Source organism: Pseudomonas sp. GW704-F2 (assembly GCF_059423025.1).
Genome location: NZ_JBWKXO010000018.1, coordinates 1 through 112,554, shown reverse-complemented (window position 1 = coordinate 112,554; position 112,554 = coordinate 1). Strand labels below are relative to the sequence as shown.

Genomic DNA, 112,554 nt, shown 5'->3' with positions numbered 1-112,554 from the left:
CGCGCACACCCGGGGCGGTCAAACCTTCGCGGGGACTGGCGTCGATTTGCTGCGCGGACGCAATTGCGCGGCGGCCATGGTCTGGTCGGTCACGCCGGTTTCGGCGCGCATGCCGGCAGCGAGGAACGGCACCATCAGGCGCATCACCTGCTCGATGGAGGTGTTGACGCCAAAGTCAGTCTCGGCAATCGCCCGCAAGGCCTTGATCCCGGACATGCTGAATGCCGCCGCGCCGAGCATGAAGTGTACGCGCCAGAACAATTCGATCGGCGGGATGCGCGGGGCGGCTTCGTTGACCAGCAACATATAGCGGCGGAACACCTTGCCGTACATGTCTTCCAGGTAGCGGCGCAGGTGGCCCTGGCTCTGGCTGAACGCCAGGCCCAACAGGCGCATGAAGATCGACAGGTCGTTGCCGCTGCGTGGCTGCACCACCAGCGCTTGCTCAACGAGGATTTCCAGCAGTTCTTCCAGGCTTGGCTTATGGTCGGCCTTGGCCTGGCGGCGTTCGAGCTCACGGTCGAGACTGGCGCAGAACGGCCCCAGGAAACGCGAGAACACCGCCTGGATCAGGGCTTTTTTCGAGCCGAAATGGTAGTTCACGGCGGCGAGGTTGACCCCGGCCTTGCTGGTGATCAGCCGCAATGAGGTTTCAGCAAATCCTTTTTCCGCGAACAATTGCTCGGCAGCATCGAGAATGCGTTCAACGGTTTCCGACTGGGCCATGGCTACTCCGCCTGACAAACACTTGTTTGAAACATACGTTTCAGCTTGTGTCTTGTCAAGCCTGCGGGTTCGCTTTCCGGCCAGGCAGTCATCTATTTGAACGCTATTTAATCACATCCTTTCAACTCTGTAGGCAGCGCTGTCTTTACGTTGTAGGAGGGCTGACGAATGACCGTCCAGCGGACGCGCAAAAAAGGATGATTGCCAAGCGCAGTCCACTGTATATAATCCCAGTCACTGTATAAAAAGACAGAGCGATCAACATGCTAAAACTGACGCCACGCCAAGCTGAGATTCTGGCTTTTATCAAGCGCTGCCTCGACGACAACGGCTACCCGCCGACGCGCGCGGAAATTGCGCTGGAACTGGGGTTCAAATCCCCCAACGCCGCCGAAGAACACCTCAAGGCCCTCGCTCGCAAAGGCGCGATCGAGATGACCCCGGGCGCTTCGCGGGGCATTCGCATTCCCGGTTTCGAAGCCAAGGCCGACGAATCGACCCTGCCGATCATCGGCCGCGTCGCTGCCGGCGCGCCGATCCTGGCGCAACAGCACGTCGAGGAATCCTGCAACATCAACCCGACCTTCTTCCACCCTCGCGCCGACTACCTGTTGCGGGTCCATGGCATGAGCATGAAGGACGTGGGCATTTTCGACGGTGACCTGCTGGCCGTCCACACCACTCGTGAAGCCCGTAACGGCCAGATCGTCGTCGCCCGCATCGGCGATGAAGTCACCGTCAAACGCTTCAAGCGCGAAGGCAGCAAGGTCTGGCTCCTGGCCGAGAACCCTGAGTTCGCCCCGATCGAAGTCAACCTGAAAGACCAGGACCTGGTGATCGAAGGCCTGAGCGTCGGCGTCATTCGCCGCTAAAGGAGGCATCATGCAGCTCGTGCACACCCCACAACACACACAACTGTCGCTGTTCGAGGCCTTCATGGCCCAACCCCTTGCGCCCATCCTCAAAGAAACGGTCGAGGCGCCCTGGTGCGCCGAGCCTGAGGCGTTCAGTGAACTGTCGTTGCGCGGTGCGGCCGGGAGCTGCCTGAGCCTGCTGGCGCCGATCCTGCGCGAACTGAGCGAGGAACAGGATGCACGCTGGTTGACGCTGATCGCCCCACCCGCCAGCCTGACCCAGGCTTGGCTGCGGGACGCCGGTCTCAACCGCGAGCGCATCCTGTTGCTGCAACCACGCGGCGCACAAAGTGCCCAGCAGTTGACCTGCGAAGCCCTGCGCCTGGGCCGCAGCCATACAGTGGTGAGCTGGTTGAACCCGCTGAATGCCAACGCCAAGCAACAGTTGATCAGCGCTGCGCGTACCGGCAATGCGCAGAGCTTGAATATTCGTTTGGGGTAATTCGAGGTGCCGCAGGCTAGCCCTGTGGCAAGGGAGCTTGCTCCCATTGGACGGTGCAGCAATCGCATGTTCAGGGCCGCTTAGCGCCCCAGCGGGAGCAAGCTCCCACGCCACACTCAGTGCAGAACCCGTGGACCGTCTTCTTTCTCCGGTTCGCCTTCCGCCAGGCGGCCTGCCATCTGTACGCCAACGCTCAACATGGCTTTTGCCACTTCCACGTGCTGGCCTTGCAGGAACGCCTTGGCGTCTTCGGAAAAGTCCAAGATAACCAGAGAACCCTCGTCCTCAGCCCGGCGCAGCTCGATTCGGCCGTCAGGCAATTCAACAATTTCCAGAAAGGACGTTGGCATAAAAGTCTGTTCTCCACGAAAGGCCGGGATTATATCAGTCATCTGCCGGGCCTCGCAGTGGATCTGGCGAGGTTTCTTTACGGCTGGATGAATGGTGCTTAGTGAGAGCAAGCCCACTGCCACAATTTTGATTGGCACCCATCTGCGCAGGTGCCTTGGCTGTCAGCTCGCAATGATCACCGGCTCAACGAGCGTGTCTCAGCACTCGTTCAAACCTTCACGAAACCGCAGCGCCATGTTTTTCAGCTCCTGGCGCCAGCCTTCAAGCTCTTCGCGGCTCAACGGCTTCGGCTCATCCTCTTCCAGCGACAGCGCCACGATCAACGGCTGGGTCACATCGCCCTTGGGCACATGGGGAACACGTGGCGGCTGGAACATATCGGCATGCGCCTTGAGCAGGCGTGCCACCCAACTGTCGGGGCTTTGCGCCATTTCCACCAATTCGGCGAGTTCAGGGATCGCCATGGCGTCCAGCACTTCGCGATTCATGATCATTTCCGCACGCGGCGAACCGGCCTGGGGCAAACGGTAGAACCCGGCGATTTCATGACACAGCCCGAGCAAGGCGCCGTACAGGTGGAACAGGGCCGCCTCACGCCCCGCCTGGACCAGCGCGATGGCGTTCATCTCCTTCCCTTCCTCGGCACGGCCAAGGGCTTCCAGGGACAAACCCGCGAAGTAAATTTTCTGGTTGGTACGGGTATAGAGTTCGTTGGCCATGACGGCAATCTCCACAACGAATAGGCGTAATGCTGGTATGTAGGAGCGGGCTTGCTCGCGAAAAACCTGGGGGCGCCGTGGGGCATCAGGTTTTTCGCGTAATCGTTAGCGACCTTCGCGAGCAAGCTCGCTCCTACAGCAAGCAAAAGCCGTCTATGCAGACGGCTTTTAGCGTTATCAGATTAACCGATCAAGCGCCCTGGCGCTTGTCCTCGACCTTCCACTTGCCGCCGTCGTAGAACGCCTTCCAACCGGTCGGCTTACCATCCACTTCGGACTGCACGTACTGTTCCTTGGTCTTGCGGCTGTAGCGGATCACGGCCGGGCGACCGTCCGGGTCCTTCTTCGGCGCTTCGCACAGGAAGTGGTACTTCGGATCGATCTCATCCTTGTGCGGCACGATCTCGAGCACCAGCGGCGCACGGGTCTCGCGGTTTTTCGGGAACTGGCTGGCAGCCAGGAACAGCCCCGAAGCGCCATCACGCAGGATATAGGTGTCGTTGACCTTCTCGCACTTGAGTTCGGGCATCTTCACCGGGTCCATCTTCGGCGGCGCCGCGTCACCGCTTTTCAGCAGTTTGCGGGTGTTCTTGCACGTCGGGTTGGTGCAACCGAAGAACTTGCCGAAACGGCCGGTCTTGAGTTGCATCTCGCTGCCGCACTTGTCGCATTCCAGGCTCGGGCCTTCGTAGCCTTTGATGCGGTAGCTGCCCTCTTCGATCTCGTAGCCGTCGCAATCCGGGTTGTTACCGCAGATATGCAACTTGTGCTTCTCGTCCAACAGGTAGGCATCCATCGCCGTGCTGCAGATCGGGCAACGGTGCTTGCCACGCAGCACCAGCGATTCGGATTCACCCTCGTCATCGGCGGCGATTTCATCGCCCGGCACCAGGTTGACGGTGGCCTTGCAGCGCTCTTTCGGCGGCAGGCTGTAGCCCGAGCAACCGAGGAACACGCCGGTGGACGCGGTACGAATCTGCATCGGCCGGCCGCAGGTCAGGCACGGGATGTCGGTCATCACCGGCTGGTTGGCACGCATGCCGCTGTCCGGGCTTTCGGCCACTTCGAGTTTTTTCTTGAAGTCGCCGTAGAACTCGTCGAGCACGCTCTTCCAGTCGCGCTCGCCCTGGGCCACGTCATCGAGGTTCTCTTCCATGCCGGCGGTGAAGCCGTAGTCCATCAGGTTGGAGAAACTCTCGGACAGACGCTCGGTGACGATGTCGCCCATCTTTTCCGAATAGAAACGCCGGTTGTGCAGCGCTACGTAGCCACGGTCCTGGATCGTGGAGATGATCGCCGCATAGGTCGAAGGACGACCGATACCGCGTTTCTCCATCTCTTTCACCAGGCTGGCTTCCGAATAACGCGCCGGCGGCTTGGTGAAGTGTTGGGACGGGTCGAGCTTGATCAGCTTCAACGTGTCGCCCTGGGCCATGTCCGGCAGTACGTCGTCGTCGCCTGGCTTGGCGATTTGCGGCATCACGCGGGTGTAGCCGTCGAACTTGAGGATACGGCCCTTGGCACGCAGCTCGAAGTCGCCTGCGCCCACGCTGACGGTGGTGGACAGGTATTGCGCCGGCAGCATCTGGCAGGCCAGGAACTGGCGCCAGATCAGCTCATAGAGGCGCTCAGCGTCACGTTCCATGCCGCTCAGCTTGCTCGGCTCGGTGTTGGCATCGGAAGGACGAATCGCTTCGTGAGCCTCCTGGGCGCCTTCTTTGCTGCTGTAGACGTTCGGCTTCTCCGGCAGGTACTTCTTGCCGAACTCGCTTTCAATATACGTGCGCGCCATCGCCACCGCGTCTTGCGACAGGTTGGTGGAGTCGGTACGCATATAGGTGATGTAGCCGGCTTCGTACAGACGCTGGGCCATCATCATGGTTTTCTTCACGCCGAAGCCCAGGCGGTTACTCGCGGCCTGTTGCAGGGTGGACGTGATGAACGGCGCCGACGGCTTGCTGCTGGTAGGTTTGTCTTCGCGCTTGACGATGCTGTAGCTGGAAGACTTGAGCTTCTCCAGCGCGGCCATGGCCTGGGCTTCGTTCAGCGGCTTGAAGGCCTCGCCTTTTTCACGGGCCACTTCAAAGCGCACGTTGGCGCCCTTGGCGGTGCCGAGGTCGGCGTGGACTTCCCAGTATTCTTCAGGGTTGAACGCACGAATCTCGCGCTCACGCTCCACCACCAGCTTGACCGCGACCGATTGCACACGGCCAGCAGACAGGCCACGGGCAATCTTGGCCCACAGCAGTGGCGAGACCATGTAACCCACGACGCGGTCGAGGAAACGGCGGGCCTGCTGAGCGTTGACGCGGTCGATATCCAGTTCGCCCGGCTTGGAGAAGGCTTCCTGGATGGCTTTCTTGGTGATTTCGTTGAACACCACACGCTTGTAGCGGCTGTCATCACCGCCGATGGCTTCCCGCAGGTGCCAGGCAATGGCTTCCCCTTCGCGGTCCAAGTCCGTTGCGAGATAGATGGTGTCGGCATCTTTGGCGAGCCGGCGCAGCTCTTCGATGACCTTTTCCTTGCCCGGAAGGATTTCGTACTTGGCCTTCCAGCCATGTTCCGGGTCCACACCCATGCGCGAGACCAGCTGCTTGCGCGCTTTCTCTTTAGGCGTGAGCACCGGACCTTCGCCCGCAGCCGCCTTGCCGCGCTTGGCGGCAGGCTCCTTGCTGGCGCTAGCCGAACCGCTGGTGGGCAGGTCTCGGATATGGCCGATACTCGACTTCACCACGTACTCGTTGCCCAAGTACTTGTTGATGGTCTTGGCCTTAGCCGGGGATTCCACAATGACCAGCGATTTGCCCATGGATCGGAAAATTCCTGAATTCGAGAAGTGAAAGGCAGTTGGCGCCTGACGCGGCAACGCTATATATAGTGGCAACCGGGTGAGGTCAAGCGCAGCATTCTGCGCAGCCTGCCGTTATTGCCCTGAAAAAAGACTGGGTTCGGCCTGCACCAAAGCAAAGCGTGGGACCTGTTCGCCGTCAACTTCGACGGACTCGAGGAACATGCTCAACGGGCGCACCCAAAAGCCGTAATCGCCATACAGTGCTTGGTAGAACACCACTTCTTCTTCGGTCTCGGAGTGCCGCGCCACATTAAAAACGCGGTACTGCGGACCTTTATAATGTTGGTAGAGCCCTGGTTCGACTTTCATGCTCTGGCCGCCTTACAAAATTTGTTAAAAAAAAATAATAAAACTACCGAAAAACAAAAACCGGGGCACTGGGCCCCGGCTTCCGTCAACCCAACGCTTAAAGACGTTCGAAGACGGTGGAAATGCCTTGGCCGAGACCAATGCACATGGTTGCAACCCCGAGGTTGCCGCCATTTTGCTTCATCACATTGAGCAAAGTGCCGGAGATTCGCGCGCCGGAGCAACCGAACGGGTGGCCCAGGGCGATCGCGCCGCCGTGCAGGTTAACCTTCTCGTTCATCTTGTCGAGTACTTTCAAATCTTTCAGCACCGGCAGGGCCTGTGCGGCGAAGGCTTCGTTGAGCTCGAAGAAGTCGATATCGGCGACGGTCAGGCCCGCGCGCTTCAAGGCTTTTTGTGTCGCCGGTACCGGACCATAGCCCATGATCGCCGGGTCCACACCCGCTACGGCCATCGAACGAATCACCGCCATCGGCTGGATACCCAGGTCCTTGGCACGCTGCGCCGACATCACGATCATGCACGAGGCACCGTCGGTGATTTGCGACGAAGTGCCGGCTGTCACGGTGCCGCCCTTTGGATTGAACGCCGGTTTCAAGGCGGCCAGGCTTTCCAGGGTGGTATCCGGACGAATGGTTTCGTCGTAGTCGAACAGTTTCAGGAAACCGTTCTCGTCGTAGCCGTTCATCGGGATGATTTCATCCTTGAACTTGCCTTCCACGGTCGCCTTGTGGGCGAGTTGGTGGGAACGCAGGCCGAACGCATCCTGGGCTTCGCGGGTAATGCCGTGCATCTTGCCGAGCATTTCCGCGGTGAGGCCCATCATGCCCGAGGCTTTTGCCGCGTGCAGCGACATGTGCGGGTTGGGATCGACACCGTGCATCATGCTGACGTGGCCCATGTGCTCCACGCCACCGACCACGAATACATCACCGTTGCCGGTCATGATCGCCTGGGCGGCCGTGTGCAGTGCGCTCATCGACGAACCACACAGGCGGCTGACCGTCTGGGCGGCCGCGGTGTGCGGGATCTGGGTCAGCAAGGAGGCCATGCGGGCGATGTTCCAGCCCTGTTCCAGGGTCTGGTTGACACAGCCCCAGATCACGTCTTCGACTTCGTTCGGGTCGACCTTGACGTTACGCTCCAGCAATTTGCTGATCAGGTGCGCCGACATGTCTTCGGCGCGGGTGTTGCGGTGCATGCCGCCCTTGGAGCGGCCCATCGGCGTGCGACCGAAGTCGACAATCACGACGTCTCTTGGATTCAAGCTCATAAATATTCTCGCTCAAGTGTATGGGACGCTTAACCGAAGAAGCTCTGGCCGTTCTTGGCCATCTCACGCAGCTTCGCGGTCGGGTGGTACAGCGGGCCCAAATCAGCGTATTGATCAGCCAGGGCAACGAACTCGGCCACACCGATCGAGTCGATGTAACGCAGCGCACCGCCACGGAATGGAGGGAAACCAATACCGTACACCAGGCCCATGTCGGCTTCGGCGGCGGTTTCGACGATGCCGTCTTCCAGGCAACGCACGGTTTCCAGGCACAGGGCGATCATCATCCAGTTGATGATGTCCTCGTCGGACACCTCACGCTGTTCATAGATGACCGGCGCGAGCACTTCGTGGACCGACGGATCGGCAACCTTCTTCTGCTTGCCCTTCTTGTCGGTCTCGTAGGCGTAGAAGCCCTTGCCGTTCTTCTGGCCCAGGCGCTTGGCCTCGTAGAGCGCGTCGATCGCCGAGCGGCGGTCGTCTTTCATGCGGTCCGGGAAGCCTTCAGCCATCACGTCGCGACCGTGGTGGCCGGTGTCGATGCCGACCACGTCCATCAGGTACGCCGGGCCCATCGGCCAGCCGAATTTTTCCATGACCTTGTCGATACGCACAAAGTCCACACCGGCGCTGACCAGCTTGGCGAAACCGCCGAAGTACGGGAACAGCACGCGGTTGACCAAAAAGCCCGGGCAGTCGTTGACCACGATCGGGTTCTTGCCCATTTTCTTGGCGTAGGCAACGGTGGTGGCGACGGCCAGCTCGCTGGACTTCTCACCACGGATCACTTCCACCAGCGGCATCATGTGTACCGGGTTGAAGAAGTGCATGCCGACGAAGTTTTCCGGACGCTTGAGGGCCTTGGCCAGCAGCGTGATGGAAATGGTCGAGGTGTTGGACGCCAGGATGGTGTCGTCTTTGACCTGGGCTTCCACTTCCGCCAGTACCGCTTGCTTGACCTTCGGGTTTTCGACAACCGCTTCGACCACCAGGTCGACGTGACCGAAATCGCCGTAGGACAGCGTAGGACGAATGCCGTTGAGCACTTCAGCCATTTTCGCCGCGGTCATGCGACCTTTATCAACCCGACCCACCAGCAGCTTGGCCGCTTCCGCCAGGCCTTGCTCGATGCCGTGTTCGTTGATGTCTTTCATCAGGATCGGCGTGCCTTTGGACGCCGACTGATAGGCGATACCGCCGCCCATGATGCCGGCACCGAGTACGGCGGCCTGTTTCACATCCTTGGCGACTTCATCGTAGGCCTTGGCCTTTTTCTTCAGTTCCTGATCGTTCAGGAACAGGCCGATCAGGCTCCGGGCAGCGGAGGTCTTGGCCAGTTTGACGAAACCTGCCGCTTCCACTTCCAGGGCTTTGTCGCGACCGAAGTTCGCGGCTTTCTGGATGGTCTTGATCGCTTCAACCGGCGCCGGGTAGTTCGGGCCGGCCTGGCCAGCCACGAAACCTTTGGCGGTTTCGAACGCCATCATTTGTTCGATGGCGTTGAGCTTGAGTTTTTCCAGCTTCGGCTGACGCTTGGCCTTGTAATCAAATTCGCCGCTGATGGCGCCCTTGATCAGGTTCAGCGCGGCTTCGGCCAGTTTGTCCGGAGCAACCACGGCATCGACGGCACCGACTTTCAGCGCGTCTTCAGCTTTGTTTTCCTTGCCGGCGGCGATCCACTCGATGGCGTTGTCGGCCCCGATGATGCGCGGCAGGCGCACGGTGCCGCCGAAACCTGGGTAGATGCCCAGCTTGACTTCCGGCAGGCCGATTTTCGCAGTGGCCGACATGACGCGAAAATCCGCGGCCAGGCACATTTCCAGGCCGCCGCCCAGCGCGATGCCGTTGATCGCGGCAACGGTCGGCACGTTGAGGTCTTCGAAATCGCTGAAAATCTTGTTGGCTTCGAGGTTGCCAGCCACCAGCTCGGCATCGGGCAGCTTGAAGCTCTCGACGAATTCGGTGATGTCGGCGCCGACGATAAACACGTCCTTGCCGCTGGAGACGATCACGCCCTTGACCGAAGCATCTGCTTTGATGGCGTCTACGGCCTGACGCAGTTCGTTCAGGGTTAGACGGTTGAACTTGTTGACGGACTCACCCTTGAGGTCGAATTTCAGTTCGACGATGCCACTTTCAAGAGCCTTAACCGTGATGGCTTTACCTTCGTAAATCATCAACTGATCTCCACGATATGGAAGCTGAACAGTACACATCGGACGCTGGCCTCTGGTTGGACATTGATGATTTCGTCAATGCTCACCCCAATGCGCCAGGCACACCCGCCAATGCGATAGTCGGGATTCTGTATGAGACGTCTGACAGACAAACGCTCAATTCATACGCCCGTTTGATTTGGGTACGCCACCTTCATCCAATTCCGGGCAATTGTCAATCGCTCGAAAGCGCTAGGAAAAACGCGACTTTCCAGTCATTTCAGAACCCCAACCCTTGGCCCACGCTTCGCCAATATTCAACTATTCACCAAATCAATAATGAATACAGCGTAGGAAAAGACTGTACAGATCCGGATATCCGACTACGCTTGCGGCAGCCATTACAGAATAGTCAAAATGCCTGGGTGAATACCCGGCGTGAAACACACAGTTTTACCGGCCTGCCTGGCCAACCCCGCCCGATGATGATGTCGGGCTTTTTATTGCCCGACGTTCAGGCCAGGGCCTTGAGCAACGTATCAATGGCCTGCAGGTCGCTCACCTCGCCCTTCTCGCCCCAGCACAACGCGATCATTTGCCGGTCTGCCTCGACTTTGTAGACGTTGGCCGGCAGCGTCGCAAAATGCGCCAGCAATTGCTCGTCCACGCAGGCTTCCTGCCACTGGTTGACCCACACGCCAGGCTCCAGCTGCCAATAACTCCATAGTGCAGGGACCTTGCCGCGCCGTGGCCGGTGGTATTGCGCGCACGGGCTCGGCGGCTCCTGCTTGAGCCAGTGCGGCCACGCCTGGGGCGCCAGTTGCATCGCCAGGCCCATGCGGCGCGCCTCCATGCGCAGGGCCATGCGCCCACTCTGATGGCGCGACGGGCGCAGCCATGCCAGGGGGCTCAAAACCACCGCAAGGATTGACACCACTATCCAGACCGTCATATGTGTACTCCCGATTTTTTAGATAAGCGGATTTGACCTGACGCAACCCCATCCGCTTGAAAGCAGCCATACTGAACTTATTGCAGTCCCCTGGAGGAACGCCCCATGTCATACGAACATATTCTGGTCGCCGTAGACCTGACCGAAGAGTGCGATCCAGTGATCAAACGCGCCGTGGATCTGGCTGGCACCACTGCCAAACTGTCCCTGGTGCATATCGTCGAACCGATGGCCATGGCCTTTGGCGGCGACGTGCCGATGGACCTGTCACAACTGCAACAGCAGCAATTCGATCAAGCCAAGGAACGCCTTGAGCGCCTGATCACCAAGTACCCGAACCTGAAAAAAGATCAGAGCCACCTGACCTATGGTCAGCCACGCCAGGAAATCCATCACCTGGCCAAGGAACAGGGCTGCGACCTGATCGTGGTCGGCAGCCATGGCCGTCACGGCCTGGCCTTGCTGCTGGGCTCCACCGCCAATGACGTCCTGCACGGCGCACCGTGCGATGTGCTGGCGGTGAAGCTGGTAAAAGGCGCGTAGGACCGATCGAGATCCAATATGGGAGGGAGCTTGCTCCCTCCCACATGTTGAGCTGCAGCTCATATAAAAAACCCGGTGCTCATTGAAATGAACACCGGGTTTTTTAATGCACTGGAATCAATCAGGCGTCCAGCTCGGCCCAACGTTCAACCAACACTTCCAGCTCCTGGTTCAAGGTTTCCAGGGACGCGATGACCTCGGCGGTTTCCGCCGCCGGACGCAGGTAGAAACCCGCGTCAGCCATTTGCGCTTCGACCGCAGCGATCTGCTGCTCCTTGGCGTCGATTTCACCCGGCAGGGCTTCCAGCTCACGCTGCAGCTTGTAGCTGAGTTTCTTCTTCGCGGCAGGCGCGGCTTCCGGCGCCGGTGCAGCGGCGGCCACGGGGGCGACGACGGCGGAGGTCAAGTCGGCCTTGCCGGACTTGCTCTCGGTCACGCCCAGCAGGCGCGGCGAGCCGCCCTGGCGCAGCCAGTCCTGGTAACCACCGACGTACTCGCGCACCTTGCCTTCACCTTCGAAGACCAGGGTGCTGGTGACCACGTTGTCGAGGAATGCCCGGTCGTGGCTGACCATCAGCACAGTGCCGTTGAAGGTCAGCAGGACCTCTTCCAGCAGCTCGAGGGTTTCCACGTCGAGGTCGTTGGTCGGTTCGTCGAGGACCAGCAGGTTGGCCGGCTTGCTGAACAGCTTGGCCAGCAACAAGCGCGCACGCTCACCACCGGACAAGGCCTTGACCGGCGTGCGCGCGCGCTGCGGACTGAACAGGAAGTCGCCCAGGTAGCTCAGCACATGGCGGCTCTGGCCGTCGATATCGATAAAGTCGCGGCCTTCGGCGACGTTGTCGATCACGGTTTTTTCCAGGTCCAACTGGTGACGCAACTGGTCGAAGTAGGCCACGTCGATGCGCGTGCCCTCTTCCACTTTACCGCTGGTCGGTTGCAGGCCGTTAAGCATCAGCTTGAGCAACGTGGTCTTGCCGGTGCCGTTGGCGCCGAGCAGGCCGATACGGTCGCCGCGCTGCAGGACCATGGAGAAGTCCTTGATCAGGAACGGACCGTCCGGGTGATGGAAGCTGACGTTCTCCAGCACCATCACCTGCTTGCCCGACTTGTCGGCGGTTTCCAGCATGATGTTGGCCTTGCCGGTGCGCTCGCGACGCTCACTGCGTTCAACGCGCAGGGCTTTGAGTGCGCGTACACGGCCTTCGTTACGGGTGCGGCGCGCCTTGATGCCCTGGCGGATCCACACTTCTTCCTGGGCCAGGCGCTTGTCGAACAAGGCGTTGGCGGTTTCTTCAGCGGCCAGGGTGGCTTCTTTGTGGACCAGGAAGCTGGCGTAGTCGCCGTTCCAGTCGATCAGGCCACCACGGTCCAGCTCGAGGATGCGGGTCGCCAGATTCTGCAGGAAGGACCGGTCGTGCGTGATGAACAACACGGCGCCCTGGAAATCCTTGAGGGCTTCTTCGAGCCAGGCGATCGCGCCGATGTCCAGGTGGTTGGTCGGTTCGTCGAGCAGCAGCAGGTCCGGCTCGGACACCAGGGCCTGGGCCAGCAGGACGCGGCGACGCCAGCCGCCGGACAATTCGGCGAGGGTCTTGTCGGCCGGCAGTTGCAGGCGGCTCAGGGTGCTGTCCACCAGTTGCTGCAGGCGCCAGCCGTCACGGGCTTCGAGGTCTTGCTGGACGTGCATCAGCTTGTCCAGGTCTTCCTCGGTGACGCAGTTCTGCGCCAGGTGATGGTATTGCGCAAGCAACTCACCGACGCCGTCCAGGCCTTCGGCGACCACGTCGAACACTGTCCGTCCGTCGGCCACCGGCAGTTCCTGCGGCAATTCGCCAATCTTGAGGCCCGGGGCGCGCCATACAGAGCCGTCATCGGGCTTCTGGTCGCCTTTTACCAGCTTCATCATGCTGGACTTGCCGGTGCCGTTGCGGCCGATGATGCACACCCGCTCACCACGGGCGATCTGCCAGGACACCTTGTCCAACAACGGCATAGCGCCGAAAGCAAGGGACACATCGCTGAATTTGAGCAGGGTCATACGCTTCTCCAAAAACTGGGCGCGCATTCTACCTGAGTTGAGGGTGGGATGCGGCCGGCATTTTCGCTACGGGTGGGTTCTGTAAGACAATTCCTGCGAACTTGAACGAACAGGTCGGCAAAGCTTTCACCGGCCGCTGGCAAAAGGCTAAGCTAGAGGCAATGAGTGTCGGCGGTGCCGGCGCTAGTCGTGATTTCTCTGCACGGACGTCTCATGCGCAGTCGCCTTTTCAACTTTTTATCTTGTCTGCTTCTTACTGCCACTGCCGCTCAATCCGCCCTGGCCGTGGACATAACCACCCAACGTCAATATTACGATGAAGCCAAACGCGCCCTGGCCAAGGGCGATACCGGGCCCTACATGCAATACAGCCAGGCCTTGGCCGACTATCCGCTGACGCCGTACCTGGCCTACGACGAGCTGACCGCACGCCTGAAGACCGCGAGCAACGAGGAAATCGAACAATTCCTCGCCAAAAACGGCGACCTGCCCCAGGCCAACTGGATGAAACTGCGTTGGTTGCGCTGGCTGGCCGAGCGTGGCGACTGGCAGACCTTTGAAAAGTACTACGACCCCAAGCTCAATTTCGTCGAGCTCGATTGCCTGCATGGCCAGTTCCAGCTCACGCACAATCTGAAAGCCGAAGGCTACAAAACCACCGAAAAACTCTGGCTGACCGGTAAATCGCAACCGTCCGCCTGTGATGCCACGTTCGCGCAGTGGGCCGCAGATGGCCAACTCACCGAACAGAAAATCTGGGACCGCGCCAAGCTCGCCGCCGAAGCCCGCAACTACGCGCTGGCCAACAGCCTGGTGAAAAGCCTGCCGACCCTCGGCGCCCAAGGCCGCCTGATGGTGGACGTGGCGCAAAAGCCGGAGATGCTCAACGACCCATCGCGCTTCCTGCCGGCCACCGAGGCCATGTCTGACGCCGTGGGCCTGGGCCTTCGCCGCCTGGCGCGCCAGGACCCGGACAAGGCCATGGCCATGCTCGACGGCTATGCCAACAGCATGCACTTCTCCCGTGACGAAAAAGTGGCGATTGCCCGCGAGATCGGCCTGACCCTGGCCAAGCGCTTTGACCCACGCGCTCTTGAGGTGATGACCAAGTACGACCCGGAACTGCGCGACAACACCGTGTCCGAATGGCGCCTGCGCCTGCTGTTGCGCCTGGCCCGTTGGGAAGACGCCTACCAACTCACGCGCAAACTCCCGCAGGACTTGGCCACCACCAACCGCTGGCGCTACTGGCAGGCCCGCAGCCTGGAACTGGCCGAGCCGAAAAACCCGCAAGCCCTGGTGCTGTACAAGAACCTGTCGCGGGAGCGCGATTTCTACGGTTTCCTCGCCGCCGACCGCTCCAAAGCGCCGTACCAACTGATGAACAAACCGCTGTTGATGAGCCAGGCGCTGATCAACAAAGTGCGCAACACCCCCGGCGTGCGCCGCGCCCTGGAGTTCTATGCGCGGGGCCAGGTGGTCGATGGCCGCCGCGAGTGGTACCACGTCAGCCGTCACTTCAACCGCGACGAAATGGTCGCCCAGGCCAGGCTGGCCTACGACATGAAGTGGTACTTCCCGGCGATCCGTACCATCAGCCAGGCGCAGTACTGGGATGACCTCGACATCCGCTTCCCAATGGCCCACCGCGACACCCTGGTGCGCGAAGCCAAGGTGCGTGGTCTGCATTCGAGCTGGGTGTTCGCCATCACCCGCCAGGAAAGCGCGTTCATGGACGACGCCCGCTCCGGCGTCGGCGCCAGCGGCCTGATGCAGCTGATGCCTGGCACCGCCAAAGACACCGCGCGCAAGTTCAGCATCCCGCTGGCCTCCCCGGCCCAGGTGCTCGATCCGGATAAAAACATCCAGCTCGGCGCCGCTTACCTGAGCCAGGTACACAGCCAGTTCAACGGCAACCGCGTCCTCGCTTCCGCCGCCTACAACGCCGGCCCGGGCCGCGTGCGCCAGTGGCTGCGCGGCGCCGATCACCTGAGTTTCGACGTGTGGGTGGAAAGCATCCCGTTCGACGAAACCCGCCAGTACGTGCAGAACGTGCTGTCTTATTCGGTGATCTACGGGCAGAAGCTCAATTCGCCACAGCCGTTGGTGGACTGGCATGAGCGGTATTTCGACGATCAATAAAGCGTGACGCACACACAAAAATGCCCGCATCCTTCGATGCGGGCATTTTTTTGCGCGGTGATTTCAGTGCGCAGCCTGTTCCTCCACGCCATCACTGAACTGCAACGCCGCCAACCGCGCATACAGCGGGTTGCTCGCGATCAACTGCTGATGCGTGCCGATCGCCACCAGCTTGCCCTGGTCCATCACTGCGATCCGGTCCGCATGCTTCACCGTCGCCAGCCGATGCGCGATGACCAGCGTGGTGCGGCCCTGCATCAGTTGTGGCAGCGCCTGCTGGATCAGGTGTTCGCTCTGGGCGTCGAGGGCGCTGGTGGCTTCGTCCAGCAGCAGGATCGGCGCATCTACCAGCAACGCGCGGGCGATCGCCAGGCGTTGCCGTTGGCCGCCGGAGAGGCCCATGCCGCCGTCGCCGAGGTGGGTCTGGTAGCCATCGGGCATTTGCAGGATGAAGTCGTGGGCATGGGCAATCCGCGCCGCGGCTTCGACCTGCTCGCGGGTGGCGCTCGGGTTGCCATAGCGGATGTTGTCTTCGACACTGCCAAAGAACAGCGCCGGGCTCTGGGACACCAGGGCAAAGTGGCGGCGCAGGTCCTGGGGGTCGAGTTCGGTCAGCGGCTGGCCTTCGAGCAGGATGCGGCCGTGCTGGGGATCATAGAAGCGCAGCAACAGGTCGAAAATCGTCGACTTGCCCGCGCCCGACGGGCCCACCAGCGCGAGGGTTTCGCCGGGGTTGATGGTCAGGTTCAAACCGTCGATGGCGTAAGTGTCCGGCCGCGACGGGTAGGAAAAGCGCAGGTCTTGCAGCTCCATGCGGCCGCTGACGCGTGGCGGTAATTGCATGCTGCCGGCGACGGGCGCCTGGATCTCGTTGTGCGACTGCAGCAACTCGCCGATCCGCTCTGCCGCCCCCGCGGCGCGCTGCAACTCGCCGAGCACTTCGCTCAAGGTGCCGACGGCGCTGCCGACGATCAGGCTGTAGAACACGAACGCGGCCAGCTCGCCGCCGGAAATGCGCCCGCTGATCACATCCATGCCGCCGACCCACAGCATCACCCCGACAGCGCCGAGCACCAGCATGATCACCAGGGTAATCAGCCAGGCGCGCTGGGCGATGCGCTTACGTGCGGTGCTGAAAGCGTCCTCGACGGTCACGGCAAAGCGTTGTTCGTCCTGCGCCTGGTGGTTATAGGCCTGCACGGTCTTGATCTGGCCGAGCGTCTCGGACACGTAGCTGCCGACGTCGGCGATACGGTCCTGGCTCAAGCGCGACAGGCTGCGCACGCGGCGGCCGAAAATCAGGATCGGCGCCAGCACCAGCGGCAGCGCCACCACCACGATGCTGGTGAGCTTGGGGTTGGTGACAAACAGCAGCACGATGCCGCCGATGACCATCAACGCATTGCGCAGGAACAGCGACAGCGAGGAGCCGATCACCGATTGCAACAATGTGGTGTCGGTGGTCAACCGCGACTGGATTTCCGAGCTGCGGTTGTTTTCATAGAAACCCGGGTGCAGGTAGATCAGGTGGTTGAACACCTGCCGACGAATGTCGGCCACCACCCGCTCGCCGATCCACGACACCAGGTAAAACCGCGCAAACGTGCCGACGGCCAGGCCCAGTACCAGGATCATGAACAGGCCGATGGATTGGTTGAGCAAGTGCGGCGACTGGGTCATGAAGCCCTGGTCCACCAACAGGCGAATGCCCTGGCCCATGGACAAGGTGATGCCGGCGGTGACGATCAGCGCCACCAGCGCGCCGAGCGCCTGCCAGCGATAGGGCGCAATGAAGCGGCTGGCCAGGCGAATGGCGCGGCGTTGACGGACTGAGAACATGGGGGGCATCACCTGATGAGGGGGAGATCGGAACCTACAGACAACATTGGGGGAACTTGGGTAAATAACAATGAGTCGGGTTAATTATGCCCGCCCACTCTGCCCCCTAGAGGTTATCGGTCTAACACCCGGCTGGAAATTTGTAACGATTTCTGGTGGACTGGGTATTCGAAGCGATGATCTTGCAAGGAGTTGTAACAGCTCGGTCACGCGGGGGGGTTAAAGTTGGTACACAACCTGATGAGGAGACAGGCCATGACCTTGCAAAACAGCAGCGATGCCAAGATTGAAGTAATCCGCCAACCGCAATACCTGCCTTGCTCCGTCATCGACGCCCAAGGCCGCGAAGTGCAGATTACCGAAGACATGATCCAGCAAGCGTGCCGCGAGCTGGAACAGCGACTGGTCAAGCCTGCCCAGCAAGGCTGAAGCGCCCACGCTCTTTCAGAACCGGCCTTGATGGCCGGTTTTTTTGTGACCTCGTTCCTACAGCAGCTCAGCGCCCAATGCCTCGACGATGCCGGACAACAGCGCCGATTGCCCATGGATACGCACCTTCAAGCCATCGATCTCACGGCGCTCCGGATAGTGCTTGCGCAGCAGATCGAACGCCTTGCGTTGCTCGTCCACCGTTCCCACGAGGCTGCGACGGAAATCCGCATCATCGCGACGCGGGTCGTACACGCTGCGGCATAACGTCGCCAGCGCCCAGGCCGGGTCGGTAGACGCATTCAAGTGGACCTCGGCCAGCCACGGCGGCGGCAGCAAATCACTCAGTTCAATCGCCGGCGCCTGGCCCAGATGCGCGCAGAACGCCTGGTAGATCTGCGCCGTGCCGCGCTGCTTGCCGTCCAGGCTGTAACCGGCGATGTGCGGGGTGGCCAGCACGCAGAGGTCGGCCAGGTCGACATCCACTTCGGGCTCGCCTTCCCACACATCCAGCACCGCTTGCAGGTCTTCACGCGAAAGCAGCACGTCGCGCAGGGCGGCGTTGTCCACCACCGGGCCACGGCTGGCGTTGATCAGCCAGGCACCGGGCTTGAGGCGGTTGAGGCGCTCGCGGTCGAACAAGTGCCAGGTGGAGCCGTTGCCGGACTTGGTCAACGGCGTGTGCAGGCTGATCACGTCGCATTGCTCGATGATCTGCTCCAGGCTGACGTAGTCACCGTCTTCGGCGATCTGCCGCGGCGGGTCGCAGACCAGCACGTTCCAGCCCAGGCCCTTGAGCACCTTGACCAAACGCCCGCCCACTTCACCGGCGCCGACGACACCGTAAGTCCGCTGGTTGAGGTCGGCGCCCTCGATCTCGGCCAGGGTCTGCAAGCTGCCCAGCACGTAGTCCACCACGCCACGGGCATTGCAGCCGGGCGCGCTGGACCATTGAATGCCGGCACGCTGGAAATAGTCGAGGTCCAAATGATCGGTGCCGATGGTGCAGGTGCCGACAAAGCGCACCTTGGAACCTTCGAGCAAGGCCCGGTTGACGTTGGTCACCGAGCGCACCAGCAGCACATCGGCCTGCTCGACGGTGGCGCGGTCAATGGAACGGCCGGGCACCCGGCGTATTTCGCCAAATCCTTGGAAGAAAGCATCGAGCAGCGGAATATTTTCGTCGGCAACAATCAGCATGGCAGGCTCCTTTGGCGGAACAGCAGTGTACAGGGATGCGATCGGTGTTCCACCGCAGATCGAAGGTGGACGCTGCGGCGCCTGGAAGATCGCTTACAAATAGCTAACACAGGTTTTTTCCTGACCGCTGCGTCAACGCGTAGAATCCGCCGTCCTGCGCTCTTCTTTGGACATCTGCACGTGAACACCGCCACCGCCACCCTCACCCGTCCCGCCCGCATCAGCCGGGAAGTGCGCGGCCTGCTGACACTCGCCGTGCCGATCATGATCGGCCAACTGGCAACCACCGCGATGAGCTTCGTCGATGCGGTGATGGCCGGGCGCGTCAGCCCGCAGGACCTGGCGGCGGTGGGCCTGGGCAATTCGATCTGGATTCCGGTGTACCTGCTGATGACCGGCACCTTGCTGGCCACCACGCCGAAAGTCGCCCAGCGCTATGGCGCCGGTCACTACAGCGAGATCGGGCCGCTGGTGCGCCAATCCCTGTGGCTGGCGGTGGTGGTCGGCATCACCGCGTCACTGCTGCTGCTCAGCGCCGAACCGATCCTGCACGCGATGAAGGTTGAACCCGACCTGATCGAACCGTCCATGGGCTACCTGCACGGCATCGCCGCAGGCATGCCGGCCGTTGCCCTGTATTACGTGTTGCGTTGTTTCAGCGACGGCCTGGGCCGCACACGCCCGAGCATGGTCCTGGGCCTGTGCGGGTTGGCGCTGAATATCCCGCTGAACTACATCTTCATCTATGGCCATTTCGGCGTGCCGGCCATGGGCGGCGTGGGCTGCGGCTGGGCCACGGGCATTGTGATGTGGGTGATGATGCTCGGCCTGGCGGGCTGGACGCGCTGGGGGCCGGCGTACCAGAGCAGCGAACTGTTCAAGCGTTTCGATTGGCCGCAATGGGCGGTGATCAAGCGCGTATTGGGCATCGGCCTGCCGATCGGCATCGCGATCTTTGCCGAATCGAGCATCTTCGCGGTGATCGCCCTGCTGATCGGCAGCCTGGGCGCCACGGTGGTCTCCGGCCATCAGATCGCCCTGAACGTCAGTTCCCTGGTGTTCATGATCCCCTACTCCCTGAGCACGGCCGTCACCGTGCGCGTCGGCCAGGCCCTCGGCCGTGGCCTGCCGCGTGAAGCGCGCTTCGCTGCCGGGGTCGGCATGGGCACGGCGCTGGCGTATGCCTGCCTGTCCTGCAGCCTGATGCTGGTGTTCCGCGAGCAGATCGCGGCGATCTACACCCCGGACCCGGTGGTGATCCACCTGGCGTCGACGCTGATCGTGTTTTCCGCGCTGTTCCAGTTTTCCGACTCGATCCAGGTCACCGCCGCCGGTGCCTTGCGCGGTTATCAGGACACCCGCGTGACCATGGTGCTGACCCTGTTCGCCTACTGGGACGTGGGGTTGCCGGTGGGTTACGCCCTGGGGCTGACCGACTGGCTGGGCGCGGCGAGCGGCCCCAGCGGTTTGTGGCAGGGGCTGATCGTGGGCCTGAGCTGCGCGGCGGGGATGTTGCTGGTGCGCCTGGCGCGCAGCGCACGCCGACGCATTCGCCGGGACAAGGCGCGGGGTTAAGCAGCACACACCCGCGCTTGCTCGCGAAGGTCGCCAGCGATAACGCAGCTTGCCTGGTTTGACGTGGCGCTCTCGGGGTCTTCGCGAGCAAGCTCGCTCCTACAGGAATCGGGGCTTAGTCGAGCTTCTTGCGGATCCAGTACAGGTACGTACCGGCCTGTTCCTGCTGAGCCACCAGTTCGTGGTCAAGGAACACGCAGAACTTGGGAATGTCGCGGCGGGTCGACGGGTCGGTCGCGATCACCTTGAGCAAGCCGCCAGGCGGCAGGTCACGGATGTGCTGGTGCAGCATCATCACCGGCTCCGGGCAGTTCAGCCCGGTGGCGTCGAGGGTGCCGTCGACGGCAGTGTCGGTCATATCGCTCATTGATTACTCCTACGGCAGGCGCTCAGTTTAACGGGCCTTGGTTTTCTTCACATCCACCAGCCGACGCAAGTGGCAGGTCACTTCCTCACGGTCGTGGTACAGCTGCTTACAGCCGATTTCCACACGAATACCGCGCGCCTTGAAGCCGTCTTCGATGCGCTCGAGCAAACGCTTGACCTCGGCGTAACGCTGCTTCATCGGCAGTTTCAGGTTGACCACCGCTTCACGGCAATAGCCTTCGCCGATCCAGGTTTCCAGCAAGGCGGCGTTGCGAGCCGGTTTTTCGACGATGTCGCACACCATCCAGTCCACCGGCTGCTTGGGCACGAAGGTGAAGCCGTCGGCCATCAAGTGTTGCACCAGGCCGGTGTCCATCAGGCTTTCGGCCATGGGGCCGTTGTCGATGGCGGTCACCAGCATGCCCCGGTTGACCAGTTGCCAGGTCCAGCCGCCCGGAGCGGCGCCCAGGTCGACGCCGGTCATGTCGCCGTGCAGGCGCTCGTCCCACTGGTCGCGGGGGATGAAGTGGTGCCAGGCCTCTTCCAGCTTCAGGGTCGAGCGGCTGGGCGCATCGCGGGGGAATTTCAGGCGCGGGATGCCCATCGGCCACATCGCCGAGTTATTCGACTCGGCCAGCCCCATGAACACTTCGCGGCCGCTCTTGAAGGTCAGCAGCAGGCGCGGCTTGCTCGGGTCGTCCACCAGCTTGCCGGCGTTCAGCAGGGCTTTGCGCAGGTGGACTTCGAATTTCTTGCAGAAGTTCGACAGCTCCTTGCCGTCGTTGGTGTCGACCATCTCCAGCCACAGGCTGCCGCACACCGGGAATTCGCGCAGGTGCGCGAGGATCACGCTGATGCGGTCGGTTTCCGGCAGGTCGATGAACACCCCGCGCGCCCACTGCCGCGGGAAGATCAGCTCGGCAAAACGCTGGCCGTGCATCAGGCGCCGGGCGCCGTCTTCCTCGGTGCAGACAAATTCGGCGCAGGCGCTGCCGGTCTTGGCCTTGGCGTAGCCGGAAACGTTCAGGCGCGCGGCGTGTTCCGCGATCTCGGAACAGACCTCGCCTTCAAAACCCGGGCGGCAGTGCATAAAAAGGGTGTTCATCGACTCTCCTGGCGACCCAACGGACTTGCGCTATCGCAATGTCTGTCATGAAAACGCGCGCATGATAACTGACTTCGGAACCTTGGATCTGTCCATAGAGTCCAGTAATTAGCCAGCTACTGAAAACAGGGCTAGTTTGATAGTTCTGTTCGTCCCGTCAGGTCCGTAGCCGTGCGGACCATAAGGAGTCATGTAATGTCATCCCTTGATAGCCTGAGAACCCTTAAAACCCTGCAAATCGACGACAAGACTTATCACTATTTCAGCTTGCCCGAAGCCGCCAAGCGCCTGGGCGACCTGGATAAGCTGCCGATGTCCCTCAAGGTGCTGCTGGAAAACCTGCTGCGCTGGGAAGACAACAAAACTGTCACCGGCGCCGACCTCAAGGCCATCGCCGCCTGGCTCAAAGAGCGCCAGTCCGACCGCGAGATCCAGTACCGCCCGGCCCGCGTGCTGATGCAAGATTTTACCGGGGTGCCCGCCGTGGTCGACCTGGCCGCCATGCGCGCCGCCGTGGCCAAGGCCGGTGGCGACCCGCAGCGCATCAACCCGCTGTCGCCGGTGGACCTGGTGATCGACCACTCGGTGATGGTCGACAAGTTCGGCACCACCGCCGCGTTCGGGCAAAACGTCGACATCGAAATGCAGCGCAACGGCGAACGCTACGCCTTCCTGCGCTGGGGCCAGAGCGCCTTCGACAACTTCAGCGTGGTGCCGCCGGGCACCGGCATCTGTCACCAGGTCAACCTCGAATACCTCGGCCGCACCGTGTGGACCAAAGACGAAGACGGCCGCACCTATGCGTTCCCCGACACCCTGGTCGGCACCGATTCCCACACCACCATGATCAACGGCCTCGGCGTGCTCGGCTGGGGCGTGGGCGGGATCGAAGCGGAAGCGGCGATGCTCGGCCAGCCGGTGTCGATGCTGATTCCGGAAGTGATCGGCTTCAAGCTCACCGGCAAATTGAAAGAGGGCATCACCGCCACCGACCTGGTGCTGACCGTCACCCAGATGCTGCGCAAGAAAGGCGTGGTCGGTAAATTCGTCGAGTTCTACGGCGACGGCCTGGCCGACCTGCCCCTGGCTGACCGCGCCACCATCGCCAACATGGCCCCGGAATACGGCGCCACCTGCGGCTTTTTCCCGGTGGATGAGGTGACCCTGGACTACCTGCGCCTGTCCGGTCGCCCGGCGCAGACCGTCAAACTGGTCGAGGCCTACACCAAGGCCCAAGGCCTGTGGCGCAACGCCGGCCAGGAGCCGGTGTTCACCGACAGCCTGGCCCTGGACATGGGCAGCGTCGAAGCCAGCCTCGCCGGGCCGAAACGCCCGCAGGACCGCGTGTCGCTGCCGAATGTCGGCCAGGCGTTCAGTGACTTCCTCGACCTGCAATTCAAACCGACCAACAAGGAAGAAGGCCGCCTGGAAAGCGAAGGCGGCGGCGGTGTGGCCGTGGGCAATGCCGATCTGGTGGGCGAAACCGATTACGAGTACGACGGCCAGACCTATCGTCTGAAAAATGGCGCCGTGGTGATCGCCGCGATCACCTCCTGCACCAACACCTCCAACCCCAGCGTGATGATGGCCGCCGGGCTGGTGGCGAAAAAGGCCGTGGAAAAAGGCCTGACCCGCAAACCCTGGGTAAAAACCTCCCTGGCCCCCGGCTCCAAAGTGGTCACCGACTACTACAAGGCCGCCGGCCTCACCCAATACCTGGACAAGCTCGGTTTTGACCTGGTGGGTTATGGCTGCACCACCTGCATCGGCAACTCCGGCCCGTTGCCCGAGCCGATTGAAAAAGCCATCCAGAAAGCCGACCTGGCCGTGGCGTCGGTGCTGTCCGGCAACCGCAACTTCGAAGGCCGCGTCCACCCGCTGGTGAAAACCAACTGGCTGGCCTCGCCGCCGCTGGTGGTGGCGTATGCGTTGGCCGGTACGGTACGCATCGATATCAGCCGCGAACCGTTGGGCAATGATCAACACGGCAATCCGGTCTACCTCAAGGACATCTGGCCAAGCAGCCAGGAGATTGCCGACGCGGTCGCCCAGGTCAGCACCGGTATGTTCCACAAGGAATACGCCGAGGTGTTCGCCGGCGACGCACAGTGGCAAGCCATCGAAGTGCCGCAGGCCGCAACCTACGTGTGGCAGAAGGATTCCACCTACATCCAGCATCCGCCGTTCTTCGACGACATCGCCGGGCCGCTGCCAGTGATCAAGGACATCCACGGCGCCAACGTCCTGGCCCTGCTGGGCGATTCGGTGACCACCGACCACATCTCCCCCGCCGGCAACATCAAAGCCGACAGCCCCGCCGGCCATTACCTGCGCGAACAAGGCGTGGAACCGCGCGACTTCAACTCCTACGGCTCACGCCGCGGCAACCATGAAGTGATGATGCGCGGCACCTTCGCCAATATCCGTATCCGCAATGAAATGCTCGGCGGCGAGGAAGGCGGCAACACGCTGTATGTGCCCACCGGCGAGAAAATGCCGATCTACGACGCCGCCATGAAGTACCAGGCCGCCGGCACACCGCTGGTGGTGATCGCCGGCCAGGAATACGGCACCGGCTCGAGCCGCGACTGGGCGGCCAAGGGTACTAATCTGCTAGGGGTCAAGGCAGTGATCGCCGAGAGCTTCGAGCGCATTCACCGTTCCAACCTGGTGGGCATGGGCGTGCTGCCGTTGCAGTTCAAGCTGGACCAGAACCGCAAGGCGCTCAAACTCACCGGCAAGGAGAAGATCGACATCCTGGGCCTCAGCGACGCGCAGCTCGTGCCGCGCATGAACCTGACCCTGGTGATTACCCGCGAGGATGGCAGCAGCGAGAAGATCGACGTGCTGTGCCGGATCGACACCCTCAATGAAGTGGAATACTTCAAAGCGGGCGGCATCCTGCACTATGTGCTGCGCCAGTTGATCGCCAGCTAAAGGTCGCTGGAGGCCAAATGTGGGAGGGGGCTTGCCCCCGATAGCGGTGGATCAGTCGATACATCTGATGACTGACACACCGCTATCGGGGGCAAGCCCCCTCCCACAGTTTTGACCGCATTTAAAACTTCAAGTCAGCCGAAGAGCCACTTCCACAGCAGTACCAAGACGACAACCGCCAGCACCGGCCGCGCAATGCGGTAGGCCTTGGGATGCTTGCGCTTCCACTGCTTGACCACGCTGCTGATCTTGTCGCTGAACGACTTGCTCCAGGCATAAGCCTGGTTGATGCCGCCGACGCGTTCGTCGTCCAGGTTCTGCGGCGCGGTGGCGCGGCCCAGTTGCGCGCTGACCCAGCGGTTGATGCGGGTCATCAGCGGATTGCTCAGCGGGCGCTCGATGTCGCAGAACAGGATCACACGGGTCTTTTCCGTCTCGTTCTTCACCCAGTGTACGTAGGTCTCGTCGAACATCACGTCTTCACCGTCGCGCCAGGCGTATTCCTGGCCGTCGACGAAAATGCGGCAGTCGTCAGAGTTCGGCGTGGACAGGCCCAGGTGATAACGCAGGGAACCGGCAAACGGGTCGCGGTGCGGGTTGAGGTGACTGCCGCCCGGCAACAGCGCGAACATCGCGCCCTTGACGTTGGGAATGCTGCTGACCAGAGCCACGGTTTTCGGGCACAGGGCCTCGGCCGACGGCAGCGGTTTGTCGTACCACTTGAGGTAGAAACGCTTCCAGCCCTTCTTGAAGAACGAGCCGAAGCCGGCGTCGTTATTCTTTTCGGCGGCGCGGATGTAACCCTCGTCGAACAGGTGCATGGCCTCTTCGCGGATCACTTCCCAGTTGTCCTTGAGCACGTCCAGTTCCGGGAACTTGCTGCGGTCCAGGTACGGCTTGGACGGCACGGCCGAGAACAGGTACATCAAGGCGTTATACGGGGCAAACAGCGCCGAGTGGTTGACGAACTGGCGCAACATCGGCAAACGGGCCTTGCCGCGCAGGTGTACGTACAGCGTGCTGCCGATAAACACCAGCAACACCGACAGTTTGGCGGCCAAAGAAAAGGTCATGCAGCAACTCCTGGAAATAAGCGCCTGGCCAACAACCTCCCGTCGAGGGGAAACCAGGCGTAGCAGCCGGCCATGATAAACACTCCGGACCTCGGGAAAAACCCGCGCAGTCCAACAATCAGCGTTTAAAACGGCGCGAGGGTAGGCCAATTATGCATAAGGCCCCCGCTCACACGCTGATTTGCATCAAGCCTGGTTTTCTTGATCGGTAAACAAATCACTGAACAGCATGCTCGACAGGTAGCGCTCGCCGGAGTCCGGCAGGATCACCACGATGGTCTTGCCCTGCATCTCCGGCTTCTCGGCCAGGCGCACGGCGACCGCCATCGCCGCGCCGCAGGAGATCCCGCACAGAATCCCCTCTTCCCGCATCAGGCGCAGGGCCATGGCCTTGGATTCGTCGTCGCTCACCAGTTCCACGCGGTCGACCATCGACAGGTCGAGGTTCTTCGGCACGAACCCGGCGCCGATGCCCTGGATCTTGTGCGGGCTCGGCTTGATCTCTTCACCGGCCAGCGCCTGGGTGATCACCGGCGAGACGATCGGCTCGACGGCCACCGACAGAATCGGCTTGCCCGCAGTATTCTTGATATAGCGCGACACCCCGGTAATGGTGCCGCCGGTGCCCACGCCCGCCACCAACACGTCGACGGCGCCGTCGGTGTCGTTCCAGATTTCCGGGCCGGTGGTTTTTTCGTGGATCGCCGGGTTGGCCGGGTTTTCGAACTGCGCCGGCATGTAGTAGGTGGCCGGGTCGCTGGCGAGGATTTCCGCGGCTTTGTCGATTGCGCCCTTCATGCCCTTGGCCGGTTCGGTCAGCACCAGCTCGGCGCCCAGGGCCTTGAGCACTTTGCGGCGCTCGATGCTCATCGACGCAGGCATGGTCAGCACCAGTTTGTAGCCACGGGCCGCGGCGACGAACGCCAGGCCGATACCGGTGTTGCCCGAGGTCGGTTCGACAATGGTCATGCCCGGCTTGAGTTTGCCGGTGCTTTCCGCGTCCCAGATCATGTTCGCGCCAATGCGACACTTCACCGAATAACCCGGGTTACGCCCTTCGATCTTGGCCAGGATGGTCACGCCACGCGGTGCGATGCGGTTGATCTGAACCAGAGGCGTGTTACCGATGGAGTGCGCGTTGTCTGCAAAAATGCGGCTCATGACGGGTCCTTGAGGCGGCTTGAAGAAAGCCCCAAGGGTATGCCTCGTCTTCCAAAGCGTCCAGTCAGCGGAACGTCGGAGACATCGCAATAGTCAATTTCCTACAAGCCCGCAGAACAGCCCCGGGAACGACCACGCCTTCGATCGACTGAGCGCACGCGTGACTGGTCATTCAGAGACTGAATAACCCGTCTGCGTTCACAGTCGCCGGGGCCGCACGGTATAGTCGGGCATTGATGAATTCGAGGAATGACCGATGAAGTTCGAAGGCACCCAGGCCTACGTTGCCACCGATGACCTGAAACTGGCCGTCAACGCGGCCATCACCCTGGAGCGGCCGCTGCTGGTCAAGGGCGAGCCGGGCACCGGCAAGACCATGCTCGCCGAGCAGTTGGCCGAATCCTTCGGCGCCAAGCTGATCACCTGGCACATCAAGTCCACCACCAAGGCCCACCAGGGCCTGTACGAGTACGATGCGGTCAGCCGCCTGCGCGACTCGCAGCTGGGCGTGGACAAGGTGCATGACGTGCGCAACTACCTGAAGAAGGGCAAGCTCTGGGAAGCCTTCGAGGCCGAGGAACGGGTGATCCTGCTGATCGACGAAATCGACAAGGCCGACATCGAGTTCCCCAACGACCTGCTGCAAGAACTCGACAAGATGGAGTTCTACGTCTACGAAATCGACGAGACCATCAAGGCCAAGAAACGCCCGATCATCATCATTACCTCCAACAATGAAAAAGAACTGCCGGATGCGTTCCTGCGCCGCTGCTTCTTCCATTACATCGCCTTCCCCGACCGCGCCACCCTGCAAAAGATCGTCGACGTGCATTACCCCGACATCAAGAAAGACCTGGTCAGCGAAGCGCTGGACGTGTTCTTCGACGTGCGCAAAGTGCCGGGCCTGAAGAAAAAGCCTTCCACCTCCGAACTGGTCGACTGGCTCAAGCTGCTGATGGCCGACAATATCGGCGAAGCGGTACTGCGCGAACGCGACCCGACCAAGGCCATCCCGCCCCTGGCCGGTGCGCTGGTGAAGAACGAGCAGGACGTGCAATTGCTCGAACGCCTGGCGTTCATGAGCCGTCGCGGTAACCGATAAGGGCGCCTGCCATGTTGCTCAACCTGTTCAATGAAATGCGTGCAGCCAAGGTGCCGGTGTCGGTGCGCGAGCTGCTCGACCTGATCAACGCCCTGAAACAGCGGGTGATCTTCGCCGACATGGACGAGTTCTACTACTTGGCCCGGGCGATCCTGGTCAAGGACGAACGCCATTTCGACAAGTTCGACCGCGCCTTCAGCGCCTATTTCAACGGTCTGGAAAAGCTCGACGACCACCTGCAGGCGCTGATCCCCGAAGACTGGCTGCGCAAGGAGTTCGAACGCTCGCTGAGCGACGAAGAACGCGCGCAGATCCAGTCCCTCGGCGGCCTGGACAAGTTGATCGAAGAGTTCAAGAAACGCCTGGAAGAACAGAAAGAGCGTCACGCCGGCGGCAACAAGTGGATCGGCACCGGCGGCACCAGCCCGTTCGGCTCCGGCGGCTACAACCCGGAAGGCATCCGCGTCGGCGATGCGGGCAAGCGCCAGGGCAAGGCGGTGAAAGTCTGGGACCAGCGCGAGTACAAGAACCTCGACGATCAGGTGGAACTGGGCACGCGCAACATCAAGATCGCCCTGCGCCGCCTGCGCAAGTTCGCGCGCCAGGGTGCGGCGGAAGAGCTGGACATCGACGGCACCATCGACCACACCGCCCGCGATGCCGGCTTGCTGAATATCCAGATGCGCCCGGAGCGGCGCAACACCATCAAGCTGCTGTTGCTGTTCGACATCGGCGGCTCGATGGACGCCCATGTGAAGATCTGCGAAGAGCTGTTCTCAGCGTGCAAGACCGAGTTCAAGCACCTGGAATACTTCTACTTCCACAACTTCGTGTACGAGTCGGTGTGGAAGAACAACCAGCGCCGCACGTCGGAGCGCACCTCCACCCAGGACTTGCTGCACAAATATGGCGCCGATTACAAAGTGATCTTTATCGGCGATGCCTCGATGGCGCCGTATGAAATCACCCAGGCCGGCGGCAGCGTCGAGCATTGGAACGAGGAGCCGGGGTATGTGTGGATGCAGCGCTTCATGGCCAAGTACAAGAAGCTGATCTGGATAAACCCGTATCCGAAGGACACCTGGGGCTATACGGCGTCGACCGGGATCGTGCGGGAGTTGGTCGAAGACCAGATGTATCCGCTGACCTTGCGCGGGCTCGAAGAAGGCATGCGGTTCCTTTCCAAGTAACCCGATATCTCCCATAGGCGTGGCGTCACTGGCACTTCAACGCCTCGCGAATGCGCTGCACGGAGGCCACCGAACTGGCGTTATCGCCATGCACACACAAGGTATTGGCCCGCAGGACCAAGGGGCTGCCATCGCTGGCGGTCAAGGGTTCGCCACGGGAAATGGTCAGGGATTGCTGGATGATGGCTTCGGTATCGTGGTGTACCGCGCCGGGCAATTGGCGGGAAACCAGGTGCCCCTTGTTGTCGTAGGCACGGTCGGCGAACGCCTCGAACCACAGGATCACACCGTATTCGTCGCCCAGCGCCTGGGCCGCGCGGTTGTCGCGGGTGGCCAGCAGCATCAGCGGCAGTTCGCCGTAAGCGGCAACGGCCTGGATCACCGCACGCAACTGCGCGGGGTTGGCCATCATGTCGTTGTACATCGCGCCATGGGGTTTGACGTAGCTGACCCGTCCGCCCTGGGCGCGGCAAATGCCGTCGAGCGCGCCGATCTGGTAGTGCAACAGGTCTTGGATTTCTTCGGGCGTGTAGGCCATGGAACGGCGGCCGAAACCCTGCAGGTCCTGATACGCCGGGTGCGCCCCGACCAGCACGCCATGCTTGAGCGCCAGGCCGACGGTCTTGCGCATGATGCTCGGGTCGCCGGCATGGAAGCCACAGGCTACGTTGGCGCAATCAATGAACGGCATGACCTCAGCGTCCAGACCCAGGTTCCAGTTGCCATAGCTTTCGCCGATGTCGCAATTCAATAGCAGACGGCTCACGCTGAGTGCTCCTGTAGGCTTTGTTTTTTTGTAGTGTGGGATCTTTTACACAAGACTCGCAACTTATCCCACCGTCCCAGCGACACTCATCGTGAAACGGCGCGATTTTTGGCGTGTGTCCGGGACGGTGTCCACCCCATAAAGGTCGACCCCATGAAGTTGAAGGAACGCGATTAAAACGGTGGGAGCAAGCCCCCTCCCACCATTACAGGCCTTTCTACAGCCCTTTCAAATCACGCTCTTCGATCGGCCGGCTCTGGCGCAGGCGCTTGCCGCCCAGCACCACCCAGTCGATCAAGCGGAACAGGCACTCCAGGCCGAACGACAACAACATCGCCCCGCCCAGGCCCCAGCCCATGGCTTCGGGGGTCAGCAGGATCTGGTAGCTGTAGCCGTTCCAGGTTTCCAGGCGGATCGCCGGGTCGGCCGCGACCGCTACCTGCAATGCGCGAATGTACCAGGGGCCTTGCATGGCCTGGAATTGCTTGTCCAGCGCCAACTGGCGATCCAACAACGTGCCGAGGCTGTTGGCATCGCTGCGAAACACCGGGTCGTCGCTGGCGCGGTAGTGGGCAACCAGGGCCTGCAAGTCTCCGTTGAAGAACTGTTGCGCGGTGGATTCAAAGCCGCGCAGGCCGGTCTGGGCCTCGATCAGGTGGGCTTCGACGCGCTTGGCGTAGTCATTGATGAACCCCGGCACTTGCACACCGACCAACAAGCCAATGGCAAACAACACCAACCGCAGATAGCTGAGCAACATAGTCGACTTCCTTACTCGGTAATGCCCTGGCTGACGCATTCACCGCGCCGCCACAGGCTCCACTGGCCCGGTTCGTAGCGGGTCCAGTTTTCGTTGTCGGTCAGGGGTTCGGTGGCGATCACCGTTACCACATCGTTGGGCGTGGTTTCGGCCTGGAAATCGACGATCACGTCGACATCTTTCAAGCGTGCCGGGCCGAACGGAGCGCGCCGGGTGATCTGGGCCAATTTGGTCGTGCAGTAGCAGAACAACCAATCGCCATCGCTGAGCAGGCAGTTGAACACGCCTTTGCTGCGGTATTCGGTGCAGGCGGCGATCAGGTCCGGCAGCATCTGTTCGATCTCCACCGGCTCCGGGAACGCCTCGCGGACGCGGTTGAGCAGGTCGCAGAACGCCGCTTCGCTGTCGGTGTCGCCCACCGGCCGGTAAAACGTGGCGCGCGGGGTGAAGTCGGCCAATTGGCCGTTGTGCGCAAAGCACCAGTTACGCCCCCACAGCTCGCGCACGAACGGGTGGGTATTGGACAGGCAAACCTTGCCCACGTTGGCCTGGCGGATATGGCCAATCACCACTTCACTTTTGATGGGATAACGCTGCACCAGCCGCGCGACTTCCGATTCGCTGCTCGCGGCCGGGTCCTGGAACAGGCGCAGGCCACGGCCTTTATAGAACGCGATGCCCCAACCGTCGCGGTGGGGGCCGGTACGCCCACCGCGCTGCATCAGCCCGGTAAAGCTGAACACGATATCGGTGGGGACGTTGGCACTCATGCCCAATAATTCACACATGCCAGGGCTCTCGCTGCAGGGCAGACAACGTTAAAGGCGCGGTTCGACCCGCATACCGCCCACAGGCGCCGGGCGACGGAACGGCTCGTCATCGTCTTCGGGCTCGGCGGCCAAGGCGGCATCAGCGGCGGCCTTGCGCTCACGGCGGGCATTGGCGGCGCGCTCGATGGGCCAGCGGATCAACACAAACACGAGGTACACACCAAAGGCGATCATCGTGTACATGAACAAGTCGGAGACGGCCCGCCAGGCGTTATTGCCGACCTTGAGCACCAGGTCCAGCGCAGTAATCGCCACGGCCGGCGCGAACTGGGTCTTGACCGGGTCGACGATGGTCGGGCTCAACAGCAGCACGGCCATCAGCAATTGCAGTGGCTCGCGCAACCAGCGCCAGATCCAGCGGGTCATGCGCCACCACACCAACAGGCAGCCCAAAGCGGCGAAGGCGTAAAGGCCCCAAGCGGTCAGATAATCGTTCTCGGTCATGGTGTCCATGGCAAGGTAGGCAAACAGGCCGCTATGATAACGGCTTTTGCGTGTCGCGGCTGCAATGCCTGCCACCATCCGCCAGACAGAGAGTGCTCCATGCCGCCATCGACCCCCATCACTGCCGCCCCGATTGCCCGCAAGGCCCCAGGCCAGGACCCTTACGCCTGGCTGCAAGTGCGTGACAGCGCAGAAGTGATGGATTACCTGAAAGCCGAAAACGCCTGGCAGGAAGCCCAACTCGCCGGGCAACAGGCGCTGCGTGAAACCCTGTTCGAAGAGATCAAGGGCCGTATCCTCGAAACCGACCTGTCGCTGCCCTCCCCCTGGGGCCCGTACCTGTATTACACGCGCACCACCGCCGGCGACGAATACGCCCGCCACTACCGCTGCCGGCGCCCGGCCGACGACAGCAACCAGGTGGATGACAGCAGCGAGGAGCTGTTGCTCGACCCCAACGTGCTGGCCAACGGCGGCTTTTTCTCCCTCGGTGCATTCAGCATCAGCCCCGACCATCAGCGCCTGGCCTACAGCCTCGATACCAATGGCGAAGAGATCTACACCCTGTACGTGAAGGAATTGGCCACCAACAAAGTCAGCGAACTGGCGTTCGATAACTGCGACGGCAGCATGACTTGGGCCAATGACAGCCTGACCCTGTTTTTCGGCGAACTGGACGACACCCATCGTCCGCATAAACTCTACCGCTATCGCCTCGACGGCACCGCCGCGCAGGAAGTGTTCCACGAGACCGACGGGCGTTTCTTCCTGCACTGCTACCGCTCCAGCTCCGAGCGCCAGTTGCTGGTGGCCCTGGGCAGCAAGACCACCAGTGAAATCTGGGCGCTGGACGCCGACCAGCCGCACCTGGACTTCACCTGCCTGGCGCCACGGGTCGAAGACCACGAGTACGACGTCGACCACGGCCAGCTCGACGGCGCGTGGACCTGGTTCATCCGCAGCAACCGCGACGGCATCAACTATGCCCTGTTCGTCGCCGCCGACACCGGCCGCGTGCCGACCCAGGCCGACTGGAAAAACCTGATCCCCCACAGTGATGAGGTGATGCTCGACGGCGTGAGCCTGAATGCCAGCGCCATGACCTTGAGCCTGCGCATCGGCGGCCTGCCGGTCATCGAAGTGCATCCCCAGGGTCTACCGACCTATCGTGTGGAATTGCCTGACGCTGCCTACAGCCTCTACGTACAAAACAGCCTGGAATTCCCCAGCGACAAGATCCGCCTGCGCTACGAAGCCCTGAACCGTCCGGCCCAGGTGCGCCAGCTGGAACTGGCCAGCGGCGCGCAACAGGTGCTCAAGGAAACGCCGGTACTCGGCGTCTTCAACGCCGACGATTACGTCAGCCAGCGTTTGTGGGCAACCTCCGCCGATGGCACCCAGGTGCCGATCAGCCTGGTGGTCAAGCGCGACCAGCTCGGCAAGCCGACGCCGCTGTACCTCTACGGCTATGGCGCCTACGGCCAGAGCCTCGATCCGTGGTTCTCCCACGCGCGCCTGAGCCTGCTGGACCGTGGCGTCGCGTTTGCCATTGCGCATGTGCGCGGCGGCGGCGAGCTGGGCGAAGCCTGGTATCGCAATGGCAAACAAGAACACAAGCAGAACACGTTCAGCGACTTTATCGCCTGTGCCGAACACCTGATCGCACAGGGTTTGACCTGCGCCAAACAGCTGGTGATCAGCGGCGGCAGTGCCGGTGGCCTATTGATCGGCGCGGTGCTCAACCAGCGTCCGGAACTGTTCCAGGCGGCGATTGCCGAAGTGCCGTTCGTCGACGTGCTCAACACCATGCTCGACCCCGACCTGCCGCTGACCGTCACCGAGTACGACGAGTGGGGCAACCCGCAGGAGCCCGAGGTCTATGCGCGCATCAAGGCGTATGCGCCGTATGAGAACGTGCGCGCCCAAGCCTACCCGGCCCTGCTGGTGATCGCCGGCTACAACGACAGCCGCGTGCAGTACTGGGAAGCGGCCAAGTGGGTGGCCAAGCTGCGCGACACCAAGACGGACGACAACCTGCTGCTGCTCAAGACCGAACTGGGGGCCGGCCATGGCGGCATGAGCGGGCGTTACCAGGGATTACGTGACGTAGCGCTCGAATATGCATTTGTGTTCAAGGCGCTGGGGCTGGTTTAGCGGTCCTGTCTGAACGCTGGAGCGCTCGACGCGGTTAACCGCCGGGCGTCTTCGGCTTGCTGTCGTTCGGCGGTACGCCGGGGACCGTCTGGTCCTTCGGTGGCGCAGGTAACACAATAGGCACCAGCGGCGGCGAGCCGTTCGTTTTGGGCACCGCCGGCGGGGTGACTTGCGGATACAGCGTCGGGGTGGGGGTGCCCGGCGCGCCTGGGGTTGGCGCCGGCGCAACCGGTACGGTTTGCAACTCCTGAGCCTGCGCCACACCCAATGTGAGCGCGCCCAACACAATGACCGTTAGAATGCTGCACTTCATCGATGGCTCCATGGCCTGACCGGAATGTCGTAAGGCTACTCCCAACCGCGCAAGAATGCCCTTCCCAATGAGATCTCCATGAAACGTTTCGTTCTGCTGGACACCACCCCGATCCCCGACAACGGCGGTGCCTTGTGCCTGTTCGAATACGGCGAGGACTTTGTCATCAAGATCCAGGGCGGCGACGGCGGCCAGTTGATGAACACGCGCATGCACGGCTCCGAAGACGCGCTGGCAGAAATCCCTTGTCGCAAAGTCGCCGGCCGCCCCGGTTCGCGGGTATTAATCGGCGGGCTGGGCATGGGTTTCACCCTCGCGTCGGCCCTCAAGCACCTGGGCAAGACCGCCGAAGTGGTGGTGGCAGAACTGGTGCCCGGTGTCGTGGAATGGAACCGTGGCCCTTTGGGCGAAAAGGCCGGGCGCCCGCTGCTTGACCCGCGCACCGTGGTCCGCATGGAAGACGTGGCCAAGGTGCTGCAAGCCGAGCCCCAGGGCTTTGATGCGATCATGCTCGACGTGGACAACGGCCCCGAAGGCCTTACGCAAAAAGCCAACAGTTGGCTCTACTCCGCCGGTGGCCTGGCCGCCTGCGCCAAGGCCCTGCGCCCCAAGGGCGTACTTGCGGTGTGGTCGGCCAGCGCAGACAAGCTGTTCAGCGACAAGCTGCGCAAGGCCGGTTTCAAGGCCGAGGAAGTGCAAGTGTTCGCCCATGGCAACAAGGGCACGCGGCACACCATCTGGATTGCGGAAAAGCTCAAGGGCTAATTGCGCCGCGATTGGCTAGAATCAACCCTATCCGTGACCCACCCGAAGACAGGAGCCATGATGAGCTCGACCAACCCGCCCTCCCACACCGCCAAGCTCGACCGCATCCTCGCCGATGCCCAGCGCGACCGGGAAATGGGCTACCGCGACAAAGCCCTGAAAATGTACCCCCACGTGTGCGGCCGCTGCGCCCGTGAATTCGCCGGCAAGCGCCTGAGCGAACTGACCGTACACCACCGCAACCACAACCATGACGACAATCCCCAGGATGGGTCCAACTGGGAGTTGCTGTGCCTGTACTGCCACGACAACGAGCACTCGCGCTACACCGACCAGCAGTACTTCGGCGAAGGCTCCACCAGCAGCCCGACGATCGCCAAGGCCACGCACAACCCGTTCGCGGCGTTGGCCGGGTTGATGAAGAAAGACGACTGAAGTTGCACGCGGGCTGCCCCGCCCTCTTCGCGGGCAAGCCCGCTCCTACCCTTGACCGCATTCCAGAGCATGGACACGGACCAATGTGGGAGCGGGCTTACTCGCGAAGGCAGCAGTGCCAGCGGCGCAGCGCTCGATAGCGACCACAGCCCGACCAATCCCCGTATAATCGCCGCTTTTCTCCAAGGCACCCTTCCCCGTGGGCAATAAACGCTACAGCTGCATCGGTCTGTATAACCCCAAATCCCCCGAAAACGTCGGTTCGGTGATGCGCGCCGCCGGTTGCTACGGCGTGGCCTCGGTGTTCTACACCGGCAAACGCTACGAGCGCGCCCGGGATTTCATCACCGACACCAAGAAGGTCCACCACGACATTCCGCTGATCGGCATCGATGACCTGAGAAAAATCCTGCCGCTGGGCTGCATCCCGGTCGCCGTCGAACTGGTGGACAGCGCCCGCCCGCTGCCCGAATACACCCACCCCGACCGCGCGCTGTACATCTTCGGCCCCGAGGACGGCTCCCTCGACAAAGAGATTCGCGACTGGTGTGAAGACGTGGTGTACATCCCGACCACCGGCTGCATGAACCTCGCCGCCACCGTCAACGTGGTGCTCTACGACCGCCTGGCCAAGGGCAATAACACCCGCTCGGGGCCCAAATACTGAGTTGCCGGGAACATCCGGCGCCTGCACACAGTCAGTTGCGTATCACTAGCCCTTGTTGGAGACCGATCATGAGCGACAGCAAAACCCTGCGACCTGTCATTGAATCCACCCCACGCCAGGCCCGCCCCACGCAGAACGTACACGGCTGGGAGCGCATCGGCTCGGTGGCCGGTGGCGTGATCATGGTCGGCAAAGGCCTGCGCCGTGGCGGGATTTTCGGGCTGCTCCAGGTGGCGATTGGCGGCGTGGCGCTGACGCGTGGGTTTACCGGGCACAGTTCGCTCAAGGACAAGCTGGAACAAGGTCGCCAGGAAATGAACAGCCTGCGCACGAAAATCGAGCGGGCCGGTGACGAGTTGAAGAACCTGAAGACCAAGGCGCAAGCGGGGGCCGAAAAGGCCACAAAAACCACCGGCTGAGCCAAGTCTTCTGCCTGTTGCTGATCCAGATGTGGGAGGCGGCTTGCTCCCACCTTTATTCTGGGTCAGCGCAACAGCTTGGAGTCCAGCACCACCGACGACTCGCCGATAATGCTCTGGGCCAGTCGCACAAACTCTGGGGTGCTGACGCTGTTCGCCCGCATCACCACTTGCGCGAGATCATCCAGCGAGCGCTTGTTGTGGGTTTTCACGCGGATCTCGCGATCCAGCTCCTGCATCACCACCACTGCCCGCGCCACGGTTGCGCCGCTGACGTGCTCGCCACGCAGGCTGGTGACGTTCTTGCCTTCGCGGGTCAACCGCGCCTGTATCGCCGCATAGCGCTCATCGGTGATCCCGCCGCCACGGCGCAGCAGTTCGATCGCGTAATACTCCGCCAGGCCTTCGCTGATCCAGTCGCTGCCATCATGGTCACTGAAGCGGCCGATGGCATGCACCACTTCGCGGATCAACGGGCTGCTGCCGTTTTCACTGACCAGCGGCGTGCGGCTGTTGAGGTAGACCGAGTCGCGCGCCGAGAAGGCGCCACGGCGCATCGGGTCGCTGGCGCCGACAATCAATAGCTTGGCGGGGTGACGCGGGAACGCGGCTTCCACCTGCGGCCAGACGAAAGTCAGCAACGTCAGCACGTCCATACGGCGCATGGCCTGGCCCTTGGGCGAGGCCACGGTGACGTCGGTTTCGCCCAGGCGCACACGGCGGCTGCCGAGGTTACCGGCGAGCATCCAGCCGGTGGGCCGGTCGAACAGGCGCGAGACGTTGTTGATCCGGAAGGTGTGCTTGCCGATACGCGGCCAGGCGGTTTCGACGCTTTTCCAGCCCGTCGGCAGCTCGAACACCAGGCGCGAGACCAGCTCGACGCCGTCCTGCTGGTCGAGGTGCGCGGTCGGCACCAGGTCTTCCCCGCGAAACAGCGCCCAACCCGGCGTCATGCGCGTTTCATAGATACCCGGCTTGCGCGCATGGCTGAGGCGTACACGGTAGGTCAGGCTGGCCTTGTCGGCGCTGGGTTGCCAAAGGCCGCGATGGCCACTGACTTTCCATTGGCCATCGGCCTTGAAATCGCTGTAGTCACCGTCGCGACCCAGCTCGAAATCCAGGCTGCGCACCGCCGAACCCTGGGACAGGCTCACGCGCACCTCAGCCTGATCGCTCTGGGGCAGCAGTTTGACGTGATAGTCCAGGTCGACTTTCTGCGCGCACCACGCCGGTGTGCTCAGCGCCAGCAACACCAGGCTGGCCGCCAGCCGGGTCAGCCCCTTCATACTCGCTCCTTGTTCAGCCAGCGCGGAAGATCAGGTAATCCTCCCAGTCTTCTTCGGGCACGCTGCCTTCGCGGAGCATGCGTCCGGACTGGGAAATGCGTTCGTGATGCACGGCGTCACGGTCGCCGCAGACCAGGTGATGCCACAGCGGCAAGTCCTTGCGCTCGCTGACCAGGCGGTAACCGCAGGTGGGCGGCAACCACTTGAACTGGTCGGCCTGGCCCGGGGTGAGCTGGATGCAGTCGGGCACCGACGCGCGGCGGTTGGGGTAATCGGTACACTGGCAGGTTTTCAGGTCGAGCAGTTTGCAGGCGATGCGCGTGTAATAGACGCTGTTGTCGTCTTCATCCTCGAGCTTTTGCAGGCAGCACAGGCCACAGCCGTCGCACAACGACTCCCACTCCTCCTGATCGAGGTGTTCAAGGGTTTTGCGTATCCAGAAAGGTTCGACTTTGGCGGCCATGGTTCTACATCGGTATCGGTGGGTGAAAAGGCCGCCAGTCTAGTGCCCAAGGCCACTGGGGCCAAGCGCTTACGACTGGCGGTGTTGCAAGACTTGTCAGTCTAGTGGGAGCGCAGTAGCTTTGAGCGCCGAATTGACGATCAGGAACTGCCCATGAGCACCAACCCCCGCGCTGCCGATTACCCGATCAACCCCCAGTTCACTGAGCGCTGGTCGCCTCGCGCCTTTACCGGCGAGAGCATCCCGCAGGAAACCCTGCTGAGTTTTTTCGAAGCCGCGCGCTGGGCGCCATCGGCCTACAACTCGCAGCCCTGGCGTTTTCTCTATGCGCGCCGTGACACGCCGGACTGGGAACGTTTCCTCGGCCTGTTGAACGAATTCAACCGCAACTGGGCGCAGCATGCGTCGGCCCTGGTGATCATCGCCTCGAAAACCGACTTCATCGCCCCCGGCGCCAGCGAAGAAACCCCGGCGCTGTGGCACACCTTCGACACCGGTTCGGCCTGGGGCTACCTCGCGCTGCAGGCCAGCCTCAGCGGCTGGCACAGCCATGGCATGGCCGGCTTCGATCAGGCACTGACGCGCAAAGAGCTGAAGATTCCCGAGGGTTATGCGCTGCATGCGGCGGTCGCGATTGGCAAGCTGGGCGACAAGTCGAGCTTGCCCGAGTACCTGCAAGGCCGTGAGACCCCAAGCCCGCGCAAGCCGTTGAGCGAGCTGGTTTCGCAAGGCGATTTCAGTCTCTAGGACTGACGTGGGAGCTGGCTCGCCAGCCCCCACCTATGGTTCGACGCGGTGTCAGTAGCCGCGCTCGAAATCCACTTCACCGCGCAACACTTGCTTGGCCTGGTAGGCGCGCACGTTTTCCAGAAACAGTTGCACCATCATCGATGGCGAGGTCGGCGCCGAGCTGTGCCCGGTCAGCAGCAAGCCCCAGGCGGTCCAGAACGGGTGGCGCTGCGGCAACGGTTCCTGGCGGCACACGTCGATCACCGCGCCAGCCAGGTGCCCTTCTTTCAACGCTTCGACCAGATCCGCATCAACCACCGCGACACCGCGGCCGACGTTGATAAACAACCCGCTCGGCTTGAATTGCTTGAACAGCGCCGCGTCGTACAGGTCGTGGGTGTTCGGCGTGTTGGGCAACAGGTTGATCACGTAGTCCGCTTCGCCCACCAGCCGGCCGAGCTGATCGAGCGCGGCCACTTCGACAAACGGCGCCTGCTCGCGCGCCTGGCTGGCGATGCCGTACAGCTTGACGCCAAACGGCACAAGGAACTGCGCCACGCGCTGGCCGATATCACCGCAGCCGACGATCAGCACCGTGCGCCCCGCCAGGCTCTGGCCCATGCGGTTGTCCCACTTGCGCTCGACCTGGCTGACCAGGCGCGCCAAGACTTCGCGTTCATGGCCGAGCATGTAGGTGAGGATAAATTCCGCCATGACCTGGCCAAAAATCCCCACCGCACGGGTCAAGCGATAGTCGCGGGGCAGGCCGTCGGCCAGCAGCGGCGTGATGCCGGCCCAGGTCGATTGCAGCCACTGCGGCTGGTGCCCCTGGCGCAACAGGGTGGCGAGCAGGTCCGGCTGGCCGAGCCACACCGGGCAATCGGCGGCCAGGCGCGAGAGTTCGGCCGAGTCGCCGCTGGTCAACACCTCGAGGTCCGGGGCCGCTTCGCTCAGCAACCGGGCGTAGAGCGGGTGATCCTGTTCAGCAATCAGAACACGCATGGTTCAAACCTTTCAAAAACAATGCGGACGGCCGCCCGCATCCTTACGGCCACCATCCATTAATACGATTCCATGGAAAAGAATGCGCCCCGGGCAGGGCACGCCGCGATCACATCGGGTCGTTGCGGCGCAGCAGCTCTTCGGGCAAGTGTTCGATGTACTCGTCCTCGGCCGGTGGCATTTGCAGGTGGTAGCCCTGCTTTTCGAGGTTTTCCAGGACCACTGCGATGTCCTCGCGCGACAGCTTGCGCTCGGGCGTCAGCACCATGTCGAAAGCGTGATGGGCCTTGCCGAAGGCTTCCATCAAGGGTTCCGGCACGCGCTCCAGGGCATCACTTTTCAGCACGTAGAGATACATTTCGTTGCGTTTCAAGCTGCGATAGATGGAGCAAATACGTTTCAAGGCTGTTCTCCGGCAGTGGCCAGGCTGTCGAGCAGCGCCTGGCCCATCAACTCGCGGCGCCAGCCACGCAGCGAGTCTGGCAATTGGTAAGGCCCGTCGGGGTAGCCACTTTTGACCAGGGCTTCGAGGGTTTTCTTGCGCAGCATCAGTTCCGGCGCCATCTCCAGACGTTCGGCTTGCGCCTGGCCCAAGGCGCGCAGGTGCTTGATCAGCGTCGCGGCGTCCACCGGCAGCGGTTCAGCCACGGCGGGCGGCCATTGGTCCATGGACACGCTGCCGGCGCGCTTGATCAGGTCCAGCAGAAACTGGCCATCCTGACGCACGGTGCGCGGGTGCATGTCTTCGATTTTGCCCAGGGCGGCGAGGTTATCCGGCTGGGATTTGGCCAGGGGCCACAGCGAGTGTTCACGAATGATGCGATTGCGCGGCAGGTCACGGGCACGCGCTTGCTGCTCGCGCCAGGCGCACAGTTCACGCAGCACGGCGAGTTGGGCACGGGACAGTTTCCACGCCAGCTTGGCCTCGCGGTACACCTCGTAAGGGTCGACTTCGCGGCGCAGGTTGGCCACCAGTTCGGCACCGTCTTCCAGGACCCAGGCGTACTTGTCGTCCGACAGCCGCGGGCGCAGGCGAATGAAGACCTCGGCCAAGTGGACCGCATCTTCGGCGGCGTAGCTCACCTGGGTCTCGGACAACGGGCGCTGCAGCCAGTCCGAGCGGGTTTCGCCCTTGGGCAAGTCGATATCGAGCACGGCTTGCACCAGGCGCGAATAGCCCATGGAGAAGCCGAGGTTCAGGTAAGCCGCGGCCAGTTGGGTGTCGAACAACGGCACTGGCAGGCTGCCAGTCAGGCGCAGCAACACTTCCAGGTCTTCACTGCAGGCGTGGACCACTTTGATCACGGCCGGGTTTTCCAGCAACGCCGCCAGCGGTTGCCAGTTGTCGATGGTCAGGGGGTCGATCAGGTAAGCGCGAACGCCATCACCGATCTGGATCAGCCCGGCAATGGGATAAAAGGTGTCGACCCGCATGAACTCGGTGTCGAGGGCGACGAATGGCAACTGCTGCCATTCGGCGCAATGCTGGCCGAGGCTATCGTTGTCGCAGATCCAGTGAATATCGATGGCCACACGGCTCTCCCTTGAAGAATGGCGCGCAGTATATATCGCGGAAGGGACTTGCGAGCATCCGCAGTGCACACGCAATCATGAAAACTCCGACAGCATGTGAAGAATAGTCGGACAGATTGGAGTTATCCCATCTTACGTAGAACGTAGACACGCCATACGCTGGAGCCAGGAATGAACTCCTGGTGATTCAGGACCTGGAACCCCGCCTGGCAGAACTCCTCCTCCACTGGCGTCCGGGAGGCGACCGACACGATCACGGTGTCGCGACTGACCCGATGAAACTCCTGCAGCAGCGCTTGGCGCCCTTCGCGGCTGGGCACGTGGCGAAACAATTCCAGACAGAAAATGCAATCTACCGCGTTCGCCGACAAACCGATGGAAAACGCCGAGCCCTGAAAGGTCTTGACCCGCTTGAGCAGCGCCGCCGGGTGATGGGTGCGGGCGTGGTCGAGCATGTCCTGGGAGTTATCCGAGGCGAGGATGACCCGGTTGACGTGTTCGGCCAACACCGGCCAGAACCGCCCCGAACCGCAGGCCAGGTCGAGGATCAGACCGGGCTCGCCGGCCACCTTGAGGGCATTGCGCACCAGCCGCCCGTCACGCCACGCCGCCAGACGCCGGCGCAGCCCAGGCGGGCGCGTATCGCCGCAGACCCTGGCGTGCTCACGGTCACAGCGTTCGGCGTATTCGATCTCGATGGACGAAAGTGGTGGTGACAACATCACGGGCTCATGTGAGTGGAACGGTAGTGAACGACCTTGATTCGCAGCTTAACCAGTGCAACGTGAAAAAAAGGTCGAAAAAACCACCACCGTCAATCCGTTTACGCCGAGTGCAGATACCAGCGCCAATCCTGTTCGCCCACCTCGCCCATGAACTGCCGATATTCAGCCCGTTTCACCGCCAGGTACACGCCGAGGAACTCACTGCCGAACGCCTCCCGTGCCCAGCTGGAGTCTTCCAGGGCGCGCAGGGTGGTGAGCCAATCGGTGGGCAGCAACGCGTTGGCCTGGGCGTAGCCGTTGCCTTCCACCGGAGCGCCGGGGTCAAGTCGTTCGCGGATGCCGCGGTGGATACCGGCGAGGATCGCCGCCGCCGCCAGATAGGGGTTGGCGTCGGCGCCGCAGAGGCGGTGTTCGATGTGCCGCGACGGCGCCGGACCACCCGGCACACGCAGGCTGACGGTGCGGTTGTCGACGCCCCAGGTGGCGGCCAGCGGCGCATAGCTGTTGGTCTGGAAGCGGCGATAGGAGTTGGCGTTGGGGCAGAACATCAGCAGCGAATCGAGCAAGGTGCTGAGCATGCCGCCCACGGCCTGGCGCAGCAGCGGCGTACCGTCGGCGGCCTCGCTGGCGAACAGGTTATGGCCCTCGGCGTCCGCCAGGCTGACGTGCATGTGCATGCCGGTGCCGGCCAGGTCGTCGAACGGTTTGGCCATGAAGCACGCCGTCATCCCGTGTTTGTGCGCCACGCCTTTGACCAGGCGTTTGTAGCGCACCGCTTCGTCCATCGCTTGCAGGGCATCGGTGCGGTGTTCGAGGGTGATTTCGACCTGGCCCGGCGCGTATTCGGAAATCGCCGTGCGCGCCGGGATGCCTTGCAGTTTGCAGGCGCTGTAAAGGTCGGCGAGAAACGGCTCGATCTGCTCCAGCTCGCGCAGGCCATAGACCTGGGTCGCACGCGGGCGGCCGCCGTCCATGTCGCGCGCCGGTTGCGGGCGGCCGTTGTGGTCGGGTTTCTGGTCGAGCAGGTAGAACTCCAGTTCCGCCGCCATCACCGGGTAATAACCATCGGCCTTGAGCCCGTCGATCACCCTGGCCAGCACGTGCCGGGGGTCGGCCACGGTGGCGGGCAAGCCTTCGGTGGGGTGCATGCTGACTTGCACCGCCGCCGTCGGAATCAGCCGCCATGGCATGCGCTGCAAACTGCCGCTGATCGGGTAGGCGCGACAGTCGATATCGCCCACCTCCCACACCAGCCCGGAGTTTTCCACGTCATCGCCATGGATGGTCAGGCCAAGGATGGTGCTGGGCAGCGGGCGGCCGCTTTCATACACCGCCAGCAGTTCGTCGCGATGCAGCAACTTGCCGCGCGGCACTCCATTGTTGTCGAGGATGAACAGCTCGAACATCTCGATGTCCGGGTTCTGCTCAAGGAAAGAGCGGGCTTCGTGCAGGCTGGCAAAAACACTCATGGCAATTCTCATACGTTTGCGTCAGGCAGGCGCACAGGCGCCGCCGGGCGGATGCGCGCAGGTGCGCGTCATCCATCGGATAGATCAACGTAGGCGAGAGGTATCTGGTGGGCGCGCATGTCGACAGTGGAACAGGGCCCAGAAAGCCAGCGCGGAGGGCAACGCCTCGACATCCGCCGGACCGCTCGGCGCGAGCACGCCAGGCAGTGTCTCGGGGTAAGTGTCGGGGTAACCGTCCATGGGCGAATCACAGTGAGGGAGATGCCTGGCAGCGTCACACGCCGGGTCAGGGGCGTCAATTCAGGGTTGACGGAGTTTGGTTGCACGTTGGCTAAACATTCGCCGTCCTTGCCACCCCGCCATCTTGCTGGAAATAATGGCCGCCCGATCATGCCCAAGGACTCGACCGCATGAAAGCTCCTTTAGCCCTGTGTGTATTGGTGAGTCTGGCGACACCCGCCCTCGCGGACACGCCCCCCTCGCGCCTGGACAACGTGCTCGACAGCGGCACGCTCACCGTCTGCACCACCGGCGACTACAAGCCCTACACCTTCCTGCGTGCCGATGGCCGCTACGAAGGCATCGATATCGCCATGGCCGAGTCCCTGGCCAAGAGCCTCAACGCCAAAATCGCCTGGGTGCCCACCACCTGGAAAAGCCTGATGCCGGACTTCCTCGCGCACCGCTGCGACATCGCCGTGGGCGGTATTTCGGTGTCGCTGGAACGCCAGAAAAAGGCGTTCTTCAGCCAGTCCCTCGGCGTCGACGGCAAGATCCCGCTGGTGCGCTGCGCCGATGTGCAGCGTTACCAGAGCGTCGAGCAGATCAACCAGCCACAGGTGCGGGTGATCGAACCGGCGGGCGGCACCAACGAAGTGTTCGCCCGGGCGCACCTGGGCCAGGCGCAACTGCGCCTGCACGACAACGTGACCATCTTCGACGAACTGCTGGCGGGCAAGGCCGATGTGATGATCACCGACGCCAGCGAGGCGCGCTTCCAGCAGAAACTCAAGCCGGGGCTGTGCGCGGTCAACCCGCAGCGGCAGATGCAATACAGCGAGAAAGCCTTCCTGCTGCCACGCGACGATGTGGCCTGGAAAAGTTACGTCGACCAGTGGTTGCACCTGAGCGTGGCCACCGGGGTGTACGACGGCATCGTCAATCAATGGCTGGCGGCGCCCTGAGCCGCAGCCGTCTAAGCTGTGCTCACATCCATAAGAACGAGGCACGGATAATGAAGCGACTGCTCCGATTCAGCTGGCTGTTGCTGTTGGGTTTCAGCCAAGTACACGCCGCCGCCTTGCCGGAGGAGGAAGCCCAGGCGGCCAAGGCTCTGCTGGGAAAAGCCTTGGCCTACTACCAGAGCAATGGCGACAAGGCCTTCGCCGCCTTCAGCCGCCAGGGCGAGTTCGTCGACCATGACCGCTATGTGTTCGTGGTCGACACCCAGGGCGTGTTGCTGGCCAGCGGCGGGCCCTCCTCCGCCTTGATCGGCCGCGATGTGTCCGAAGTGCTCGGGGCGGATTTGCGCCAGTCGTTCAAGGACGCGCTCAAGGCGCCGGAAGGCCAGGGCATCCAGCAGGCCGACTACCGCTGGCAGAACTGGAACGACGGCAAGATCGAACACAAGCATGTGTTTTATCAGCGTGTCGGCGAACGCATCCTCGCGGTGGGCTATTACCTGCCACGGGCCACGCCGGAACAGGCGCGAGCGCTGCGGGACCAGGCCGTCAAGGCGCTGGTCAAGGATGAAGCCGGCACGCTGAAGGCGATCAACTCATTGCAGGGCGGTTTCCTGCAGGACGATCTCTACGTGTTCGTGGTCGACCTCGATACCCGGCGCTATGCCGCCCATGGCACCAACCTGCGGCTGATCAACACCGACTTCAGCAAGATCAAGGACCCCGACGGCAAGCCGGTGGGCGCACCGATCCTCAAGTTGATGGCGGAGCAGGATCAGGGTGAGTACACGTACCGTTGGAAAAACCCGGTGACCGGCAAGGTCGAGAACAAGCATGCGTATTTGCGCAAAACCGGGCATTTCATGGTGGCGGTCGGTTCTTACAGCCCTTGAATTGCACAGGCGGTCAAACCGGTGGGAGCGGGCCAGCCCGCTCGCACATTTGGATGTCCAGCCGGCCCGTCAGCGGGCCTTGTCTTCACGGCCGCGCAGCATGCGATCAGGCATCGCAATCGCTGCCGCCAACCCCAGCAACGACACCGCCGCACTGACCATCAGCAAATGCCGGAACGTCAACGCCAGTTCCCCGCGCAGGGCATCCTGCGCCGGGCCCGGGGCGGCGTTCAGGCCGTCGAGCAAAACGCTGCCGGAACCGCCCTCGACCACCAGCGCGCCGCTGGCCAGGTGGGCAAAGCTGGAGTCCTGCAACAGCGCCAGCAACAACGCCGACATGCACGCCACCCCGACCGCCCCGCCCAGGGAACGGAACAGGTTGGTGGTGCTGGTGGCGACGCCGATATCGTGCTGTTCCACCGAGTTCTGCGTGCCCACCAGCGAGGTCGGGAACTGCATGCCGGCAGCGATGCCGCACAGCAGCATGAACATCGCCGTCAGCCCCATCGCCTGCGGCGCACTGTAGGCCATGCCGAGAATCGCCAAGGGGCTCAACACGGCGCCGCTGAGGATCAGCGGTTTATAGCGCCCGGTCACCGAGGTCATGCGCCCGGCAAAGTAGGCGCCCATCGGCAAGCCCATCGCCAGTGGCAGCAGGTGCAGCGCGGCACTGTCGGCGCCGGAGCCGGTCACGGTCTGAAAGCGCAAAGGCATCAGCACCGTCAGGGAAATCGCCTGGAAACTGGTGAAAAACATCGTACACCAGCACAGCACAGCACTGCGGTTGGCGAACAGGTGCATCGGCAACAACGGTTCCCGCGCACGCCGCTCATGCCAGACAAATATGCTCAGCGCCACCAGCGCGCAGGCCAGCAACGCTAGCACCGAGTCATTGCGCCAATCATGGCCCTGGCCGATTTCGGTGATGCCCAGCAGCAAGGCGCTCAAGCCGATGATCAGCAGCACGGTGCCGAGGTAATCGATGATCGGCTTGCGTTGCGGCAACGGCAGCCCGACCAGGCTGCGATGGGCCACGTACCAGGCGCCGGCGCCCAACGGCAGGTTGATCAAAAACACCCAGCGCCAGGACAGGTACTCGGTCATATAACCGCCCAGCACCGGCCCGGCCACGCTGGCCACCGCGTACATGCCGCTGAAATAGCCCTGGTAACGCCCGCGCTCGCGCGGCGGGATGATGTCGCCGATGATCGCCTGGCTCACCGAAATCATCCCGCCGGCGCCGATGCCCTGGAGCACCCGCGCCAGCACCAGTTGCTCCATGCTTTGCGCCATGCCACAGAACAGCGACGCCAGGGTGAACAGACCCATGCCGATCAGCATCATCGGCCGCCGCCCATACAGGTCGCCGAGCTTGCCGTAGATCGGCACCGCCACTGTCATCGCCACCATGTAGCCGGAGATCACCCAGGCCAGCAGGTTGACGTCGTGGAACCGCGCGGAAATGGCCGGCATGGACACGGCGACAATGGTCTGGTCCAAGGCACCGAGGAAGATCGCCATCATCAACGAGACGAGGATGCTGCGCACGGCAGGTACGGCTGGAGTAGGCTGATTGAGCTGAGTCACGGTAAACCTTCGAGCAAGGCCCGCAGGAAAAGGCGACCTGCGGGCATGCTCGATACGATAGCAGGCTATTCGATAGCTTCGTAAGGAAGCCCGACGTAATTTTCCGCGATGGTGGTGCGACCGGCGTGCGAGTGGATGAAGTACGCCAGTTCGCTCTCGGCAATGCGCTGGCTGAACCCGTCCGCTTCGGGAAACTGATGCAGCATCGACGTCATCCACCAGGAAAACCGCTCAGCCTTCCACACGCGTCGCAGGCAGATTTCCGAATATTTCTCCAGCAACTCCACGCGCCCCTCGCGGTAGACCTTGAGCAAGATGCGAAACAGCGTGCTCACGTCGCTCGCCGCCAGGTTCAAGCCCTTGGCCCCGGTGGGTGGGACGATGTGCGCCGCGTCCCCCAGCAGAAACAAACGCCCGTACTGCATCGGCTCGACCACGAAGCTGCGCAGCGGCGCGATGCTTTTTTCGATCGACGGCCCGGTCACCAACTGCTCGGCCAACTGGCTTGGCAGGCGCGTTTTCAGTTCAGCCCAGAAACGCTGGTCCGACCACTCATCGGCCGACTCCTCAACGGGTACTTGCAGGTAGTAACGGCTGCGCGTCGGCGAACGCATGCTGCACAAGGCAAACCCACGCGCATGCTTGGCGTACACCAGTTCAGGATGGACCGGCGGCGTGTCGGCCAGGATGCCCAGCCAGCCGAAGGGATACACCCGCTCGAAGACCTTCAGCGACTCGGCCGGGATCGATTGCCGGGCGACACCGTGAAAACCGTCGCAACCGGCCACGTAATCACACTCCAGGCGAAAGGCTTCGCCTTCATGTTCGAACGTCAGCCAGGGTTGATCAGTTTTGAGCCCGTGGGGTTGCACCTCACGCGCGTTATACAAGGTGACGCCACCGGTGGCGGCGCGTGCGGCCATCAGGTCGCGGGTCACTTCGGTCTGGCCGTAGACCATCACCGATTGACCGCCGGTGAGCGCCTTGAGGTCGATGTGAGTCAGTTGGCCATTAAGCGCCAGTTCGAAGCCATCATGGACCAGGCCTTCCTCGTCCATGCGCTGGCTGACGCCGGCCTCGCGCAACAGGTCGACCATGCCTTGCTCCAACACCCCGGCACGGATGCGCCCCAGCACGTAATCGGCGCTCTGGCGCTCTAGAATCAGGGTTTGGATACCGGCCTGCTGCAACAGTTGGCCGAGCAACAGTCCCGAAGGACCGGCGCCGATGATGGCGACTTGAGTTTTCAGCGTTTTCATTATTTTTATGGTCCGAAAAATTCACCCGAACGGATAAGGTGAAAGAGTTGTCATTGGTCTTATTGCTGACATTTTTCACTTGAGTGGGCGCTATAAGAAGGTGAAAACTGCGCCAAAGCCTGCGCTTTTTGCCAATCGGGGCGATTACCGAACCACTTGCCTGAGTATCGGATTGAAACTATGACCAAAACTGCCAGTTCCGCGATTCCGGTGTTCAAGCTGTACGGGGAAAACCAGCAATGGCCGACGCCGGATTTGTTGCACTGCGAAACGATTTCCCGACGCAGCCGGGACTACCAGTGGGAAATCCAGCCCCACCGGCACGCGGATCTGTGCCAGTTGCTGTACGTCCACCAAGGCCAGGCGCAACTGGAAATCGAAGGCCAGCGCACCACCCTCAACGAAGCGACCTTGCAGGTGCTGCCGCCGCTGTGTGTGCACGGATTCCGGTTTGCGGAAGATGTCGAAGGCTACGTGCTGACCCTGGCGGCACCGCTGGTCAGCCACCTGCAAGCGCAATTGGGCGCAACGGTGGACGGCCTGCAGGTGCTGGGCAGTTACCCGGCAGGCAAGGACAGCGACTATCTCAACAACCTGTTCGCCCGCCTGCAGGACGAATACGCCGATGAGCAGCCGGCCCGGGACATGCTGATGCACGCCCTGGTCAGCGTGCTGCTCGTATGGATCAGCCGCCAGGCCATCCAGCGCCGTCACCCGCGGGCACCGCGTGGGCGCGAGTATTTCCGGCGCTTTACCCAATTGGTCGAACAGCATTATCGCGAACACCCGAAGATTGAAGACCTGGCCCACAAGCTGGGTATCTCGGTCTCACACCTGAACGGCACATGTCGGGAGTTGGGTGGGCAACCCGCGCTACAGATCATGCACGACCGCCAATTGCTGGAAGCCAAGCGCCTGCTGACCTACACCAGCATGACCATCAATGAAATGTCGGAGGTATTGGGCTTTTCCGACCCGACCAACTTCTCGCGGCTATTCCGCCGCCGGGTCGGGTTTTCGCCCAAGGCATTTCGCGAACGACTCAAGGCCGAAACACCCGAGGATTAAACGCGAGATCGTCCTTGGTCGGCCATTAGCGCAACGCGCTGAAACTGCCGGTGCGCGGAATGCATTGATCCTGATGGCAACTGATCGCAAAGCTCGGCTGCATGCGGGCCTGCTCGACGCGATAGGCGGCGGTGCCGTACAGCGCGCTGACCAAGGCGCAAAGGATGAAAATTTTCAGGTACTTTCTGGTTTTGACGGTCATGGCACAGACCTCTGAAGGACCTACTCGGTGCTGTTTAAAGCATAGGTCAGCCAGGGCGAGTTGCCATTATTGGACGCCATTCAACATCTGTATGTCGGGTCACAGGCCCCGGTCCCACTCCGGCGTTTCCGGAAACCTCAGCACCAGGAAATCCAGGAGGCTACGCAGCGCCGACGGCATGTGTTTGCGCGACGCGTACACCGCGTAGATATTCATCTGCCGCGGTTCGGCCGCGGGCAACAGGCGCACCAGTTCGCCACGGCGGATGTGCTCGCCGGCCTGATAACTGGGCAACATCGCCACCCCCGCCCCGGCGAGCGTCACGCGTAACAGCGTGCTGGCTTCGTTGGCGGTGATATTGCCGTGGACCGGCACCGAAACGTGTTCGCCGCCTTCCTCGAAATGCCACAGGCTTTTGCCGAAGTACGAGTGGGTCAGGCAGTTGTGTCGCGCCAGGTCCTCGACCTTTTGCGGCGCCGGATGCTCAAGCAGGTAGGCCGGGGTCGCGCACACCACCGAGCGACAGACCGTCAGGCGCCGCGCGATCAGGTTGGGGTCCAGGTCGTTGCTGGTGCGGATGGCCAGGTCGATGCGCTCATCCACCAGGTTGACCGTGCGATCGAGCATCTGCAGGTCGACCGTCACCAAGGGGTAGCGCCTGACGTATTCGGCGATGGCCTCGGCCAACTGCGCCTGGCCGAACGAGGTGCTGACACTCAGGCGCAGCAGGCCACGGGGCGCGTCATCCGGTTCGCTGACGGCGGCCTGCATGTCGCCGCACAGTTCCAGCAATTGCCGGCAACGTGGCAGGGTTTCCCCGCCGGCAGCCGTCAAGCTGAGTTTGCGCGTGGTGCGATGCAGCAAGCGCGCGCCGACCCAGTCTTCCAGCTCGGCCAGGTAGCGCGAGACCACCGGGCGCGACAGGTCCAGATGGTCGGCGGCGGCGGACTGGCTGCCCAGATCCACCACCGTCACAAACACGCGCATTGCTTGAAGACGATCCATGATCTGCCCGATTTTAGAAACAAACTATGTCCCAGCATCGCATTTTTTGTGGTGTTTGGTGCAACTAAGCTCTGTGCATCCCTTACCGATTGCCGGAGTTGCCCGATGTTGTCCACCCTCAAGCGCCTGACCCTGGCGACCGCCGCCCTGGCCTTCGCCGTCCAGGCGGCCGCTGCCGAGCTGACCCTCGACGTGTACAACCCCGGCGAGGCCGCGATCTTCCCGGTCAGTTCGGTGCTGGTCAGCGGCGCGAAAGACGCGATCCTGGTCGACGCGCAGTTCGGCAAAAGCCAGGCCGAACACCTGGTGCAGAAGATCCGCGCCAGCGGCAAACACCTGACGACCATCTACATCAGCCACGGCGACCCGGACTACTACTTCGGCCTCGACACCCTGACCGCCGCATTCCCCGACGCCAAGGTGCTGGCCCCGCAAGCGGTGGTCGACCACATCAACGCCACCGTCGCCGGCAAACTGGCGTTCTGGGGCCCGAAAATGGGCGCCGACAAGCCAGGCAAAACCATCGTGCCGCAGGTGCTCGACGGCCACCGCCTGACGCTTGAAGGGCAACCGCTGGAAGTGATCGGCCTCGACGGCCCGCAGCCGGACCGCAGCTTTGTGTGGGTGCCGTCGATCAAGGCCGTGGTCGGCGGTGTGGTCGTCGCCGACAACATCCACCTGTGGATGGCCGATACTCAGAGCGCGCAGTCCCATAAAGACTGGCTGGCCACCCTGCAACGCATCGCCGAACTGCAGCCGCGCACGGTGGTTCCGGGGCATTTCCTCGGCAGCCCGTCGCTGCAATCCGTGGCCTTTACCGCCGACTACATCCAGGCCTTTGACGAAGAAACCGCCAAGGCCAAGGACTCCGCCGCCCTGATCGCGGGGATGAAAAAGCGTTACCCGACCCTCGCCGACGAAAGTTCGCTGGAACTGAGCGCCAAAGTCGCCAAGGGCGAAATGAAGTGGTGAAGCGTTTCAAACCTTAACCGTACTGGAGAATGTCATGAGCAAGATCGCAATCATTGGGGCCACCGGCCGCGCCGGTAGCCAACTGCTGGAAGAAGCGCTGCGACGCGGGCACAGCGTCACCGCCATCGCGCGCAACACTGACAAGCTCGCCGTGCGTCCTGGCGTCAGCGTCAAACAGGTCGATGCGCTGGATGCCGAGGCCTTGCAACAGGCCATCAGCGGCAGCGATGTGGTGATCAGCGCGGCGCATTTCGCCACCCTGCCCGCCAGCGCGGTGATCGGCCCGGTGAAAAAAGCCGGGGTCAAACGCCTGCTGGTGGTGGGCGGCGCGGGTTCGTTGCTGCTGCCGGGCGGCACTCGGGTGATCGACAGCGAGGGTTTCCCAGAGGCGTACAAGGCTGAAGCCAGTGCCGGCGCGACGTTCCTCGAGGCGTTGCGTCAGGAGCAGGAACTGGATTGGACCTTCCTGTCGCCATCGGCCGAATTCGTTGAAACCGAGCGCACCGGCACCTTCCGCCTGGGCCAGGATGATTTGCTGGTGAGCCGCGAAGGCCGCAGCTGGATCAGCTTCGCCGACTTCGCCATCGCGATGATTGATGAAGTGGAAACACCGAAGCATTCGCGCCAGCGTTTCACCGTCGGTTACTGAGCCAACACGATCCACCTGTGGGAGCTGGCTTGCCGGTTCCCACAGGTGGATCTTCAGCGTTACGCCTGTTGCGCCTGGTTAACCAACCACTCCATCAACGCGTCAAGCCCGGCGGACGGCTTTGTCCCCGGCGGATACACCAGGTAATAACCCATCCCCGTCGGCACCCGCAATTCAAACGGCATCACCAAGCGCCCCGCGCTCACATCCTCGCCAATCAGCGCGCTGTCGCCAATCGCCACGCCTGAACCCTGGGACGCCACTGTCATGGCCAGATCCAGCGTCTCGAAATGATGGCCCTGGCTCACATTGCTCAAGCGCGTCTTCGCCGCTTTCAGCCATAACGCCCAGTCCCGCTCGTCCCGCGTGGGGTGCAGCAGCACCTGTTGCTGCAGGTCTGCTGGCGTATTCAGCGCGCCCAGCAAGGCCGGCGCGCACACCGGGGTGAGTTGTTCGTCGAACAGATGCCGAGCCTCGGCCGACTGTTCGGCGCTGGGTGCATAGATCACCGCGGCATCGAATTGCTCGCGACGAAAGTCCACGGTGTAGGCCACGGTCGTGGTCAGCTCCACCGGCACATCCGGGCGCTCCCGCTGCCATTGCATCAAGCGCGGCAGCAGCCAGCGCATCACGCAGGTGGAAGCCTTGAGCTGCAGGGTGTCGCGGCGGCGGCCGATCTGCTCCAGCGCGTCACCGATCAGGCCGAAGACCTGCTGCACCCGCAGCGACCACTCGCGGCCTTCTTCGGTCAGGCTCAGGCCCCGCGCCTGGCGCTGGAACAAGGCATAGCCCAAGTGGCTTTCCAGCCCGGCGATCTGCCGGCTCACCGCGCCTTGGGTGATGTGCAACTGCGCGGCAGCGTGGGTGAAGTTGCAGCACTGGGCGGTGACCCAGAAGGTGTGCAGCGCGGGCAGCGGCGGGAGGCGTTTCATAGGGCAAGCAGCCATGACGTGAGGACATGGCTAGTATGACTTTTTATCGATTGTTGCCGCTACGGGCCAGCCGGTCCAATACCGCCTCACCTCAACCTGAGAGCGACATGTATGGCGACCTGCGGCGAAGTATTGGTCAAGCTCCTGGAAAGCTACGGCGTGGACCAGGTGTTTGGTATTCCTGGCGTCCACACCGTGGAGTTGTATCGCGGCCTGGCGCGCTCGAACATCCGCCATGTCACCCCGCGCCACGAACAGGGCGCGGGTTTTATGGCCGATGGCTATGCGCGCACCAGCGGCAAGCCCGGCGTGTGTTTGATCATCACCGGCCCCGGCATGACCAACATCACCACGGCCATGGGCCAGGCCTATGCCGACTCGATCCCGATGCTGGTGATCTCCAGCGTGCAGGCGCGCAGCCAGCTGGGCGGCGGGCGCGGCAAGTTGCATGAACTGCCGAACCAAAGCGCGCTGGTCGCCGGCGTGGCGGCGTTCTCCCACACCGTGATGTCGGCAGCAGAATTGCCCGGCGTGCTGGCGCGGGCGTTTGCACTGTTCCAGGCAGGGCGCCCGCGCCCGGTACACATCGAAATCCCGCTGGATGTGCTGGTGGAAAACGCCGATGCGTTGCTCGGCACCTCCCCCATCAGCGTGGCGCGTGCCGGAGCGGCGCCAGTGGCGGTCGCGCAGATGAGCCAACGGCTCGCCGCCGCCCAACGCCCGCTGATCCTGGCCGGCGGCGGCGCCATCGAGGCCGCCGCGGCGTTGACCCGCCTGGCCGAAACCCTCGGTGCCCCCGTGGCGCTGACCATCAACGCCAAAGGCCTGCTGCCCGCGGCCCACCCGCTGCTGATCGGCTCGACCCAGTCCCTGCTCGCCACCCGCGCCCTGGTCGCCGAAGCCGATGTGGTGCTGGCGATCGGCACGGAGCTGGCGGAGACCGACTACGACGTGACCTTCGCTGGCGGTTTCGAGATTCCCGGCGCACTGCTGCGCATCGATATCGACCCCGACCAGACCGTGCGCAATTACCCGCCCGAGCTGGCCTTGGTGGCCGACGCGCAGATCGCCGCCGACGCCTTGCTCGCCGAACTCCAGCGCCAGCCGCTGGCGCCTCGCCACAGTGCCTGGGGCGCCCAGCGCGTCGCCCGCCTGTGGGCCGAATTGACGCCGACCTGGGACGCCGCCACCCGCGCGCAAACCCGCATGCTCCACACGGTGCTGAAGGAACTGCCCGGCGCGGTGCTGGTGGGCGACTCCACGCAGCCGGTGTACAGCGGCAACCTGACCCTGAACCTTGACCACCCGCGCCGCTGGTTTAACGCGTCCACCGGCTACGGCACCCTGGGCTACGCCCTGCCCGCGGCCATTGGTGCCTGGTTGGGGCGTGGCGATGGCCAGCCGGTGGTGTGCCTGATCGGCGACGGCGGGCTGCAATTCACCCTGCCGGAACTGGCCAGCGCCGTGGAGGCGCGCACGCCGATCATCGTGCTGCTGTGGAATAACCAGGGCTACGAGGAGATCAAGAAGTACATGGTCAACCGGGCCATCGAACCGGTCGGCGTCGACATTTACACGCCGGACTTCATCGGCGTGGCCACGGCCCTCGGTTGCGCCGCCGAACGCATCCAGGGCCTGGACGCACTGCGCGTGGCCTTGCGTGCCGCCGCGGATCGCCAGGGGCCGACGCTGATTGAAATCGACCAGGAACGTTGGATGCAGGAGGTAGCGGTATGAGTGCGGTCGTAAACGGTGTGTATATCGATGGTGCGTGGCGTGCGGGCCATGACGTGTTGGACGTGATCAACCCGGCCACCGAGGAAATACTCGCCCAGGTCAGCGTCGGCGATGCCCGCGCCGTGACCCAGGCGGTCGACGCCGCCAGTGCGGCGTGTGTCGGCTGGTCGCAGAGCACCGGCCGCGAGCGCGGCGCCCTGCTGCGCAAAGTGGCTCAAGGCGTGAGCGAGCAGCGCGAGCCGTTGATGCGTGTACAGTCGCGCAACAGCGGCAAACCGTTGTTCGAAGCGGGAATCGATGTGGACGATGTCATCGCCACCTTCGAGTACTACGCCGGTCTCGCCGAGGCGCTCGACGCCGAGCAAGACCACGCGGTGGCGCTGCCCACTGATGCCTTCAGCGCCCGCCTGCGCCGCGAGCCCTGCGGCGTGGTGGGGCTGATCGTGCCGTGGAATTTCCCCATGGTCACCACCGCCTGGAAACTCGCCCCGGCGCTGGCCGCCGGCTGTTGCGTGGTGCTCAAACCGTCGGAAGTGACGCCGCTGGCGGAGTTGCAACTGGCGCAGATCATCGCCGCGGCCGGCTTCCCGGCGGGGGTGTTCAACCTGGTCTGCGGCACCGGCTTGGCCGTGGGCGCCCCGCTGGCGGCGGACCCTCGCGTGGCGAAGATTTCCTTCACCGGCAGCAATGCGGTGGGCGTGCAGGTGATGCAACGCGCCGCCGAAACCGTCAAGGGCGTGAGCCTGGAACTGGGGGGTAAATCCTCGCTGCTGGTGCTGGAAGATGCCGACCTCGACCTGGCACTTGAGCTGGCCTGTGGAGGTGGCTTTTTCAACGCCGGGCAGATGTGTTCAGCGACCAGTCGTGTGCTGGTGGCAGACAGTCTCGCGGATGAATTCCTACAGCGTTTAACTGCGCGGGCTGAAGGGATTCGCGTCGCCGACCCATTTGCCGACGACGTGGAAATGGGCGCGTTGATCAACCGCGCCCAGTACCAACGGGTGTTGGCGCATATCCAGCGCGGCGTGCAGGACGGTGCCCGCTTGCTGTGCGGCGGCGAGCGCCCGGCGCACTTGGCGAAGGGCTATTTCATTCGCCCCACGCTGTTCACCGACGTGCCGCTGGACAGCGCGTTATGGCGGCAAGAAATCTTCGGCCCGGTGCTGTGTGTACGACGCTTTACCACTGAGGCCGAGGCCATCGCCCTGGCCAACGACAGCGATTTCGGCCTGGTGGCCAGCGTGGTCAGCCGCAACGACGAAACCGCCGCACGCGTGGCCAATGCCTTGCAGGCCGGCATGGTGTGGATCAACGCGCCGCAGGTGATCTTCCCGCAAACGGCGTGGGGCGGTTACAAGCAGAGCAGCATCGGCCGCGAACTGGGTCCGTGGGGGCTGGCGACGTTTCAGGAGATCAAGCATGTAATCCGGTCTAACTGACGACGCAGCCACCCTATGGAATGTGGACCAATGTGCGGTATTTCAGTTAACTGCATTTTTTAGATAGCCCCTGCGACTTTCTCATTTGCCCCACTCCCCCGCCCGTGGCCTGATTCGCCCTTGTTCACTCAAGGCAGGCCCATGGAAAACGTTCACGCAAAACCCACCACCGCCGTGTGGCTGATGATCAGCGTCGTGCTGGTCGCGCTTAACCTGCGCCCGTCGATGGCGGCCGTAGGGCCGTTGTTAGCGTCGATTCGCGACGAGGTGCCGTTGAGTTTCAGCAGCGCGGCGCTGCTGACCATGTTGCCGGTCATGGCCATGGGCCTGGCGATGTTTTTCGGCATGGGCCTGGCCAAGCGCTTCGGCGAACATCGCAGCATTGCGGTGTCGCTGCTGGTGATCGGCGTGGCGACGCTGTCGCGGTTGTTCCTCGATTCGGCTCTGGAGTTGATCGTCAGCGCCATCGCTGCGGGGGTCGGCATCGCGATGATCCAGGCGGTGATGCCGGCGCTGATCAAGTCGCGCTTCAGCGCTGACGTTTCATTGTTCATGGGCTTGTACGTCACGGCGATCATGGGCGGCGCGGCGCTGGCGGCGTCGTTCTCCCCGTTCGTGCTGGTGCAGACCGGTAGCTGGCGCATCGGCCTGGCGATCTGGGCGGGGCTGGCCGTGCTCGCCCTGGTGTGCTGGTCCGCCCAGCGTGCGGCGCTGCCGGTTCTGCCCCAGGCAGGTTCTGACAAGCAGGAAGGATTTTTCGGCAACGGTCGCGCCTGGTTGCTGGCGATCTTTTTTGGCCTCGGTACAGCCTCCTACACCTGCGTACTGGCGTGGCTGGCGCCGTACTACGTAGAACAAGGCTGGAGCGAACAGCATGCCGGTTTGCTCCTGGGTTTCCTCACCGCGATGGAAGTCATCTCGGGCCTGGTCACCCCCGCCCTCGCCAACCGCCGCCGGGATAAACGCGGAGTGTTGGCCGTGTTGCTGGTGCTGATCATCCTCGGGTTCTGCGGCCTGATCCTCGCGCCCCAACACCTGAGCCTGCTGTGGCCCTGCCTGCTCGGCCTGGGCATCGGCGGCCTGTTCCCGATGAGTTTGATCCTGTCCCTCGACCACCTCGACCACCCGCGCCGCGCCGGTAGCCTGACGGCGTTCGTGCAAGGCATCGGTTACCTGATTGCCGGCCTGTCGCCGCTGATCGCCGGGATGATCCGCGATCAGTTGGGCAGTTTCGAATGGGCATGGTGGTCGCTGGCGGCGGTGATCGGGGTGATGCTGCTGATCGTCACGCGCTTCAATCCGAAGCATTACGCAGACCACATCCGCTGACGTCGTGTTGCAAACACTTTTTGTCCCACGCACAACACTGAAACACCCTACAGAGCTTTCTATTGGCACTCCCGTTCCGTTAAGCTTTTGCCCTTGTCGCGCGCTGCCACAGTGCCAAGGCTTACCGGATGGAATGGATGCTAAACAGTAACTTGCTCAGAAAGCTCGATATGCAGGATTTGATGGTGTTTATCGCCGTCTACGACCAGAGCAGCGTTACCGAGGTGTCAGAAACGCTGTTCGTCAGCCAGTCGACCGTGAGCTACAGCTTGAAGAAGCTGCGCACCAGCTTCGAGGATGAGCTGTTCATCAACACGCGGGCGGGTATGCGTCCAACGTACAAGGCCAGCACCATGTACGGCCATGTGCAGAAAATCCTCGAAAGCATCAACCTGTGCCACGCCGGTGGCCAAGCCTTTGACCCCACCCAGAAAGCCGTGACCTTCAACGTGTGCGCCCCGGAGTATTTCGAGCAACTGATCCTGCCGCGCCTGTTGAAACACTTCGACCGCGCGAACCTGCCGGTGATCGTCAATGTGCGCAAGCTGGAAACCGAGATCCCTGCCGACGACCTGCGCGAAGGCCGCCTCGACCTGGTGATTTGCTTTGGCCCGCACTTTCACCGCGCGCATAAAGACTTCAAGACCCAGATGTTGCTGGAAGATGATCTGGTGTGTGTCTTCGACAAGCGTGCGGCGCCCCGCGAGGCGGCGTTCAGCCTGCAGTCGTTCGTCGAGCGGCGCCACGTGTTTCCCACGCCGTGGACCTCCGACACCAACATGGTCGACGGCTGGCTGGCGCGTCAGGCCCACAAGCGCCAGGTGGTCGCACGCGCCAACAGCTATGGCGCGGCGTTGAAGATGATCACCGGCACCGACTTCATCGTGACCCTGCCCCGCCGCGTCCACAAACTGCTGGCCCCGGCGTCGGTGTTCGGCCACTGCGAGGCGCCCCACGGGTTGCCGGGGTTAACCCTGGATATGCAGTGGAACGAAACCAGTGAACAGGACAGCGCCAATACCTGGTTCAGGGAGCAGGTGGTCAAAGTCTGCGCTGAACAGGGATTACTCTGACCTTACGCATCGACGGTTGTGGTGGATGGAAGCGCTCAGCCGATCGCGACCTTACTGTAGGAATCGCGATCGATATCCAGCAATTCGACACTCAGTTGCACCTGCACACCTTCCGGCCATGGCCCAAGTTCCTGCACCACGGCCAGCAGGCTTTCTGACAGCTGCTTCTTGACCTGCGCCGAGCGTCCACTGAGCAACGCCAGGCGCACGGCGACAAAACCCCGCGGGTTCATGCCGGTGCCCACGCGAAAACTCTCGACCTTGAGTGAACGACTCTTGATATCCAGCTCGGCGCCAAACTGACCGGAGGCCACCAATGCATGGTTCAGACGCAACAGGGCCTTGTCGGTGTCCAGTTGCGTCAGGTTGGCGGTGTATTCCAGGTGCAGGTGTGGCATGGGAGTCTCCGAAGTATCGATAGGAAGATTCCTAGATATACCACGGATAAAAGCATCAGACCTTTTTCGCCAGCCCGCGGTCGCTCATGAACGCCTCCAGCCGCGAACGCACCCAGCGCTCGGCCGGATCGGTGTCCACATGGCTGAGCCAGACCATGGACAGATCCAGGGTCGGCGTCTCGAATGGGTAGGGCTCACAAAACAGATTGCCCGACAGCGTCATGGCTTCGGCGGTGTAGTCCGGCAGGCTGGCGATCAGGTCGGTGCCGGCCAGCAGCGCCGGCAGCGCGCTGTATTGCGGCACCGACAGCACCACATGGCGCTTGCGCCCGATTTCCGCCAGCCACTCATCGGCAAACCCGGATACGTTGGCGGTGTGGGACACCAGCACATGGGGCCGCGCACAATATTCATCGAGGGTCAGCGGCCGGTCGGACGCGTCGGCGCGCAGCAAGCGCGGGTGGATATGGCGCAGCAACTTGCGCTTGGCATTCGCCGGCAGGCCACGGGTCTGGGTGATGCCGACGGTGATATCACCGGATGCCAGCAGATCGGGAATCCGCCAGTAATCCACATGCTGCACCACGAACACCACCTTCGGCGCTTCCTGGCGCAAGGCGCGCAGCAACGGCGGCAACAGGCCGAACTCGACGTCATCGGACAGGCCGATCCGGAAGGTCATGGTGCTGACGGACGGGTCGAAATCGTGGGTCAGGCTCAGCGCCGATGAAAGAGAGTCCAGGGCCGGCGACAGGTGCCGGATGATTTCCTCGGCCCGTGCGGTAGGTTCCATGCGGTGGCCGACCCGAATAAACAGCGGATCATTGAACAAGGTGCGTAACCGGTTGAGCGCCGAACTGATGGTCGGCTGGCCGAGAAACAACTTCTCCGCCACCCGCGTCACATTGCGTTCGAGCATCAGTGCCTCGAAGACCACCATCAGGTTGATGTCGGCCTTGCGTAATTCATTGCGATTCATCGGCACCTGCCCTTTCCCCACGACAAGCCGCAGTTTAGAAAGCCCGAGGGGCTGCGTCTATGCGCGCACTGTTCATTGGGCGGCTTTACGACTATATATTCAGCTCTTCACGGTCGCAGGAACACTATCGTGCTGGTTATTCTCGCCGCGGCCTTCCTCCTGGCCGGGTTCTGCATCTGGGTCATCCAGTTTATCGCGCACCCCACCGCCCGCACGTTGTTGCGGGTATTCGTCGGCCTGTGCCTGGCGGCGGTGGTGGCGTACCTGGTATTGGCGTCGGGTTATCCTATTTCGTTGCTGGTCTCATAACGACCCGAGGGGCCGGCGCCTGTTCCTGGCCCTGGCGCAAACGCAGCGCGGCCAACGCCGCGACCACCAGCACCACGGCAATCACCTTCAGGCCATTCATCGCGTTGCCGGTACTCATCTCGATCATGCCCATCACCGACGGCCCGACAAACCCGCCCAACAGCCCGCAGGCATTGACGAAACCCAGCCCGCCCGCCAAGGCGACGCCCTTGAGACGCGAGGCCGGGTAGAGGAACACAATCGACTGCACCACAAAAAACATCACTGCCGACAGACAAAAGCCCAGCAGGCTGAACACCGGCCCCGACACCGACGCGATGCCCAACCCCAGCGCCATGGTCAGCAACCCGCTGATCAACAGGCGCCGCGCGCGGGTGGGTGTGGTCGCAAAACGCGGCAGCCACACTGCGCCCAAGGCGGCGGCGATCCAGGGCAGCGAGGTCAGCAACCCCACGCTCATGGTGCTCAATTCACCGTATTTGCTGATGATGCTCGGCAGGAAAAAGATCACCGTGTAGACCGTGATCTGATGGCAAAAATACACAAAGATCGCCAGCAGGATCTGCGGGGTCAGCCAGTTTTTCAACGCGTGGCCGCCCTCCCCGGCGCCTTCCTCGGTTTCCTGGGCAATGCGCTGTTCGATACCCTGCGCTTCCGCCGCCGTCAGCCACGGCGCCTGGCTCGGGCGGTCCGGCAACTTGCGCCACACCACCCAGGCGAACGCCACCGCCGGCAAGCCTTCGAGCAGGAACATCCACTGCCAGCCATGCCAGCCGAGCAGCCCGTCCAGGCGCATCAACGCTGCGCCCACCGGGCCACCGATGATGTTGGCAAAGCACACGCCGAGCAGGAAATAGCCGGTGGCCCGTGCGCGTTGTTCGCGGTTGAACCAGTAGGTCAGATAGAGCATGACCCCGGGAAACAGGCCCGCTTCGGCGATGCCCAGCAGCAGGCGCAATACGTAGAACGAGGTCTCGCCCTGCACAAACGCCATGGCCGCCGAGATCAGGCCCCAGGTCACCATGATCCGCGCGATCCAGAAGCGCGCGCCGACTTTGTGCATGATCAGGTTGCTGGGGATTTCCGACAGTGCATACGTGAGGAAGAACAAGCCCGCGCCCAGCCCGTAGGCCGCGGCGGAGATGCCCAGGTCGACGTCCAGGTGGTGCTTGGCCAGGGCGATGTTGGTGCGGTCCAGAAAGCTCAGGATGTAGGCGATGATCAACAAGGGCATCAACTTGGCGAACATCAATTTGTTCAGCACCTGCGGTTCGCGGGCCTGGGTGGCGGTAGTCATCGGGCAGTTCCTCCTGGCGCCCCGCCAGCGCGGCTGGGGGGCGCATCAATGTTGTTCTAGGGTTCGAGTTGCACAACCAACGCCTGCGGGCGATGGGAAAACAGTTGCAGCAGCGCGCCGCCCAGGGCGCAGCCGGCCATCACGAAAAAGCACACGGTGTAGCCATGCAGCGTGGTCCAGCCGCCGCCCATCGCGATCAGGCTGCCCATCAACACCGGCGCCAGGCCGCCGCCGATGAACATCGCGGTGGTGATGATGCCGTTGGCCGTGGAGGTGGCCGACGGCTCGGCCGAGTCGCAGGCCACCGCGTAGTAGATCGGCCAGACCGCATTGGCGACCAGGCCGAACAGCAACTGCACGACGATGATCAGGGTCAGGGTGCTGGCGAAGTAGAACGCGCCGACACTGGCGGCCATCCACAGCCCGCAGATGATCAGGGTGGTACGGCGGCCGATGATGTCCGACAACGACGGCCACACCAGTTGCCCGAGAATCCCGGTCAGGGTGAACACCACGCTCATCCCCGCCGACTGCGCCAGCGACAGCCCGACGATGTTGTAGAGGTAGGCCGGCAACACGATATTCACGCCCATGTACACCACCTGCGTGAGCAGGGTGTTCCCCGCCGTCAACGCGATATTGCGGTTGCGCAGGGTGGCGACAAAGGTGCGCCAGGCGTCGCCCTTGATCTGGCTGGCCGGGGCATTGTCCGGTGGCGTCATGCCTTTGGCGGCGATGTCGACGTACAGCGCGGTGATACGTTCGGCCGTGGAATACCGCGCCCAGAAGATCATCAGCGGCAAGGCCACCACGAAGGCGAAGAAGAACACGTAGCGCCAGTTGTCCTCGCCGAAGGTGCTGATCACAAAGCTGGCGACGATGCCGCTGAGCATCGCGCCGATCGGGTAACCGGTGTGGTGCGCGCCAAGGGCAAAACCGCGGCGTTCCACCGGCCACCATTCGGCGGTGTTGCTCACGCCCACCGGTTCGCCCCAGCCCGCGCCGAGGTTGACCCCGACACGCAGGGCGATAAACGTCGCGAGGTTGCCGCTCAACGCCTTGAACCCGGACAGAAACGAGATCGCCGTGTAGCCCAGCACCAACGGCACCTGGAACCGCGCGCGCTTCCAGCCGCCGCCGTAGCGGTCGCTCCACATCGAACCCGGGATATCCAGCAGGGCCAGGGCGAGCATGATCACCGTGGCCACGGTGCCCCACTGATCGGCGGACAAATCGAAATGCTTGGAGATGGTCGGCCCCAGGCGCAACACGATCTCACGGTCGTAGGCGTTGAGAATCCAGATCATCCAGCAAACCAGCAGCGACACCCAGGAATGCCGGTGAATGCTGCGCAGCGACGCTTTTTTTAAAGTTGCCATGGGCCTCTCCAGGCGCGCGAGGGCGCGCACTGACACAAGGTTGCGAAGGAATGTTGCTGATCGAACACACGCGCTAGCTGGCGAACCGTCGCTCGGCTATTCCTTGCACGCCCAACCCGGTAATGGCGAACAGCGCGCCGCGCTGCTGGCCGTCGTGCGGAAAACGCGGCAGCGGCGGCTTGGCCATGGAGGTCACAAACAGGGTGTCGAGGTTCGGCCCGCCGAAGGTCAGGCTGGTGACCTTCTTCACCGGCATTTGGATGATCCGGTCGACGTGACCATCGGGGGTGTAGCGCACCAGCTTCCCGGCATAGACCAGGGCCTGCCACAGGCAACCTTCGGCGTCCACGGTGCAACCGTCCGCGGCGCCGCCACCCGAGGTGTCGACCTTGGCGAAGGTGCGCCGGTTGCTGACATTGCCGCTGGCGAGGTCGTAGTCATAGGCCCAGATATCGCCCGACCAGGTGTCGCAAAAGTACAAGGTGTCACCGGACGGGCTCCAGCACGGGCCATTGGAAACGATGATGCCTTCGTCCAGGGTGTGCAGGCGCAGGTCCGGGTCCAGGCGGTAGAGTCTGGCGCTGGCGCGGTCTTCCTGGGTGTCCATGGAACCGAAGACAAAGCGGCCCTGGCGGTCGACCTTGCCGTCGTTGAGACGGTTGTTCGGCAGGTGCGGTTCAGGGTCTTCGATCAGCGCCAGTTCGCCACTGGCCAGGTCCAGAGTGTGTACGCCATTCTGCAGGGCGACGATGGCCGCCGCGCCGTTGTGGCGCAGGGCCATGGAGCCGATTTTCTGGCCCACGTCCCAGGCACGCAGTTCGCGGCCGTCGTCGGTGCAACGCAGGATGCGGCCGTCGGCGCTGTCGATCCAATACAGCCGTTGTTGTTCGACGTCCCACACTGGGCCTTCGCCCAGGGTGGTCTTGACGTCCACAAGCACTTCGATACGCATGGTGTGATCCCCTTATTGTTGTTGTGCGGGATTCGGGCCGCGCCAGCACGCGGCCGTGTCGTCGGTTAGAAATTGACCTGGTCACGCCCCTTGAGCCCGAGGATGTCCCGCGCTTCATCCGGCGTGGCGACGCGATGGCCGAGGGCTTCGATCACGCTGCGAATGCGCCGTACCTGATCGGCGTTCGAAGCGGCCAATTTGCCCGGCCCGTCCCACAACGAATCTTCCAGGCCGACCCGCGCATGGCTGCCCATCGACAAGCCCATGGTCGCCAGCGGAATTTGCCCACGCCCGGCACCGAGGATCGACCACACATAATCGTCGCCAAACAGGCGATCGGCGGTACGACGCATGTGCGCCAGGTCTTCCGGGTGCCCGCCGATGCCGCCGCGCAGGCCGAACACCGATTGGATGAACAGCGGCGGCTTGAGCAGGCCACGTTCCAGGAAGTGCGCGGCGGTGTAGAGGTGGCCGATGTCGTAGCACTCGATCTCAAAACGGGTGCGGTTCTCGGCGCAGGAATTGAGGATGTGGGCAATGTCGCGGAAGGTGTTGCGAAAGATCCGGTCGTCACTCTCTTCCAGGTATGGACGCTCCCAGTCGTGCTTGAACTCGGTAAAGCGGTTGAGCATTTCGTACAGGCCGAAGTTCATCGATCCCATGTTCAGCGAGGCCAATTCCGGCTTGAACTGCATCACCGGCTGTAGGCGTTCTTCCACGCCCATGGTCGGCGCGCCACCGGTGGTGATGTTGATCACCACGTCGCTGGCGGCCTTGATCTGCGGCAGGAATTCGGCGAACAGCGCGGGGTCCTGGCTGGGGCGGCCATCGTTGGGGTCACGGGCATGCAGGTGAACAATCGCCGCGCCGGCTTCGGCGGCGCCGATGGCGGCGGCGGCAATTTCCTCGGCAGTGATGGGCAAATGCGGCGACATCGACGGCGTATGGATGGCACCGGTCACGGCACAGGTAATGATCACAGGACGTTTTTTGGACATGACGATTCTCCGACTTTTATTCTTATGAAAAAAATCCTGGGTACAGCTCGGGGTTCTTCCTTGGCGACTGGCGCCGCGTCCTACAGGTACTCGACGTTACCGTCGACACTGATCGCCTGGCCGGTCACGTTGCGGGCGGCGGGCGAACAGAGGAACAGCGCCATGGCCGCGACGTCTTCGGCGGTGACCATGCGCTTGAGGGAAATTTTGTTGAGGTATTCCTGGCGCATCTCGGGTTCGGGTACGCCGACCTGCTCGGCACGGGCGCGAATCACCGCGTCCATGCGCGGGCCTTCGACGATGCCGGGCAGCAAGGCATTGACGCGGATGTCACTCTCGCCCAACTCCGAGGCCAGGGATTTCATCAGGCCGACAATCGCCCACTTCGTCGCCGCATACGGCGTGCGCCACGCGTAGCCCAGACGCCCGGCCACCGAGGCGATATGCAACAGATGGCCGTGGGACGATTGCTTGAGCATCGGCACCGCATGGTGGGCAAAACGGTATTGCGCGGTCAGGTTGATGTTGATGGTGGCTTGCCATTCGGCGTCGCTGATCGCGTCGATACCGCCAGTGGGGCCGGCGATGCCAGCATTGTTGACCAACACGTCGAGGCCGCCGAAATGCTCGCGCTGCACCTCGAACACCGCCGCGATCTGCGCGGCATCACTGACATCGGCGCGGGTGGCGACGCTGCCTGGGTATTTGTCGCGAAACGCCGCCAGAGCCGGTTCGCTGACATCACACACATGCACCTGGGCACCGGCTTCCAGGTACGCCGCGGCCAACACTTCACCGATGCCGGCAGCCCCACCGGAAATCAATACACGTAACCCAGGATAGGGCTGTAGCCGCTGTAGGACACTCATGCACGTTTACCTCCTGAAGCAGACGACCGCGAACGGTCGTTCTTGACGAGCAGGCGCGCCAGGGAATCGGCGGCCTGCATGATGTCATCGGTCACCGCCGCCCGTGCGCCGGCACCGTCGCGGGCGGCCAGGGCTTCGACGATGCGCGTATGCGCCTCCATCGAGCGTTGCAGGTGAGCTTTATCGGGGGCGACCAGGGCAAAGCACGGCCCCATGTGCAGCCAGAAATTCTCCACGGCGGCCATGGTCAGCTCGGCCTGGGCCACTGTGTAAATCCGGCGGTGGAAGGCGAAGTTGGTCCACAGGTAGCGCGACACATCGACTTCGTCGGCGGCGTGCTGCATTTGCTGGCACAGGTCGGTGATTTCGTCGAGGTCGGCTTTTTTCAGGAGCAATACCGCCTTCTCGGCCAGCAAGCCTTCCAGAGCAACCCGCGCATCGCGGATTTCGCGCAGGCGCTCGACTGTCATCATGCGGACCCGCAGACGCGAGGTTTCGGTGACTTCAAAGGCGTTTTCGGCGCTGAGGCGTTGCAGGGCTTCGCGCACCGGCATCGGGCTGGAGCCGAGCGCTTCGGCCAGGCCACGGATGGTGAGTTTCTGGCCAGGCTGGAAACGGCCACTCATCAACGCTTCGCGGATCTGGCGGTAGACCTGGTCTTGCAAGGTATCGCGGGACACCTGGCGCAGGGTGGGCAGGAGGAGCGGACCATCTGTCATGAGGCAAACCTGTGTTGTGGTTCTTATGCCTCCAATATGTGATCACAAATCAAATATGTCAAATAGTTTGCCTCTTCCCGAGAAACGCCCGTTGCACATGTGGGAGCGGGCATGCCCGCCCCCACCGATCACGCATCAGGGTTTCAGCGGAATTTCCCGATCCCGCTCCGAAAGCTCCGTGCCGTCGTCGGGATGCTTCCAGGTCTGCGGCTTTTCTTCCTCCAATTGCCGCCTGCGTCGCTCCTGCTCCCGTTCGTCCCGCTGTTTCTGTTCGTCAGTCATAGGCACCCCCGACCGTAAGAATTGGTTACGCCTGCAAGCATAGAACAAGGACGCCGCCGTGGGTCTGCACCGACCACTGATAATCAAAACGCATCAATAGATCAAAAATATTCACTTATCATTTCTAAATGTGTCAGCCACTATCCTTGGCCTTAAGCGAAACAAGCACTTTAAAAAGAACGCTGGAGACACAAAAGCATGACTAGCCCTACCCGCCCTGACTCTGCCCGTTCGAAAATTGGTGCGGTTTTCCGCGTTACTTCGGGTAACTTCCTCGAACAGTTCGACTTCTTCCTGTTCGGCTTCTACGCCACCTACATCGCTGCCGCGTTCTTCCCCGCCGCTAATGAGTTTGCGTCATTAATGATGACCTTTGCCGTGTTCGGCGCGGGCTTCCTGATGCGTCCGTTGGGTGCGGTCATCCTGGGTGCCTACATCGACGATGTGGGGCGGCGCAAAGGGTTGATCGTGACCCTGGCGATCATGGCCAGCGGTACGCTGCTGATCGTGCTGGTGCCGGGTTATCACACCATTGGCCTGTGGGCTCCGGCGCTGGTGTTGCTCGGTCGTCTGCTGCAAGGCTTCTCGGCCGGTGCGGAACTGGGTGGGGTGTCGGTGTACCTCGCTGAAATGGCTACCCCCGGCCGCAAAGGTTTCTACACCAGCTGGCAGTCGGGCAGCCAACAGATCTCCATCGTGGTCGCCGCTGCGCTGGGCTATGGCCTGAACGTGTGGATGCAGCCGTCGGTCGTGGCCGACTGGGGCTGGCGCATTCCGTTCGCCGTCGGTTGCGTGATCATTCCGTTCATCTTTGTGCTGCGGCGCAACCTTGAGGAAACCGAAGAGTTCGCCAACCGCAAACATCGCCCGAGCATGCGTGAAGTGCTGGCGACCCTGGCGAAAAACTGGTCCGTGGTCATCGGCGGCATGTTGATGGTGGCCATGACCACCACCGCGTTCTACCTGATCACCGTGTACGCGCCGACCTTCGGCAAGACCGTGCTGCAACTGACCACGTCCGATGCGTTGCTGGTGACCCTGTTGGTGGCGATCTCGAACTTTGTCTGGCTGCCCATCGGCGGCAGCCTGAGCGACCGCTTCGGGCGCAAACCGGTGCTGGTCGCAATGACCGCGCTGACGGTGCTCACGGCTTATCCGGCGTTGTCCTACGTGGTAAACGCTGCGAGCTTTGCGCATATGCTGGAAACCCTGCTGTGGTTCTCCTTCCTGTACGGCATGTACAACGGCGCGATGATCCCGGCGCTGACCGAAATCATGCCGGTGGAAGTGCGCGTGGCGGGCTTCTCCCTGGCCTATAGCCTGGCGACTGCGATCTTCGGCGGTTTCACTCCGGCGATCTCCACCTGGTTCATTCACATCACCGACGACAAAGCTTCGCCGGCCTACTGGTTGATGTTCGCCGCCCTGTGCGCCCTGTGCTCGACCCTCGCGCTGTATCACCGCGCCAATACCCGCGGGCAAGTCATGCTCGAGGCGGCGCAATGAAAGCGCTGTCGCAAACCCTGACGGCCCTGGCCCTCGGCGCCCTGGCACTGACGGCCCAGGCCGAACAACTCAAGGTGATGACCTCCGGTGGCTTCACCGCTGCCTACAAGCTGCTGGGCCCGCAATACACCCAGCGCAGCGGCGACACCCTCGACACCGTCCTCGGCCCGTCCATGGGCAAGGCGCCGGAAGCGATTCCCAACCGCCTGGCCCGTGGCGAACACGCCGATGTGGTGATCATGGTCGGCTACGCCCTGGATGAGCTGATCAAACAGGGCAAGGTCGACAAAGCGTCCCGCGTGGAACTGGCGGATTCGCGGATCGGCCTGGTGGTGAAAGCCGGCGCGGCCAAACCGGCCATCGGCACCGATGCCGAACTCAAAGCGGTGTTGCTCAAGGCCAAGTCCGTGGCGTATTCGGACAGCGCCAGCGGCGTGTATGTCGAGAAGGAACTGTTCAAGAAACTCGGCATGCCGGCCAAGGGCACCATGATCGAACGCATCCCCGTGGCCGAACAGGTCGCCAAGGGTGACTACGAGGTGGGCTTGCAGCAGGTGGCGGAACTGTTACCGGTGCCGGGGGTGACTTACGTCGGCAAGATCCCTGAAGACGTGCAATCGGTGACGCGCTTCGCCGCGGGTATTCCGGTCAACGCCGAACACCCGGCGCAGGCCAGGGCGCTGCTGCACTACCTGGCCTCGCCCGAGGCGCAACCAGTGGTGCAATCCACCGGCCTGGACTCGGTATCACGCTGACCGAAACGGCAGCTCCCGCACCAACCGCTCCAACTCCAGCGCCGCTGGCGGCAACGTCCGCCCGCGGCGCTTGATCAAGCCCACATTGCGCATCACCTGCGGTTCCACCAGCGGCACACTCAGCAGGATCGGGTGTTCAGTGCCCGGCATGGCAATCGACGGCACCATCGCCACACCCAGCCCCGCCTCGACCAAGCCGATCATGGTGGTCACGTGGTGCGTCTCGCAGATACTCGGCTTTTTCACCCGCACGCCGCGCAGGGCCTGGTCCAGCAGAAAACGGTTGCCCGAGGTTTTGTCCACCGTGATGTAGTCATGCTCGTAGGCCTCGGCCCAGCTCACGCTGGCGCGCTCGGCCAGCGGGTGATCGCGGCGGCAGGCCAGCACATAACGCTCCTGAAACAGCAACTCGAACTCCACCTCATCGGCCAGGCTGCCGCTGAAACTCACGCCGAAATCCGCCTCGCCGCTTTCCACCGCATTGCACACCTCGCCGGCACTGGCATCCAGCACCCGCAGGCGAATCTTGGGGTAGAGCTTGTGGAATGCCGAGATCACGTGAGGCATGAAGTAATACGCGGTGGACGGCACACACGCGATGGTCACATCGCCCATCCGCGTGGAGGCGACGTTGCTGATGCCCATCAGCGCGATGTCGAGGTCGTCGAGGATACGCTCGACCTGCGGCAGGAAGGCGCGCCCGACCATGGTCAGGCTGACGCGGCGCGTGGTGCGCTCGAACAGCTTCACGTCGAGGGCGGTTTCGAGCTTTTCGATGCGCCGGCTTAGCGCCGGCTGCGAGATCCGGATGGCATCGGCGGCGCCGCGAAAACTACCTTTGTCTACTACGGCGCGAAAGGCTTGGAGGTCGTTGAGGTCGAAGTTGATGATCACGGTAGGAAGCCAGTGGGAATCGGGATGGAGGGCATTATCGTATGGCAGGTGACGGGGCGCCATGTGCGTAAGGACCGGCGCCCGGATACGCCAGGTTGTCAGCATGAAACTGCGCAGTATGGCGCGTTTCGACGGCCTGCGAACCTGTCAGGAATGACAGTACCGCTGGTCTAGCGCAGTGTTGACGACGGGCTGGCGCGGGGCTTTTATTAAGCATGTCGCACTGCGTCGGTGCGCAGTAGGACATCAGGGTTTAGAGGATACGAACAATGAGCGACAGACAGAACGGCACGGTGAAGTGGTTCAACGATGAAAAAGGCTATGGGTTCATCACTCCGGATAGCGGGGCTGACCTGTTCGTACACTTCAGGGCGATTGAGGGCACTGGATTCAAATCATTGAAAGAAGGGCAGAAAGTCAGCTTCGAAACGGTAAAAGGGGAAAAAGGCATGCAGGCGGACAAAGTCCAATTGATCAGCTGATAAGCCTGCGACTCACCGCGTCACCCCGCCCACCCTGGGCCATGTATTGCACTGAAAATGGAGAACGGCCATGTCCAGAAAGACTCCACAGACTGCAATCTTCATCAGCAGCGAAACTGCCGCCCACGATGCACAGGACGTTTTCTTTCGCAGCAGCACCGCCCAGGGTGGTCGGGTGCTGCGCGAAGGGCAAACCGTCACCTACGAATTGGAACGGGGGCCGGGGGGCGAGTGGCAAGCGGTCAATATCAGGATCGTGGAAGAACCGACGCTGAATTAGCGCCATCCTGCGCGCCGCCACTCGCGGCGCACTTCACTACAGCTGAAAGCGTGCCACCGCCTCGTTCAGTGCGACCGCCAGTTGCGCCAGTTCCCGGCTCGCGCCGTTGATCTGCCCGGCGCCGGAAGACGATTGCGCCGACAAGTCGCGAATGTTGACGATGTTGCGATCGACTTCCTTGGCGACCTGGGCCTGCTCCTCGGCGGCGCTGGCGATGACCAGGTTGCGCTGGTGAATCTGATCGATGGAATCGGTGATCTGGCTCAAGGCACCGCCGGCGCCCTCCGCCAACGCCAGGGTGTCGGTGGCGCGTGCGGTGCTCGACTGCATCGAGGTCAGTGCGTGGTCGGAACCCGCGCGCATGGCGCTGACCATCTGGTCGATTTCCAGGGTCGATTGCTGGGTGCGGTGCGCCAGGGCGCGTACTTCGTCGGCCACGACCGCAAAACCGCGTCCGGACTCCCCGGCCCGCGCCGCTTCGATGGCGGCATTGAGGGCCAGCAGGTTGGTCTGCTCGGCGATGGAGCGAATCACGTCGAGTACCTTGCCGATATCCCGCGATTGCTCGGCGAGGTGTTGCACCAGGGTCGAGGTCTCGCCGATGTTGCTGCTCAGGGCTTGAATCGCGCTGACCGTTTCGCCCACGCGATGCTGGCCTTCGCGCGCCGTTTCATTGGACACCCGCGTGGACTCGGAGGTGGACACCGCGTTGCGCGCCACCTCGTCAGCTGCGGAAGTCATCTCATTGACGGCAGTGGCGGCCAGCTCGATTTCCGCGGTCTGCTTTTGCAGGCTGCGGCTGCTTTGATCGGTGATGCCATTCAGGTCGGTAGCCGACGACGCCAACTGCCCGGCCGACTGGCGAATCAGCTGCAAGGTGCCGCGCAGGCTGGCTTGCATACTCTGCAGCGCCACGAGCAGGCGGGTCACTTCGTCGTCGCCGGTCACTGCCACCGTTTCGGTCAGGTCGCCACGGGCGACGTTTTCCGCGGCCCGCACCGCATGGCTCAGCGGACCGACGATGCTGCGTGTCAGCAGCCAGGCCAGCGCCACGGTACTCAAGGCGGCCAGCAGCACAAAGCCGAAGACCATCGTGCGCGAACGGCCATACTGCGCCTCGGCCGCCTGCCCCTGTTGGTTGATCTGCGCGTTGTAGTAGTCGGCCAATGCGTTGAGCTGGGCACCGGAGCCATCGACCACGGTTTTCATATCCACCAACAGCAACTTGTTGAGCTCAGCCCCCTGTTGCTGGTCGGCCAGCGCAAACGAGCGGGTCAGCCCTTGCTGGTACTGGCGCAGCGAGACCTGGAACTGCTCATACAACGCGCGCACTTCGGCGCTGTCGATCACGGCCTCGAGGTCGGCCAGCTTTTTGCTCAGGTCCTGGCTGCGCGTGTCCATCTGGCTGCGGTACTGCGGGATGCTTGCCGGGTTCGGGTCCAGCGCCATGCGCAAAGAGATGGTCCGAATGCGCAACATAATCTCGCGGATATCCGAGACCAGACGCATTTTAGGCACCAGCCCACGCTCGACCTGGACCGCACTTTCACGAATGCTGGCCATGTTCGAGAGCGCAAAAAAACCGAGTACGGCCACCAGCAAAGCAATCAGGGCAAAACCCAGGCCCGCGCGACGGGCGATGGACAGGCTACGTAAGGACATTTTTCGAGGCTCTCTTATTAGTGATCAGATGTCATACAAGAGCATTTCGGCCGCCAGGATCAGGACTTTAGAGACGTCATCCATTTCCCCGCGTGCGCCTGCGATCAGTCATGCAGGGTCACAGGGAGATTTGCGTATGCGGAAAAATCCCTGCACGGGAAAGAACCTGATCTCTCCATCTGAAACGAAAAAGCCTGCAGAACGCTCGGTTCGGCAGGCTTTTCGCTGCGGGTATCGGTCAACCGCCCTCAAGCGCACCCGCACGGGGTTGACGCTCGAACCGCGACTTCACACGCCTTGTCGATCCATCGACTACTGACAAGTCCCACCTTTGTGGTGCGACCCCGTGCCCCCGACCGGATGTGTCCCCTTCGGACACGCCGCGGCAAAAAACGGGCTACACGCCAACACCACCAAAACCCCGACCAATAACAGCTTCTTCATACCATCCTCCGTGATCGTCACGACATATGATGGCATAAAGATATCACACCTCCACAAAACCGATACTCGGTTACTTCGCCCAAGCCTGCGGGCCACTGAAGAACGCCTGCGCATTGCTGTCCAACGTCTCCAGGTGATACCCGCCCTCCTGCACGATCACACAGGGCAACCCCAGGCCGCGGATGCGCTCACCCAAGCGCGCAAACCCGTCCCGCGTCACCGCGACTTTGCTTTGCGGGTCCAGTTCGTAGATATCGAAGCCCAGGGAGAGCACCAGCACATCCGCAGAAAAGTCCTTCAGCGCCTTGAGGGCCAGTTCGAGCTGTTCAAAGAACACCGCCTCGCTGGCACCGTGGGGCATCGGCAGGTTGAGGTTGAAACCTTCGCCGGCCGCGTTGCCGCGCTCGTCGGCAAAACCGGCGACAGCCGGGTAGAAGTTGGTCGGGTCGCCGTGGATCGACACGTAGAGCACGTCGTCGCGGTCGTAGAAAATCTCCTGAATGCCTTGGCCGTGATGCATATCGGTATCCAGCACCGCGACGCGCTGGAAGCCTTCGCGCAACACCTGCGCCGCCACCGCGGCATTGTTGATGTAGCAGAAGCCGCCCGCCGCATCGAAGCGTGCGTGATGACCGGGGGGGCGACACAGCGCGTAGGCGGCGGGCGCGCCATCGAGGACGGCCTTGGCGGCAGCGACGGCGCTTTGGGCCGACCAATAGGCCGAGCGCCAGGTCCGTTCGCCGACCGGGCAACTGCCATCCGCCAGGTAGCGTGCGGCTTGGGCGAGGATGCCGCGCAGGGCGTTGGGTTCACGCACGAAGATGTTGGACATGACTTCGTCGCCCCACTCTTCAGGGATTTCCTTCCAGCGCGGGTAAGCCTCCTGAAGGAAGGTCAGGTAGGGCGCAGCGTGTACCGCCAGCAGCGGCTCAAGGCCGTGGTCCTCGGGTGACACAATCTCAAACCCCAGGGTTTGCGCGGCCCGCAGCAGGTTGCGGGCGCGCTCGGGGACTTCCTGCGGCGTTCGCATCTGACCACGGGAGTAGTAGCTGCGCGGATGATGCAGGAGTTGTTCGGGGTGGAAGAACGTTTGCATGGGAATCTCCTGAGTGAACACGCTGCCGGTGGGGGCTGGCTTGCCTGCGGCCCGGCAGGTCGTCTTCAGTCGTCCTGAATGAGGCGGTCAGTTGGCTTGGCCGGCACGTTTCAACACGGCGTTGAGTAAAACATCGGCGCCCTGGCGCACGTCCTCGGGCAGTACGTCTTCGGCTTCGTTGTGGCTGAGGCCGCCGACGCAGGGGATGAAGATCATCGCCGTCGGGCAATAGCGTGCGAGGTGGATGGCATCGTGGCCGGCGCCGCTGACGATGGGCTGCTGGCTGTAACCCAGGGCGTCCACCGCGGCTTGCACGCAGGCCACGCATTCGGCGTCGAACGGCGTCGCAGGGCTGACCCAGTGAGGGCTGATGGTGACGCTCAGGCCGCGCTTCTGCGCGATGGCCTGCAAGCGCGCCCTGACCTGCTGCTCCATCGCTTCAATGTCGGCGTCGCGGTGATGGCGCAGGTCGACGGTGAAGGTCAGCAAACCGGGAATGGTGTTGCGCGAAGACTTGGCAATGCTCAACTCGCCGACGGTGGTGAGGCCCTGGGGGGCGAAATCCATGGCGAGGCATTCCAGGGCCTGGATCATTTTCGCGGCGCCATACAGCGCGTCCTTGCGCAGCGGCATCGGTGTGGTGCCAGCATGCGCGGCCAGCCCTTCGACCCGCACATCGAGCCAGCGAATCGCCTGGCCACCACTGACCACGCCGATGCTCTTGGCGTGGTCCTCAAGGATCGGGCCTTGCTCGATATGGGCTTCGAAATACGCATCCACCGCCCCGCCCAGGGCACGCTTGCCGTGGCAGCCGAGCGTGCGCAAGGCGTCGGCCACGCTGATGCCGTCGGCATCGGTGGTGGCCAGGGCTTGGTCCAGCGCCAAGGTACCGGTGAACACGGCGGAGCCGAGCATGGCTGGGGTGAAACGGGCGCCCTCCTCGTTCGTCCATACCGCGATTTCCAGCGGCTTGCGGGTCTGGATGCCATGGTCGTCGAGGCTGCGCATTACCTCCAGGCCGGCCAGCACGCCGTAGACACCGTCGAAGCGGCCGCCTTCCGGCTGGGTGTCGAGGTGACTGCCGATCATCACCGGCGCGGCGTCCTTATCCGTACCGGCACGCCGGGCGAACAGGTTGCCGATGGCGTCCATGCTCAAGGTCAGCCCGGCGGCCTTGCACCAGTGGCTGAACAGCTCGCGACCGGCGTGGTCTTCGGCGCTCAACGCCAGGCGGCAACTGCCGCCGCGCGCGGTCGCGCCGACTTCGGCCATGGCCATCAGGCTGGCCCATAAACGCTCACCCTTAATCTTCAACATTGCACCCGCTCCATTAAACACCAGGGGCCATTTCCAGACGGTGGGCAGTGGCGTGGCGGCGCGACAAGGCCAATACGCTCACCAGCGAGACCGCCGCGATCAGGCTGTAAAACACTGCCATCGGCCACCATTGGCCTTGGTATTCGTGGGCCAGCCAGGTGCCGATCAACGGCGTCAGGCCACCGGCCAGCGCACCGCACACCTGATAGGCCAGGGAAATCGCGGTGTAACGCACGCGGGTTTCAAACAGGCCGCTGACAAAGCCCGCGATCACCGCATAAAACGAGGCCATGCACACCACCGCCAGGGCGATGCCGAGGATGATCAACGGCGCCTCACCGCTGCTGACCAGCACGAACATCGGGTAAGGCGACGCCATCGCCAGCACCGTCATCGCGCAGAGGAAACGCGTGGCGCCAACCTTCTCCGCGACCCAGGCCGCCAGGGGCTGTACGCAGAACTGGATGATGGCGACGACGAACAGGCACTCCAAAATCAACGAGCGCGGTAGGCCCAGTTGCTGAGTGCTGTAGGCAATCATAAAGGTGTTGGTGAAATACACGCCGGCGATACCCAGGGTGTTGGCACCGATGCACAGCAGCAGCGGGCGCCAGGCGGTTTTCAGCACCTCGATCACCGGGGCCTGGTCCGGCTTGAGCGCCCGTGCCTTTTCGGCCAAGGCTTTGTCTTCGAGGAACTCAGGCGACTCGTTCACCCCCAGGCGAATCGCCAGGCCAACGACCAACAGCAAGGCGCTGGCCAGGAACGGCAGACGCCAGCCCCAACTGAGCAGGTCTTCTTCGGGCAAACGGGTCACCGCGCTGAACGCCAGCAGCGACAGAATCAAGCCCGCCGGGCTGCCCAACTGAGCAAAGGAGGCAAAGAAATTGCGGCGGCCCTTTGGCGCGTGCTCTCCGGCCATCAACACCGCCCCGCCCCACTCGCCACCGACGGCGATGCCCTGCACGATGCGCAACAGCACCAGCAGGACCGGCGCCGCGACGCCGATCTGCGCGTAGCTCGGCAACAACCCGATGCACACCGTGACCACGCCCATCATGACCAGAGTGATCACCAGCGACTTCTTGCGGCCGATGCGATCGCCGATATGCCCGAACACAATGCCGCCCAGCGGCCGCGCGAAAAAGCCCACGGCAAAGGTGCCGAACGCGGCCATGGTGCTGAACAATTTATCTTCGGAAGGGAAAAACAGCTGACCGAACACCAACGCGGCGGCGGTGGCGTAGATATAAAAATCGTACCACTCGATCATGGTGCCGATGAAAGCGGCGGCCGCAGCACGGCGAGGCTGGGGCGAAGCGGAAGGCTTCATGGGGCGGGCTCCTTTGGTTATTTTTTTGGCAGGAGAAAGGTCGAACGCATGCGCTCTGATGGCGCTTGTTGAGGGTGATTTATCGTCGCGGGGCTATGATTAGTCAATTTTCTATTTATTATTCCAATTATAAATCCTGCTTATTATTGAGCCGCGCCATGCCCGAAACCCGTCGCGATATTCACCCGCTGCTCAACGACCGCCTGGACTGGAACCTGCTGCGCACCTTCCGCGTCATTGGCCAGGAACTGAGCATCAGCCGCGCCGCCGCACGCCTGCACCTGACTCAGCCGGCCATCAGCCAGGCCCTCAAACGCCTGGAAGAACAACTCGACTGCCAACTCATCGCCCGCCGTGGCCCGCGCTTCGTACTGACCGAGGCCGGCGAACAGATCTTCGCCATCGCTGGCGAGATGTACGGCCAGGTCTCGCAGATGAGCAACGCCCTGCAAAAACCCGGCGATGAAGTGATCGGCAAAGTGCGCCTGCTGATGATCAGCCGCATCAACTCCAACACCTTCGATGAGTTCCTGGCCGAGTTTCACCGCGAACACCCGCGGGTCGACCTGGAGGTCGAGGTAATGCGCAGCTCCGACATCGTCGCCGCCCTGCTGGAAAAAACCGCCACCCTGGGCCTGAGCCTCAACCGCCGGCCACAGCCGCGCCTGGAACAACATCTGTTCCTGCACCAGCGCTATGGTTTTTTCTGCGGCAAACACCACCCACTGTTCGGCCGCAGCGGCTTGGCCGAAGGGGACTTGCAGTCGGAAAACTTCGTCAGTTTTACCAGCGACCAGATCGGCGGGATGCTCTCGCCGTTGACCATATTCCGCGATCAGCAGGGGTTCAGCGGGCGGATCGTGGCGTCGTCATCCAGCCTGGAAGAAGTGCGCCGCCTGGTCATCGCCGGGTTTGGCCTGGGCTGCCTGCCGATTCATGTGGTGGCGGAGGATGTGCAGAACGGACTGCTCTGGCGATTACCGCCGGATGAGGGGATTGCGGATGTGGATATCCATGTGTTGTGGCATCGGGAGCAGAAGATGAGTCGCGCAGAAACAGTATTTATCGACAGTCTGCTGGCTCGTCTGGCGCGGTAGCCGAATGTATTCAGCGATTTATCAGACGGTTCTCTCAGGCGAACTCAATAGGGCCTTGGCTTGTTCATCCTGGACTTCGGCGAACTTTGTAGACTCTTTCCTCGTCAACTAAACTTCAGCTCGTTGAAAACATTGTTTTTGCTTCGCCAATTAATGACACCTGTCACACCGGCCAGGCCGAACTTTAAAAAAGTTCATCAATACCAACGAACACATCCCTGATGCGTTCATCTAGCAGCAGGAACAGCAATAACATCATACGTTCCTATACTTAATGAAGCGTAAAAAACCACATTCAAAAACAATAAACCGCCCCTGGCTCTACTCAGTATTTTGCGCCACCTATCAGGTGAATTGAACCGAGCACTGCTATTGTTCTCGATTCTTCAAGATCCTTTTTGCGGCGCCAATAATTTCTTTCAGCGACATTTCATCTGCTTGATAGGCAATGTCGCATAGGCAGTGGCGAAGGCTCGCGGCGGTTGGTTCAGCGTGATCCCGGCTCGTGAAAAAAGCATCCAGTCCCACGCCCAGGACGTCAGCGATTCGCTCCAACATCTCGATGCTAGGGGCGTATTCGCCCCTCTCGTAACGACTCACTGTCATCGACTCACACCCCAGTGCTTCGGCAAGGGCGGCCTGTGTCCATTTATTGTCTAGTCGTAAGTGCTTGATTCGCTTGCCTATACGTATAGTGGCACTTTGCTTCATCTGAAATATCACTTAAAATCAAATGCTTACACCTATTCACCTCCCCAGGAAGATCATAAAAAGGCTAGATTGCTATTATTTTCTAGCCAATTTCAGTATAGTCATTTTTTGACTATCTGAACGATGTTGAATTGCTAAGGAATTTTCCCATGGACGCCGAAAATTATGCCTGCCGGAAAATGCGATTGATTTTTGGTGCCTGCAGGTACCCGCGTTTGAGAAGCACCCAGCAGTTATTTGTCGTTACAGGTCAAAAAACACCGCTCCTATTGCCTATGGTTGGGTAACTGGGGGTAAACGTTCATGCTCACACCTTCCCACCTTCAACAACTGACACGACAAGGCATGATCGAACAGGCGTTACGCCAGGTCGATATCGAGCACGAATTCAGCCTGGTTTTTCAGCCGGTGATTGATTTGCGCAGCTGGCGCACCGTAGCGTTCGAGGCATTGGCACGCTGGAACAGCCCAGAGCTAGGTGACGTGCCTCCCGGCCAGTTCATTCCGATTGCCGAGCGGATCGGCCTGATAAATCACCTGACCACTCACCTGCTCGGCAAGGCATTGCTGATTGCCTCTGACTGGCCCCGCCACATTTGCCTTTCTTTTAACTTGTCCGCGCACGACTGCGCTTCAGACGAAATCGCCGGACAAATAATCGAAATCATCAAGGCCAGCCATTTCGACGCCAGGCGACTGGACCTGGAAATAACCGAAACAGCGATCATGCAGGATGTTGTTAAAGTGCAACATACTATTGACAGGTTCTGTCGGCTAGGTTGCGGAGTGGCCCTTGACGATTTCGGCACTGGATACTCCAGCCTTAGCCAACTACTTTCGCTGGCGCTCACTAAAATAAAAATAGATCGAACCTTTATTACTGGCATTGATGAAAACCCAACCCGCTACAAAATTGTAAAGTCTCTAGTTGCTTTGAGCAGTGACATGCAACTGGAATGTATAGCCGAGGGCGTGGAAACTCGCGAGGAATTGGAAGCCTTGATTAGCCTGGGTTGTTTTTTTGTCCAAGGTTATTACTTTTCGCAGCCCATGCATCATTCGCACATAGATAATTGGCTCAAAGACAATTGAATGGTTCGTGGCATGCCAAAAATTCAATGTCGAGCGCTGACTGAAGTGCAGACCTTCGCAAGGTTTCTCTAATATCCAACCCGGTGCGAAGTGGCTAAACCTGGAAGCGTCCTTGCATTTTCTGGTCAACTGCAGCCCTGAGATCCAGGCAACGGATTCCTCAGGCACGGTGGCCATGGTTTTCTCGGATAAACCGCCAGCCTTGCGCGCTTCGCTCATGGTCTCCTCGGCCTGTTTGCTGAAGGCGCCGGAGGCACACTCCAGCCCGGAGAAAACCTGTTTGAACTGGTCACGGGTGGTGTCGGACATGGGTTATCCTCCCTGTAGGGTATAGAGCGCTATCGTCGCAGACACAAATAACTTAAGGACGAGTTAAAAATGCCTATTGCTTAATGGCTAAACAGCCAATAAAACCTTCCATCAGAACTAAATCAAGGATGACTCTGTGTCACAGCAAAACTTCAACGACAACATCGTAAACTGGACATTTGAAAACTACGCAACACTGGCAAGCTTAGTTAGCGGTATCGCTATCTGCTTGTTAGCCTTGTACATTTATTCACGTTCAGGCTCACTGATATTCCTACGCGACTTAATGTGGCGCTTTTTCGGCGGCTCCACAAAATTTGAAACCGAAGACTACGAACAAGTACGAAAAAACCTCAGGGAAGTTGAATACTACCGATTCGAGTTCAACATACCCGCACAGAACTTGACTGACACCAAACTCGCCGAGGAATGGATCAAGAAAAATGGCTTCTGCCATAGAGATGTTGCACGAGCAAGAAAATATATAGACTGGAAAAACTTTAACAGCCTAAAATTTAAAGAGGCCCTGTTTTCGAAAAAAGCTCAATGTGCATTTTTTGCGCTACTCTTCTTTTTCTTCGTAATTATCAGCATTTCAGTACCACTTACGAACGCAAAATACCTGATGGTTTCATTGAAAGACGCTCCGGAAGCTCCGTCATTTTACCTATCCGAGGGCGATGCTAAATTCAGCTTTTTCAAATCCAACCCAACGCTAACAGAGAAAGAGTGCCAGTCACCGGAATCACTTAAAAAATTTATCAATCACGAGTTCTCAGAAAAAAACATCAACATCATCTGCTCGCTCTTTGGCGAGGACAAATACCGTGAGCATGTAAACAATGGGCTCAAGGGGCAACGAGGGCTTCTTCTGGCAATCGTCGCAATTTCGATTTTCTCCGTGTTCTGTATATTGGTGCGAATATCCAGATCAGGTGTTGCAAAAAAACTCCACGAAAAAATTCATCCGCCCAAAAAACAAATTTTCAAAAAATAACCCATCCAGCTGAATAGCTTTGCGACTCTTACATTACACCGTTAGAGTCGCCTCGCTTGATTGATCACACCCCGAAACCTATCTAATGCCTTTTCTAGACTACGAGCAGGCTCATAGTACGTTTGGCGAAGACCTTCGCTGCGGCCTCTTCCGCTGACAGCGAAGCTCCGAAGATGCTGTCCAGCCGCATGGCGGAATCGACCGACACGGCGTTGCCACTGCTGGAGGTGCTGAACCACTCTTGCCAGAAGGCCCTTTCAGCCAAGCCAATGGGCACGCCGAGCCACTGCTGCAAGGCGGCGCGCAGCCGTCCGGGTTTCCAGTGTTTCATGGTCAGACACCCGCCATGATCGGGTCGTTGGAGAAGCCGTCGCGGTCACAGAAGAGATGTACGTCGCCGTGGTGGGGATCAAAGGATCCACGATCACTGCGGCGCCGGTGCGACCGCGACGAGAGCATTCAGCACAAAGTGGATGATCCCGGAGCCAGCCGAGTCGAGTATTTTGCCAGTGGTAGCTATAGAGCCTGGGTTTACTCTCGCTCATCGCCGGGGAAATTTGATGCGTGCGAAACGTTATCAATTAGAACTTTTAAAAGCCTTCACTAGACTCAATCAGCAACCCCTGATAACTTAACTTAAAATCAGACCCAACTTATAAAGCACACACAACATGACTATTGAAAACAACATGAGAGGGATAGTTATAGCACCCTCACTAGATCTCGACACACATAAAAATATTAGCTACTTAGGAACCATTCACCCTGACACCTTTAAAAAATACTTACTTTACTTTGACAAAATTGACATCCCAAAAACTACCAGAATAGGTTTTAAATCAACACCTGACGATAAATTTCTCGAGAGCGCTGGGATCTTAGAGCACACACTGCACGACGAGGGCTCTACATTTCAGCCAAAGCACACAAAACTAAACCTAATCGAAAATGCCCTGAAGATACGCCATAGTGTCCAACCTGGGCAGTGGAGCCTGGCGAATCACAAGCTCTCTCCGAGCGAGAATCAGCTTACGAAGAACCCAGGGATCGAAATAAAAATTTATGAATGCCTACCGATTCCAAGCCCAGAATCATCTTTCGATGACATATTAAACTACAAAGACAAGAGAAAAGATGAACTATTAGAATTTCGAAATCATCTGGACAACATCTACCAACTGATTCTTTCTCAGCCAGACACCGAGAGAGCTTTAGTGACAGCAATAGCAAACCTCAAAAAATCCATAATCAACGTCAATGCCTCAGCTACGAAAGGCCTACTACGAAGAGTTGCTTCCAGCTTCAACATCAGCCTTAACATCGAAAGCACTTTTTCGTTGGCCAATGCTTTACTAGCAGGAGACAAAAGTCAGGCCACCAAAGAAGCATTGGGTTTCATTAGTTTTGAACCTGCAAAACTATTTACAGCGACTGAAATCCCGAAGGATCTAAAGGCGCTCTCTTATTTGGTCAACCTCAACAAAATATGACATCACTCGTCCAACCTTTATAACTCGATAGCGATGGGAATCCGTCCTATGCGGGGATACAGCAACCAACCTGAGATCTTTTTACTCTCTAACAGAAAATCTACAAAGTAGGCGTTTCAAGTGTTTTTCCGCAATGACACAGTGATAAAACTTTGACGCACTATCGGCGCAAACTATCCTGACAGATGGTCAAGTACCGCGTCTCTCAGAGCGTCTCGATAACTCAGCAATCATTCGATCATGCAGTCGCTGGACCCAGTTGCGATAAGTCCTATCCGCCGATGGCTCCAGTCCCAGCAGCCGCATCTGCTCAGCAACGGACAGCTCCCGCGCAGGCTCGCCAATTTGGCTAACCGCTGGCCCTGCTCACCTTGATGTTGCAACCAGGCCAATGTGGTTTCCACCTCGCGTGCCATGTGATCGGGACCGGCTCCCACGAGTAGATCCCTTGAGCCCGGCGTACCACGGGCAACCCCCCAGTTTTGGCAAGACATTCTAAAGAGAATCGGTGCGAGTTTGGCAGCATCAACACGGACTCGAACAAAGTAAGCATCTTTCAGCTCGAAGTGATATTCGCTTTCGGGGGAGTTCATGGTTTTTTCACCCCGATCCAAAAGCTGCAGGTACGTGCGCGCTTCGGCGTACCGAATATCGCCTGCTGTGCCTTCTACGGAGGCCACCACATTGCTTGAGTAGGCAGCGGCGGGAGAGCCGCGCGACAAGGCGCGGTAGCGGGTATCGCATCACCAAATCCTTATGAGTGATGGAAGGCTGCTGAGCGAGCCCTGAGAATTGCCCTAAACCAAACCCCAACAACGAAAAAGCCCCTGAAATGTTCAACCATTTCAGGGGCTTAGTCGTATTCAATAATGGCGGAGAGATAGGGACTTCCAGAATCTCACCACCACCCCCAATTAACGTAGGCTTTTCAGGCATTACAGACCTTTTTGCTACAAAATTTTACTACAAAAAGCGTATGATCCGGGCACCAACCCTTAGTAGCGTAATGACATGGCATCTGACAATCTGATTCTTCGGTCGGGCACCTTTCATGTTCGTCTTGTGATCCCGAAAGACGTTAGGCACATCCTGAACCGTACCGAGTTCACCGAGTCGTTGAAGACCGGGAGCAAAGCCGAAGCCCAGATGAAGAAATATGCCTTCCTGCAGGTCTGGAAGCAGTTAATCATCAATGCAAGGAAGCTGGTAGCAGGCCCAACGCCTGAAGAATTGCCAGAAGCTTCATTTGGCATATCCACGATGATAAATACTAAATCAGTCAAAAGCAAAAGGCCCAATAAAGGGCTTTTTTCGTTTCTTGTGTCAATTTTCCGTTTTATCCAAACGCGAGCCACATTGAAACCTTGGCGGTTTTTTCCGCCTTTGACGTTTCTTCTTTTAAGCGGAGCGACCACCAGAATAGGCGAGCCGCTGCACGCCTTGTTTTAGTATCGATTGCAAATAGTCTGTGTCCCTATTTGATTGCAATAAGTTGTTTTATTCTGTTCTTGTTGATTTTGCAGATTTTGCCACGCTTGTGCTTCCTGTGCGGCCTGCTGATTTTGGGCCTCGATCTGATTTTTTCTTTGCATGATATTCATAGCCAATGTGTTGCAGTCACCTTGCGACGGGTTGACCGAATCCGCTATCTGCTTAGCTCGACTCATAAAATAATTTTGGTCAAATTGCCACGTATTGAGATTTGCCATCGAATATTGCTGACCACGGGCACCTGTATCTGGTGGCATGTTTCCGCTGGCAACGCACTTATGAATACCTATCAATTGAGTAGCAAATGCAGTGTATTGGCTATCAGAAAGCGGTGGCTTTTGCGTTACGCAGCCACTCAGCAGTGATCCAGCAACTACTGCAAAAATTACCTTTTTCATTCGTTATCCTTAGAAATCGCTGAGCAGTGGCCCACTAGTAGCACCATCTGTTGATTCTATCCAATCCTACGGTTGCAGTGCCATATCACCGCGTATAGGGCGATTTCTCGCACTGGTACGAGTCCCAGCACTCAAAACCACCTCGATCAGAAAAACATGCCGTTTTACGGGCGTTCAGCGACCGGGAAAACCCGCTTGGGAATTTATTTACCACACGTTGTGCATTTTGGTTTCGGTGGTTTGCTTGGAATAGGGTTACAGGCAAAATACTGTAAAGCACCGACCCACTCAGGTTTTATTTCATAACCTTCGAAAATAGGTACTGAAATCTCTGAGGGGTGCCATGTAGGTCGTGAAATGCTCTCAAAAATACTCTTGGCGTCTTTGTATTGAGTCCATTTATGGAAAATATTTTTACCATATTGAGCTTCTAGCAAAATATGAATAGCGGCAATCGCGTCAAGTAAATTCTTGAAGTTGGCATTTTTCAGACTTCCGCCTCGATTATGCTTCACCGAGTTATACGCGTCATACCATTCAAGCGTCTGCGTCGGTGATTGCTTGCTCCAGTTTGCAAATGGCTGGAAAACTTTTAAATTCGGATATTGACCTAATACCACTTTGTATTCATTTAGCTTGAGTATAGGTAAGCAATGAATGTAGTCGGTCGTTTTATAGATTTTCTGTTGGGGGTAGCCGTTCTCAATCAATACCCTGAGTAAAAGGTATTCGACCTCAGTACACGCCAAAATCAAAAGCTCACGTATCTTATGGCCGTAAGACTCAAAATTTGTTTCCGATGGTTCAACGACGTAAAGGAGTGAATCTAGCGAATCCTGAATCGCTTGGTAGGCTCTAATTTCTTGGTAGTAGCTATCCCCTACGTAATTAAATTGGAAATTTCCTCTACTGATTCGTGAGAAGAAAAATCCGGGATTGGCGACTTCAACCAAGTCGATTACGTCAATATTGATGCTTTCGCAAAATCTAAGCAGGTAATAACCAATTGATTTTTCTGTCGGCTTCAAAATGTCACCGCCAGCAAATCTTTGATCGTAATCACTTTCAGCTTGTTGAGTCCATTCCTTCCAATTCCGGCAATCGTATGTGTAGAACTGACTATCTACATACAAGTGAACTATGTCATCTTCTTTTTGGAAAATTCCCAACAGGCCGTCTCGATTACGGAAAGCATAGCTTTGTGGCATCGTCGAATCCTTGAGCATTTTATCGTTAACCGTGTGACCGGCTTGCAGGGAAAGCGAAGCGATTAGCTGTCATAGGCCGCATCTGCGGCCAAAAGCTCATAAACATTTAGGGAATATCTATCGCACATTGCTACCGATAATCTTCGTAAGGGGTTTCTTCTACTGAAAATTCAATACCACCCGATAGACCTTGAACGCTTATATCCATGTCTTGAATAGTAAATTCACCATCGTCAACCTCATACGAAAGATCAATTTCAACGGTAAATTCTAACTTCCCATCTTCTATCTGCGTCGTATCTTCAAATGTATAAATAACATCATCTTCCCTGTCGTACCGCCCATTTGCGTAGTCAGGGCCCGTCACCGAAACACGATAATTGACCTCAACATCACAAACGATTTGGCAGCTTTCGTCATCAATATGGATTATAGATGGGTCAAAATCTGCAACCCCGAGAATCGAGAACTCATCTACCTCAGCATCTTCCCACGTTGACGAATTGTAGGCGTCAGCATCCTCGATTAACGATTTGATAGTCTGCTTGATTTCCTCTTCATGCTCTTCGATATAATCTTTGATGAATTTAGACCGGTCTTCATCATGGGCATTATAAAGGTCTAGCAATTTGCTTAGGCTGTCGATTTGAATGAATCTAGGATTATTTTCGCAAAAAGTAATTAGGTCTTTATCTTCCGAAACAACATAGATCTCTTCTCGACCTTTCAATGCCCCGCGAACAGCCAAAAGGGTAAAAGCGTCAGGGAATTCATTTTTTTTCTTTCCGCCCTGAAACGGAGGCATTTGATCAAAATACATTTCGACAATTTCGTTTCCATCTACCTTGCTCAAATCAACAACGGTAGTATTGGAGTCATCGAGGAAATCATCAAAAACTTGAATCGCGTGTTTTTCGATTTCTTTTTGATCGAAAGGCACGAATAGGTTTTTGATAACATCATCGTTAGAGTTCGTCAGTATTTTAGCTTTTCGACGAAACGCGTTGACGCCATTGATAGCATCACCAATGTGCTCACCTATTTTACGTTTCACTTCGCGAACTACTATCGTGCTGGTGATGTGATTCAGCTCGCCATCACCACAAACCTCTTTGAAAGATTCCAGTGTCTTGGATGAAAAATCCAAGCCAGCTTTGACGAAAAATTCGGTATCTACAAAAACGTTCCTTGTTTGAAGCGGCATCGCAACCTCCGTAGGTGATGGCTATTTGATTGCCAATACTCTCTTTGCCACGAACGCAAAGCAAGCTTCCTTCGGTTGATCTTTTTTTCCACCGGCGTCCGTAGCCGCAGCACGTCAAACGGTCTGTACCGAACCATACGAGCCTTGATCGCTCAAAAGCTATGTAGACGAGGCGAGCCCGGCAGTTTTTCACTACAGGCGATCACAGAGGGTTCTGGCCAATGGGTCGTGGACAGTGTGGCTTTATCGCTCCATCAAAAAATACAGACGAAAAAAAACAGCGATTTGTTCGCTGCAGCTTGGCAAAAAATTGCTACAAACTACTGCTACAAATCACTGCTTTTAGACCTTCGTAACTCATTGATTTACAAAGGTTTTTCTTTAATGGCGGAGAGATAGGGATTCGAACCCTAGGTACCGGTGAAGGTACAACGGATTTCGAATCCGTCCCATTCGGCCACTCTGGCATCTCTCCAACGGCGCGCATCATAACAGCCTGTCTCTGGAAAGCAAAGCGCCGAAGCGATTTTTTTCCGTGCTATCAGATGCTTGCGTCGATTACAGCGGTACGCCGAGGCGCTTGGCGACTTCTTCGTAGGCTTCGATCACGTCACCGAGGCCTTGGCGGAAGCGGTCCTTGTCCATCTTCTTCTTGGTGTCTTTGTCCCACAGGCGGCAGCCGTCCGGGCTGAATTCGTCGCCCAGGACGATGGAGCCGTCGTGGAACACGCCGAATTCAAGCTTGAAGTCGACCAGCAAGAGGCCGGCGTCGTCGAACAGCTTGCTCAGCACGTCGTTGACCTTGAGGGACAGTTCCTTCATGCGCGCCAGTTGCTCGGCGGTGCCCCAGCCGAACGCCACGACGTGGGATTCGTTGATGAACGGGTCGCCCTTGGCGTCGTCCTTCAGGAACAGCTCGAAGGTGTAAGGGTTGAGCTTGAGGCCCTCCTCCACGCCCAGGCGCTTGACCAGGCTGCCAGCGGCGTAGTTACGCACGACGCATTCGACCGGGATCATGTCCAGCTTCTTGACCAGGCACTCGTTGTCGCTCAGCAGTTTGTCGAATTGGGTTGGAATGCCGGCCGCTTCGAGTTTCTGCATGATGAAGGCGTTGAACTTGTTGTTCACCATGCCTTTGCGATCAAGCTGTTCGATGCGCTTGCCGTCGAACGCCGAAGTGTCGTTGCGAAACAGCAGGATCAGGCGGTTGGCGTCGTCGGTCTTGTATACCGACTTGGCTTTGCCGCGGTAGAGTTCTTCACGTTTTTCCATGATGGGCTCCGCTTTGAGTGAGGTGGGCTAGGCGATGTGTCGCCAGTCGAGCCCTGAATCTTGATCGGCCAGTTGCAGCCAGTCCGGGTCGCACCCAAGGGTATCGACAAAACATTGCCGGGCCAGCTGCGGCAGGTTGTTCTTGCTGCTCAGGTGGGCCAGGACCAGGTGTTGCAGGTCTTGCCAGCCCAACTCATACACCAGGTACGCCGCCTGGTGGTTGTTCAAATGCCCGAGTTCGCCGCCCACCCGTTGCTTGAGAAAGTACGGGTAATGACCGCGAGCCAACAGGTCTCGGCAGTGGTTGGACTCGATCATCAATGCATCGAGATCCCGGTAACCGTCCAGCACCTTGGCGCAGTAGGAGCCCAGGTCGGTGAGTACGCCGAAACGTCGCTCGCCGCCACTGAATACATACTGCGTCGGCTCCTGGGCGTCATGCGCCACGGCAATCACATCGATGCTCAAGGCACCGATCTGCAACTGCTCGCCACCGGCCAGGAAGCCTGCGGGTTCAATGGGTTTGCGCATCCCGCGCAAGGTGCCGCGACTCAGGTACACCGGAAGATTGTAGCGCCGAGACAGCAAACCCACGCCATGCACATGGTCGGCATGTTCGTGGGTCACCAGAATCGCGCTCAGCTGCGAGGGGTGAACCCCCAGGCGCAGCAGGCGCCGCTCGGTTTCTCTTAACGAGAAACCACAATCCACCAGCACATACGTGTCGTCTTGAGCGACCAGCGTGCCGTTCCCTTGGCTACCGCTGCCGAGAACGGCAAAACGCATCGGATCAGCCCAGGTTGTCCTGAATCACGCCCAACACCTTGCGCGCTGTTTCAGCTGGCGCAACGGTGTTGATGTTCTTCTCGACAGTGACTTGCACGCTTTCGCCAACCTTGCTCAAACGAATCTGATAACGCTCGGCGCGGGTTTCGATCTCTTCCTTGGTCGGCGCGCTGCCGAACAATTTGCTGAAGAAACCTGGCTCGGCGTCTTTCTTCTCGGCTTTTTCCGCCACGTTGATGTAGTACAGGCCCAGGCTGCGGTTGATGTCTTCAACACGCCAAGGGCCTTGTTCCAACGCGCGACCGACACTGGCCCAGGCACGATCCAGGTCTTCACCCAGGTTCAGCACCACGTTGCCGCTGCCGTCTTCGGTGAGGCTGACGCGGCTCGGGGTGTCGTAATCGCGTGCGGCGAGCAGGGAGATCGAACCGCCCTTCTCGGAAATGCGGCTCATGCTGGCCAGCATCTCGTCGACCAGTGCGGCGTCGACGCCGGTGTTGACCGAGCGGTTGGTGAACTCGACGTTGGACGTGCTGCCGGCAGGACGCTCGGCGCTGACCACATAGACTTCACTGGTATTGCGCTGCACGCCAGGCTCGATGCGTACACGTACACGGGCTTCGCTGTCAGCGGCGATACCGCCGGACTGCAAACGCTTGGCCATGCTGGCGGACAGCTCGCTGCCCTGCTGCCACGCCGTGGTGAACTCACCGGTCTGCGGGCGCTGCTCGTCGATGCGGAAACCGTTGTCCTGGAAGAACTGCACCGCCACCGGCCAGACTTCGGCAGGTGGGCGCTGTGCCACGATCCAACGCGAGTCGCCGCTCTTCTGCAGGCTGTAGTCGCTGGTATTCGCCACGGCCAAGATCGGTTGTGGACGCGGCACCACGTACTCACCCTTGGCGGTGTCGTCGGCGACATTGCGCGGAATCGGCAGCAACGGGTCAAGGCGCTTGGCGACGTTGACGTCCGGCGGCAGTTGCATCGGTTTGGTTGCTTGTGCTTCCAGGTAATCGCTGCCGCGGTCACGGAAGTAGCCTTCCGGGCCCCAGATCCAACCGCAGCCGCTGGTGCTGGAGATAATCAAGGCAAGTGCGGAAAGTCCGGCCAATCGCTTCATGCGTAGTGCTTCCTCAATTAAACCAGGACGCCGGACTGGCGCAGGGCCTGTCGCAGCGGTTCGTGACAGGCTTCGCTGAGGCGGGTGAGCGGCAGACGGATACCGTCCGGCATCATGCCCATCTCGAACAGCGCCCATTTCACGGGAATAGGGTTGGATTCGATAAACAGTGTCTTGTTGAGCGGCATCAGTTTTTCGTGAATCGCACGTGCGGTCACGGCATCGCCGGCGAGGGCGGCGGCGCACATGTCGCTCATGGCACGCGGGGCCACGTTGGCGGTCACCGAGATGTTGCCCTTGCCGCCCAGCAGGATCAGCTCGACAGCGGTGGCATCGTCGCCGGAATACACCAGGAAGTCGCTGCTCACGCCTGCCAGGATGTCCTTGGCGCGCTGCAGGTCGCCGGTGGCTTCCTTGATGCCGATGATGTTCGGCACGGTGGACAGGCGGATCACGGTCTCGGCCTTCATGTCGCACGCGGTGCGACCTGGCACGTTATAGAGGATCTGCGGGATATCGACCGCTTCGGCAATGGTGCGGAAGTGCTGATACAGGCCTTCCTGGGTCGGCTTGTTGTAGTACGGGGTCACCAACAGGCAGGCGTCGGCGCCGGCTTTCTTGGCGTTCCTGGTCAGCTCGATCGCTTCACGCGTCGAGTTGGCGCCCGTACCGGCGATCACGGCGATACGGCCCGCGACACGCTTGACCACGAACTCGATGACCTGGATGTGTTCTTCCACGTCGAGAGTGGCCGACTCACCTGTGGTGCCGACCGCCACAATGGCGTTGGTGCCCTCTTGCAGGTGGAAGTCCACCAGTTTGCCCAGGCTATCCCAGTCGAGACGACCTTGTGCATCCATGGGTGTGACCAGTGCCACCATACTGCCCGCAATCATGCAACCGCTCCTGCCGGAAAAAGAGAGCCGTAATGGTACTGGCGCCAAGATGCTTGTACAAGCGAAGTACCGCCTGAGGATGCGTTCTGGCGCAACTAAACGACGGGCATTGCCATCATTGCGCGAAAGTGCGGGTCGAGACGGGGTAAAAACCCGCCGATCACGCAATGAAAACGCCACCTCCTATCCCTTGGCGACGCTTTTCGCTACCCTTCATGCTTTGATCGATACAGCCCTCACCGTATCGACCGCTCATCGTTTTAGGAAGGCTGCATGTCCACCCCCACAGTTCGCGAACAATTCCTTGTTATCAGTGCCCTCGGCGCCAACCCCATGGAGCTGACCAACGTCCTGTGCCGCGCCAGCCATGAAAACCGCTGCGCCGTCGTCACCTCCCGTCTCACCCGCCATGGCGAGTGCAGTGCGCTGGTGCTGCAGATTTCCGGCACCTGGGACGCCCTGGCACGCCTGGAGACCGGCCTGCCGGGCCTGGCCAAGAAGCACGACTTCACCGTCAATGTGGTACGCAGCGCCGCGCTGGAAAACCGCCCGCAGGCCCTGCCTTATGTGGCGTATGTCAGTTCGGCCTACCGCTCGGACATCGTCAACGAGTTGTGCCAGTTCTTCATCGACCATAACGTCGAGCTGGAAAACCTCACCTGCGACACCTACCAGGCACCGCAAACCGGCGGCACCATGCTCAACGCCACGTTTACCGTGACCTTGCCGGCCGGCGTGCAGATCAGTTGGCTGCGCGATCAGTTCCTGGACTTCGCCGATGCCCTGAACCTCGACGCCTTGATCGAGCCGTGGCGCCCACAGAACCCAATGTAAGGAAGCCCCCATGGCGGTAGTCATCGACAAACCCGTAGCCGATTTCGAAGCCCAGGCCACCAGCGGCCAGACCTTCAGCCTCGCAGCCCTCAAGGGCAAGCAAGTGGTGATCTACTTCTACCCGAAGGACAGCACCCCGGGTTGCACCACCGAAGGCCAGGGTTTCCGTGACCAGTACGCAGCGTTCAAGGCAGCCAACACCGAAGTGTTTGGCGTGTCGCGCGACAGCGTGAAGTCTCATGAGAACTTCAAGGGCAAGCAGGAATTCCCGTTCGAGCTGATCAGCGACAAGGACGAAGCGGTTTGCCAGCTGTTTGACGTGATCAAGCTGAAGAAGCTGTATGGCAAGGAATACCTGGGCGTGGATCGCAGCACCTTCCTGATCGACAAGGATGGCGTGCTGCGCCAGGAATGGCGTGGCGTGAAAGTGCCAGGGCATGTGGACGCCGTGCTGGCGGCCGCCCAGGCTTTGCACAACGCGTGAGCATCATCGGGAGAGGGCGCACGCGCCCTCCCCTCGCTTCAGAGTAAGGGTGCCACCACCGGTTCCTGCCGCGGCCATGCATCCAGCACCGCCTTGAACAGCGTCGCCAGGGGGATCGCAAAGAACACGCCCCAGAACCCCCACAACCCGCCGAACAACAATACCGCGCAGATGATCGCCACCGGATGCAGGTTGACCGCCTCCGAGAACAGCAGCGGCACCAGTACGTTGCCGTCCAGGGTCTGGATGATGCCGTACACCGCCATCAGGTAGATGAACTGGTCGCTCCAGCCCCACTGGAACAAGGCAATCAACGTGACCGGCACCGTCACCACCACCGCGCCGACATACGGCACCACCACTGAAATGCCCACCAGCAATGCCAGCAGCGCCGCGTAGTTCAGGTCCAGGGCAATAAAGGCGATGTAGGTCACGCCGCCACAGATGATGATCTCGATCACCTTGCCGCGGATGTAATTGGCGATCTGCCGGTTCATCTCCTCGGCCACCCGGGTGATCAGCGCACGCTCACGCGGCAGATAGCCACTTACCCAGCGGCCGATCATCGCGCGGTCCTTGAGGAAGAAAAACACCAGGATCGGCACCAGCACCAGGTAGATCATGATGTTGACCAGCAACGGCAGGCTGGACAGGGAAAAGGTCACCGCCCATTGCCCGAACTTTCCGATCTCGCCGCGTGCCACTTCGATGGCTTGCAATACCTGCTCATCCGACACCAGATGCGGGTAGCGCTCCGGCAACAGCAGCAACAGCGACTGCCATTTGGCGAGCATGCCGGGCAACTCATTGAACAGGGTGATCAGCTGGTGCCACAGCAGTGGCACGACCACCACGATAAATACCAGCAACAGCCCCATGAACAAAGCAAATACCAGTCCCACTGCCGCCGCACCCGGTAAGCGCAGACGCTCCAGGGTGGTGACCAACCCCTGCATCAGGTAGGCCAGCACCATCCCCGCCAGCACCGGGGCGAGCATGCCGCCCAGGGTGAGGACGGCGGTAAAGGCCAGGAACAGCAGGACCGCCAGCACCACGGCTTCCTCGTCGGAGAAGTAGCGCTGAATCCAGTCTCGTAACACTTTGAACATCAATCAACCTCGGGTGGTGGGAAGCGGACGCTTCAGGCCTTGCGCAACCAATAACGGTAGACACCGGCGGCGTCTTCTTCATGCACCAGGGTATGACCGGCCAGCCTGGCAAAGGTGCGGAAATCACGCTGGGAACCGGCATCCGTGGCGATGACTTTGAGCACCGCGCCGCTGGCCAATCGATTGAGTTCGAGTTTGGCCTTGAGCAAAGGCAACGGGCAATTGAGGCCGCTGGCATCGAGTTCGGCATCAAAGGCTACAGCGTCGGTCATGGTTTTACTCCGGGCAAGCGTTCAGGCTGCTTAGAATATCTGGTCCGACGCTCAGTGTCCGGCTACAGTAAGCTCTTTGTCGAAAGGCTCTGTGCATGACTTTTTTGCGCCCCACCCTGCTGACGCTGGCCTGCCTGCTGGCCTCCCCGGCCTTTGCCGACGACCTGCCGTCACTTGGCGACGCCAGCTCAGCCATTGTCTCGCCACAACAGGAATACCAACTGGGTCGCGCCTGGCTTGCCTATTTGCGTGGCCAGGTCGCGCAGCTCAACGATCCGCAGCTCAAGGATTACGTCGAAACCAGCGTGTACAAACTGGTGGAGACCAGCCAGGTCAATGACCGCCGCCTGGAATTCATCCTGATCGACAGCCCGCAGCTCAACGCCTTTGCCGCGCCTGGCGGTATCGTCGGGGTCAACGGCGGGCTGTTCCTCAACGCCCAGACCGAAGGTGAATACGCCTCGGTGCTGGCCCACGAATTGGCTCACTTGTCCCAGCGCCACTTCGCCCGCGGCGTCGAAGCGCAACAGCGCATGCAGATCCCGATGATGGCCGCGATGCTCGGCGGCATCATTGCCGCCGCAGCCGGTGCGGGCGACGCCGGCATTGCTGCAATTGCCGGCACCCAGGCCGCGGCGATCCAGGAACAACGGCGGTTCTCGCGCCAGAATGAACAAGAGGCCGACCGCATCGGCATCCTCAACCTGGAGAAAGCCGGTTACGACCCACGCTCCATGCCGACCATGTTCGAGCGCCTGATGCGTCAATACCGCTTCGACGCCAAGCCGCCGGAATTCCTGCTGACTCACCCGGTGACCGAATCGCGCATCGCCGACACCCGCAACCGCGCCGAACAGGCCAAGCTCGGCGGCACCGAAGACAGCCTGCGTTATCAATTGATTCGCGCACGGGTGCAGCTGAAATACGAAGACACGCCAGGCCTCGCCGCCAAGCGCTTCCAGGCCCAACTGGACGAAAACCCGAAAAGCGACGTGGCGCGCTATGGTCTGGCCATCGCCCAAATCAAGGGGACCAAGCTCAAGGAAGCCCGGGAAAACCTGGCCCCGCTGTTGGCCAAGTCGCCCAACGACATTACCTACAACCTGGCGCAGATCGAGCTGGACATCACCAGCAACCGCTTGCCGGATGCCCAGCAACGCACTGACCGGATGCTCACCCAGTACCCCGGAAACTATCCGCTGAACCAGGTGCGAGTGGACCTTTTACTCAAACAGAACCGCACCGCCGATGCGGAAAAGGCCCTGGACGGTTTGCTCAAGTCGCGCCCGGACGATCCGGACGTGTGGTACCAGGTCGCCGAAACGCGCGGCTTGTCCGGCAATATCATCGGCCTGCACCAGGCGCGCGCCGAGTACTTCGCCCTGGTCGGCGACTTCCAGCAAGCCATTCAACAACTGGACTTCGCCAAGCGCCGTGCCGGCAGCAACTTCCCACTGTCGTCACGTATCGACGCACGCCAGCGTGAGCTGATCGAACAGGAACGCTTGGTGAAAGGAATGATGGGCTAAACCCATCGCCCACAAAAAAGCCCCGCCCTCGTTAAACGAAGGCGGGGCTTTTTGATGCGCCGGTGTTACTCAGCCAGCTTGAAGGTAATGAAGCTGGCACGGCCCTGACGCAGGACGCGCATCGAGACCGAACGGTTCTTCGGCAGCGCCTTGGCGATGTCGGTGAACTGCTTGGTGCTGTCGATGGCCTGATTGTTCAGGTGAGTGATCACATCGCCTGGCTGCAGGCCGATCAACGCGGCAGGACCGTCCTGCACTTCCTTGATCACCACGCCGCTTTTCAGGTCGAAGGCCTTCTTCTGCTCGTCCGTCAGCTCGGCCACGGCAATACCCAGGCGGTTGCTGCTGCGCTCGGCGCCCGGCTTGGTGCTACCGAGGGCATCGAGGGTCGCGCCTTCTTCCGGAATGGCGCCGACGGTCAGTTCAACGTTCTGGCGTTTGCCTTCACGGATCACTTCCAGCTTGGCTTTGCTGCCCGCCTTGAGCGCGCCCACCAAATGCGGCAGGTCTGCCGACATGACGATCGGCTGGCCGTTCATGCTCAGAATCACGTCGCCGACTTGCAGGCCGCCCTTGGCTGCCGGGCCGTCGTCCTGGATCTGAGCGACCAGCGCACCGGCCGGCTTGTCGAGGCCGAAGGACTCGGCCAGGTCCTTGTTCACTTCCTGGATCACCACGCCCAACCAGCCACGGCTGACTTTGCCGCCGCTTTTGAGTTGGTTGGAAACGTCCATGGCCACGTCGATCGGGATGGCGAACGACACGCCCATGAAGCCACCGGAGCGCGTGTAGATCTGCGAGTTGATGCCGACCACCTCGCCGTTCAGGTTGAACAGCGGGCCACCGGAGTTACCCGGGTTGATCGGTACGTCGGTCTGGATGAACGGCACGTAGTTTTCGTTGGGCAGGCTGCGGCCGATGGCGCTGACGATGCCTTGGGTCACGGTGTGGTCAAAGCCAAACGGCGAACCGATCGCCACGACCCATTGCCCGGCTTTCAGGTCCTGGGACTTGCCCAGTTTCAGCACAGGCAGGTCCTTGCCGTCGATCTTCAGCAACGCCACGTCGGAACGTGGGTCGGTGCCGACCAGCTTGGCTTTCAACTCGCTGCGGTCAGCCAGACGGACGAGGATCTCGTCAGCGTCGGCAATTACATGGTTGTTGGTCAGGATGTAGCCATCGGGCGAGATGATGAAGCCCGAGCCCAGGGACTGCGCTTCACGCTGGCCACCGCCACCGCCACGGGGCGCGCGTTGTTGCGGCATGCCACGCTCGAAGAACTCGCGCAGCATCGGCGGCAGGCCTTCCAGGTCCGGCATCTGCTGGTCGGAGACTTTGCGCTCGGGCAGTTTTTGCGTGGTACTGATGTTCACCACGGCAGGCGAGGCCTGCTCGACCAATTGGGTGAAATCAGGCAGCTCGACCGCTTGCGCGGGCACGGCCTGACCCAACACCAACAATGTGGCGACTATGGATAAATAGGACTTCAAGCGTGGTATCGACATACAGCTCCCGTTACGACGAGCAGGGTTGGGCGACAGGGTTCTGGAAACGCCGGAAACTGTGACCGACATCTCCGTTCCGCGAACAAAACATGGTCAGCGCCGACAAGCCCTGACCTATAAAAAATATGAGAGATTTTTGCAAGTGAAAATGCTGATCCAGACATTTCATTACGCTCGGCAACCAACCTCGCATGGACGTAGGGTGAAAGGCCAGGATGAACATAAGATTAACGATTCACGGCTTGGCGGCTGGTTTTTTTTCACCGCGCACCGACAGCGCGATGCGCTCGGCGGTGCCCATGGGGATTTCGCCCACTACCGTGACCATCATTTCGCCATCCACCGTATTCAGCCGACGCGACACCGCCACCGTCGGGCCCAACTGGGTACGGGTTTCAGTAACGCCGGATTCGCCGATCGGCTCAAGAAATACCGAAAACCGTGCCAGCCCATCTTCATACATCCGACTGTCGACCGTCGCTTTGGTCTGGGAGTCTTTGCGCGCACTGCTGCTGGTCAACTGGAAACCCGGCGGCAACCATTCCAGGTGCCAGTCCTGGGCAGGTTGCACCTCTGGCGCTTTAGCCGTGGCCACTGCAATGGGCGTGCAATCGCCAGTGGGTTGCAAGTCGCGATCATCCGGCGTGACCGAGGTGTTCAATTGCGTGAACTGGAAACGCTCCAGCAACTGCCCCTGATCGTTCACCAGCAGGGATTTAAGGGGCAACGCGGTTTCGCGGTCCAGGTGCAACTCAAAACCATAGCGGTATTGGTCACGCGGGGTGATCGACACAATCACCGCATTTCGACCGGCCACGCGAGACTTGCCGATGACGGCCAGTTCGTAGAATTGCGCGATTTTTTGCGGATCAAGCGCACGTGAAGGGGCATCACGCGAATTGCTGAGGCCGGCGACAAGAGTGCCGCTGACGCATTGCGTCCGACCGTCTACCCGCACGACTTCCTGAGCCGAGCCGTCGAGCTGCAAAAGCCGCTCGCGAACCTGACCGTCCTGGACACGATGCCAGATGTCGTGGGTAGAAAAATTGCCGTTACGCTCGTAGACGAACGTACCTTGGAAGCTTTGCTGTTGCTCAGCACGCCCAAGTCGAGTCAACCAGTCTTGGGCATCATCGGCGTGGGCGGGGAGTGCAAACCAACCACTGAGCAAAAGCGTAAGGAGCGGTATGGCGCGCATAGTGCTCCTCAACGGTTCAACGGTTTTCCAGGCTTGCCGCGCGAGCATAAGGCAGAGCGCTTTCAGTACCTTTCAAGGCCGATTCCTGTGCGTGTTGGCGCAGGTAGCCTGGAAGACGCTGATCCTGCCAGCCGGATTGCCCTTGAAGCACACCGTTCGCCATCGGGCCGGTAGTGTCGGAGCTTTCCTTGTAGCCTGCCAGTACGGCGGGGCCCTTGACTTGCGGGCCAGCCATGATCGGTTGCTGAGTCTGTTGGGCCAGTTCGGTACCGGCGATTTCGTCCTGGTTGTACAGGCGAACACCAGCCAGAACGGCAACAGTTACCGAAGCGGCCACTGCCAGGCGACCCAGGCTACGCCATGGCCCCCGCGCAGCTTTTGCCGGAACGGCTTCATCAGCCAGTGCAGCAGAAACGGCCGCAGCAATATCCAGACGAGGGATTAGAAGATCCTTGTGCATCACCGCCCGAGCGACTTGGTAACGAGACCAGGTATCACGGGTTTCGGCATCACCGAATGCATTGAGCACCCGACGAAGTTCCAGTTCATCCGCTTCGTTATCCATCACTGCGGACAGCGATTCCTGCAGGGCATCACGACTCATGGCGGTTCCTCTCTTGGCTGTCGCCGCTGTCTTTAGTTTTCCTGCAACAACGGTTGCAAGGCTTTATCGATGGCTTCCCGGGCCCGGAAAATCCGTGACCTTACAGTCCCCACCGGACACTGCATGACGCTCGCAATGTCTTCATAACTCAGACCATCGAATTCACGTAAAGTTAACGCCGTCCGTAAATCTTCTGGCAGTTGCTGAATAGTGCGATGAACGGTGCCTTCGATCTCGTCGCGCAGCAATGCACGCTCCGGCGACTCGAGATCTTTGAGGCCGTGATCACCATCGTAAAATTCTGCATCTTCCGAACTGACATCACTATCTGGTGGGCGGCGTCCGCGAGACACCAGATAGTTCTTCGCCGTGTTGATGGCGATGCGGTAGAGCCACGTGTAAAACGCGCTGTCACCGCGGAAATTGCCCAGCGCACGGTATGCCTTGATAAAGGCTTCCTGTGCAACGTCCTGCGCTTCATGGGTGTCGTGCACAAACCGCACGATCAACCCGAGAATTTTGTGCTGGTATTTCAGCACTAGCAGATCAAAAGCTCGCTTGTCGCCGCGTTGAACGCGCTCGACCAGCTGCTGATCCTCTTCCTGGGTTAGCATGAACACTCCTCGTTGTACTTGAAGGAGGCTTGCATAACTGAACGATCAGGCTTGCAAACATAGACTCGGACTTTCCGCAAAAGTTCTCCCCTCCAAGCAAGTTTCCGGCATGCACTGATTTGGCACACACGAAAAACGCAGCGCGGGCAATGCCGGCTGCGCGAATAATCTTGTCGCCGGTTTCCTGACGCGTCCAATGCTCCCGACGGGCCAATAAACTCAACGTTTTCCCAGCTTTCGGGCAACCTGCTATTGAGTCGGGGCTTATGCAAAAAGTTCCCACTTCAATAACCGGTCCATTTACCTTGGCCGTGCACCGTAATTTCACATTGCCACGAATGCGCGGCTATTGTGCCGCTCCCCCCCTCTATATACTAGTAGCCTGTGTGACCCTTTGATTCGCCGATCCAGGCGTCCTGTTTGCGCCAGCCCCTGTGGATCGCTTTTTGCGGAATCCTTCAAATGAGCCAACAGTTTCAACACGATGTCCTGGTGATCGGCAGCGGCGCAGCCGGCCTGAGCCTTGCGCTGACCCTCCCCAGCCACCTGCGCATTGCGGTGCTGAGCAAAGGCGACCTGGCCAATGGCTCGACATTCTGGGCCCAGGGCGGTGTTGCCGCCGTGCTGGACGACACCGACACGGTGCAGTCCCACGTCGAAGACACCCTCAACGCCGGCGGCGGCCTGTGCCACGAAGATGCAGTGCGCTTTACCGTCGAACATAGCCGCGAAGCCATTCAATGGCTGATCGACCAGGGCGTGCCGTTTACCCGTGACGATCACGCCGGCAGCGATGACGGCGGCTTCGAGTTCCACCTGACCCGCGAAGGCGGGCACAGCCATCGCCGCATCATCCACGCCGCCGACGCCACCGGGGCCGCGATCTTCAGGACCCTGCTCGAACAAGCCCACCAACGCCCGAACATCGAACTGCTTGAGCAACGGGTCGCCGTCGACCTGATCACCGAGAAACGCCTGGGCCTGTCGGGCGAGCGCTGCCTCGGCGCCTATGTGCTCAACCGCAACAGCGGCGAAGTCGACACCTACGGCGCGCGCTTCACCATTCTCGCCTCGGGCGGCGCGGCCAAGGTCTACCTCTATACCAGCAACCCCGACGGTGCCTGTGGCGACGGCATCGCCATGGCCTGGCGCTCGGGCTGCCGGGTGGCCAACCTGGAATTCAACCAGTTCCACCCCACCTGCCTGTATCACCCGCTGGCCAAGAGCTTCCTGATCACCGAAGCCCTGCGCGGCGAAGGCGCGCACCTGAAACTGCCGAATGGCGAGCGCTTCATGCAACGCTTCGACCCACGCGCCGAACTGGCCCCGCGCGATATCGTCGCCCGCGCCATCGACCATGAAATGAAGCGCCTGGGCATCGACTGCGTCTACCTGGACATCAGCCACAAGCCCGAAGCGTTTATCAAGACTCACTTCCCGACGGTCTACGAGCGCTGCCTGGCCTTCAATATCGACATCACCAAAGGCCCGATCCCGGTGGTGCCGGCCGCGCACTACACCTGCGGCGGCGTGATGGTCGACCAACACGGGCGCACCGACGTGCCCGGCCTGTACGCGATCGGCGAAACCAGCTTCACCGGCCTGCACGGCGCCAACCGCATGGCCAGCAACTCGCTGCTCGAATGTTTTGTCTATGCGCGTTCGGCGGCGGCAGACATCCTTGAACAACTGCCGCAGATCCCCGTCCCGGCCGCCCTGCCCCGCTGGGACGCGAGCCAGGTGACCGATTCGGACGAAGACGTGATCATCGCCCACAACTGGGACGAACTGCGACGCTTCATGTGGGACTACGTAGGGATCGTGCGGACCAACAAACGCCTGCAACGCGCACAACACCGCGTGCGACTGTTGCTGGATGAGATCGACGAGTTCTACAGCAACTACAAAGTCAGCCGCGACCTGATCGAATTGCGCAACCTGGCCCAAGTGGCGGAGCTGATGATCCGCTCGGCCATGGAGCGCAAGGAAAGCCGGGGCCTGCATTACACCCTCGACTACCCGCAGATGCTGCCCGAGGCCCGCGATACTATTCTGGTGCCAACCACCTACGCCGACTGAACTTCAGGCGAACCCGCAGGCGCCGGTGTACATCGGCGGCCTGCGAATCCTTGGGCACACAGATCGACCGCACCGCCCATTCGCCCTGCACCCGATAGCGCAGCACCACGATCAACGGCAACGCCAGGCTGTCGGGACGCAGTTGCACGCGGTGCCAGCCGCGCGCTTCGCTCCACAACTGCCACCCGCTTTCGTCACGGCGCAGGCCGCGAATCGACGAACGGTGAGTCAGCCGGATATGGCGCGGGATAACCCAGGCGGCGTGAGCCAGGCACAGCAACAGGCCAAGGCTTGAATAAGGCAAATCGACAAGCAGCAGCGCACCCAGTGCGGACGACTGGGCCAGGAGATAGGCCGCCAGCAACAGCCGCGAGGCCTGCCAGCGGCATTCAAAGGCGGGATTACTTGGGCTGGACACGATCCAGGATCATCCGAACCATGCGCTGCAGCTCCGGGTCTTCCGATTCGGAGCGTTCCATGAACCAGCCGAACATGTCCTGGTCTTCGCATTCCAGCAGGCGCACGTAACAGTTGCGATCCGCCTCGTTAAGGGTCGAGTAAACCTCTCTGACGAATGGCACCAGCAACACGTCCAGCTCAAGCATGCCGCGACGGCTGTGCCAGTAGAGGCGATTGAGTTCTACATCTTCGACCATGGAACGCTCCTCAAATAGATTGCAAGTATACAGGCCCCAAGGCAGCGGAACAGTCGGCTTTGGTCGCCCCCTACAGAAACTATCCATTTGTCGGGCGCCCCTCTATGATGCACCTAGACTTTTTGACCTGCGATGACCCATGGCCGACTCTGCTTTCTTCTGCCCACTGACCCACGAAGGCGTTCTCGCCGTCCGCGGCGCCGACGCTGCCAAGTTCCTGCAGGGCCAACTCACCTGCAACCTCAACTACCTGAGCGACACCCAGGCCAGCCTCGGCGCGCGCTGCACGCAAAAAGGGCGCATGCAGTCGAGCTTTCGCATCCTGCTGCAAGGTGATGGCGTGCTCTTGGCCATGGCCACCGAGCTGCTGGAACCGCAACTGGCCGACCTGAAGAAATACGCGGTGTTCTCCAAATCCAAACTCACTGACGAAAGCGCCGCCTGGGCACGTTTCGGCCTGGCGAACGCGGATCATGCCCTGGCGAGCCTGGGCCTGGAGCTGCCGGCCGCGACCGACAGCGTCGCCCGCAGCGAACAATTGATCGCCATCCGCGTATCCCCTGGTCGCACCGAACTCTGGGCGCCCGCCGAGCAAGCCGAAGCCGTGCGCAGCCAATTGGCCGCGCAGTTGCAAACGGCTGACTTGAACGAATGGCTGCTGGGCCAGGTCCGCGCTGGTATCGGCCAGGTCATGCCGCAGACCCGCGAGCTGTTTATCCCGCAGATGCTCAACCTGCAGGCCGTGGGCGGCGTCAGTTTCAAGAAAGGCTGCTACACCGGCCAGGAAATCGTCGCGCGCATGCAATACCTGGGCAAACTCAAGCGTCGCCTGTACCGCCTGAGCCTGAATGCCGCTGAATTGCCCGAGCCCGGCACGCCGCTGTTTTCTCCCAGCCACAACAGCTCGATCGGCGAGGTGGTGATCGCGGCAAAAGCTGACCAAATGGTGGAACTTCTGGCGGTTCTGCAAGCCGAAGCAGCCGAGAGTGGTGATGTGCATTTAGGCACCCTCGAAGGTCCCGCTTTGCAGCTACTTGACCTGCCCTACCAATTGGATCGTGATCGAGAGATCCAGCACTGATCGTCGCACCCCTTTGCAACACCTTAGAGAGCATGAATGAACGAGCTGGCGGAAAAAGTCCAACAGGCTTTGATTGCGGCCATCGACAACGATGACCTGGTTCTGCCGACATTACCGGAAGTGGCCCTGAGCATTCGTCAGGCCGCCGAAGACCCGGAAATCGGCATCAGTCACTTGAGCAAAGTGATCGGTCGCGACACCGCGCTGTCGGCGCGCTTGATCAAAGTGGTCAACAGCCCGTTGTTGCGGGCCACGCAGGAAGTCACCGACCTGCACACCGCCATCACCCGGCTGGGCACCAACTACAGCAGCAACCTGGCGATCGGCCTGGTGATGGAGCAGATCTTCCACGCCCGTTCCGAAGTGATCGAACAGAAAATGCGCGACGTCTGGCGCCGCAGCCTGGAAGTGGCGGGCGTCAGCTACGCGCTGTGCCGCAGCCACAGCCAGCTCAAGCCGGACCAGGCAGCGCTCGGAGGCCTGGTGCACCAGATCGGTGTGCTGCCGATCCTGACCTATGCCGAAGACCATTACGAGTTGCTCTCTGACCCGGTCAGCCTCAACCACATGATCGAGAAAAGCCACCCAATGCTCGGCGACAAACTCCTGCGTGGCTGGGACTTCCCGGAGATGCTGGTCAAGCTGCCGGGCCAATACCTGGACCTGGAACGCGACTCCGCCAGCCTCGACTATATCGACCTGGTGCAAGTCGCCGTGCTGTATTGCCATCGCGGCACCGCGCATCCGCTGGCGGATGTACCGATCACCAACCTGCCGGCAGTCAAAAAACTGCGCCTGGACCTGTACAGCGACAGCGTGCGTGCGGAACTGGATGAAGCGCGGTCGATGTTCTACTGATCAACCGGCGACAAAACTGACGCGCACTTTCAAGCCCGTCGGTTCACCATCATGCAGGCTGATCTGGGCCAGATGCGCGCGACAGATTTCGCCGACAATCGCCAGGCCCAGACCGGAGCCCAGGCCCTGCTGACTGCGGCGATAGAAGCGTTCGAACACGCGGTCGCGCTCGTCCAGCGGAATGCCCGGGCCATCATCTTCCACTTCCAGCACCGCCGGTGCCGTCACGCGCAGGATCACATTGCCGCCAGGCGGCGTATGCGCCAGGGCGTTATCCACCAGGTTACTCAACAGCTCGTTGAGCAGCGTCGGTTCGCCGCGCAGCCACACCGGCTCGTCGGCCTCCAGCGCCAGCGCGACCCCACGCGCATGGGCCAACGGCGCCATGGCCATGCCCAGTTCGCGGGCGAGCTGGCTGAGGTCGAGCAATTGCGCCCCGCCTTCGGCAATCGCCCGTGCGCCGTTTTCGATGCGCGCCAAGGACAACAATTGATTGGCCAGATGGGTCAGGCGGTCGGTGCCTTGCGCGGCGGTTTCCAGGGTGCTGCGCCAGGTGGCCGGGTCTTCGGCGCGCAGGCCGAGTTCCAGGCGCGCCTTGAGCGCGGCCAGCGGCGTGCGCAGTTCGTGGGCCGCATCGGCGATAAACTGCGCCTGGCGCTCGAACTGGCCCCGCAGGCGTTCGGTGAAATGGTTGATGGAACGCACCAGCGGGCCGAACTCGAGCTGCACCTCGACCAGCGGCAACGGCCGCAGATCGTCGGGCTGGCGCTCTTCCACGGCCGTGCGCAAGCGCTCCAGCGGGCGCAACGCCGCGCTCACGGCAAACCACACCAGCAATAACGCGCCGATGGCGAGCATGCCCAGGCGCAGCAAGGTGTCGGCCATCAGGCTGCGGGCCATGCTGACGCGAGCTTCATCGGTCTCGGCCACGCGGATTTCCGCCATGCCGTTCATGTTCGGTTCGGAGACCGCCTTGAGCAGGCTCACCACGCGCACGGCCTGGCCCTGGTACGTGGCGTTGTAAAACCGTGCCAACGCCGGGTAATCATCGGTGCGCGGCGTGCCAGGCGGCGGGCCGGGCAGGTTTTCGTAACCGGAAATCAGCTTCTGGTCGATGTCATTGACCTGGTAATAAATCCGCCCCGCGCTGTCGTAGGCAAAGGTGTCCAGGGCCACATACGGCACATTCGCGCTCAAGCTGCCGTCGACCTCGGTCAGGCCGGCGGCAATCGTGCGTGCCGAGGCCAGCAAGGTGCGGTCATAGGCGGTGTCGGCGGCTTCGCGGCCGTTCCAGTAGGCGCTCATGCCGCTGGCGACCATCAACAGCACCAGCAACAGCGCGAGGTTCCACAGCAGCCGCCAGCGCAGACTGCTGGGCTTATGCATCGCGCGCTTCCAGCAGGTAGCCGAGGCCACGGAAGGTGACGATGGCGATGGGCTGGCCGTCGAGTTTCTTGCGCAGGCGGTGTATGTAGATTTCGATCGCATCCGGGCTGGCCTCTTCATCAAGGCCGAACACCTGGGCGGCCAGTTGCTCCTTGCTCATCACCCGTCCCGGGCGCGCGATCAGCGCTTCAAGCACGGCTTGCTCGCGGGACGTGAGGGTCAGCAACTCGCCGCCGACCGTGAAGCGGCGGGTGTCGAGGTCGTAGACCAGCACGCCGCAGGCCTGCTGGCGCTCGCCGCCGAGCACGCTGCGCCGCAACAGCGCCTTGACCCGCGCCTCCAGTTCCGTCAGCTCGAACGGCTTGGCCAGGTAATCGTCGGCGCCCAGGTTCAGGCCATGCACACGGTCTTTCACATCACTGCGCGCCGTCAGCATCAGCACCGGCAGATTTTTCCCACGCGCCCGCAAGCGCGCCAACACCTCGAAACCGTCCATGCGCGGCAAGCCCACATCGAGGATCGCCGCGGCGTATTCCTCACTGCCCAAGGCCAGGTCCGCGGCCACTCCGTCGTGCAGCACATCGACGGTCAGACCCGTGCTCTTGAGCGCCTGGGCGACACTTTCGGCCAGTTGCAAATGGTCTTCAACCAGGAGGACACGCATGGATTTCTACCTCATTCGGGGGTGGTCGGCGCCACGCTCTGCGAGGCAGTTTACAGGCGCCGCCTGGGCTGTGAAGCCCGAAAACATTGAAAGGCAACTGAAAGGTTAGTGAAAGCTTCACCCTTTAGCATCCAGCCACGGTAGGCCATGCCCGCCGAGCTGCCTGATCCGTAGCACCCGAAAAACGCCTCGAAGCGTTTTCGTCAAATAAGAACAATAACGGAGTACTCAACGATGCTGTCGACACAGCCCCAGGCTTGCACGCCTGTGCGTTTTTCCCGCCTGACCCAGACCGCCCTTGCCAGCGCCGCCACCCTTGCCGGCTTTTCGCCGCTTGCCCAAGCCGCCTTCTTCGAAGACAGCAGCGCGACCCTGGAAACCCGCAACATGTACTTCAACCGCGACTTTCGCGACGGCACCAGCGCCCAGCAATCCAAGCGCGACGAATGGGCCCAGGGCTTCATGCTCAACCTGCAATCGGGCTACACCGACGGCACCGTCGGCTTTGGCGTGGATGCGCTGGGCATGCTCGGCGTCAAGCTCGACTCCAGCCCCGACCGCACCGGCAGCGGCCTGCTGCCCACCCACGACGATGGCCGCGCCGCCAACGAGTATTCCAAGCTGGGCCTGACCGGCAAAGTGAAGATCTCCGCCACCGAGCTGAAAGTCGGCGCGCTGATCCCCGAGCTGCCGATCCTCAAGCCCAACGACGGCCGCATCCTGCCGCAAACCTTCAACGGCGGCCTGATCACCTCGAAAGAGTTCAAGAACCTGGTGTTCACCGGTGGCCGTCTCGACAAGGCCAAGGACCGCGACGACACCAACTACGAGGACATCGCCCTCAACAACAAGAACAGCCGTTTCCTCAGCGGCGCCACCGGCAAGCACTTCAATTTCGGCGGCGTGGACTACAAGTTCGCCGACAAGATCACCGGCAGCTATCACTTCGCCCAACTCGACGACGTGTACCGCCAGCACTTCCTCGGCCTGGTGGCTGCGCGCCCGATGGGCCCCGGCACCTTCGCCACCGATCTGCGCCTGGCGATCAGCGACGACACCGGCGCCGCCCGCGGCGGCAAGATCGACAACACCTCCCTCAACGGCCTGTTCAGCTATGCCCTCAATGGCCATAAGCTCAGCGCCGGCTACCAGCACATGTCCGGCGACAGCGCGTTTCCGTATGTGGATGGCAGCGACCCGTACCTGGTCAACTTCGTGCAGATCAACGACTTTGCCGGCGCCGAGGAGCGCTCCTGGCAGGCACGCTACGACTATGACTTCGCCAAGCTGGGGATTCCCGGCCTGAGTTTCATGAGCCGTTACCTGTCGGGTGACCATATCAAGCTCAAGAACGGCGAGACCGGCAAGGAGTGGGAACGCAACAGCGAGATCAAGTACGTGGTGCAAAGCGGCACATTCAAGGATGTCGCCGTGCGCCTGCGCAATGCGACGTATCGTTCCAACTATTCAGCGCGTGATGCGGATGAAGTACGCCTGCTGGTCAGTTACAGCGTCGCGCTCTGGTAAGCAGTGCCTGGTAATAGCCACTCATAACAACAACGACGGAGATAACCATGACCCTTTCATTGCGTAAATTCGCCCTCGCCGCCGGCTGCATGCTGTTCGCCGGCCAACTGCTGGCCGCCGACGAACCCAAGCGCCCGGAATGCATCGCCCCGGCCTCCCCTGGCGGTGGTTTTGACCTGACCTGCAAACTGGCGCAAAGCGCGCTGGTCAACGAGAAGCTGCTGAGCAAGCCGATGCGCGTGACCTACATGCCTGGTGGCGTGGGCGCAGTGGCCTACAACGCCGTGGTCGCACAGCGCCCTGCAGACGGCGGCACCCTGGTGGCCTGGTCCAGCGGCTCGCTGTTGAACCTGGCCCAGGGCAAGTTCGGGCGCTTCGATGAAAGCGCCGTGCGTTGGCTGGCAGCGGTCGGCACCAGCTACGGCGCCATCGCGGTGAAAAGCGATTCGCCTTACAAAAATCTCGACGACCTGGTGCAGGCGCTGAAGAAAGATCCGAGCAAAGTGGTCATCGGTTCCGGCGGCACCGTGGGTAGCCAGGACTGGATGCAAACCGCGCTGATCGCCAAGGCCGCCGGGATCAACCCGCGCGACCTGCGCTATGTGGCGCTGGAAGGTGGCGGTGAAATTGTCACCGCGCTGATGGGCAACCACATCCAGGTGGGCAGTACCGACATCTCCGATTCCATGCCCCATATCCAGAGTGGAGACATGCGCTTGCTCGCGGTGTTCTCCGAAGCGCGCCTGGACGAACCGGAAATGAAGGATATTCCGACCGCCAGAGAGCAAGGCTACGACATCGTCTGGCCAGTGGTGCGCGGTTTCTACCTTGGGCCAAAAGTCAGCGATGCCGACTACGCCTGGTGGAAAGACGCCTTCGACAAACTGCTGGCCTCCGAAGACTTCGCCAAGCTGCGTGACCAGCGCGAGCTGTTCCCGTTCGCCATGACCGGCCCGGAGCTGGACACCTACGTGAAGAAGCAGGTAGCGGACTACAAAGTGCTGGCCAAAGAGTTCGGCCTGATCCAGTAATCGCCCCTCTGTCGCGCGGCCACGTCCTGCTGAACCAGGGGCGTGGCCCAGGAGTTCAACATGCTCTTACAACGCATATTCGCCGCCGCGCTGCTGCTGGCCTGCGCGGGCCTGGCCTTGATGGCCTGGCCCTACCAGGCGTCGTTTTCCTACGAACCCGTGGGGCCTCGGGCCTACCCGCTGCTGATGCTCGGGCTGATGAGCCTGGCGCTGATCTACATGCTGTTTCGCCCGCAGCCGACCCAGCATACCGAGGAAGAACCCGCGCTGGACCGCGCCACCCTGATCAAGATCGGCATCTGCGTGGCGCTATTGATCGTGTTTGCCGCCACCTTCGAATCCCTCGGTTTCATTCTCAGCAGCATGTTGATCGGCATTCCGATGGCACGGCTGTATGGCGGCCGCTGGTTGCCCGGTGCGGTGATCATCACCTTGATGAGCGTCGGCCTTTATCTGCTGTTCGATAAAGCCATGGATGTTCCGCTGCCCCTCGGCCTGCTCGACGTTCTGGAGAACTGATATGGATACTTTCGGCTATTTGGGCCAGGGCTTCGGCGTGGCACTGTCCCCCTACAACCTGGTGACCGCGCTGTGCGGCACCTTGATCGGCACCGTGGTCGGCCTGCTGCCGGGCCTGGGCCCGATCAACGGCGTGGCGCTGTTGATCCCCATCGCGTTCGCCCTGGGCCTGCCGCCGGAGTCGGCGTTGATCCTGCTGGCGGCCGTGTACCTGGGCTGCGAATACGGTGGGCGTATCAGCTCGATCCTGCTGAACATCCCGGGTGAAGCCTCCACCGTGATGACCACCCTCGACGGTTACCCGATGGCCCGCAAAGGCCTGGCCGGTGTGGCGTTGTCATTGTCGGCGTGGAGTTCGTTCATCGGCGCGTTTATCGCCACCTGCGGCATGGTGCTGTTTGCCCCGCTGCTGGCCAAATGGGCGATTGCCTTCGGCCCGGCGGAATATTTCGTACTGATGGTGTTCGCGATTGTCTGCCTCGGCGGCATGGCCGGCGATAAACCGCTGAAGACCTTCGTCGCGGCGCTGATCGGCCTGTTCCTGTCAGCGGTGGGCATCGACGCCAACAGCGGCGTGTACCGCTTTACCGGCGATAACATCCACCTGACCGACGGCATCCAGTTCGTGGTGTTGGTGCTGGGCCTGTTCTCCATCAGCGAGATCCTGTTGCTGCTGGAAAAAACCCACCGTGGCCAGGAAGCGGTGAAAGCCACCGGGCGGATGATGTTTAACCTGAAGGAAGCCTCGTCGGTATTTGCGGTGAACATCCGGTGCGGCCTGCTCGGTTTCATCATGGGCGTATTGCCCGGCGCTGGCGCGACGTTGGCGTCAGCCGTGGCCTACATGACCGAGAAACGCCTGGCCGGGGCCAGCGGTAAATTCGGGCAGGGTGACATGCGTGGTCTGGCGGCACCGGAAACCGCCATCGGCGCCTCCGCCTGCGGTGCGCTGGTGCCGATGCTGACCCTGGGCGTGCCGGGTTCGGGCACCACCGCGGTGATGATCGGCGCCCTGTCGCTGTACAACATCACGCCGGGCCCGCTGTTGTTCCAACAGCAACCGGATATCGTCTGGGGCCTGATCGCCTCGTTGTTCATCGCCAACATCATGCTGGTGATCCTCAACATCCCGATGATCCGCATCTTCACGCGCATCCTCGCCGTGCCGAACTGGGCGCTGGTGCCGGTGATCGCGATCATCACCGCGATCGGCGTGTACGCGGTTCACGCCACCACGTTCGATCTGTTCCTGATGATCGGTATCGGCATCTTCGGCTACATCCTGCGCAAGCTGGACTTCCCGCTGTCACCGGTGTTGCTGGGCTTTATCCTCGGCGGCCTGATGGAGCAGAACCTGCGCCGCGCGCTGTCGATCTCCAACGGTGCGCTGGAGATCCTGTGGTCCAGCCCGATCACCTTCGGTGTCTGGGTATTGACCGCCGTGATGCTGCTGTTACCGCTGGCGCGCATCTACCGCAAACGTGCGTTGCAGCGTCGTGCCGTGGCCGATGTCTGAGGCCAGCTTTAAACACTGGTGGGGAACACCGCTGGTCGGCCTGGTCGGCGGTTACCTGGCCAGCCTGGTCGGCTGGCCGTTGCCGTATATGGTCGGTTCGCTACTGGCGATCATCCTCGTGCGTTGCCTCACGCCGTGGCAGTTGGCGGAGATTCCCGGCGGGCGCAAAGGCGGCCAATGGGTGGTGGGCATCGGCATCGGCCTGCACTTCACTCCGCTGGTGATCGAACAGGTGATGAGCCACTTCGGCTTGATCTTCTTCGGCGCGCTGGTCACCAGCCTGTCGAGCGTGGTCGGCGTGTGGTTGATGCGCCGCAGCGGCGAAGACCGCGCCACCGCGTTTTTCTCCAGCATGCCCGGCGGTTCCGGCGAGATGGTCAACCTCGGCGCACGCAATGGCGCGGTGCTCAGCCGGGTCGCGGCGGGGCAAAGCCTGCGGGTGTTGGTGGTGGTGCTGTGCGTACCGGCGATCTTCAAGTACGTGCTGGACGGTGGCGCGCCGCAGTTTCATCCCGCCCCCGTGAGCTGGGCCTGGCTGGCGCTGCTGTTTCCCGCCGGTGCGCTGGTGGCCTGGGGCTGGCAGCGCTTGCGTCAGCCGAACCCGTGGCTGTTCGGGCCCCTGTTGGTCAGTGCCACCGCCAGTGTGGCGTGGGACCTGCACATCGGCCTGCCCGACGGCGGCAGCCAGATCGGCCAGTGGCTGATCGGCAGCGGGTTGGGCTGCCACTTCAATCGTCAGTTCTTCCGCAGTGCGCCGTCGTTCATGGCGCGCACCTTGATCGGCACCGCCTTGACCATGCTGCTGGCGACGCTGGCCGCCGTGGGCTTGAGTGCGATGACCCAACTGGACCTGCGCTCATTGACCCTGGGCATGATGCCCGGTGGCATTGCCGAGATGAGTTTGACCGCGGAAACCCTGCAACTGTCGGTGCCGTTGGTGACGGCAATGCAGGTGATGCGCTTGTTGTTCGTGTTGTTTCTGGCGGAGCCGCTGTTCAGGCATTGGAACCGCCAAGCCTAGCGGCTACCGAGGGCGGCCCGCCCTGGGCCGCTACCGCCTGTCGGCACTGTCATTTCTAACAGCTAGCCTGCTCGCTGCCCTTCTGCGTTCAATCCTTGTGTGCCCCGGACCTTTTCGGCTCCTTTGCCTTGCACGAGGTGACAAGCATGACTCCAGAGCTCAACGCGCCCCCTTTCGTCGCGCAGTTGTCGCCTTATATTCCCGGCCTGACGACCCCGGTCGTAGGATTCTCCGGCGGTGTGCATCAACTGCTGTTGGAGAACCATGGCAGCACGGGCCTGATTTGCATCTTGCGCACCTACGCAGGCCAGCTTGAAGGCGATTTCATCGAGTTGTTCTGTAGCGACCTGCTGGTCCCGGTCGACTTCCATACCGTAACCGAGCAAGAAGCGCGCGAAGCGAAGCCGATTACCCTGCACATCTCCATGGCCCGCTTGGCCGACGGCGCGGCCGGCCCCGTATTTTTCCGGGTGACTCACCTCGATCACCGCTTAGAAGAAACCCAACGCCTGACCCTCAAGATCGACACCGTGGCACCAACCGGCAGCGACCCCATTACC

109 protein-coding genes, 1 tRNA gene and 3 pseudogenes are annotated in these 112,554 nt (G+C 61.0%); 46 read left to right on the top strand and 67 right to left on the bottom strand.

The features are described from left to right. Window positions 1–18: 18 nt before the first annotated feature. Window positions 19–726 carry a TetR/AcrR family transcriptional regulator gene (locus AC07W0_RS17030; protein ID WP_017848778.1) on the bottom strand — a complete coding sequence of 236 codons (708 nt, stop codon included), beginning with the start codon at window positions 724–726 and terminating at the stop codon, window positions 19–21. Between the two features lie 263 nt (window positions 727–989). Between AC07W0_RS17030 and lexA the strand changes: the two genes are divergently transcribed. Together lexA and sulA are read left to right on the top strand one after the other, a co-directional pair. Next, window positions 990–1,598 carry a transcriptional repressor LexA gene (gene lexA / locus AC07W0_RS17025; RefSeq protein ID WP_003172575.1) on the top strand — a complete coding sequence of 203 codons (609 nt, stop codon included), beginning with the start codon at window positions 990–992 and terminating at the stop codon, window positions 1,596–1,598. A 10-nt stretch (window positions 1,599–1,608) separates the two neighbouring features. Further along, window positions 1,609–2,082: an SOS-induced cell division inhibitor SulA gene (gene sulA, locus AC07W0_RS17020; RefSeq protein WP_102617705.1), complete on the top strand. Its 474-nt coding sequence runs from the start codon at window positions 1,609–1,611 to the stop codon at window positions 2,080–2,082. A 116-nt stretch (window positions 2,083–2,198) separates the two neighbouring features. Here the strand turns inward: sulA and AC07W0_RS17015 are convergent, their stop codons facing one another. The 7 genes from AC07W0_RS17015 to AC07W0_RS16985 form a co-directional block, all read right to left on the bottom strand. Next, window positions 2,199–2,432 carry a hypothetical protein gene (locus tag AC07W0_RS17015; protein ID WP_017254451.1) on the bottom strand — a complete coding sequence of 78 codons (234 nt, stop codon included), beginning with the start codon at window positions 2,430–2,432 and terminating at the stop codon, window positions 2,199–2,201. A gap of 198 nt (window positions 2,433–2,630) precedes the next feature. Then, on the bottom strand, window positions 2,631–3,152 hold the full coding sequence (locus AC07W0_RS17010; protein ID WP_017848776.1) for a DUF6586 family protein: 522 nt from the start codon (window positions 3,150–3,152) through the stop codon (window positions 2,631–2,633). A gap of 190 nt (window positions 3,153–3,342) precedes the next feature. Next, window positions 3,343–5,964, bottom strand: a complete 2,622-nt coding sequence (topA, locus tag AC07W0_RS17005; protein ID WP_046384322.1) for a type I DNA topoisomerase — start codon at window positions 5,962–5,964, stop codon at window positions 3,343–3,345. 114 nt (window positions 5,965–6,078) lie between these two features. Further along, the gene (locus AC07W0_RS17000; protein ID WP_010563748.1) at window positions 6,079–6,315 is read right to left on the bottom strand and encodes a DUF1653 domain-containing protein; all 237 of its coding nucleotides are present in this window, start codon (window positions 6,313–6,315) and stop codon (window positions 6,079–6,081) included. 97 nt (window positions 6,316–6,412) lie between these two features. Beyond that, a complete protein-coding gene (gene fadA, locus AC07W0_RS16995) occupies window positions 6,413–7,588 on the bottom strand; it encodes an acetyl-CoA C-acyltransferase FadA (RefSeq protein ID WP_026140242.1) in 1,176 nt (391 codons plus the stop codon). 29 nt (window positions 7,589–7,617) lie between these two features. Next, window positions 7,618–9,765 carry a fatty acid oxidation complex subunit alpha FadB gene (gene fadB, locus AC07W0_RS16990; protein ID WP_017848773.1) on the bottom strand — a complete coding sequence of 716 codons (2,148 nt, stop codon included), beginning with the start codon at window positions 9,763–9,765 and terminating at the stop codon, window positions 7,618–7,620. 493 nt (window positions 9,766–10,258) lie between these two features. After that, the gene (locus AC07W0_RS16985) at window positions 10,259–10,696 is read right to left on the bottom strand and encodes a hypothetical protein (RefSeq protein WP_017848772.1); all 438 of its coding nucleotides are present in this window, start codon (window positions 10,694–10,696) and stop codon (window positions 10,259–10,261) included. 105 nt (window positions 10,697–10,801) lie between these two features. On the opposite strand from AC07W0_RS16985, the gene AC07W0_RS16980 reads away from it, so the two are divergent. Further along, complete coding sequence (locus tag AC07W0_RS16980) at window positions 10,802–11,239, top strand: universal stress protein (protein WP_102617703.1); 438 nt, start codon at window positions 10,802–10,804, stop codon at window positions 11,237–11,239. 121 nt (window positions 11,240–11,360) lie between these two features. Here AC07W0_RS16980 and AC07W0_RS16975 read toward each other — a convergent pair whose 3' ends face one another. After that, entirely contained in the window at window positions 11,361–13,280 is a 1,920-nt protein-coding gene (locus AC07W0_RS16975; RefSeq protein WP_017848770.1) for an ATP-binding cassette domain-containing protein, read from the bottom strand. 213 nt (window positions 13,281–13,493) lie between these two features. On the opposite strand from AC07W0_RS16975, the gene AC07W0_RS16970 reads away from it, so the two are divergent. After that, window positions 13,494–15,422, top strand: coding sequence for a transglycosylase SLT domain-containing protein (locus tag AC07W0_RS16970; protein ID WP_102617702.1), 1,929 nt, complete (start codon window positions 13,494–13,496; stop codon window positions 15,420–15,422). A 63-nt stretch (window positions 15,423–15,485) separates the two neighbouring features. On the opposite strand, the gene AC07W0_RS16965 is transcribed toward AC07W0_RS16970, so the two are convergent. Then, window positions 15,486–17,270, bottom strand: coding sequence for an ABC transporter ATP-binding protein/permease (locus AC07W0_RS16965; protein WP_173677811.1), 1,785 nt, complete (start codon window positions 17,268–17,270; stop codon window positions 15,486–15,488). Between the two features lie 246 nt (window positions 17,271–17,516). Here AC07W0_RS16965 and AC07W0_RS16960 point away from each other — a divergent pair, with 246 nt between their 5' ends. Continuing rightward, window positions 17,517–17,690 (top strand): PA1571 family protein, encoded by a 174-nt coding sequence (locus AC07W0_RS16960; RefSeq protein WP_017848767.1) that lies wholly within the window; start codon window positions 17,517–17,519, stop codon window positions 17,688–17,690. A 57-nt stretch (window positions 17,691–17,747) separates the two neighbouring features. Here AC07W0_RS16960 and pdxB read toward each other — a convergent pair whose 3' ends face one another. After that, a complete protein-coding gene (gene pdxB / locus AC07W0_RS16955) occupies window positions 17,748–18,890 on the bottom strand; it encodes a 4-phosphoerythronate dehydrogenase PdxB (RefSeq protein WP_017848766.1) in 1,143 nt (380 codons plus the stop codon). A gap of 180 nt (window positions 18,891–19,070) precedes the next feature. On the opposite strand from pdxB, the gene AC07W0_RS16950 reads away from it, so the two are divergent. Continuing rightward, window positions 19,071–20,465 (top strand): MATE family efflux transporter, encoded by a 1,395-nt coding sequence (locus AC07W0_RS16950; RefSeq protein WP_102617700.1) that lies wholly within the window; start codon window positions 19,071–19,073, stop codon window positions 20,463–20,465. A 115-nt stretch (window positions 20,466–20,580) separates the two neighbouring features. On the opposite strand, the gene tusA is transcribed toward AC07W0_RS16950, so the two are convergent. Together tusA and rlmM are read right to left on the bottom strand one after the other, a co-directional pair. Continuing rightward, complete coding sequence (tusA, locus tag AC07W0_RS16945) at window positions 20,581–20,832, bottom strand: sulfurtransferase TusA (RefSeq protein WP_017848764.1); 252 nt, start codon at window positions 20,830–20,832, stop codon at window positions 20,581–20,583. Window positions 20,833–20,859: 27 nt separating this feature from the next. Then, on the bottom strand, window positions 20,860–21,936 hold the full coding sequence (gene rlmM, locus AC07W0_RS16940; RefSeq protein WP_017848763.1) for a 23S rRNA (cytidine(2498)-2'-O)-methyltransferase RlmM: 1,077 nt from the start codon (window positions 21,934–21,936) through the stop codon (window positions 20,860–20,862). Window positions 21,937–22,131: 195 nt separating this feature from the next. Here rlmM and acnA point away from each other — a divergent pair, with 195 nt between their 5' ends. After that, window positions 22,132–24,873: an aconitate hydratase AcnA gene (gene acnA, locus AC07W0_RS16935; protein ID WP_017848762.1), complete on the top strand. Its 2,742-nt coding sequence runs from the start codon at window positions 22,132–22,134 to the stop codon at window positions 24,871–24,873. Between the two features lie 134 nt (window positions 24,874–25,007). Here the strand turns inward: acnA and AC07W0_RS16930 are convergent, their stop codons facing one another. Both AC07W0_RS16930 and cysK read right to left on the bottom strand, forming a co-directional pair. Further along, window positions 25,008–25,946: an aspartyl/asparaginyl beta-hydroxylase domain-containing protein gene (locus tag AC07W0_RS16930; protein ID WP_017848761.1), complete on the bottom strand. Its 939-nt coding sequence runs from the start codon at window positions 25,944–25,946 to the stop codon at window positions 25,008–25,010. A 186-nt stretch (window positions 25,947–26,132) separates the two neighbouring features. Continuing rightward, window positions 26,133–27,107 (bottom strand): cysteine synthase A, encoded by a 975-nt coding sequence (gene cysK / locus AC07W0_RS16925; protein ID WP_017848760.1) that lies wholly within the window; start codon window positions 27,105–27,107, stop codon window positions 26,133–26,135. Window positions 27,108–27,363: 256 nt separating this feature from the next. On the opposite strand from cysK, the gene AC07W0_RS16920 reads away from it, so the two are divergent. Further along, the gene (locus tag AC07W0_RS16920; RefSeq protein WP_017848759.1) at window positions 27,364–28,209 is read left to right on the top strand and encodes an AAA family ATPase; all 846 of its coding nucleotides are present in this window, start codon (window positions 27,364–27,366) and stop codon (window positions 28,207–28,209) included. An 11-nt stretch (window positions 28,210–28,220) separates the two neighbouring features. Beyond that, window positions 28,221–29,399: a vWA domain-containing protein gene (locus AC07W0_RS16915; RefSeq protein WP_046384330.1), complete on the top strand. Its 1,179-nt coding sequence runs from the start codon at window positions 28,221–28,223 to the stop codon at window positions 29,397–29,399. Between the two features lie 25 nt (window positions 29,400–29,424). Here the strand turns inward: AC07W0_RS16915 and AC07W0_RS16910 are convergent, their stop codons facing one another. The 4 genes from AC07W0_RS16910 to AC07W0_RS16895 form a co-directional block, all read right to left on the bottom strand. Further along, entirely contained in the window at window positions 29,425–30,165 is a 741-nt protein-coding gene (locus tag AC07W0_RS16910) for a 5-oxoprolinase subunit PxpA (protein WP_017848757.1), read from the bottom strand. Window positions 30,166–30,382: 217 nt separating this feature from the next. After that, window positions 30,383–30,925: a DUF2937 family protein gene (locus tag AC07W0_RS16905; protein WP_017848756.1), complete on the bottom strand. Its 543-nt coding sequence runs from the start codon at window positions 30,923–30,925 to the stop codon at window positions 30,383–30,385. Window positions 30,926–30,936: 11 nt separating this feature from the next. Next, window positions 30,937–31,713 carry a class II glutamine amidotransferase gene (locus AC07W0_RS16900; RefSeq protein ID WP_102617699.1) on the bottom strand — a complete coding sequence of 259 codons (777 nt, stop codon included), beginning with the start codon at window positions 31,711–31,713 and terminating at the stop codon, window positions 30,937–30,939. Window positions 31,714–31,743: 30 nt separating this feature from the next. Beyond that, entirely contained in the window at window positions 31,744–32,277 is a 534-nt protein-coding gene (locus tag AC07W0_RS16895) for a hypothetical protein (protein WP_017848754.1), read from the bottom strand. 21 nt (window positions 32,278–32,298) lie between these two features. On the opposite strand from AC07W0_RS16895, the gene AC07W0_RS16890 reads away from it, so the two are divergent. Continuing rightward, window positions 32,299–34,353: a S9 family peptidase gene (locus AC07W0_RS16890; RefSeq protein ID WP_102617698.1), complete on the top strand. Its 2,055-nt coding sequence runs from the start codon at window positions 32,299–32,301 to the stop codon at window positions 34,351–34,353. 34 nt (window positions 34,354–34,387) lie between these two features. On the opposite strand, the gene AC07W0_RS16885 is transcribed toward AC07W0_RS16890, so the two are convergent. Further along, window positions 34,388–34,666, bottom strand: a complete 279-nt coding sequence (locus AC07W0_RS16885) for a hypothetical protein (protein ID WP_017848752.1) — start codon at window positions 34,664–34,666, stop codon at window positions 34,388–34,390. Between the two features lie 78 nt (window positions 34,667–34,744). Between AC07W0_RS16885 and AC07W0_RS16880 the strand changes: the two genes are divergently transcribed. The 4 genes from AC07W0_RS16880 to AC07W0_RS16865 all read left to right on the top strand — a co-directional run bounded on the left by AC07W0_RS16880 (window position 34,745) and on the right by AC07W0_RS16865 (window position 36,952). Beyond that, window positions 34,745–35,431, top strand: a complete 687-nt coding sequence (locus AC07W0_RS16880) for a spermidine synthase (RefSeq protein ID WP_017848751.1) — start codon at window positions 34,745–34,747, stop codon at window positions 35,429–35,431. Window positions 35,432–35,491: 60 nt separating this feature from the next. Further along, complete coding sequence (locus AC07W0_RS16875; protein ID WP_003210675.1) at window positions 35,492–35,866, top strand: YajD family HNH nuclease; 375 nt, start codon at window positions 35,492–35,494, stop codon at window positions 35,864–35,866. Between the two features lie 199 nt (window positions 35,867–36,065). Continuing rightward, window positions 36,066–36,533 carry an RNA methyltransferase gene (locus AC07W0_RS16870; protein ID WP_102617697.1) on the top strand — a complete coding sequence of 156 codons (468 nt, stop codon included), beginning with the start codon at window positions 36,066–36,068 and terminating at the stop codon, window positions 36,531–36,533. A gap of 68 nt (window positions 36,534–36,601) precedes the next feature. Further along, entirely contained in the window at window positions 36,602–36,952 is a 351-nt protein-coding gene (locus AC07W0_RS16865; protein ID WP_046490402.1) for a YgaP family membrane protein, read from the top strand. A 65-nt stretch (window positions 36,953–37,017) separates the two neighbouring features. On the opposite strand, the gene AC07W0_RS16860 is transcribed toward AC07W0_RS16865, so the two are convergent. After that, on the bottom strand, window positions 37,018–38,238 hold the full coding sequence (locus tag AC07W0_RS16860) for a M61 metallopeptidase family protein (RefSeq protein ID WP_102617696.1): 1,221 nt from the start codon (window positions 38,236–38,238) through the stop codon (window positions 37,018–37,020). Between the two features lie 13 nt (window positions 38,239–38,251). Beyond that, window positions 38,252–38,701, bottom strand: a complete 450-nt coding sequence (locus AC07W0_RS16855) for a YcgN family cysteine cluster protein (protein ID WP_017848747.1) — start codon at window positions 38,699–38,701, stop codon at window positions 38,252–38,254. A gap of 153 nt (window positions 38,702–38,854) precedes the next feature. Here AC07W0_RS16855 and AC07W0_RS16850 point away from each other — a divergent pair, with 153 nt between their 5' ends. Then, a complete protein-coding gene (locus tag AC07W0_RS16850) occupies window positions 38,855–39,448 on the top strand; it encodes a nitroreductase family protein (RefSeq protein WP_017848746.1) in 594 nt (197 codons plus the stop codon). A 51-nt stretch (window positions 39,449–39,499) separates the two neighbouring features. On the opposite strand, the gene AC07W0_RS16845 is transcribed toward AC07W0_RS16850, so the two are convergent. From AC07W0_RS16845 to AC07W0_RS16825, 5 genes are all read right to left on the bottom strand, one after another. Beyond that, a complete protein-coding gene (locus AC07W0_RS16845) occupies window positions 39,500–40,432 on the bottom strand; it encodes a D-2-hydroxyacid dehydrogenase (protein WP_017848745.1) in 933 nt (310 codons plus the stop codon). A 109-nt stretch (window positions 40,433–40,541) separates the two neighbouring features. Beyond that, window positions 40,542–40,835, bottom strand: a complete 294-nt coding sequence (locus AC07W0_RS16840) for a YcgL domain-containing protein (protein ID WP_017848744.1) — start codon at window positions 40,833–40,835, stop codon at window positions 40,542–40,544. After that, a complete protein-coding gene (gene rnd, locus AC07W0_RS16835) occupies window positions 40,832–41,965 on the bottom strand; it encodes a ribonuclease D (RefSeq protein ID WP_046490395.1) in 1,134 nt (377 codons plus the stop codon). The genes AC07W0_RS16840 and rnd overlap by 4 nt, the downstream gene beginning before the upstream one ends. Window positions 41,966–42,087: 122 nt before the next feature. Then, on the bottom strand, window positions 42,088–42,687 hold the full coding sequence (locus AC07W0_RS16830) for a class I SAM-dependent methyltransferase (protein ID WP_102617695.1): 600 nt from the start codon (window positions 42,685–42,687) through the stop codon (window positions 42,088–42,090). 101 nt (window positions 42,688–42,788) lie between these two features. Further along, window positions 42,789–44,159 (bottom strand): glutamine synthetase family protein, encoded by a 1,371-nt coding sequence (locus AC07W0_RS16825; protein WP_046384337.1) that lies wholly within the window; start codon window positions 44,157–44,159, stop codon window positions 42,789–42,791. Between the two features lie 410 nt (window positions 44,160–44,569). Between AC07W0_RS16825 and AC07W0_RS16820 the strand changes: the two genes are divergently transcribed. Beyond that, window positions 44,570–45,343 (top strand): transporter substrate-binding domain-containing protein, encoded by a 774-nt coding sequence (locus AC07W0_RS16820; protein ID WP_017848740.1) that lies wholly within the window; start codon window positions 44,570–44,572, stop codon window positions 45,341–45,343. 50 nt (window positions 45,344–45,393) lie between these two features. Then, complete coding sequence (locus tag AC07W0_RS16815; RefSeq protein ID WP_017848739.1) at window positions 45,394–46,233, top strand: cache domain-containing protein; 840 nt, start codon at window positions 45,394–45,396, stop codon at window positions 46,231–46,233. Window positions 46,234–46,302: 69 nt separating this feature from the next. On the opposite strand, the gene AC07W0_RS16810 is transcribed toward AC07W0_RS16815, so the two are convergent. Next, window positions 46,303–47,820 carry an MDR family MFS transporter gene (locus AC07W0_RS16810; protein ID WP_102617694.1) on the bottom strand — a complete coding sequence of 506 codons (1,518 nt, stop codon included), beginning with the start codon at window positions 47,818–47,820 and terminating at the stop codon, window positions 46,303–46,305. A gap of 65 nt (window positions 47,821–47,885) precedes the next feature. After that, window positions 47,886–49,070, bottom strand: a complete 1,185-nt coding sequence (pobA, locus tag AC07W0_RS16805) for a 4-hydroxybenzoate 3-monooxygenase (RefSeq protein ID WP_371918422.1) — start codon at window positions 49,068–49,070, stop codon at window positions 47,886–47,888. Window positions 49,071–49,259: 189 nt separating this feature from the next. Between pobA and AC07W0_RS16800 the strand changes: the two genes are divergently transcribed. Then, window positions 49,260–50,147 (top strand): helix-turn-helix domain-containing protein, encoded by an 888-nt coding sequence (locus tag AC07W0_RS16800; protein ID WP_046490390.1) that lies wholly within the window; start codon window positions 49,260–49,262, stop codon window positions 50,145–50,147. A 25-nt stretch (window positions 50,148–50,172) separates the two neighbouring features. Here AC07W0_RS16800 and AC07W0_RS16795 read toward each other — a convergent pair whose 3' ends face one another. Continuing rightward, entirely contained in the window at window positions 50,173–50,349 is a 177-nt protein-coding gene (locus tag AC07W0_RS16795) for a hypothetical protein (protein WP_017848735.1), read from the bottom strand. A gap of 99 nt (window positions 50,350–50,448) precedes the next feature. Continuing rightward, window positions 50,449–51,354 (bottom strand): LysR family transcriptional regulator, encoded by a 906-nt coding sequence (locus tag AC07W0_RS16790; RefSeq protein WP_032804836.1) that lies wholly within the window; start codon window positions 51,352–51,354, stop codon window positions 50,449–50,451. 105 nt (window positions 51,355–51,459) lie between these two features. On the opposite strand from AC07W0_RS16790, the gene AC07W0_RS16785 reads away from it, so the two are divergent. Next, window positions 51,460–52,326: an MBL fold metallo-hydrolase gene (locus tag AC07W0_RS16785; protein WP_102617692.1), complete on the top strand. Its 867-nt coding sequence runs from the start codon at window positions 51,460–51,462 to the stop codon at window positions 52,324–52,326. 34 nt (window positions 52,327–52,360) lie between these two features. Then, on the top strand, window positions 52,361–52,975 hold the full coding sequence (locus tag AC07W0_RS16780) for an NAD(P)-dependent oxidoreductase (RefSeq protein ID WP_017848732.1): 615 nt from the start codon (window positions 52,361–52,363) through the stop codon (window positions 52,973–52,975). A gap of 59 nt (window positions 52,976–53,034) precedes the next feature. Here AC07W0_RS16780 and AC07W0_RS16775 read toward each other — a convergent pair whose 3' ends face one another. Next, window positions 53,035–53,907, bottom strand: a complete 873-nt coding sequence (locus tag AC07W0_RS16775) for a LysR substrate-binding domain-containing protein (protein ID WP_102617691.1) — start codon at window positions 53,905–53,907, stop codon at window positions 53,035–53,037. 111 nt (window positions 53,908–54,018) lie between these two features. On the opposite strand from AC07W0_RS16775, the gene AC07W0_RS16770 reads away from it, so the two are divergent. The 4 genes from AC07W0_RS16770 to AC07W0_RS16755 all read left to right on the top strand — a co-directional run bounded on the left by AC07W0_RS16770 (window position 54,019) and on the right by AC07W0_RS16755 (window position 59,485). Then, complete coding sequence (locus AC07W0_RS16770; RefSeq protein ID WP_102617690.1) at window positions 54,019–55,644, top strand: 5-guanidino-2-oxopentanoate decarboxylase; 1,626 nt, start codon at window positions 54,019–54,021, stop codon at window positions 55,642–55,644. Then, window positions 55,641–57,083: an aldehyde dehydrogenase family protein gene (locus tag AC07W0_RS16765; RefSeq protein WP_102617689.1), complete on the top strand. Its 1,443-nt coding sequence runs from the start codon at window positions 55,641–55,643 to the stop codon at window positions 57,081–57,083. The genes AC07W0_RS16770 and AC07W0_RS16765 overlap by 4 nt, the downstream gene beginning before the upstream one ends. Before the next feature lie 141 nt (window positions 57,084–57,224). Then, window positions 57,225–58,412 carry a cyanate transporter gene (locus AC07W0_RS16760; protein WP_102617688.1) on the top strand — a complete coding sequence of 396 codons (1,188 nt, stop codon included), beginning with the start codon at window positions 57,225–57,227 and terminating at the stop codon, window positions 58,410–58,412. Window positions 58,413–58,549: 137 nt separating this feature from the next. Then, complete coding sequence (locus AC07W0_RS16755) at window positions 58,550–59,485, top strand: LysR family transcriptional regulator (protein WP_102617709.1); 936 nt, start codon at window positions 58,550–58,552, stop codon at window positions 59,483–59,485. A 35-nt stretch (window positions 59,486–59,520) separates the two neighbouring features. On the opposite strand, the gene AC07W0_RS16750 is transcribed toward AC07W0_RS16755, so the two are convergent. Beyond that, window positions 59,521–59,883, bottom strand: coding sequence for a 5-carboxymethyl-2-hydroxymuconate Delta-isomerase (locus tag AC07W0_RS16750; protein ID WP_017848726.1), 363 nt, complete (start codon window positions 59,881–59,883; stop codon window positions 59,521–59,523). 55 nt (window positions 59,884–59,938) lie between these two features. Next, on the bottom strand, window positions 59,939–60,862 hold the full coding sequence (locus tag AC07W0_RS16745) for a LysR substrate-binding domain-containing protein (protein ID WP_017848725.1): 924 nt from the start codon (window positions 60,860–60,862) through the stop codon (window positions 59,939–59,941). Between the two features lie 129 nt (window positions 60,863–60,991). Between AC07W0_RS16745 and AC07W0_RS16740 the strand changes: the two genes are divergently transcribed. Further along, window positions 60,992–61,171: a hypothetical protein gene (locus tag AC07W0_RS16740; protein WP_017848724.1), complete on the top strand. Its 180-nt coding sequence runs from the start codon at window positions 60,992–60,994 to the stop codon at window positions 61,169–61,171. On the opposite strand, the gene AC07W0_RS16735 is transcribed toward AC07W0_RS16740, so the two are convergent. From AC07W0_RS16735 to AC07W0_RS16705, 7 genes are all read right to left on the bottom strand, one after another. Beyond that, window positions 61,149–62,468, bottom strand: a complete 1,320-nt coding sequence (locus AC07W0_RS16735) for an MFS transporter (RefSeq protein ID WP_017848723.1) — start codon at window positions 62,466–62,468, stop codon at window positions 61,149–61,151. The two genes, AC07W0_RS16740 and AC07W0_RS16735, sit on opposite strands and share 23 nt — an antisense overlap. A gap of 56 nt (window positions 62,469–62,524) precedes the next feature. Next, the gene (locus AC07W0_RS16730) at window positions 62,525–63,847 is read right to left on the bottom strand and encodes an MFS transporter (RefSeq protein WP_017848722.1); all 1,323 of its coding nucleotides are present in this window, start codon (window positions 63,845–63,847) and stop codon (window positions 62,525–62,527) included. Between the two features lie 73 nt (window positions 63,848–63,920). Next, window positions 63,921–64,799 (bottom strand): SMP-30/gluconolactonase/LRE family protein, encoded by an 879-nt coding sequence (locus tag AC07W0_RS16725; protein WP_102617687.1) that lies wholly within the window; start codon window positions 64,797–64,799, stop codon window positions 63,921–63,923. A gap of 65 nt (window positions 64,800–64,864) precedes the next feature. Continuing rightward, window positions 64,865–65,797 (bottom strand): 3,5-dioxohexanoate:acetyl-CoA acetone transferase, encoded by a 933-nt coding sequence (kce, locus tag AC07W0_RS16720; RefSeq protein WP_017848720.1) that lies wholly within the window; start codon window positions 65,795–65,797, stop codon window positions 64,865–64,867. An 80-nt stretch (window positions 65,798–65,877) separates the two neighbouring features. After that, a complete protein-coding gene (locus AC07W0_RS16715) occupies window positions 65,878–66,666 on the bottom strand; it encodes an SDR family oxidoreductase (RefSeq protein ID WP_026140238.1) in 789 nt (262 codons plus the stop codon). Then, window positions 66,663–67,385 carry a GntR family transcriptional regulator gene (locus tag AC07W0_RS16710; protein WP_017848718.1) on the bottom strand — a complete coding sequence of 241 codons (723 nt, stop codon included), beginning with the start codon at window positions 67,383–67,385 and terminating at the stop codon, window positions 66,663–66,665. The genes AC07W0_RS16715 and AC07W0_RS16710 overlap by 4 nt, the downstream gene beginning before the upstream one ends. Before the next feature lie 135 nt (window positions 67,386–67,520). Then, entirely contained in the window at window positions 67,521–67,667 is a 147-nt protein-coding gene (locus AC07W0_RS16705; RefSeq protein ID WP_017848717.1) for a hypothetical protein, read from the bottom strand. A gap of 198 nt (window positions 67,668–67,865) precedes the next feature. On the opposite strand from AC07W0_RS16705, the gene AC07W0_RS16700 reads away from it, so the two are divergent. Further along, window positions 67,866–69,173 (top strand): MFS transporter, encoded by a 1,308-nt coding sequence (locus AC07W0_RS16700; protein ID WP_046490376.1) that lies wholly within the window; start codon window positions 67,866–67,868, stop codon window positions 69,171–69,173. Then, a complete protein-coding gene (locus tag AC07W0_RS16695; protein WP_102617686.1) occupies window positions 69,170–69,928 on the top strand; it encodes a substrate-binding domain-containing protein in 759 nt (252 codons plus the stop codon). The genes AC07W0_RS16700 and AC07W0_RS16695 overlap by 4 nt, the downstream gene beginning before the upstream one ends. On the opposite strand, the gene AC07W0_RS16690 is transcribed toward AC07W0_RS16695, so the two are convergent. Then, window positions 69,920–70,822, bottom strand: a complete 903-nt coding sequence (locus AC07W0_RS16690) for a LysR family transcriptional regulator (protein WP_017848714.1) — start codon at window positions 70,820–70,822, stop codon at window positions 69,920–69,922. The genes AC07W0_RS16695 and AC07W0_RS16690 overlap by 9 nt on opposite strands. A 269-nt stretch (window positions 70,823–71,091) precedes the next feature. On the opposite strand from AC07W0_RS16690, the gene AC07W0_RS16685 reads away from it, so the two are divergent. Together AC07W0_RS16685 and AC07W0_RS16680 are read left to right on the top strand one after the other, a co-directional pair. Continuing rightward, window positions 71,092–71,304, top strand: coding sequence for a cold-shock protein (locus AC07W0_RS16685; protein ID WP_017848713.1), 213 nt, complete (start codon window positions 71,092–71,094; stop codon window positions 71,302–71,304). Window positions 71,305–71,374: 70 nt separating this feature from the next. Continuing rightward, complete coding sequence (locus tag AC07W0_RS16680) at window positions 71,375–71,584, top strand: cold-shock protein (protein ID WP_017848712.1); 210 nt, start codon at window positions 71,375–71,377, stop codon at window positions 71,582–71,584. A gap of 36 nt (window positions 71,585–71,620) precedes the next feature. On the opposite strand, the gene AC07W0_RS16675 is transcribed toward AC07W0_RS16680, so the two are convergent. The 5 genes and pseudogenes from AC07W0_RS16675 to AC07W0_RS16655 all read right to left on the bottom strand — a co-directional run bounded on the left by AC07W0_RS16675 (window position 71,621) and on the right by AC07W0_RS16655 (window position 77,436). Next, on the bottom strand, window positions 71,621–72,484 hold the full coding sequence (locus tag AC07W0_RS16675; RefSeq protein WP_370737569.1) for a methyl-accepting chemotaxis protein: 864 nt from the start codon (window positions 72,482–72,484) through the stop codon (window positions 71,621–71,623). Continuing rightward, window positions 72,479–73,246 (bottom strand): annotated as a pseudogene (locus tag AC07W0_RS16670) (MCP four helix bundle domain-containing protein); the annotation flags it as partial. The pseudogene AC07W0_RS16670 and the gene AC07W0_RS16675, both read right to left, overlap by 6 nt. A 514-nt stretch (window positions 73,247–73,760) precedes the next feature. Further along, on the bottom strand, window positions 73,761–74,786 hold the full coding sequence (locus AC07W0_RS16665) for a histone deacetylase family protein (RefSeq protein ID WP_017848710.1): 1,026 nt from the start codon (window positions 74,784–74,786) through the stop codon (window positions 73,761–73,763). 87 nt (window positions 74,787–74,873) lie between these two features. Then, the gene (locus AC07W0_RS16660) at window positions 74,874–76,103 is read right to left on the bottom strand and encodes a Zn-dependent hydrolase (protein WP_102617685.1); all 1,230 of its coding nucleotides are present in this window, start codon (window positions 76,101–76,103) and stop codon (window positions 74,874–74,876) included. Between the two features lie 13 nt (window positions 76,104–76,116). After that, the gene (locus AC07W0_RS16655; protein ID WP_102617684.1) at window positions 76,117–77,436 is read right to left on the bottom strand and encodes an MFS transporter; all 1,320 of its coding nucleotides are present in this window, start codon (window positions 77,434–77,436) and stop codon (window positions 76,117–76,119) included. Between the two features lie 158 nt (window positions 77,437–77,594). On the opposite strand from AC07W0_RS16655, the gene AC07W0_RS16650 reads away from it, so the two are divergent. Then, window positions 77,595–78,533, top strand: coding sequence for a LysR family transcriptional regulator (locus tag AC07W0_RS16650; RefSeq protein ID WP_017848707.1), 939 nt, complete (start codon window positions 77,595–77,597; stop codon window positions 78,531–78,533). 369 nt (window positions 78,534–78,902) lie between these two features. Here the strand turns inward: AC07W0_RS16650 and AC07W0_RS16645 are convergent, their stop codons facing one another. After that, on the bottom strand, window positions 78,903–79,244 hold the full coding sequence (locus AC07W0_RS16645) for a helix-turn-helix domain-containing protein (protein ID WP_017848706.1): 342 nt from the start codon (window positions 79,242–79,244) through the stop codon (window positions 78,903–78,905). A 297-nt stretch (window positions 79,245–79,541) separates the two neighbouring features. Between AC07W0_RS16645 and AC07W0_RS16640 the strand changes: the two are divergent. Further along, window positions 79,542–80,336: pseudogene (locus AC07W0_RS16640) on the top strand (EAL domain-containing protein); the annotation flags it as partial. A 445-nt stretch (window positions 80,337–80,781) separates the two neighbouring features. Further along, window positions 80,782–81,642, top strand: coding sequence for a DUF6216 family protein (locus AC07W0_RS16635; protein ID WP_102617682.1), 861 nt, complete (start codon window positions 80,782–80,784; stop codon window positions 81,640–81,642). 94 nt (window positions 81,643–81,736) lie between these two features. Here AC07W0_RS16635 and AC07W0_RS16630 read toward each other — a convergent pair whose 3' ends face one another. After that, window positions 81,737–81,973: a hypothetical protein gene (locus AC07W0_RS16630; RefSeq protein ID WP_102617681.1), complete on the bottom strand. Its 237-nt coding sequence runs from the start codon at window positions 81,971–81,973 to the stop codon at window positions 81,737–81,739. 340 nt (window positions 81,974–82,313) lie between these two features. Here AC07W0_RS16630 and AC07W0_RS16625 point away from each other — a divergent pair, with 340 nt between their 5' ends. Both AC07W0_RS16625 and AC07W0_RS16620 read left to right on the top strand, forming a co-directional pair. Continuing rightward, entirely contained in the window at window positions 82,314–83,132 is an 819-nt protein-coding gene (locus AC07W0_RS16625; RefSeq protein ID WP_146013172.1) for a DUF6236 family protein, read from the top strand. Window positions 83,133–84,143: 1,011 nt separating this feature from the next. Beyond that, window positions 84,144–84,581: a DUF6538 domain-containing protein gene (locus tag AC07W0_RS16620; RefSeq protein ID WP_102617679.1), complete on the top strand. Its 438-nt coding sequence runs from the start codon at window positions 84,144–84,146 to the stop codon at window positions 84,579–84,581. On the opposite strand, the gene AC07W0_RS16615 is transcribed toward AC07W0_RS16620, so the two are convergent. The 8 genes from AC07W0_RS16615 to dapA form a co-directional block, all read right to left on the bottom strand. After that, window positions 84,578–85,021 (bottom strand): hypothetical protein, encoded by a 444-nt coding sequence (locus tag AC07W0_RS16615; RefSeq protein ID WP_146013171.1) that lies wholly within the window; start codon window positions 85,019–85,021, stop codon window positions 84,578–84,580. The genes AC07W0_RS16620 and AC07W0_RS16615 overlap by 4 nt on opposite strands. Window positions 85,022–85,224: 203 nt before the next feature. Beyond that, window positions 85,225–86,229: a hypothetical protein gene (locus AC07W0_RS16610; protein WP_102617678.1), complete on the bottom strand. Its 1,005-nt coding sequence runs from the start codon at window positions 86,227–86,229 to the stop codon at window positions 85,225–85,227. Between the two features lie 130 nt (window positions 86,230–86,359). Beyond that, the gene (locus tag AC07W0_RS16605) at window positions 86,360–87,433 is read right to left on the bottom strand and encodes a PIN domain-containing protein (protein WP_102617677.1); all 1,074 of its coding nucleotides are present in this window, start codon (window positions 87,431–87,433) and stop codon (window positions 86,360–86,362) included. A gap of 385 nt (window positions 87,434–87,818) precedes the next feature. Further along, a tRNA-Ser gene (locus AC07W0_RS16600) sits at window positions 87,819–87,908 on the bottom strand. An 83-nt stretch (window positions 87,909–87,991) separates the two neighbouring features. Further along, window positions 87,992–88,705: a phosphoribosylaminoimidazolesuccinocarboxamide synthase gene (gene purC / locus AC07W0_RS16595; RefSeq protein ID WP_017844921.1), complete on the bottom strand. Its 714-nt coding sequence runs from the start codon at window positions 88,703–88,705 to the stop codon at window positions 87,992–87,994. A 27-nt stretch (window positions 88,706–88,732) separates the two neighbouring features. Then, window positions 88,733–89,491, bottom strand: a complete 759-nt coding sequence (locus AC07W0_RS16590) for an MBL fold metallo-hydrolase (protein WP_017844920.1) — start codon at window positions 89,489–89,491, stop codon at window positions 88,733–88,735. Window positions 89,492–89,495: 4 nt separating this feature from the next. Further along, the gene (gene bamC, locus AC07W0_RS16585) at window positions 89,496–90,611 is read right to left on the bottom strand and encodes an NlpB/DapX family lipoprotein (protein WP_017844919.1); all 1,116 of its coding nucleotides are present in this window, start codon (window positions 90,609–90,611) and stop codon (window positions 89,496–89,498) included. Window positions 90,612–90,628: 17 nt separating this feature from the next. After that, on the bottom strand, window positions 90,629–91,507 hold the full coding sequence (gene dapA, locus AC07W0_RS16580; protein ID WP_017844918.1) for a 4-hydroxy-tetrahydrodipicolinate synthase: 879 nt from the start codon (window positions 91,505–91,507) through the stop codon (window positions 90,629–90,631). Between the two features lie 273 nt (window positions 91,508–91,780). Here dapA and AC07W0_RS16575 point away from each other — a divergent pair, with 273 nt between their 5' ends. Beyond that, on the top strand, window positions 91,781–92,341 hold the full coding sequence (locus AC07W0_RS16575) for a glycine cleavage system transcriptional repressor (protein WP_003172487.1): 561 nt from the start codon (window positions 91,781–91,783) through the stop codon (window positions 92,339–92,341). Window positions 92,342–92,351: 10 nt separating this feature from the next. After that, on the top strand, window positions 92,352–92,825 hold the full coding sequence (locus tag AC07W0_RS16570) for a peroxiredoxin (protein ID WP_046384366.1): 474 nt from the start codon (window positions 92,352–92,354) through the stop codon (window positions 92,823–92,825). A gap of 38 nt (window positions 92,826–92,863) precedes the next feature. Here AC07W0_RS16570 and AC07W0_RS16565 read toward each other — a convergent pair whose 3' ends face one another. Both AC07W0_RS16565 and AC07W0_RS16560 read right to left on the bottom strand, forming a co-directional pair. After that, a complete protein-coding gene (locus AC07W0_RS16565; protein WP_017844916.1) occupies window positions 92,864–93,934 on the bottom strand; it encodes an AI-2E family transporter in 1,071 nt (356 codons plus the stop codon). A 32-nt stretch (window positions 93,935–93,966) separates the two neighbouring features. Beyond that, the gene (locus AC07W0_RS16560; RefSeq protein WP_017844915.1) at window positions 93,967–94,206 is read right to left on the bottom strand and encodes a sulfurtransferase TusA family protein; all 240 of its coding nucleotides are present in this window, start codon (window positions 94,204–94,206) and stop codon (window positions 93,967–93,969) included. Between the two features lie 95 nt (window positions 94,207–94,301). Between AC07W0_RS16560 and AC07W0_RS16555 the strand changes: the two genes are divergently transcribed. Then, window positions 94,302–95,735, top strand: coding sequence for a M48 family metalloprotease (locus AC07W0_RS16555; protein WP_102617676.1), 1,434 nt, complete (start codon window positions 94,302–94,304; stop codon window positions 95,733–95,735). A 65-nt stretch (window positions 95,736–95,800) separates the two neighbouring features. Here the strand turns inward: AC07W0_RS16555 and AC07W0_RS16550 are convergent, their stop codons facing one another. From AC07W0_RS16550 to rpoE, 4 genes are all read right to left on the bottom strand, one after another. Next, a complete protein-coding gene (locus AC07W0_RS16550) occupies window positions 95,801–97,240 on the bottom strand; it encodes a DegQ family serine endoprotease (protein WP_026139783.1) in 1,440 nt (479 codons plus the stop codon). 235 nt (window positions 97,241–97,475) lie between these two features. Then, a complete protein-coding gene (locus AC07W0_RS16545) occupies window positions 97,476–98,438 on the bottom strand; it encodes a MucB/RseB C-terminal domain-containing protein (protein ID WP_046490353.1) in 963 nt (320 codons plus the stop codon). Between the two features lie 16 nt (window positions 98,439–98,454). Next, a complete protein-coding gene (locus AC07W0_RS16540) occupies window positions 98,455–99,042 on the bottom strand; it encodes a sigma-E factor negative regulatory protein (protein ID WP_017844911.1) in 588 nt (195 codons plus the stop codon). 32 nt (window positions 99,043–99,074) lie between these two features. Then, window positions 99,075–99,656, bottom strand: coding sequence for an RNA polymerase sigma factor RpoE/AlgU (gene rpoE / locus AC07W0_RS16535; RefSeq protein WP_003172477.1), 582 nt, complete (start codon window positions 99,654–99,656; stop codon window positions 99,075–99,077). 462 nt (window positions 99,657–100,118) lie between these two features. Here rpoE and nadB point away from each other — a divergent pair, with 462 nt between their 5' ends. Continuing rightward, on the top strand, window positions 100,119–101,735 hold the full coding sequence (nadB, locus tag AC07W0_RS16530) for an L-aspartate oxidase (RefSeq protein WP_102617675.1): 1,617 nt from the start codon (window positions 100,119–100,121) through the stop codon (window positions 101,733–101,735). Here the strand turns inward: nadB and AC07W0_RS16525 are convergent. Then, entirely contained in the window at window positions 101,704–102,153 is a 450-nt protein-coding gene (locus tag AC07W0_RS16525; protein ID WP_017844909.1) for a protein YgfX, read from the bottom strand. The genes nadB and AC07W0_RS16525 overlap by 32 nt on opposite strands. Then, window positions 102,137–102,391 carry an FAD assembly factor SdhE gene (locus tag AC07W0_RS16520; protein WP_017844908.1) on the bottom strand — a complete coding sequence of 85 codons (255 nt, stop codon included), beginning with the start codon at window positions 102,389–102,391 and terminating at the stop codon, window positions 102,137–102,139. Before AC07W0_RS16520 ends, AC07W0_RS16525 begins: the two co-directional genes overlap by 17 nt. Window positions 102,392–102,530: 139 nt before the next feature. Between AC07W0_RS16520 and ygfZ the strand changes: the two genes are divergently transcribed. Together ygfZ and AC07W0_RS16510 are read left to right on the top strand one after the other, a co-directional pair. Continuing rightward, window positions 102,531–103,472, top strand: coding sequence for a CAF17-like 4Fe-4S cluster assembly/insertion protein YgfZ (gene ygfZ, locus AC07W0_RS16515; protein ID WP_102617674.1), 942 nt, complete (start codon window positions 102,531–102,533; stop codon window positions 103,470–103,472). Between the two features lie 36 nt (window positions 103,473–103,508). Next, window positions 103,509–104,330 carry an HDOD domain-containing protein gene (locus AC07W0_RS16510; protein WP_017844907.1) on the top strand — a complete coding sequence of 274 codons (822 nt, stop codon included), beginning with the start codon at window positions 103,509–103,511 and terminating at the stop codon, window positions 104,328–104,330. Here the strand turns inward: AC07W0_RS16510 and AC07W0_RS16505 are convergent, their stop codons facing one another. Continuing rightward, window positions 104,331–105,716: a sensor histidine kinase gene (locus AC07W0_RS16505; RefSeq protein ID WP_017844906.1), complete on the bottom strand. Its 1,386-nt coding sequence runs from the start codon at window positions 105,714–105,716 to the stop codon at window positions 104,331–104,333. It abuts the gene before it with no gap. Beyond that, complete coding sequence (locus AC07W0_RS16500) at window positions 105,709–106,380, bottom strand: response regulator (RefSeq protein ID WP_017844905.1); 672 nt, start codon at window positions 106,378–106,380, stop codon at window positions 105,709–105,711. Before AC07W0_RS16500 ends, AC07W0_RS16505 begins: the two co-directional genes overlap by 8 nt. Window positions 106,381–106,614: 234 nt before the next feature. Between AC07W0_RS16500 and AC07W0_RS16495 the strand changes: the two genes are divergently transcribed. The 6 genes and pseudogenes from AC07W0_RS16495 to AC07W0_RS16470 form a co-directional block, all read left to right on the top strand. Further along, complete coding sequence (locus tag AC07W0_RS16495; protein ID WP_017844903.1) at window positions 106,615–107,907, top strand: OprD family porin; 1,293 nt, start codon at window positions 106,615–106,617, stop codon at window positions 107,905–107,907. 41 nt (window positions 107,908–107,948) lie between these two features. After that, complete coding sequence (locus AC07W0_RS16490) at window positions 107,949–108,938, top strand: Bug family tripartite tricarboxylate transporter substrate binding protein (protein WP_162231534.1); 990 nt, start codon at window positions 107,949–107,951, stop codon at window positions 108,936–108,938. 60 nt (window positions 108,939–108,998) lie between these two features. Next, window positions 108,999–109,457: a tripartite tricarboxylate transporter TctB family protein gene (locus AC07W0_RS16485; RefSeq protein WP_017844901.1), complete on the top strand. Its 459-nt coding sequence runs from the start codon at window positions 108,999–109,001 to the stop codon at window positions 109,455–109,457. A 1-nt stretch (window position 109,458) separates the two neighbouring features. Then, window positions 109,459–110,973, top strand: coding sequence for a tripartite tricarboxylate transporter permease (locus tag AC07W0_RS16480; protein ID WP_017844900.1), 1,515 nt, complete (start codon window positions 109,459–109,461; stop codon window positions 110,971–110,973). Continuing rightward, a complete protein-coding gene (locus AC07W0_RS16475; protein WP_046490337.1) occupies window positions 110,966–111,994 on the top strand; it encodes an AbrB family transcriptional regulator in 1,029 nt (342 codons plus the stop codon). Before AC07W0_RS16480 ends, AC07W0_RS16475 begins: the two co-directional genes overlap by 8 nt. Before the next feature lie 146 nt (window positions 111,995–112,140). After that, window positions 112,141–112,554, top strand: a pseudogene (locus AC07W0_RS16470) (YncE family protein); the annotation flags it as partial.

Excerpts from the sequence above, each read along its gene's own strand:
- AC07W0_RS17030 (WP_017848778.1), bottom strand. The coding sequence starts at position 726 with ATGGCCCAGTCGGAAACCGTTGAACGCATTCTCGATGCTGCCGAGCAA.
- lexA (WP_003172575.1), top strand. The coding sequence starts at position 990 with ATGCTAAAACTGACGCCACGCCAAGCTGAGATTCTGGCTTTTATCAAG.
- sulA (WP_102617705.1), top strand. The coding sequence starts at position 1,609 with ATGCAGCTCGTGCACACCCCACAACACACACAACTGTCGCTGTTCGAG.
- AC07W0_RS17015 (WP_017254451.1), bottom strand. The coding sequence starts at position 2,432 with ATGCCAACGTCCTTTCTGGAAATTGTTGAATTGCCTGACGGCCGAATC.
- AC07W0_RS17010 (WP_017848776.1), bottom strand. The coding sequence starts at position 3,152 with ATGGCCAACGAACTCTATACCCGTACCAACCAGAAAATTTACTTCGCG.
- topA (WP_046384322.1), bottom strand. The coding sequence starts at position 5,964 with ATGGGCAAATCGCTGGTCATTGTGGAATCCCCGGCTAAGGCCAAGACC.
- AC07W0_RS17000 (WP_010563748.1), bottom strand. The coding sequence starts at position 6,315 with ATGAAAGTCGAACCAGGGCTCTACCAACATTATAAAGGTCCGCAGTAC.
- fadA (WP_026140242.1), bottom strand. The coding sequence starts at position 7,588 with ATGAGCTTGAATCCAAGAGACGTCGTGATTGTCGACTTCGGTCGCACG.
- fadB (WP_017848773.1), bottom strand. The coding sequence starts at position 9,765 with ATGATTTACGAAGGTAAAGCCATCACGGTTAAGGCTCTTGAAAGTGGC.
- AC07W0_RS16985 (WP_017848772.1), bottom strand. The coding sequence starts at position 10,696 with ATGACGGTCTGGATAGTGGTGTCAATCCTTGCGGTGGTTTTGAGCCCC.
- AC07W0_RS16980 (WP_102617703.1), top strand. The coding sequence starts at position 10,802 with ATGTCATACGAACATATTCTGGTCGCCGTAGACCTGACCGAAGAGTGC.
- AC07W0_RS16975 (WP_017848770.1), bottom strand. The coding sequence starts at position 13,280 with ATGACCCTGCTCAAATTCAGCGATGTGTCCCTTGCTTTCGGCGCTATG.
- AC07W0_RS16970 (WP_102617702.1), top strand. The coding sequence starts at position 13,494 with ATGCGCAGTCGCCTTTTCAACTTTTTATCTTGTCTGCTTCTTACTGCC.
- AC07W0_RS16965 (WP_173677811.1), bottom strand. The coding sequence starts at position 17,270 with ATGCCCCCCATGTTCTCAGTCCGTCAACGCCGCGCCATTCGCCTGGCC.
- AC07W0_RS16960 (WP_017848767.1), top strand. The coding sequence starts at position 17,517 with ATGACCTTGCAAAACAGCAGCGATGCCAAGATTGAAGTAATCCGCCAA.
- pdxB (WP_017848766.1), bottom strand. The coding sequence starts at position 18,890 with ATGCTGATTGTTGCCGACGAAAATATTCCGCTGCTCGATGCTTTCTTC.
- tusA (WP_017848764.1), bottom strand. The coding sequence starts at position 20,832 with ATGAGCGATATGACCGACACTGCCGTCGACGGCACCCTCGACGCCACC.
- rlmM (WP_017848763.1), bottom strand. The coding sequence starts at position 21,936 with ATGAACACCCTTTTTATGCACTGCCGCCCGGGTTTTGAAGGCGAGGTC.
- acnA (WP_017848762.1), top strand. The coding sequence starts at position 22,132 with ATGTCATCCCTTGATAGCCTGAGAACCCTTAAAACCCTGCAAATCGAC.
- AC07W0_RS16930 (WP_017848761.1), bottom strand. The coding sequence starts at position 25,946 with ATGACCTTTTCTTTGGCCGCCAAACTGTCGGTGTTGCTGGTGTTTATC.
- cysK (WP_017848760.1), bottom strand. The coding sequence starts at position 27,107 with ATGAGCCGCATTTTTGCAGACAACGCGCACTCCATCGGTAACACGCCT.
- AC07W0_RS16920 (WP_017848759.1), top strand. The coding sequence starts at position 27,364 with ATGAAGTTCGAAGGCACCCAGGCCTACGTTGCCACCGATGACCTGAAA.
- AC07W0_RS16915 (WP_046384330.1), top strand. The coding sequence starts at position 28,221 with ATGTTGCTCAACCTGTTCAATGAAATGCGTGCAGCCAAGGTGCCGGTG.
- AC07W0_RS16905 (WP_017848756.1), bottom strand. The coding sequence starts at position 30,925 with ATGTTGCTCAGCTATCTGCGGTTGGTGTTGTTTGCCATTGGCTTGTTG.
- AC07W0_RS16900 (WP_102617699.1), bottom strand. The coding sequence starts at position 31,713 with ATGTGTGAATTATTGGGCATGAGTGCCAACGTCCCCACCGATATCGTG.
- AC07W0_RS16895 (WP_017848754.1), bottom strand. The coding sequence starts at position 32,277 with ATGGTGGCAGGCATTGCAGCCGCGACACGCAAAAGCCGTTATCATAGC.
- AC07W0_RS16890 (WP_102617698.1), top strand. The coding sequence starts at position 32,299 with ATGCCGCCATCGACCCCCATCACTGCCGCCCCGATTGCCCGCAAGGCC.
- AC07W0_RS16885 (WP_017848752.1), bottom strand. The coding sequence starts at position 34,666 with ATGAAGTGCAGCATTCTAACGGTCATTGTGTTGGGCGCGCTCACATTG.
- AC07W0_RS16880 (WP_017848751.1), top strand. The coding sequence starts at position 34,745 with ATGAAACGTTTCGTTCTGCTGGACACCACCCCGATCCCCGACAACGGC.
- AC07W0_RS16875 (WP_003210675.1), top strand. The coding sequence starts at position 35,492 with ATGAGCTCGACCAACCCGCCCTCCCACACCGCCAAGCTCGACCGCATC.
- AC07W0_RS16865 (WP_046490402.1), top strand. The coding sequence starts at position 36,602 with ATGAGCGACAGCAAAACCCTGCGACCTGTCATTGAATCCACCCCACGC.
- AC07W0_RS16860 (WP_102617696.1), bottom strand. The coding sequence starts at position 38,238 with ATGAAGGGGCTGACCCGGCTGGCGGCCAGCCTGGTGTTGCTGGCGCTG.
- AC07W0_RS16855 (WP_017848747.1), bottom strand. The coding sequence starts at position 38,701 with ATGGCCGCCAAAGTCGAACCTTTCTGGATACGCAAAACCCTTGAACAC.
- AC07W0_RS16850 (WP_017848746.1), top strand. The coding sequence starts at position 38,855 with ATGAGCACCAACCCCCGCGCTGCCGATTACCCGATCAACCCCCAGTTC.
- AC07W0_RS16845 (WP_017848745.1), bottom strand. The coding sequence starts at position 40,432 with ATGCGTGTTCTGATTGCTGAACAGGATCACCCGCTCTACGCCCGGTTG.
- AC07W0_RS16830 (WP_102617695.1), bottom strand. The coding sequence starts at position 42,687 with ATGTTGTCACCACCACTTTCGTCCATCGAGATCGAATACGCCGAACGC.
- AC07W0_RS16825 (WP_046384337.1), bottom strand. The coding sequence starts at position 44,159 with ATGAGTGTTTTTGCCAGCCTGCACGAAGCCCGCTCTTTCCTTGAGCAG.
- AC07W0_RS16820 (WP_017848740.1), top strand. The coding sequence starts at position 44,570 with ATGAAAGCTCCTTTAGCCCTGTGTGTATTGGTGAGTCTGGCGACACCC.
- AC07W0_RS16815 (WP_017848739.1), top strand. The coding sequence starts at position 45,394 with ATGAAGCGACTGCTCCGATTCAGCTGGCTGTTGCTGTTGGGTTTCAGC.
- AC07W0_RS16800 (WP_046490390.1), top strand. The coding sequence starts at position 49,260 with ATGACCAAAACTGCCAGTTCCGCGATTCCGGTGTTCAAGCTGTACGGG.
- AC07W0_RS16795 (WP_017848735.1), bottom strand. The coding sequence starts at position 50,349 with ATGACCGTCAAAACCAGAAAGTACCTGAAAATTTTCATCCTTTGCGCC.
- AC07W0_RS16790 (WP_032804836.1), bottom strand. The coding sequence starts at position 51,354 with ATGGATCGTCTTCAAGCAATGCGCGTGTTTGTGACGGTGGTGGATCTG.
- AC07W0_RS16785 (WP_102617692.1), top strand. The coding sequence starts at position 51,460 with ATGTTGTCCACCCTCAAGCGCCTGACCCTGGCGACCGCCGCCCTGGCC.
- AC07W0_RS16780 (WP_017848732.1), top strand. The coding sequence starts at position 52,361 with ATGAGCAAGATCGCAATCATTGGGGCCACCGGCCGCGCCGGTAGCCAA.
- AC07W0_RS16775 (WP_102617691.1), bottom strand. The coding sequence starts at position 53,907 with ATGAAACGCCTCCCGCCGCTGCCCGCGCTGCACACCTTCTGGGTCACC.
- AC07W0_RS16770 (WP_102617690.1), top strand. The coding sequence starts at position 54,019 with ATGGCGACCTGCGGCGAAGTATTGGTCAAGCTCCTGGAAAGCTACGGC.
- AC07W0_RS16765 (WP_102617689.1), top strand. The coding sequence starts at position 55,641 with ATGAGTGCGGTCGTAAACGGTGTGTATATCGATGGTGCGTGGCGTGCG.
- AC07W0_RS16760 (WP_102617688.1), top strand. The coding sequence starts at position 57,225 with ATGGAAAACGTTCACGCAAAACCCACCACCGCCGTGTGGCTGATGATC.
- AC07W0_RS16755 (WP_102617709.1), top strand. The coding sequence starts at position 58,550 with ATGCTAAACAGTAACTTGCTCAGAAAGCTCGATATGCAGGATTTGATG.
- AC07W0_RS16750 (WP_017848726.1), bottom strand. The coding sequence starts at position 59,883 with ATGCCACACCTGCACCTGGAATACACCGCCAACCTGACGCAACTGGAC.
- AC07W0_RS16745 (WP_017848725.1), bottom strand. The coding sequence starts at position 60,862 with ATGAATCGCAATGAATTACGCAAGGCCGACATCAACCTGATGGTGGTC.
- AC07W0_RS16735 (WP_017848723.1), bottom strand. The coding sequence starts at position 62,468 with ATGACTACCGCCACCCAGGCCCGCGAACCGCAGGTGCTGAACAAATTG.
- AC07W0_RS16730 (WP_017848722.1), bottom strand. The coding sequence starts at position 63,847 with ATGGCAACTTTAAAAAAAGCGTCGCTGCGCAGCATTCACCGGCATTCC.
- AC07W0_RS16725 (WP_102617687.1), bottom strand. The coding sequence starts at position 64,799 with ATGCGTATCGAAGTGCTTGTGGACGTCAAGACCACCCTGGGCGAAGGC.
- kce (WP_017848720.1), bottom strand. The coding sequence starts at position 65,797 with ATGTCCAAAAAACGTCCTGTGATCATTACCTGTGCCGTGACCGGTGCC.
- AC07W0_RS16715 (WP_026140238.1), bottom strand. The coding sequence starts at position 66,666 with ATGAGTGTCCTACAGCGGCTACAGCCCTATCCTGGGTTACGTGTATTG.
- AC07W0_RS16710 (WP_017848718.1), bottom strand. The coding sequence starts at position 67,385 with ATGACAGATGGTCCGCTCCTCCTGCCCACCCTGCGCCAGGTGTCCCGC.
- AC07W0_RS16705 (WP_017848717.1), bottom strand. The coding sequence starts at position 67,667 with ATGACTGACGAACAGAAACAGCGGGACGAACGGGAGCAGGAGCGACGC.
- AC07W0_RS16700 (WP_046490376.1), top strand. The coding sequence starts at position 67,866 with ATGACTAGCCCTACCCGCCCTGACTCTGCCCGTTCGAAAATTGGTGCG.
- AC07W0_RS16695 (WP_102617686.1), top strand. The coding sequence starts at position 69,170 with ATGAAAGCGCTGTCGCAAACCCTGACGGCCCTGGCCCTCGGCGCCCTG.
- AC07W0_RS16685 (WP_017848713.1), top strand. The coding sequence starts at position 71,092 with ATGAGCGACAGACAGAACGGCACGGTGAAGTGGTTCAACGATGAAAAA.
- AC07W0_RS16680 (WP_017848712.1), top strand. The coding sequence starts at position 71,375 with ATGTCCAGAAAGACTCCACAGACTGCAATCTTCATCAGCAGCGAAACT.
- AC07W0_RS16675 (WP_370737569.1), bottom strand. The coding sequence starts at position 72,484 with ATGCAAGCCAGCCTGCGCGGCACCTTGCAGCTGATTCGCCAGTCGGCC.
- AC07W0_RS16665 (WP_017848710.1), bottom strand. The coding sequence starts at position 74,786 with ATGCAAACGTTCTTCCACCCCGAACAACTCCTGCATCATCCGCGCAGC.
- AC07W0_RS16660 (WP_102617685.1), bottom strand. The coding sequence starts at position 76,103 with ATGTTGAAGATTAAGGGTGAGCGTTTATGGGCCAGCCTGATGGCCATG.
- AC07W0_RS16655 (WP_102617684.1), bottom strand. The coding sequence starts at position 77,436 with ATGAAGCCTTCCGCTTCGCCCCAGCCTCGCCGTGCTGCGGCCGCCGCT.
- AC07W0_RS16650 (WP_017848707.1), top strand. The coding sequence starts at position 77,595 with ATGCCCGAAACCCGTCGCGATATTCACCCGCTGCTCAACGACCGCCTG.
- AC07W0_RS16645 (WP_017848706.1), bottom strand. The coding sequence starts at position 79,244 with ATGAAGCAAAGTGCCACTATACGTATAGGCAAGCGAATCAAGCACTTA.
- AC07W0_RS16630 (WP_102617681.1), bottom strand. The coding sequence starts at position 81,973 with ATGAAACACTGGAAACCCGGACGGCTGCGCGCCGCCTTGCAGCAGTGG.
- AC07W0_RS16625 (WP_146013172.1), top strand. The coding sequence starts at position 82,314 with ATGACTATTGAAAACAACATGAGAGGGATAGTTATAGCACCCTCACTA.
- AC07W0_RS16620 (WP_102617679.1), top strand. The coding sequence starts at position 84,144 with ATGGCATCTGACAATCTGATTCTTCGGTCGGGCACCTTTCATGTTCGT.
- AC07W0_RS16615 (WP_146013171.1), bottom strand. The coding sequence starts at position 85,021 with ATGAAAAAGGTAATTTTTGCAGTAGTTGCTGGATCACTGCTGAGTGGC.
- AC07W0_RS16610 (WP_102617678.1), bottom strand. The coding sequence starts at position 86,229 with ATGCCACAAAGCTATGCTTTCCGTAATCGAGACGGCCTGTTGGGAATT.
- AC07W0_RS16605 (WP_102617677.1), bottom strand. The coding sequence starts at position 87,433 with ATGCCGCTTCAAACAAGGAACGTTTTTGTAGATACCGAATTTTTCGTC.
- purC (WP_017844921.1), bottom strand. The coding sequence starts at position 88,705 with ATGGAAAAACGTGAAGAACTCTACCGCGGCAAAGCCAAGTCGGTATAC.
- AC07W0_RS16590 (WP_017844920.1), bottom strand. The coding sequence starts at position 89,491 with ATGCGTTTTGCCGTTCTCGGCAGCGGTAGCCAAGGGAACGGCACGCTG.
- bamC (WP_017844919.1), bottom strand. The coding sequence starts at position 90,611 with ATGAAGCGATTGGCCGGACTTTCCGCACTTGCCTTGATTATCTCCAGC.
- dapA (WP_017844918.1), bottom strand. The coding sequence starts at position 91,507 with ATGATTGCGGGCAGTATGGTGGCACTGGTCACACCCATGGATGCACAA.
- AC07W0_RS16575 (WP_003172487.1), top strand. The coding sequence starts at position 91,781 with ATGTCCACCCCCACAGTTCGCGAACAATTCCTTGTTATCAGTGCCCTC.
- AC07W0_RS16570 (WP_046384366.1), top strand. The coding sequence starts at position 92,352 with ATGGCGGTAGTCATCGACAAACCCGTAGCCGATTTCGAAGCCCAGGCC.
- AC07W0_RS16565 (WP_017844916.1), bottom strand. The coding sequence starts at position 93,934 with ATGTTCAAAGTGTTACGAGACTGGATTCAGCGCTACTTCTCCGACGAG.
- AC07W0_RS16560 (WP_017844915.1), bottom strand. The coding sequence starts at position 94,206 with ATGACCGACGCTGTAGCCTTTGATGCCGAACTCGATGCCAGCGGCCTC.
- AC07W0_RS16555 (WP_102617676.1), top strand. The coding sequence starts at position 94,302 with ATGACTTTTTTGCGCCCCACCCTGCTGACGCTGGCCTGCCTGCTGGCC.
- AC07W0_RS16550 (WP_026139783.1), bottom strand. The coding sequence starts at position 97,240 with ATGTCGATACCACGCTTGAAGTCCTATTTATCCATAGTCGCCACATTG.
- AC07W0_RS16545 (WP_046490353.1), bottom strand. The coding sequence starts at position 98,438 with ATGCGCGCCATACCGCTCCTTACGCTTTTGCTCAGTGGTTGGTTTGCA.
- AC07W0_RS16540 (WP_017844911.1), bottom strand. The coding sequence starts at position 99,042 with ATGAGTCGTGATGCCCTGCAGGAATCGCTGTCCGCAGTGATGGATAAC.
- rpoE (WP_003172477.1), bottom strand. The coding sequence starts at position 99,656 with ATGCTAACCCAGGAAGAGGATCAGCAGCTGGTCGAGCGCGTTCAACGC.
- nadB (WP_102617675.1), top strand. The coding sequence starts at position 100,119 with ATGAGCCAACAGTTTCAACACGATGTCCTGGTGATCGGCAGCGGCGCA.
- AC07W0_RS16520 (WP_017844908.1), bottom strand. The coding sequence starts at position 102,391 with ATGGTCGAAGATGTAGAACTCAATCGCCTCTACTGGCACAGCCGTCGC.
- ygfZ (WP_102617674.1), top strand. The coding sequence starts at position 102,531 with ATGGCCGACTCTGCTTTCTTCTGCCCACTGACCCACGAAGGCGTTCTC.
- AC07W0_RS16510 (WP_017844907.1), top strand. The coding sequence starts at position 103,509 with ATGAACGAGCTGGCGGAAAAAGTCCAACAGGCTTTGATTGCGGCCATC.
- AC07W0_RS16505 (WP_017844906.1), bottom strand. The coding sequence starts at position 105,716 with ATGCATAAGCCCAGCAGTCTGCGCTGGCGGCTGCTGTGGAACCTCGCG.
- AC07W0_RS16500 (WP_017844905.1), bottom strand. The coding sequence starts at position 106,380 with ATGCGTGTCCTCCTGGTTGAAGACCATTTGCAACTGGCCGAAAGTGTC.
- AC07W0_RS16495 (WP_017844903.1), top strand. The coding sequence starts at position 106,615 with ATGCTGTCGACACAGCCCCAGGCTTGCACGCCTGTGCGTTTTTCCCGC.
- AC07W0_RS16485 (WP_017844901.1), top strand. The coding sequence starts at position 108,999 with ATGCTCTTACAACGCATATTCGCCGCCGCGCTGCTGCTGGCCTGCGCG.
- AC07W0_RS16480 (WP_017844900.1), top strand. The coding sequence starts at position 109,459 with ATGGATACTTTCGGCTATTTGGGCCAGGGCTTCGGCGTGGCACTGTCC.
- AC07W0_RS16475 (WP_046490337.1), top strand. The coding sequence starts at position 110,966 with ATGTCTGAGGCCAGCTTTAAACACTGGTGGGGAACACCGCTGGTCGGC.